The following is a 115,343-nucleotide window of genomic DNA, read 5'->3' as shown; positions in this document are numbered from 1 at the left end:
CGTCACTATGATGGCCTACGACAACAGCTGGAATTCGGCGGATCAGATCCCCTCCCGTGCGGTGGATTCTGGATTAATTGATTTTTACGGATCTTTAGATAAAGACGTCGGCGGTGAATCTAACCGTTATAGCGTTTCAGCTAATTACGATGCGGGTGATTGGCAGGGAAATGTCTACGCCATTCGCTCGACTATGAATTTATTCTCTAATTTTACCTATTTCTTAAACGATCCCATCAATGGTGATGAGTTTGAACAAGTCGATGAACGCACGATTTGGGGCGGCGATCTTAAGCGTGATTGGCAGACTTCACTTGGTGGCACTCAACTGAATTACAGTGTGGGCGGCGATGTGCGTTATGACGATATTGGCGCAGTGGGTTTGTATAACACTCAGGCGCGACAACGGCTGAATACGGTAAGGCTTGATGAAGTGCAAGAGTTGTCGAGTGGCATCTTTGGTAAAGTTGAGTGGCTGCCAGCTGAACAATGGCGTTTTAATCTTGGGCTACGTTACGATTATTTTGATGTGCAGGTCGACAGTGATGATCCGCTTAACAGTGGCGATTCGTCCGATGGTATGTTCAGCCTCAAAGCGGGAGCGTCTTATTTATGGAGCGATCATCTTGAGTTGTATGTGAATGCTGGCCAAGGATTACATTCTAATGATGCCCGTGGCGCGACCATCAATGTAGATCCTGTGACTGGCGAGGATACCGATAAAGTTGACTTATTAGTACGTTCCAATGGGGGCGAATTTGGGGTTAAGTATTACGATCGAGACTTTATCAACTTTTCAGCGGCATTGTGGTATCTGCAATTAGATTCAGAGTTGATGTTTGTTGGCGATGCTGGGAATACAGAGTCTAGTCGAGCGTCAGAGCGCTATGGTGCTGAGTTAACTGCTTATTATTGGCTTAACGACCAACTGAGTATTGATATGGAACTGGCGTGGACTGAAGCTCGCTTCACCGAGAATCAGTTTGAAGAAGGAAAGTATATTGATGGTGCGGTTCCCTTTGTGGGTAGTGCAGGGATAACCTACCGACCCGATAATGAAGGCATATATTCCAGTATCCGTGTACGACATTTGGGTGAGCGAGTACTCGATAGTTTTAATGAGCACAAAGCCGATGCCACCACATTAGTTAACCTCGCGTTAGGATACGAGTTCCGCCGCTTCGATACTAAGCTTGAACTGCTGAACGTGTTTGATAGTAAAGATCACGACATTGATTATTTTTACTCTTCACGCTTACCCGGTGAAGCTGCAGAAGGTGTTGAAGATTTACACTATCATCCCGTTGAGCCACGTATGGTGAGAGTGAGCGTCAGTTATCGTTTTTAAGCCTATTCTTGATGATTCGGTAGATGATGATAAGGCCGTCAAAGTACGGCCTTTTTTAATGTGTGCGGCATCATTTTTATTCACCGCGACCAAGATTTTTTAGCCCGCTGGTGCAATAATTTACTATTCTGGTGTTTGCTATGGCGGCTAGAATAGCGCTTACCATTGTTGCTGGCCGCCTTGTTAACCGATGACCTGTGTAATCCCCGTTGAAAATATTAATTATTGGCGTCACCCTAGCTTGGCAGGCATAGAACTGAGTCAGGCAAAATTCACTCATTTTAGTTTTGATAAACATGTGCATCTGGATTACCACTTAGGCGTAGTTACTCAAGGCGCTCAGCAGTTTGTGAATAAGGGCTGCAGCTATCAACTTGGACAACAGAGTCTCTCGACTCTCAATCCTGATGAAACCCATGATGGTCAAAGCTGCTATGCAGAGGGATATTGCGTTAACGTGATGTCTATTCCGGTGGCATATATGAATGAAATCAGCCAAGAGTTAGGCATTAAAGAGCATTTTTTCTCCGCGCCTATGGTTGAGGATGCTCGCTTATATCACTATTTTACCCAATTACATGAGCAACTGATTCAAGGTCAATTCTCTGAACTGGCTAGCGAGTCCCATCTACTCTATTTTTTACATTTGTTACTCCAGCGACATCCCGCTCAAGCGATAAAATTAAGTCCCCAGCAAGGTTTATCGCCATTACAGCTGAATGTAATTAAACAGCGTATTCACGATGAACCTTGGCAGAATACCCAGCTTGCGACACTTGCCACTGAAGTTAATTTAAGTAAATTTCAGTTTTTACGTCAGTTTAAACAAGCCACTGGCATGACACCTCATGCTTATTTAAAACGAGTGAGGTTAGAGCTGGCGAAAAAGTCCCTTAGCCGTGGCGTGCTAGTGGCCGATGTAGCGCAGCAGTTGGGCTTTTTCGATCAGAGCCATCTTAATAAAGCTTTTAAACATGCCTTTTTACTTTCGCCAGTGCAGTTTCAGCGTCGCATGCTCTAACTCCATCTGTATTTTTAGTATCGATTAGTTATGTAATTGATGACAATTCAGCTCTCAATTAAATGGCAATACTGGTCTTTCAATAGTTTCATTAACCGCATTAGTTCGGAGTCGTATTACCCATGGATTTATCTTTATTACTGACCTTGGGCGTCATTCATACCGTCGCTTTGATTAGCCCGGGGCCCGATTTCGCCATTATGGTCAAAATAGCCACCCAGCAACACAGAAATACCGCATTGGCCGCCGCCGCAGGAATTTCGGTGGCGATTTTGGCCCATACAATTTTAAGTCTAACAGGCGTGAGCTTAGTGATTAAAAGCTCGTATATTTTATACTTAGTGGTGCAAATTGCGGGCGCTTCTTACTTAGCGTGGATGGGGTTTTCTGCTCTGCGTTCTGGCATGGCGATATGGCGTAAACCCCTTGCCAGTGTTGATGATGAAGCGAATGACAATGTACAAGACACGAGCGCGGATAGCGTGTCCAAAATATGTGTGATACCTATGTCGCAACGACAAGGTTTTTTAACGGGGCTGTATACCAATTTATTAAATCCCAAAGCACTGGTGTTTTTTTTAACGCTATTTTCAGCACTCATTACGCCCGATGTTACCGCGAGCACTAAGTTGGTATCCGCTGTATTGTTATTTGTACTGTCATTGGCTTGGTTTGGGCTGCTTGCCGTTATGTTGTCAAAGGCGCAGGTGCAATTGAAATTACAACGGCTGACGCCGATCATTGACGTGGTGATTGGCGTGATTTTTATGTCCGTTGCTGTTGCGATTGTGACCAATCTTGTGCTGACGGCTTAAGTGTCGATGGCGTCAGTTTACATTTAAGCCATTTATCTTCAGTTTCATTTATCCTCTCGGATTTTTAATGGCTTAAGTTTTTGATAAGAATTCATCTTTATTCTGAGCTGAGATTTTGGCGATGGGATAGATGAGTGCATAACACAACACAACATAATGTCAGCGTGACATTTTTTAGTTTTGCTAAAGGGCATTTACTGCTGCCACTGTGCTTTTTTGCCGCCATTATTTTTGTACTTGAATGGACACATATGGATATGAGGTTAGCCAGCGAGCTATTTCATTGGCAAGGTGGTGTAAACTCTTGGCCCTTAAGGGGACATTGGCTCACGGAAGATGTGCTACACGTTGCAGGGCACCATTTTGTTATTTTACTGGCGGTGTGTGTTGTTATCGCTATTGCCATGAGTTTTCGCAATGACACCGTTAAACCGTACCGGAAAGGGCTGATTTTTCTTTTCTGTAGTGTGTTAGCCAGCGTGCTATTAGTGCGAATAGGTAAAAGCGTGACCCATATGACCTGCCCGTGGGATGTCGTCGAGTTTGGCGGCAGCATGCTGCACTCATCGTTATTTGCGCGTTTACCTGAGGGTGCCGAGTTTGGTCAATGCTTCCCTGGCGGCCATACCAGTGGTGGCTTTGCGTGGGTCGCTTTATTTTATGTATTTAAGGAGTATCGTCCAGATGTAGCCAAATTTGGATTAGCGTTTGGCATTATGTTAGGACTGGCTTTTGGTATTGCTCAAGAGTTGCGGGGCGCGCACTTTTTAACTCATGATCTTTGGAGTTTAGCGATTGCGTGGACCTCCTCTAGCTTGCTTTATTATGCTTTTTTTCTACGGCCTCAGGCGTCGAAGTTGCCGAGTATGGTCGGAAATATATCATTCATTAAATCAGCCCATAATAGAACGGCTTAAATAGCGGCTAATGGCAGCATGACTCAACACTGATCCCTATTGGCCTCAGTGTTTTTTTATCGCTTAATATCTAAATTCAAAGCGCATATCGGGTCTACGCAGGCGGTATCCCTCATCTAACAGTTGGTTTTTTTCATTGAGTAGGCTGTTTTTTTGTTTCAATAAGCTCGCTTTATCAGTGAGATTATTGAGCTTGCCATCAATACTGCTGATTTCTCTATCAATGGAATTTAAGCGTTCGACAATATCCGCCATACGTTTGTTAATTTGATATTGTTGATGCCCTTGATTGTAACGTTCAACAAATTCGTTACTACTACAAACGCCATAATAACTTTGTCCTGCCAATCCAATACGGTAGCCATTTTCAGGTTGGCAATAATTGGCCAATCCTTGTAAATATCCCTGCTTCCACTGCGCCGTATCGACATTGAGATTAAATTCGCGGCAATCTTTTTGATATTGATTGAGTTGCTCTGTACTCGTCCCTCGATTACCATCGGCGAGCCCAAGTGAAAACCAATCACTATGAGTACATTCTTCAATGGATAAGCTACTACATTGCGTCATACATAAGACTGAAAAGGCGAGGAAGATGCTGCTATGACGCATTGGAAAGCTCTCTGTATATTGTGACGTTTAGGATAAAGGCTGCAACTCAAGAGATCTAGTGTTATCGACCACAATTGATGCCGTTATGACTTAGGTGTTTTCGGTATTGTCTTTTAAATAATATATCTGGTTAAGCCTTTATTTCTACGTGCTTAATTTTAATACTGGCTCCGTAGTAGCTGCAACAAACCGATTTAAGTTATCTTAGTGCTCAATGTTGGTAGCCGAGAATAGTAGTAGTTATTTTGAGTCTTATTTTATTGCGGTAAACAAAAAACGCTTTTTTAGTTTAAGTTTGAGTTAAAACGGCTTTCTTTGCCAAAGTCTTGGGCAAATCTGGTATTGTGTTTAAGACGCAAGTGCTTTAGTTTTTTACTTTTAATTCGTATATTAACCCTGAACAATATTCATCAAACTTCCGCTGGAGACCGCTTTTGTATGAAGATTTGCCCGCAGTATTCCATATCATGCCTAAGTAAGGTATAAGGGCGCTATGAAAACTCCGAAACGAATACAACCCCTGGTTGATGAAGGACTGGTCGATGAGGTCATTAGCCAGTTAATGAGCGGTAAAGAAGCGACTGTGTACGTTGTACGCAGTGGTGATGATATCCGCTGTGCCAAAGTTTATAAAGAAGCTGACAAACGTAGTTTTAAGCAAGCTGTGTTATATCAAGAAGGCCGAAAAGTGCGTAATAGTCGTCGCGCGCGCGCGATGGAAAAAGGCTCTAAATTTGGCCGTGATCAACAGGAAGAAGCTTGGCAAAATGCCGAGGTCGATGCGTTATATCGTTTAGCGAATGCAGGCGTTCGTGTGCCTACACCCTATGGGTGTTTTGATGGTGTATTGCTAATGGAGTTAGTCACCGATGCTGATGGCCATGTCGCTCCTAGATTGAACGATGTCAGCATGTCGGCAGAAAAAGCGCTACGCGATCATGCATTAGTGATGGAATACGTTAAGTATATGCTGTGCGAAGGCTTGGTACACGGTGACTTATCTGAGTTTAACGTATTAGTGGATAGTGAAGGGCCAGTCATTATTGACTTACCTCAGGCGGTTGATGCTGCTGCTAATAACCATGCCAAATGGATGTTAGCGCGCGATGTAAATAACATGACCCAGTATTATGGCCTGTATGCGCCTGAGCTATTAAAAACCCAATACGCTAAAGAGATTTGGGCTTTGTTTGAGGCGGGTGAATTAAAACCTGATACCCCATTAACGGGCGAATTTACTGAAGTGTTAGTTGAAGCTGATGTGAGTGCGGTACTCGAAGAAATCCAAGCGGCCTTTGAAGAAGCGCAAGAACGTAAACAGCGTATTCAAGAGGCTAATGAAGAAGATTATTAACCACTCGTTGTTAATAAAAAATTTGGTATAAAAATGACGCTCAGAGTAGCGTCTTTTTTATACCAAAAATTCAGTTTAGATTTGGGTTTATCTGCGTGTGTGTCGCTAATCTTCATGGATAACAACAAAGGAGCGATATGCACTCTTTTGGTGCCATTGTATTGGTATGATTTGGAAAGATAAAAGCTTGATGAAGTAAGAAGTCTGTACTTTTGCTGACTAAATAGATAATTAACAGAATTGAATGTCGATAAAAGATGGCCTTAGTTACAATTGCTTATATACTGCCAGCCTTATGGCAATCCATTCGATTATTGAGTTAGTGAATGGAAGTGATATTTCTAGCTTTTTTTGAGCAGGATTCACAGTTATCAATTATATATAGAGGTTTTTTAATGATGAAGTGTTTTCAGGCAACGCAATTTAAGCCGTCCTTGTTAGCCATAGTGGTAATGACTACCACATTAGTTGCATCGGGTTGTACCACAATTAATCCCTATTCAAATGAAGAACAAACAGCCAAAGCAACCACAGGATCATTAATTGGTGCTGTTGCAGGTGCGGCTATTGGTGTTGCCTCTTCGAGTAAGAGCGACCGCGGTAAAGGCGCATTAATTGGCGCAGCATCTGGCGCCGCAGTGGGTGGTGGTATTGGTTACTACATGGACGTGCAAGAAACTAAATTGCGCCAACAATTAGCCTCAACGGGTGTGAGTGTGACTCGCAGTGGCGATAACATTATTTTGAACATGCCTAATGAAGTGACCTTTGGTGTTGATCAAACTGAATTAAGTGATGGCGCTAAACGAGTACTCAATTCGGTAGCGTTAGTGGCGAAAGAATACAGTAAGACGCAACTGAATATCTTAGGTTATACCGACAGCAGTGGCTCAGACTCTTACAATTTACGTTTATCACAAGTGCGTGCGAGTGAAGTCGGTAACTACTTGATGAGTAAGGGTGTTGCCTCATCTCGTGTTAGATCTCAAGGTATGGGTGAAGCCAGCCCAATAGCATCGAATGCGAATGCGAACGGCCGCGCGCAAAACCGTCGTGTTGAGATCGTATTAATCCCAACGGGCTAATAGTTTGATTTAACAATGATGTATATTATTAAAAGTCGCCTAAGGGCGACTTTTTTGTCGATATTAATTTGTTTTTTGTGTGGTGATGCATAGCTTACGCTGAGACATTTTGTCCTCTGCAATATGCTGTTTGAGTGATTAACGCCGCAATTACATCACAGCTATTTGCCTTGGGGGCCGTTCTGCTTGATCCCTTTATCTATTTCACGTTCTGTATGGGGATAAGTAACAAGTATGACTTTTACCGCCTAGAGGAAATATCAGTATGATAAGCAAAAATATGTTGGCAGCGTTAAGTTTAAGCCCTGTAATTATGGCTGCTGCAGTGCAAGGAGCGCCGATGAAGGCTGAAACGATAGTGCAGATCCCGCCGATTGAACTGCGTGCTGCAGGCAGCTTGAAGACGGCGATGAATGAGATTATTGCTGCGTATCAAGCACAGTCGCAAACAAGTGTAGCGGCACAATATGCCCCCTCAGGTTTACTCCTAAAGCGTATCCAAGAAGGCGAGAAGGTTGATATTTTTGCCTCCGCTAACATGAAGCATCCACAGGCTTTGGTCGATGTAGGTCAGGGTAAAGCAGTACAGATGTTTGCACGTAACCAACTTTGTGCCATTGTCCAAGACAATGTTCCAGTCACAAGCACTAATTTACTCGATACCTTATTAGATCCAAAGATTAAAGTTGGGATTTCAACCCCGAAAGCCGATCCTGCTGGTGATTATGCATGGGCCGTATTCGCGAAGGCCGAGGCGGTAAAACCGAATGCTCAACTTGAACTAGAGACAAAAGCATTACAACTGACGGGGGGCCCAGAGAGTGCTAAGCCGCCTAAAGATCGTAATCCGTACGGCTGGGTGATGGAAAATAAGCAAGCGGATATCTTTTTAACCTATTGCACCAATGCGGTATTGGCTAAAAAAGAAGTACCTAGTTTAAAGGTTATCGATTTACCTCAGGAGCTTGCCGTCGGTGCTGACTATGGATTAGTGGTACTGCAAGGCGCAAACAATGCGGCTACGCCGCTAGCTGAGTTTATTTTATCCGCTAAAGGACAAGCGATTTTGACTCATTATGGTTTCCAGCCGCCGGCTAAATAAATGATTTTTAGGTATATAGATTGAGATAAAAACGGCACCTTATCGGTGCCGTTTTTATTGTGTTGGCTTAAATATTAACGCATTAGTGCGTCAAGTAGATTGTTGCTAAACCAAGGAAGGCAAATAAACCCACTATATCGGTTACTGTGGCTAATACCATACCGCCAGCAAGCGCAGGATCGATTTTAAGTCGTTTTAATATCAATGGAATACTTGCGCCAGCAAGCCCCGCAATCGTCATATTAATCAACATGGCGCCGCCAATGAGCCCTGCGAGTGCGATATCATCTTTCCACACGAATACCGCGATAAAAACTAAGATTGACCACATTAAGCCATTAAGAAATCCAATCGATAATTCTTTACCGATAAGCCAGCGTGCGTTGCTCTGGCCTATATGACCTAGTGCAATACCCCGGATCACTAATGCTAAGGTTTGGTTACCAGCAACGCCACCCATACTCGGGACAATCGTCATCAATACAGCGATAGTGGCAAATTGCTCAATAGTGCCTTCAAACATATTGCTGACTGACGAGGCGAGCAAGGCGGCGAACAAATTAATGGAGAGCCAGAGTGAGCGACGTAAGGTGCTTTTAAGCACTGGGCCAAAAGTATCCTCATCATCGTCCATACCTGCCATACCCATCATCGAGTGTTCTGCATCTTCACGGATAACATCGACCACATCATCGATAGTGATACGTCCGAGCAGCTTGCCATCATTATCGACGACAGGCGCGGAGACCCAGTCATTACGTTCGAATTTTTTTGCCACCTCACTGTCAGACATACTGACCGGAATGCTCTCAATATCAGGATCCATAATATTGCGGATTGTTGTGTTTGGCGCGCAGGTGAGTAAATCGGCGAGTCTAACACCGCCAAGAACTTTATCTTTTTTATCAACTACATAAAGTGTATCCGTGGTGTCGGGTAAGTTGCCTCGTTGACGAAGATAACGTAGCACTACATCGATATTGACATCGGGTCTTAAGGTCACAGTATCTGTGTTCATTAAGCTGCCGGCGGTCTCATCGGGATAAGATAAGGCCTGTTCAACCCTATGACGGTTTTGTTCCGTCATTGATTGCAACACTTGTTTATAAACGGCGTCGGGTAGACTACGTAAAACATAGGCAAGGTCATCGGTGTCCATACTTGCGGTTGCTTTTGCTACTCGTTCAGGACTCATGCTGCGGATCAGTGGATCTTTTAGCTCCTCACTCAATTCATCAAGTATGTCGCCTATGTGTTCTTGATCGATCAATTGCCATAGTACTTGTCTAACATCTGGCGGCGATGATTCTAAAATCAGCGCAATATCGGAGGCGGCCATTTTCTGCAGCATGTTACGCACATGCACAAACATACCACTACTTAGTGCTTGGTTTAACTGGTCAAGACTATGTCCGGGGTGATCGTTTTCGGTATTGTCTACGGGCATTTGTCCTCCATTGTGCGGCAACTAGGGTTGAGTGTGTAACAGCTTGAGCTTGGCTTAGTGACGATTTGTTCTTGCATAGAATATGCGGGTTTGCATGAACTAAGGCGCATAAAGAGTGGCTTAAGTTATGGGGCAGCGGCAATGTTCGCTAGTGTAAAGTCCCTTAGCTTGTGCCGTCGAGCGACAAATCTGATGCAGTGTCTAAAAAGTCAGTTTTGACACCAACTGTGGAGTGATTTAGATAAAGTAAAATTAACTGGCTTCGTCAAACTTAGCGTCGATTAAGGCGCAAATGGCATCTAGAGCAGGCTGTGCATCTGGGCCTTCAGCAATCAGTTTAATGGTTTTACCCATACCAGTCTCAAGCATCAATAAGCCGAGCACGCTAGCAGCCGATGCCTGTTTATTGCCTTGGATCAAGGTAATCACCGCATTAAACTCAGATGCCAGTACCACCAATTTAGTGGCGGCACGGGCATGTAATCCGAGTTTATTGCAGATGGTTATCTCACGCTCAAGCTTTGGCATTATTCAGCTCTCGATGGCGCGCATAAACCTGGTGTTTACTATTGCTAAAGCGTTTAGCTAATTGCTCTGCAACGTAAACCGATCGGTGCTGTCCGCCAGTACAACCAATGGCCACAGTCAAGTAGCTGCGGTTGTTACGCTCAAGGTGTGGCAGCCAAGTTTCGAGTAAATTCTCGATTTGCCAGATGAGTTTATTAACCAGTGGTTGACGATTCAAAAATTCAGCCACGGGTTCATCTAAGCCTGTTAGTGGGCGCAGCGCTAATTCCCAATGAGGGTTAGGTAAGAAGCGCACATCAAACATAAAGTCTGCTTCTGTTGGCATACCATGTTTAAACCCAAAGGATTCAAAGTTAATCACTAATTCTTTATCGACACTGCCAAGCAGGATTTGCCTTACTTGGTCGCTCAAATCATAAATATTCAGATTTGAAGTATCTATGTAGTGATCGACCAGTTGTGACATCGGCTCGAGCAGTTTACCTTCTTGTTTTATTGCTTCTTGCAATGAAACTTGGCTCTTGGATAAAGGATGGAGGCGACGAGTTTCGCTGTAACGCTTGAGCAAAACTTTATCGCTAGAGTTAAGAAAGAAACTCGTTAGTTCTGTGCCTGGTGGCAGACTTTCGAGTTGTTTAGTCAATATTTTATCTTGCTCAGGCAGGTTACGTACGTCGACACTGATGGCGACGAGATCGTTACTGCCTTTAAGCTGATCAAGTAACGCACCGATTAGCGGTAGCGGAAGATTATCAACGCAATAATAGCCGAGATCTTCGAGTACTCTAAGGGCGACGGATTTACCTGAACCTGAGCGGCCTGACACTATGACCAGTTTCATCCCGTGATTACCTGATAGAGTTCTGCTTCATCATGTGTCTTGCGTAATTGTTTCAATATTTGCTTATCACTCAGTTTTTCGGCCATGCAAGACAAGGTGCTTAAGTGCTGCTGACATTGGTCAGCAGGCACCAGTAATGCAAATAAAATATCAACCGGTTGCTTATCAATAGCATCAAATGCAATTGGCTCTTCGCACTTAATCAGTACGGCAATGGGCTTATCTATATCGGCTAATCGACCATGTGGAATGGCGATACCGTTACCTATACCTGTGCTCCCCACCTTTTCGCGCGCCACTAGGCTTTCGAATATCTCTTGAGATGAGAGGGTCGGGTACTGGGCAGCGACTAGGTCGCTGATGAGTTCCAGTACTTTTTTTTTGCTGCCCGGAGTGGCGCAGGTCGTGCACTCCGGCCGCAGTATGCTACAAAGTTCCATTATTAGTGTTTTGTTAACTTCTCTTTGTGTTTAATAACCTGACGATCAAGTTTGTCTATCAGGGCGTCTATAGCTGCATACATATCAGTATGCTCGGCAGTAGCAAATACTTCACCACCGATGAGGTTTATCCTCGCTTCAGCAATTTGTTGTATTTTCTCAACATTGAGCACAACGTGCACATTATTGATCTGTTCGAAATGGCGTTCAAGTTTTGAAAATTTTTCTTCTACATATGCGCGTAACGATTCGGTAATTTCAATATGGTGCCCAACTAGGTGTATGTGCATAGAAACGTCCTCCGATATTCACTGTAGGTTATAAACTCTTACGCTGATTAGAAGGGGGAATAAGCATCGCTTCTCGATATTTCGCAATGGTTCTGCGTGCTACATTTATTCCCTGTGCTGCCAGAAGTTGTGCCATCTTACTGTCACTCAATGGTTTTTTCTGATTCTCTGCTGCAACCAGTTTTTTAATAAAGGCTCTGATTGCCGTTGATGAACACTCACCACCATCATCCGTACCAACATGGCTAGAGAAGAAGTATTTTAGTTCAAAAAGCCCTTTTGGGGTATGCATGTACTTTTGGGTGGTCACTCGCGAGATGGTGGATTCATGCATCTCGACTGCTTCGGCAATATCGTTAAGTACCATAGGTTTCATCGCTTCTTCACCATATTCAAAGAAGCCTTGTTGGTATTGGACAATACAGTTCGCCACTTTCAGCAGGGTATCGTTGCGACTTTCTAAACTTTTAATAAACCATTTAGCCTCTTGTAGATGCCCACGAATAAATTGGCTGTCGGCTTGGTTTTTAGAGCTGCGCGCCATAGAGGCATAATGTTGATTTACATTGATTTTAGGCATGTTATCAGGGTTAAGTTCAACGACCCAGCGGCCATTTTTCTTTGACACTGATACATCGGGAATAACATATTCGTCCTCGTTGGGGGTAATCAATAAACCCGGGCGAGGATTAAGAGTTTGGATGAGCGCTATGCCGTCTCTTAACTCATCTTCTTTGAGCTTAGTCTTACGCATCAATAATCTAAAGTCACGTGCCGCAATGAGATCTAAATGATCTTTAATCAGCATGCGGGCGTTATTAAGATGGGGCGTATCGGGCGCAAAGTGTGACAGTTGGATCAGTAGGCATTCGCTTAAATCTCTGGCGGCAACACCTATTGGGTCGAAATGTTGAATACGTTTAAGCACGGCTTCAACTTCATCAAGTTCGACCTCTGGGTTACCTATAGCTTCCAGTATTTCTTCAGTGCTTTGAGTGAGATAACCTTGATCGTTTATTGCTTCGATAATGGCGGTCGCAATGGCTAAATCGGTTTCAGAAAAGGGGGTGAGATTTTTTTGCCATTCTAAGTGCTCATATAAACCGTCGCTGGTCTCACCTTGAAAGGGCATGTCGTCTTCGCGACTCCCACCTGGACCTGAGTTAGGTGACGCGGTAAATACTTCATCCCAAGTCGTGTCCATGGGAAGATCGTCCGGCATGGATTCTTGAGTTAAAGATTCTGCAGTGTCGACGGTAGAGCTGTCTTTTTCTGGTGGTGGAGCGACGGATTCACTGAAATCGGTATCCGATAGCGTTTGGTTTACAGGGTCTTTAGTTGCGTCGAATTGATCCTCTTCCAGCTCGAGAAGGGGATTAGAATCTAAGGCTTGCTGGATCTCTTGCTGCAGTTCTAATGACGATAGTTGCAACAGGCGAATTGCCTGCTGTAATTGTGGCGTCATGGTTAACTGTTGACCCAGTTTGAGCTGGAGTGACGCTTTCATGTTACCGCAGATCCCTAAGTTATTATTGTTAGATGGGGTCGCTGATTACCCTCTTGAGTCGAGCCGGATGGCGGTATAATTTACGGCCATCAACTCCCTTTGGTTAACTATAGCCTGAATTGTTCACCTAAGTACACAGCCCTAACCTGCTGATTGTCTAAGATCTCTGCCGGAGTTCCTTCTGCGATTAGGTTTCCGTGACTGACAATATAGGCATGCTCACACACATCTAATGTCTCGCGAACATTGTGGTCGGTAATTAGTACACCAAGGCCACGACTTTTAAGCTGCTCAATAATTTTCTTGATGTCGATAACTGAAATCGGATCGACGCCAGCAAAAGGTTCATCAAGTAAAATGAACTTAGGATTAGCCGCTAAAGCCCGTGCAATTTCTACACGACGACGTTCGCCACCCGACAACGACATACCTTGGCTGTCACGTATATGGGTGATATGGAACTCTTCAAGCAGATGTTCTAATTCTTCATCTCTTTGTTCTTTCGTTAATTCTTTGCGAGTTTGTAGTACAGCCATAATGTTGTCATGTACGCTCAGCTTACGAAAGATACTGGCTTCCTGCGGTAAGTAACCAATGCCTTTGCGGGCACGTAAGTGCATAGGGTCGGCGGTTAAATCATCATCATCGATAAAAATATGTCCTTTATCGCTCTTTACCAACCCGACAACCATGTAAAAGGTCGTGGTTTTGCCCGCTCCGTTTGGGCCGAGTAGACCAACAACTTGACCGGTTTTTACCGTCAAACTAACATCTTTAACGACTTGGCGGCTCTTATAACTTTTCGCTAAGTTTTGTGCTCTTAGAGTGATCTGTGTCATTGAGGGTCCTGCTTTTTAACAGGTTTATCAGTTGGCGTATTGGGCTTTACATCATCTTGATAGCTTTCTGGCTGAATAATTGTGATCACGCGATCGTCACCGCTGCCAGTACTTTCGGCAATCAATTTTTGTTGGATAATATTGTAGCGGATCAAATTTCCTCGGACTTGGCTACCCGCCTGATCTAATGAAGCTAACCCTTTGAGGGTGAGAGTACGGCTTGCCATGTCATAACGAATTTCTTTCGCGCTCGCCGATGCTGGGCGGCCATCGTCGAGGATTTGGGTATAAGTTGCTGGATTACCGGTGGCCACTAACGTTTTGCTATTTTCACCTTCAGCAGAAAATGCACGCAGTTCATCTGCAATAATTTTGATTGAGCCTTGAGTGACTTCAACTGGACCAAAGAAGATAATTTGGTTGTTCTTGATATCTGCTGTTTGGCTCACGGCTTTAATTTTGACTTCTTGTTTTAAGTCATCCACTTTCGCGAAGGCGCTCATGCTCATCATTAGCATGAGGCTGGCAAGTAATACGTTATTTTGCTTCATATGTTCCTACTACCTGACTGGTCAATCGCACTTCTTGTGCATTGAGGTCGGCAAAAAGGCCTTGGCCTTGAATATTAAAATCTTTTCCTGTGACGTAAATAGTGCGGTCAGAGGTCATTATCATCGTATTGAGATCGAGTTCCAGATAACTGGTGGACAAGGTTTGAATGGGTTCTTCTGAGCTAATAGCATCAATAATAACATTATTCTCTAATACCACCTTGCCGGTTTCTTTGTTGAGCTTGCCTTCATCAGCCTTGAGTTGCCATTGTGCTTTACCTTGGTCGGGATAGACAAGATAAACAGGTTGAGTAAAGAAAGTTTGATTCGTAGAATCAAAATGTTCCATATGTTTTGCAGTAACACGGCTGTTGACGAATCCTTGTTCATTAAACTCGACGCTGCGTAGATCTTCCACGACAAAATCTGGCGTGTTTTGATCTTTTACCTTATTGTCGGCATCATTGTTATGCTTATTTTGCACTTGCCAATACAGCACCAGTGCAGTACCGAAAAAAGCAATAATCGCCAGCGTCACACGGCTCATATACTCATACCATGGGACGACGTGAACTTATTTTGACTCAGCAGTAACAGATCGGTGAGCTCACGCAATGCCCCATGACCACCATTGAGCGTAGTCACAAAGTGAGCGTGCTGACGGACATAAGGATGACCATCGGCAACACTAACGGCTAAACCCACCACGTTCATGACTGGCAAATCGACCATATCGTCACCAATATAAGCCACCTCATCAGGCGCTACGCCATAAAGCGCGAGTAATTCCTCATAGGGGGCAAATTTATTATCTACACCTTGGTAAATATGGGTAACGCCGAGCGCTGTCATACGATTTTCAACGATTTTAGATTGGCGTCCAGTAATGACCGCAAGATGAAAACCGCTGGTGAGCAGTGAGCGCACGCCATAACCGTCTCGGGTATGAAAAGCTTTTAATTCTTCACCGCTATTACTTAAGTAAATGCGTCCATCAGAAAACACGCCATCGACGTCACAAATCAACAGTTTAATCTTTTGCGCGCGTTGCCACACATCCTCACTGATGGGGCCGTAAAATCCTTGCTGTGGCATTAAATGACTCCTGCTTTAACCATGTCTAACATGTTAAGTGCACCAATAGGATGGCGATCTTTATCAATCACAATCAAACCGTTAATATTTTTCGAATCCATTATTTGCAGTGCTTTAGCCGCCAATATGTTATCCATAATGGTAACGCAGTTACGGGTCATTACATCGGCAATGGGTGTTGTTCGTAGATTCACTTCAGCATCAATGACCCGACGCAAATCACCGTCGGTGAAGATGCCGACAAGCTTGCGCTGATCATCAATAATCGCTGTCATGCCTAAGCCTTTCTTGGAGATTTCGTACAGGGCTTCTGTGATGCAAATATCGTGGTTGACCAGCGGTAAGTCATCACCGCTGTGCATTACATCGTTGACCTTTAACAGTAATTTACGGCCAAGTGCACCACCAGGATGGGACATCGCAAAGTCATCACGGGTAAAGCCTTTGGCCTGTAACAATGCAATCGCGATGGCATCACCCATAACTAAGGTTGCCGTGGTGCTTGACGTGGGTGCCAGTCCTAGTGGGCAAGCTTCTTCAGGTACTCCAATGCACAAATGGACTTTTGATAAGCGCGCCATGTTGGACTCTGGCTTACTTGTTATAGCAATCACAGGTACACCCATACGCTGGATAACGGGCATTAAGGTGAGGATTTCGCTCGACTCACCTGAGTTTGATATGGCTAAAATAACATCATTATCCGCTAATACGCCAAGGTCGCCATGGCTAGCCTCACCGGGATGGACGAAAAATGCTGGCGTACCAGTGCTGGCAAGGGTGGCAGAAATCTTATTACCGATATGGCCTGATTTGCCCATTCCCATCACAATGACTTTACCGGTGCAGTTGAAAATTAACTCGCAAGCTTCTGCAAATTCAACTGAATCTACATATTGATAAAGATTGTCTAGGGCTGACTTTTCAATGTCGATAACTTTGCAGCCCCATTGGCGCAGTTGTGATTTATCTACCATGTCTATCTCTCTTTTTGCATTGTCTTTGTCGCCCCATTTATGGGATTGGAATAGCACAATTTGGTACGCGATAAAGATGATATTTAGTTGGCGTTCTGCCAAGTATTCTTTGTTTTCAGGCTATTTAGCGACTGTTTTATGACGATGATTTATCTCAAAGCGTAAAACAATTGCGGCAGGCTAGGGCGATTGAGCTTATTCGTCAAGTTAAGCGCTATCCGCTACTCATTCAGAATAACGGGTATCGCGATAGTCCGTCTTGAGCAATATCATCGTCTTTGTGCTTTATTTCAATGGATTTATACGACATCACGGCGGGTATTATCCCATTGGATGTTGCTAAATTGACACTTAAGTCGCGGCGTATCCGTATTTAAAATTGGATGAGGAGCGAGCTAAGTGCAAATGAAATAACCAATACAGCCAATTCTGCAACTAGATTTAAAACATTAAGTAACATTTGACCGGTGCAGAGTGAAAACTTAAGGCGCATTTTCGCTGTAAATGAGGCAAATTGAAAGTATCGCAGGCCGATAGTGTCGATTCGGTTGTAGGTTAAAGCGCAATTACGTACAATTTGCGGCTCTTTGTTTGGTCTGTCTCGGAAGATTGGGATTGCCTCTTTGCAAATGTCGGAATCAAGCATGACTCAAAAACAAACGCCGTTGGTTGAGATCCGTAACTTGGGGTTTAGCCGCGGTCAGCGCGTAATATTTGAAGATATTAGCCTGTCCATTCCTCGGGGCAAGGTGACGGCGATTATGGGCCCCAGTGGTATAGGCAAAACGACACTGCTGAAATTAATCGGCGGTCAATTAACGCCAGACCATGGGCAAGTGTTATTCGACGGCCACGATATCCATGGCGTGAGTCGCAATGAGTTATTTCAGTTACGTAAGCGTATGAGCATGCTGTTTCAAAGCGGCGCGCTGTTTACCGATATCAATGTGTTCGATAACGTCGCATTTGCGTTACGTGAACATTCAGGGCTACCAGAGGATATCATTCGCACCATAGTGCTGATGAAACTCGAAGCTGTGGGTTTGCGTGGAGCCGCGCAGATGATGCCAAGCGAATTATCCGGTGGTATGCAGCGCCGAGCCGCATTGGCCAGAGCCATCGCACTGGAACCTGAAATGGTGCTGTACGATGAGCCATTTGCAGGTCAAGACCCAATATCAATGGGCGTATTAGTGAAGCTTATTCGTGAGTTATCCGATGCGCTCAATCTTACCTCTGTTGTGGTATCCCACGATGTGGATGAAGTGCTTGGCATTGCCGATTATGTGTACGTGGTGGCCGGTAAAAAAGTCATCGCCCACGGCACGCCAGAGGAATTAAAGCACGCCGATAATCCACAATTGAAACAGTTTATTCAAGGCGCACCAGACGGCCCTGTGCCATTTCATTATCCGGCTAGGGATTACCAACAAGAATTGTTAGCAAAAGGAGTTGGCAAGTGAAGTTAATTGATAGTATTGCTGACTTGGGCCGTAGTGCCATTGAGTTTGTACTTGGCTTTGGCCGTGCAGGACTAATGTTATGGGGCGCTATTTTTCGCTGGCCACGTGTGCGTAAAGGTTTTCCATTATTAGTACGGCAGATTTATGTGGTCGGCGTGCAATCTATGGTGATCATATTAGTGTCTGGGCTGTTTATCGGCATGGTGCTTGCGCTGCAAGGCTACAATATCTTAGTAGGCTTTGGCACTGAAGAAAGCTTAGGCCCTATGGTCGCGCTCAGTTTGCTGCGTGAGTTAGGGCCAGTCGTGACTGCGTTATTATTTGCCGGACGGGCGGGTTCTGCATTAACCGCTGAAATTGGGTTAATGAAAAGTACTGAACAGCTCTCGAGCTTAGAGATGATGGCTATCGACCCATTAAGGCAGATTATTGCACCGCGCTTTTGGGCTGGGGTTATTAGTATGCCATTGCTGACATTGATGTTTACCGCTGTCGGTATTTACGGTGGTCACATTGTTGGCGTGGAATGGAAGGGCATCGATAGTGGGGCATTTTGGTCGATTCTGCAGGCGTCGGTCGAATGGCGTCAGGACATAGTTAACTGCTTGATCAAGAGTGGTGTGTTTGCCGTAGTGGTGACTTGGATTGCGTTATATCGCGGTTATCAAGTGATCCCTAATCCGGAAGGCATCAGCCGAGCAACGACGCAGACGGTAGTTCAGTCGAGCCTTGCTGTATTGGCATTGGATTTTTTACTGACAGCCCTGATGTTTGGCCGCTAATAAATTATCGCGGATTTCGACACAGGATTTGATGGATTAACAGAGTGGTAGCTAAGCATGTTGACACGGAAAATTGAATTATTAGTGGGTGTGTTTCTTTTAACCGGACTGGCCGCTTTTTTGGTCTTAGTCTTTAATGTCGCCAATATTGAAGTTAAAAGCAGTGACAGCACCTATACCATAAAAGCCAATTTCACCAATATTGGTGGCTTAAAGGTACGTTCGCCCGTCAAGGTCGGTGGTGTGGTGGTTGGTCGAGTCAGTAGTATTGATTTAGATCCGGTTAAGTTAGTCGCTGTCGTCACAGTAGTGATGGATAAGCGTTACGATAAATTCCCAGAAACCAGTAGTTTAGCTATTTTAACTTCGGGTTTGTTGGGTGAGCAATTCTTAGGGTTAACACCCGGTTTTGTTGATGATGATGTCAGTATGCTAAAAGATGGCGATAAAATTGACGACACTCGTTCAGCATTGGTATTGGAAGAGCTGATTGGTCAGTTCTTATATAGTATGGGTTCGAAGGATAAATAGGGGTTACCGCTATGTTTAACATCTTATCTCGCTTTTTATTGCCGTTAGTGATGGTTTTAGGGACAACAAATGCTATCGCCGCTGATGTGGCTGTGGACACCAAAGATCCCTATGCCATGGTAAAAGCCGTTGCAAATAAAACCTTTGATCGTTTTCATAAAGATAAAGCGCTTATCGATGCCGACTCTGATCATTTAAAGGTTATTGTTCGTGAAGAATTAATGCCTTATATCGATTATAAATATGCTTCTTACAAGGTATTAGGCCAATATCTTAAGGATTCAACCGAAGATCAACGCAATCGTTTCGTTGATGCTTTTGAAGGTTATTTAGTCTCTACCTATGCCCAAGCTTTTACTGAATACACCAATCAAAAAGTGGAGTTTTCACCGGGGATAGATTTCAGCCAAGAGAAAATAGTCGATGTAAATGTACAGATCATTGAAGCCGGTCGTCCGCCGATTAAATTACTATTTAAGGCACGCCGTTTGAAAGATGACACATGGAAAGCGTTTGATTTGGTTGCCGAAGGGGTGAGTTTACTGTCTTCTAAACAATCTGAAATTTCAAATCTTATTCGCCAGCAGGGTATCGATCCTGTGATTAAGATGCTTGACGAACGCACGAAAGAAAAAGTCGTCATCAAGGCTAAATCAGGGAAGTCGCAGTCGTGATTGAGTTTGTGCAACAAGGCACAGTTTGTCACCTCAAAGGGCGTCTAACCCAAGCTGATGTCATTACATTATGGCCACAGCGGCAGCAATTACTGAGTGATGCGATACAGACGTTATCTTTGTCTGAGCTTCAATACAGTGACAGCGCTGGCATAGCCTTTTTACTGGCGCTAGTGCGTGAACATAGCCGCCAGCTTGAATTGAGTTTAGCGTCTCCCCAGCTGAAAAAGTTAATTGATTTATATGATTTACATGCCTTCTTTACCGAAGAAGCGCATTAAAAATAAGGTGAAAGATGTCATGGAATGCAGCTTAATAGAACAAATTTTACGTGATGCGTTAGGACTCGAAGAAGTCCACGCTAGCTCGGATGGTAGCCATTATAAAGTGATCGCCGTAGGTGAGTGCTTCGATGGGATGAGTCGAGTTAAACAGCAACAAGCCATTTATGCACCGTTGACGGCACACATTGCCAACGGTGAATTACATGCATTAACGATTAAAGCTTTCACGCCGACTCAATGGAAACGCGAAAAAGTTTTCAACATGCCTAGCTAGTGAGGAAAAGTGGATAAACTAACAATTAAGGCGAGCCCTCCGCTTGCCGGTGACGTGATCATTTCAGGTGCCAAAAATGCGGCTTTGCCTATTTTAATGGCAGGCGTATTAGCTGAAACCGACTTTGTGGTTTCTAATGTGCCCAATCTGCGTGATGTCAGTACTAGCTGTAAATTATTACGCTGCCTCGGCGCCGAAGTGACTGAACTTGGCGACGGACAAATTCGGATTTCAACGACTAATTTGAATGAGTTTTGTGCTCCTTACGATCTCGTCAAAACGATGCGTGCCTCTATCTTGATCTTAGGGCCATTATTGGCACGTTATGGGACTGCAGACGTTTCATTGCCGGGTGGCTGCGCCATTGGGGCAAGACCGGTGAATTTGCACTTACATGGCCTTGAAATGATGGGCGCTAAGATTGAAGTGAAAGAAGGTTATATTAAAGCCCGTGTTGATGGACGTCTTAAAGGCGCTCATATTTTTATGGATATGGTCAGCGTTGGTGCAACTGAAAACTTGCTGATGGCCGCGGCATTAGCCGATGGCGAAACCGTGATTGAAAATGCGGCTCGTGAGCCTGAAGTGATCGATCTGGCTAATTGCTTAATTGCAATGGGCGCCAAAATTACCGGTGTAGGCAGTGCGACACTGCGTATTCAAGGGGTTGAGCGTTTACAGGGCTGTCATTATCGCGTTATGCCAGATCGTATCGAAACGGGGTCATTCTTGGTTGCCGCGGCGGTCACTCGTGGCCGTATTCGTTGCTTAAAAGCCGATCCTGCTTCACTTGAGTCGGTTATCGCTAAGCTTGAAGATGCGGGCGCGACGATTACTACGGGTGAAGATTGGATTGAGCTCGATATGCAGGGTAAACGTCCTAAAGCCGTCAATATCAAAACGGCGCCTTATCCTGGCTTTCCTACCGATATGCAAGCGCAGTTTTGTGTGCTCAATGCCTTAGCGCAAGGCACAGCTACAATTACTGAGACTATCTTTGAGAACCGCTTTATGCACGTGCCTGAGCTCATCCGTATGGGCGCGACTATGGAGCTTGAAGGTAACACCTGCATTATCCATGGGATTGAATCTTTAAGTGGCGCTCAGGTAATGGCGACGGATTTACGTGCATCAGCGAGTCTGGTGATTGCGGGTTTAGTCGCCGATGGGCAAACAATCGTGGATCGTATCTACCATTTAGATCGTGGCTACGAGCATATTGAAAATAAGTTTCAGGGTTTAGGTGCTGAAGTTGTACGCATTCAGTAATTGTGACTGATTAGCCCTTCGATATTAAAATCTCGACATATTAAAAAACCAGCTTAAAGCTGGTTTTTTGTTGTCAGTGTTTTGTTCATCATACCTAATGCAGAGCGCTGCTCTAGTTATCGACCACAATCTTTTCATCGATAATGACAGGTAACTCCTGTTGCTTACCTTGGCGTATTACCGTCATCATCACTTTTTTGCCCGGTGTGGTTTCTGCAATGCGATCCATCAGCATTTCAACGCCCGGCACATCTTCACCATCGTATTTAATAATGACATCCCTTGGCATCAGCAGCGCGCGTGCTGCTGGGCCATTAGGATCGACACCTGTGATGAGTACGCCTTTGAGATCGGGCAGATTCAGTATTTGTGCTACCACAGGGTTAATCGGTTCGCCAGAAATACCTAACGCACCACGGATCACTCGGCCATTTTTAATCAGCTTATTCATAATACTGTGGGCTAATTTAATGGGGATGGCGAAGTTTATTCCGTGACCGCCGCCTTCTTCACCCACTTGGAATGCCGCGGTATTAATACCGATAAGGCTACCGTTAGTATCGATGAGCGCGCCGCCTGAGTTACCGGCATTAATTGCAGCATCGGTTTGCAGGAAATCTAAATAACCTGAACTTAAACCATTACGGCCCGTAGCACTGATAATACCTTGGGTGATGGTTTGGCCTAAGTTATAGGGATTACCAATAGCGAGTACGACATCACCGACTTGAGGTGGACTTTCTAGGTTGACTGGCACAATGGGTAAATTATCGCCTTCAATTTTGAGCACTGATAAATCAGTTTCAGGATCAAAACCTACGACTTCTGAGGTGAATTTACGGCCATCTTGCAGGGCGACAACAATCTCATCAGCTTTCTTGATGACATGATAATTGGTAAGAATGTAGCCTTCTTTACTCATGATCACACCAGAGCCTAGGCCTTGCAGTGACCCCGAATTAAGTGGGCGAGTTTGATCTATACTGAGGCTGTAAATATTTACTACGGCAGGTGCTGCTCGGCGTACCGCCTTGGCAAAAGACAGTTCAACAGTGTTGTTGGCACGGGTTTGTAGCAGATTATTTCCCAATGATGGGTTATCGAAATAACGAGTCACCAATAAAAAGATAGCCGCCATGATAAGACCGAAGAGGGTAGCTTTACCGAGATATAACAGAGTGTCTTTTATCGTCATGGCAGGATGGATCTTAAAAAAGGTGAGTTAGATTAACATGTTTAATCTATGTAAGCATAGGGAGGCTAGGCTCCCTATGCTTATCTTAGGCTGAAAATGTGGTCAATGTAGGAATTAACGTAATACTAAATACAGCATGCTCTTATCGCGCATAATCTTCAGTGCTACCGCCCCTTCTTGATCTTTTAGCATAGCTTTAAGTGCCTTAAGATCTTTAATTGCAGTGCGGTTAATACCAACAATAACATCGCCTTTTTGTAAGCCACTCATCGCAGCTGGAGAGCCTTGAGCAACCTCAGTAATTTCAACGCCCTTAGAGGAGTTTTCTAAGGTTGCCCCTTGCAGCATAGGATGCACCGCGCCTGCTGCTGACTCAGTACTTTGGCTAGCTTCGCCTAATGTGACCTTAACCGTTTTCTTATCACCGTCGCGAATAATGCCTAATTCAACCTTGGCTCCCGCACCCATAGTGGCGACTTTGGCTCGTAGTTCTTGGAAGGACTTGATGCCACGACCATCGACACTAACGATAATATCACCCGCTTTAATCCCCGCTTTTTCTGCTGCGCTGCCCGCTGTGACTTCATTAACGAAACCACCGTGCTGAGTATCTAAGCCAAAACCTTGTGCGAGTTGGCTATCAAGGTCGCGTCCCGAAATACCTAATACACCACGGCGAACTTCACCATGCTCAGCAATTTGTGCAACTAAACTTTTCACCATATTGGCTGGAATAGCAAAACCAATACCTACGTTACCACCGCCTGGCGCCACAATTGCCGTGTTAATGCCAATTAACTCGCCGTTTAAGTTAACAAGTGCGCCACCGGAGTTACCACTGTTAATTGCTGCATCGGTTTGAATAAAGTTCTCTAGCATTTCAATGCCTAAGCCGCTACGGCCTAACGCGCTGACAATACCGGATGTAACGGTTTGGCCTAAGCCGAAGGGGTTACCGATAGCAACGGCAAAGTCACCAACCCGCAGCTCATCAGAGTTAGAGGATTTTATTGCGACCAGATTTTTGGCCTCAATTTGCAGTAATGCAATATCAGACTCTGAGTCAGTACCAATTAATTTAGCTTTTACTTCACGACCGTCGTTAAGGCCGACTTGAATATCATCAGCCCCATCAATCACATGGTTATTAGTGACAATATAGCCTTTTTCCGCATCAATAATCACACCTGAGCCTAAGCCTCTAAAAGGACGCTCCTGTACTTGCTCTTGCGGTGCGTTAGGGCCGAAGAAGTAACGAAACACATCAGGTACTCTTTGTTTAGAAACATGAGTGCCAGTGACGGCAACAGACACTACCGCTGGAGTTGTGCGCTCAAGCATAGGCGCAAGGCTTGGCATAGATTGCCCATCAACCGTCTGAGGAATCGTAGCCTGTGAAACAACGGGCATCATAGTCAGGGTTGTGGCTAACATTGCCGCTGAAAGTACAGATAATTTTATTTTCATCTATTCATAACTCCAAATAATGGTTAATCGATCCAGATGTAATGCATTAACAATTTTACGAGCGCCAGATCAAATCTGTATCGGCTCCTTGCTTCGATAGCTACTCTGACACGCACCTTGTTGAAAAAGTTCATTAATATTAAAAAATGTTAATTTTTTACTGACGACCTCTACGGTTTTTATAAGCGTTGTAATATCAAAAATGGGAGAGGTAACCCGTTATTCAAGTTAGAGTTTATTTAGCTCACAATAAACTGAAATGATTTACAGCATAGTCCTTTGAACACAATTTACTCGCTTTTTATGCTACAGAGCTCGTTTTTTACCAGAGTTGCATTCTGTATTGATATATCCTGCGCCACATTGGCCGTGTTAATATTGCGTTAGTTTTAATAACTGACATATAAGAGAATCAAAACGTGCCTCAGTTAAGCCCCTGGCAACATTACCAAAAAGATCTCACCCGTGATGGTTTTTCCCATGATCCGGCTCAAGAAATGGCAGTTAAAGCCTTACAACGCGTCTTTGAAGATTTAACGACATCGGCAGCGCCTAGTTCTGGTCTTGGAAAATTGTTTGCCGCTATGGGTCTTAAATCAGCACCAGCAGCACCAAAGGGGCTCTATCTTTGGGGCGGTGTTGGCCGTGGTAAAACATATCTGATGGATACGTTTTTTGATGCTTTACCTGGCGATAAAAAATTACGCGCACATTTTCATCGTTTCATGCATCAATTACATCATAATTTGGATGAATTAAAAGGTGTGCGCGATCCTTTGTTAGTCATCGCAAAAAAAATGGCGGCTCAATATAGCATTATCTGTTTTGATGAATTTTTTGTCTCAGATATTACCGATGCGATGCTATTGGGAACGCTGTTTCAAGCGTTATTTAAAGAAGGTGTTGTGCTCGTTGCAACTTCTAACATTATTCCCGATGATCTCTATAAAAATGGATTACAGCGGGTGCGTTTTTTACCTGCGATAGCATTAATTAATCAGCATTGTGAAGTATTAAATGTGGATTCTGGTATAGATTATAGGCTGCGAACACTTGAGCAAGCTGAGATTTATCATTACCCATTAGATGCCGCCGCAGATGCTAATCTATTACGCTATTTTAGCCAGTTAGCACCAGAGTCAGAGGTGCTTACCGCAGACATCGAAATAGATGGGCGTAGCATTGGTATTCGTCAACAAGCGCAAGGCGTACTGTTGGTTGATTTTAGAGCGCTGTGCGACGGTCCTCGTAGCCAACGCGACTATATGGAATTGGCACGGCAGTACCATACAGTGCTCGTCAGTGGCGTCGAACAAATGGGCGCATTTTTAACGGGGGACGATATTGCTAGGCGTTTTCTAGCAATGGTAGATGAGTTTTATGAGCGTAATGTGAAGTTGATTATATCTGCCCAAGTGCCACTTGAAGATATCTACGCTGATGGCCTATTAAACTTTGAATTTAAGCGTTGTTGCTCACGTTTGATTGAAATGCAATCCCACGATTATTTAAAAACAGAGCACCTCCCTTAACGGCCCAACGTCAACATTTTGCTTTAGTGCTTGTAGTAAATCACCTACAACGGGTTAATCGTTAGATTGCTAGCTGTTATAGGGCGATGTTTTATTGTTTTTATCAAAATATCAGGTGATTTTTAACTCAGCTTTGTCTATACTCCGCAGCCTGCCCACGTTACTCCGCCAATTGGGCGGAAGTTGTAAGCCGAAGTCAGTGCTCGAAGGGGTGCTAAAAGGCAATTTTGTGTTATTTGCAAGCGCAGATAACATGTGAGACAGAAAATTAACTTTGGGTTTTTGTAATAATGAAGACTTTTACTGCTACACCAGAAACCGTAACTCGTGACTGGTTCGTCGTTGATGCAGACGGCAAAACTTTAGGTCGTATCGCAACTGAAATCGCTATCCGTTTACGCGGTAAGCATAAGCCAGAATACACGCCACACGTTGATACCGGTGATTATATCATCGTTGTTAATGCTCAAAAAGTGACTGTGACTGGTAACAAAGCGAAAGGCAAAACGTACTACTCGCATTCAGGCTTCCCTGGTGGCATTAAGCAAATCAGCTTTGAAAAGCTGCAAGCGCAAAAGCCAGAAATGATCATCGAGAAAGCAGTTAAGGGTATGTTACCAAAAGGTCCTCTGGGCCGTGCCATGTTCCGTAAACTAAAAGTTTACGCTGGCGCAGAACATAACCACACTGCACAACAACCTCAAGTTCTTGATATCTAAACGGGATTTAAGCAAATGGCTGCAACTCAGTATTACGGCACTGGCCGTCGAAAAACATCTACTGCTCGCGTATTCGCTAAAGCAGGAAGTGGCAACATCGTTGTAAACCAACGTCCTTTGGATCAGTATTTTGGTCGTGAAACTGCTCGTATGGTTGTTCGTCAACCATTAGAGTTAGTTGAAATGACTGATAAGCTGGACATCTATGTAACTGTTAAAGGCGGTGGTACCACTGGCCAAGCAGGCGCAATCCGTCACGGTATTACCCGTGCTCTGATGCAATTAGATGAAGCTCTGCGTCCATCACTACGTTCTGCTGGTTTCGTTACCCGTGACGCTCGTAAAGTTGAGCGTAAGAAAGTGGGTCTACGTAAAGCACGTCGTAAGCCACAATTCTCTAAGCGTTAATTCGTTTTTGGAATATCAAAAAACCCAGCTTTGCTGGGTTTTTTATTGGTTAAAATTTATAATATTACCATTATGCTCTCGCAATTAAATGTGCAGATATACTCTTTTTTTGGTATTCAACGATTCAGTTTGGGGTAAGTATGACCTTGCAAGTTTTTATGCTGGCGGTAGCATTAGTGCTCATTTTGGAAGGGGTTGGACCATTGTTATTCCCTAATAAATGGCGGTACTATTTAAATGAACTGTCTCATCAACATCAGCACATTATTCAGCGGTTTGGCGGCGTGTTGGTGACAATTGGCATTGTCATATTTGTGGTTTTTGTATAAAAAATCCATGGTAAAGAAGTTGTAATATCATCGACCTCGGTATTGAATTCGCTATTATATCGCTGCGCTCTGCACGTCTAAGTTATAGGTCACGAGCATATATTAGTCGATACACCTGCAATGGCTGATTATCAGCAGAGTCAGTGCGTTTATATGGCAGAATTGCGGTATGCTGAACAACGACATACTTACTGTTATTACTCATATCAAACGTCTTGAGGTTATTTAGAAACACCAATAGACTATATTGATATAGGGTCTTATCGTAGCTATCCCCTGATTTTAGTGAATCCGCTCAATTAAGGCTGTGTTTCTAGCCTTTTCTACAAAGATATACGCTTTTCTCTGTTTAATTCAACGGTTAGAAATCCAGCTCAAACTCAAGAAATAGGTTATACTGCCGATGTATGTATTCATCCTATTGTCATTGAGAGTTGTTATGCTACGTACAGCACTGGTCGCGCTATTATCTTTAATCTCTTCAATGTGCTTTGCACAAACGGAGGCGGTGGATATTTATAGCCAAGATCAATTGCTTGATTTGATCCGTAGCAATCAATACTTAGCAAAAGTGAAACATGATGATTGCCAGCTAGTCCAAGACATTGAGGCGCGAGCCCAAGTCTTAAAACAGCCTTTATATCAGTTTCTATGGGGCGAAATGCTCAACCATGGAACCTGTGTAAAAGCTAACCCTGCAAAGGGTATTGCTTTGTTACGTGACTCGGCCGAACAAGGTAGCTCAGAAGCGATGTTAAAGCTTGCCGAGTATTATCAGAGTGGGAAATTTGTCATCCGCAATAAAGAAAGGGCAGTACATTATTTACTGCCTGCGGCTGCAAGTGGTGATTTATCCGCTCGTATGACGTTAGTGCGTTTATTCAGTGAAGGTTATGGTAGCCCTCGGGATTACGAGATCGCCTATCACTGGTTATATAACGATGTATTTACGGACGAGGCGACACAGAAAAAAGCCTTGTCTTTACTGAAGGCGTTAGCAGCTAAAATGCCCCCCAGTGCAGTGGCGCGGGCCCAGCAAGAACAGCTGCGAAGCCGTTAAGTTGTCTCTCAATCTAGAGACACATTATTTGGATATTGAATGATAAAAGACCCTCATTTTGAGCGTGAACAGGATAAGTACGAAAACCCTATCCCAAGCCGTGAGTATATTATCGATTACTTACGTTCTCAGAAATCACCTATCACTCGTGACAGTATTGCCGCGGCATTAAACATCCATGAGGAAGAGCCACTTGAAGCCCTGCGTCGTCGCTTACGTGCGATGGAACGCGATGGCGAGTTGGTATTTACTCGCGGGCAGAGCTATGGCTTGCCCGAGAAGATGGATCTGATCTCCGGCACTATTATCGGGCACAGAGAAGGCTTTGGCTTTTTTAAACCCGATGAAGGTGGTGATGACTTATTTATTTCAAACCGCGATATGCTGATGTATTTCCACGGTGATAAAGTGCTGGCGCAAAAAGCGGGCACAGATCGCCGTGGACGTCGTGAGGCGCGTTTAGTTCGTCTGATCCAGCCACGAAGCGCTGCAATTGTTGGCCGTTATCATGTTGATAGCGGTATGGCATTTGTCATCGCCGATGATAAGCGTATTACTCAAGAAATTTTAGTCGCGGATGAAGATCGTAATGGCGCCCGTCAAGGCGATGTTGTGGTGGTGGAGTTAACGCGTCGCCCAGGTCGTTTTGTTAAGGCTGCGGGTAAAGTGACAGAAGTACTCGGTAAGCAAATGGCGCCGGGGATGGAAATTGAAATCGCTCTGCGCAACTATGACTTACCTCATACTTGGTCTCCGGCAATCGAGAAAAAACTGCGCCGCATTCCCGATGAAGTGACCGATGCTGATAGAGTTGGCCGTGTCGATTTACGCCATTTACCTTTAGTGACTATTGATGGCGAAGATGCCCGCGATTTTGACGATGCCGTGTATGCAGAGAAAAAGGTCGGTGGCGGCTGGCGTTTATGGGTTGCGATTGCAGACGTAAGTTACTATGTACGTACCGACTCTGTTTTAGATACAGAAGCACGTGCTCGTGGTAACTCAGTGTATTTCCCGTCGCAAGTGATCCCTATGCTGCCGGAGAAAATCTCTAACGGCCTATGTTCGCTAAATCCTCACGTCGATCGTTTATGTATGGTCGCTGAGATGACTGTGTCTGCTAAAGGTAAGTTATCGGGCTATAAATTTTATCCGGCAGTGATGTATTCACACGCTCGCTTCACTTACACCCAAGTCGCGGATATGTTAGAAGGTGGCCCAATTGCGCCTGAGCATGAAGCCCTATTCCCGCATCTGCAATGTTTACAATCTTTGTATTTAGCACTTGATGAACAAAGGGCTGAACGTGGTGCGATTGCGTTTGAGACGATGGAAACGCAGTTCATTTTTAATGAGCAACGTAAGATTGATAAAATCGTCCCGCGTGGTCGTAATCAAGCCCATAAAATTATTGAAGAATGCATGATTTTAGCCAACGTTTCTGCGGCTAAGTTTGTCAAGAAACATAAAGGTGAAGTGCTGTATCGCGTGCATGAAGCGCCATCGGAGCAAAAGCTGGCAAACTTTAAAGAGTTCCTTGCTGAGCGTGGTTTAACGATGGGTGGCGGTTTAGAACCGACACCGTCAGATTATCAAAATTTAATGCTACAAATTGCCGAACGTCCCGATGCTGAGCTTATCCAAGTGATGTTGCTGCGCTCTATGCGCCAAGCAATTTACACCCCTGATAACGAAGGTCATTTTGGTTTAGCACTAGAAGAATACGCGCATTTTACATCGCCTATTCGCCGCTATCCGGATTTAGTCTTACACAGAGTGATCCGTTATTTACTGGCAAAAGAACAGGGTGAAACCACTGAGAAGTGGACGCAGGATGGTGGCTACCATTATCAACTCGATGAGCTCGAAAAATTAGGTGAAGAGTGCTCAACCACTGAGCGTCGTGCTGATGAAGCGACTCGTGATGTCAGCGATTGGCTGAAGTGCGAGTTTATGCAAGATCATGTCGGCGATACTTTCGCGGCTGTGATTGCATCGGTCACCAGCTTTGGTTTGTTCGTGCGCTTAAATGAGTTGTTTATCGATGGCTTAGTGCATATTTCAAGCCTAGGTAGCGATTACTATCAGTTTGATTCTATGCGCCAACGACTCATCGGTGAACATACTAAGCAAGTTTATCAAGTGGGCGATCCTGTGACAGTGAAAGTCGCGGCGGTTAACCTAGATGACAGACAGATTGACTTAGTGATGTTGGGTGACGATGGCAAAGGTAGTAAGCGTAAGTCGTCAGCTAGCCGTGATAAGCCGATTACCGCCCGTGAACGCGTTAATCGCGAAGGCGCTAAGCAAGGCAAAACGAACAAAACCGCGACATCTACAGCTAAGACTGAAGCTGCCAAAGCCAAACCTAAGGCTAGTACTAAAACGAGTACTAAGCCTAAAGCTAAAACTAGCACTAAGGCTAAAGCAGCGACTAAAGCTCAGACAACAGTAGAAAAAGATCCGGCTACCAAGCCAAAAGCCGCTAAGCGGAGCACGAGAAAGAAATAAATGAAAAAACAAGATATTATTTTTGGGATCCACGCAGTTGAAGCCCTGTTAAAGCACAGCCCTGAGCGCATTATTGAATTATGGTTGTTACAAGGTCGCGATGATGAGCGTTTAACGGCCTTGGCTAATGAAGCCAAATCATTCGGGACAACCATTCAACTGGCGTCACGTAAGGTTTTGGATGACAAAGCTGAAAGCAGCCAACATCAAGGTATTGTGGCGCGCGTCAAAGCCGCTAAAGTGTTAAATGAACAAGATTTAGATGTGCTGCTTGCTAATACTGAGCAACCTTTCCTGTTGATTTTGGATGGCGTGACGGATCCGCATAATTTAGGTGCTTGCTTACGTAATGCCGATGCGGCTGGCGTGCAAGGTATTATCGTGCCTAAAGATAACTCAGTCGGCTTAACTGCGACTGTGAGTAAAGTGGCTTGCGGCGCAGCAGAAACTGTACCGTTATTCCAAGTTACGAACTTAGCGCGCACTATGCGCCACCTACAAGATAAAGGTGTGTGGATTGTGGGCACTGCCGGTGAAGCCGATTGCGAACTTTATCAAGCCGATCTTAAAGGGCCGCTAGCGATTGCTATGGGCGCCGAAGATAAAGGGTTACGCCGTTTAAGTCGCGAGTCTTGTGATTCGCTGATTTCAATTCCGATGGCGGGCAGTGTATCTAGCTTGAACGTATCGGTAGCGACGGGTGTTTGTCTATTTGAGGCTGTACGTCAGCGTCGTAGCTAATATTTAAACTACGCAGTGATACCACGCTTGTGGTAATCAAAAACGGCTTAACTGTATCTACAGTCAAGCCGTTTTTTTATGAGCATTTTTTAACTAAAGGCTTTTTCTACGTTAGCTTGATTATCATCAGTGCTATCGGTTTGAGTCGCTTCTACGTCTGTTTGCCAAGTATCGAAACAAAAGGTGAGTTGTTCTTCATTACACTCAACCGCGTCATCATTATCTACGCCATCAGCTCCTAAATCATATTCGTCCTCATCAGCGTTAAACGATGGCGTCATATGTTCTTGAATCGACTCAACATCAACTCGTGGATCTAATGCTGCTGCCAGTGGTGAGGAGACTAAATCACCTGTTGCCATCATATAATCTTGGGTCACATTGGTTTCGACTTTTTGTTTTGAATGCACGTAATGTAAACGTATAAACAGAATTATGGTACAGGCCGACATGAAGCCATATAACATGCTGTTACCCAGGCATTGCATTAACGTAGAGGCGATGAGAGGGCCGATACTGGCACCTAAACCAAAGGTTAATAGAATGGTGGCGGATAAACCCACTCGTTCATTTTGCTCGACTCGTGAGTTGGCAAGCGCTGTAGCCAGTGGATAAAAAGTAAAGCCTAAAATGCCAAATAGAAAAGTCATTACCAGTGAAATAACGGGATGGTAGGGGATGAAGGTGATTGCTAAAGCTAAGGCACCGAGCAATACACAGTTGATGCGAATAAGACGACTGCGGGACATAATGTCAGATAGTTTTCCCATCGGCCATTGCGCCAATAATCCCGCTAAAATAGTTGCTGTCATATAAGTGGCGACTTTTTCTGGTGGTAAGCCTAAGTTACTGGCATAGGCGGGCGCGAGACCATAAAACGAACCGACTATCATGCTACCAATCGCTATGGTAGTGAGTGCTTGCGGTGCTTTTTTCCAATAATGGGCAATTTTAAGCGGTGCCGGTACCAAAGGCGCGGGGTGAAGACGGCGGGTGAGTGAAATTGGTACAATACAGAGTGAGAAGCAAATGGCGATAAGCAGTAATGGCTCTAAACCTAATTCGGGGAAGATACTGATGGCACCTTGGCCTAAGATTAAGCCGAAGTAAGAAACAATCATATAACTGGCAAATACAGTACCGCGTTGGTTGCTCTCTGCTTGTTCGTTAAGCCAGCTTTCTAACACCATGTATTGGCACATCATTCCCATACCAACAATCAACCGCAGCAGTAGCCAAACCGATAGCTCATCCACGAGTGCATGGCCTAATGCTGAGGCGGCGACTATTCCTGCACTGGCAACAAAGGCACGAATATGCCCTACTTGAGCGATCAGTTTGTGGCCAATTTTAGAGCCTGCAACAAGACCAATATAGTAGGCTGACATCATACCGCCAATCCATATCTGTGGCACATGCATTACAGAGAGCCTAAGGCCAAGATAGGTTGTGAGTAAACCGCCAGCCAATACCATTAATAAAGTAGTGCTATATAAGGAGGCGAAAGTGCGTAGCGGATTAGTCATATACAACTCCGAAAACACAACAAAAATAACAACGTGGGGAGAGTATATCAGGGGTTAGTGTTTATGTTGTGTTGCAAATTGTTAGAAAATCTTGATTAAGCCCCCGTTTTTACGTGAAAGATTATGAAGACCTGATGACACAAGGTATGCGCACTCAAGCATGTTTTAAAATGAGAACCCGCGAGTCGCGTTATAAGCGCATTTTTATTGAGTATGGATTTATCTAAAGGTATAAAGCAGGTTGAAGGTGGTGATGGTATCCGTCTGTTGGCTACCTTCTGGTACGGCTTCAGTGTATTTAATGTTCATACCAATCTTAAATGCCCAATCTTGGAACACAAGATTCTTGTAGTTCATATCTAAGGTGAGGGTGTTGTTATTCTCGCCTACCTCCGCAGTTAGATCCGCATTTAGGCTGCTATATTCCTGTAGCTTTTGGGAAAATTTAGCCGCTGTACGTAGAATGATATCTTTTTCAGCATCAGGATTAGGAATATCGACTGATTCTGCGGGTAAGTTATATCGGTAACCGGGACCGATTTCGAGGCTGAGTTTGGTTTTATAACTACTGATGGCATTAAAACCGTAACCACTAGAAAGAGTTGATATTTGTGTGTAACTACCGAATTGATCCCAAGTAAAATCACCACGACCGAAGACATAGCCCTTAGTCAATTTATAGTTTGACTGTAGCTGTAGTTCATATTTCTCTGAGGTTGTTTGGCTTTTTTCTGAGGCAAAGTAGGCTTTTAGCGTGGCTTCTTGCTTGGTTCGTTCAGTATCATAAATCAGTTGGGTGCGACCATTAAAACTACTTGATTCATTATTGCCAGTATTCAGTTGCAAACCGGCCTCGATTTCTGCAGTAAAATCACTTGGCGGTTCTTGATAGTCAGGAGGTATAAGCGCAAGCGCTGGAAACGAAAGGCAAAATAAACTGATTGGCACGATAGCTTTTAGCATTATGTTTAATTCTTGATTAGCTGATTTCAGACGTCCGAATATATGTGAGGCGCCATCATACCTGTATTGATTAGCGAGGCAAAGTTATTGCTTGAGTTTCTGGCTTGCTTTCTGTACTATCTCGCGCTCAAATCAGTCACTATTTTTCGTTCCTTGCCTCCATTTGGTCTGACTGAGCCAATACCGAGGCTACATAACCGTAAGGAGCAATAAATGCGTCATTACGAAATCGTATTTATGGTTCACCCAGATCAAAGTGAACAAGTACCAGGTATGATTGAGCGTTACACAGGTGTTATCACCGAAGCTAACGGCACAATTCACCGTTTAGAAGATTGGGGCCGTCGTCAACTGGCTTACCCAATTCTTGATCTGCATAAAGCTCACTACGTTCTTATGAACGTTGAAGCTAAAGCAGAGACGATCGAAGAGCTAGAAACAGCTTTCCGTTTCAACGACGCAGTTCTGCGTAACATGGTAATGCGTACTAAAGTTGCCGTTACTGAAGCATCGCCAATGGCTAAAGCTAGAGATGAGCGCGATTCACGTCGTGGCCCAGCTGGCGAACGCTCATATGATGAAGCTCACGCTGAAGAAAACGCTGAGTAAGGTAATCTGTGACCACCAATAACTTGGTGTTATCTGGAACGATAACTCGTTCAAGACGCTTTAAAAGCCCAGCAGGTATTGCACACAGTGTAATGATGTTGGAACACAAATCGCAGCGTTATGAAGCAGATATGCTCCGCAACGTCTACGTACAAATTCAAGTGATATTGAGTGGCCCACGCTTTGAAAGCGTAGCAGATGATCTGAAAGCAGGTGTGGAAGTACAAGTGCAAGGCTTTATGACGCTTCAACAGGGGCGTAATGGTCAAAACCGCTTAGTTATCCATGCCGAAAATGTCGAATTGAAAACTTAGGAGACTGTCAACATGGCACGTTATTTCCGTCGTCGCAAGTTCTGCCGTTTCACCGCTGAAGGTGTTGCAGAGATTGATTACAAAGATATCGTTACTTTAAAGAACTACATCACTGAAAGCGGCAAGATTGTTCCAAGCCGTATCACTGGTACTAGTGCTAAATATCAGCGCCAACTAGCTCGCGCTATCAAGCGTGCTCGTTATCTTTCTCTACTGCCATATACTGATTTACATCAGTAATTTGCAGTATTCCTAATCGAATATAGAGGATTTGATAATGAATGTTATTTTACTAGATAAAGTTGCAAACTTAGGTAGCTTAGGCGACCAAGTTTCAGTTAAAGCCGGTTATGCTCGTAACTTCCTTTTACCTTATGGTAAAGCGGTAGTTGCAAATGCTGCAAATACTGCAGTATTTGAAGCTCGTCGCGCTGAATTAGAAGCTAAATTAGCTGCTGACTTAGCTGCTGCTAACCAACGTGCTGAGAAAATCGCTGCACTAGAAGCTGTTGTTATCGCTTCTAAAGCTGGCGATGAAGGCAAACTGTTTGGTTCAGTTGGCAACCGTGACATCGCTGATGCGGTAACTGCTGCTGGTGTTCAACTGGCTAAATCAGAAGTTCGTTTACCATTAGGCGCTCTGCGTACTATTGGCAACTTCGAAGTTGAAGTTCAGTTACACACTGAAGTTAAAGCTGTTGTTAAAGTTTCTGTGGTTGCAGAAGCTTAATTACGACTCGCTTTAATACATAAGAGACACCGCCTAGGCGGTGTTTTTTTATGTCTGTAATTCAGTCTTTGAGTGTTGCGAAGATACTTTGTTTTTGATACGGATGAAGTAATGCAGTAGTGATATGCGCTGATTCAATCTGGCTGTGCTGCTAGTGTCTGAATAGTTAAAAAAGCCGCTAACAGCATTGGCTATAATGCGGCTTTGGTTTAGTTTAATTGCGTCAGTGTTTAGCGCTAAGTATTAATTTCTCACTAAATCCAGTTCTTGAATTAGGTTATCCGCATGATCGACTTCATCCATCATCCACAGGATATAGCGGATATCCACGTGTACTGCGCGGGTGATAGTTGGGTTAAAGAACCAATCTTTGGTAATAGCCTCGTAGGTTGAGTCGAAGTTAAGACCCACTAACTCCCCTTTACCGTTAAAGACTGGCGAGCCGGAGTTACCACCTGTGGTATCGACGCTGGATAAAAAGTTAACTGGTACTGAGTTAAATTCCTCTGGTTTGTCTAAGCAAGAGAAGAGTCTGCAAATCCAACCACGGGGATCTTGGTAAACGGATTTCACTAGATGATCGCCCAAACGTTGTTCGTTAATCGCATTGAGTAGTTTTTTCGGCACATTGTAGGGCTCAACACCTGTGTGTTTCGCGACTATGCCATCCAGACGAGTGAATGGCTGCTTATAGAGCGCATCGCGAGACTGATAGCCATCGACCATACCATAACTGATACGAAGTGTGCCGTTGGCGTCAGGATAGACTGGCCAGTTATTCGCTTTATAGTATGCGATTACGGCCGCCATATAATCAGGGCGAGCACTAGACAACTTACCGTCTAAGATTTTTTCTGACTTTTCCTGAGCCATATTGGTTTCATAAAGCGCGACTGCTAAACGGATAAAGGGATCGGCACTGGTTTCAAAAGCGTTAGCATCGGCATCCATCCACGCGAGGCGCTTAGCTTGGTCTGTGAGGGTAGTGAGTGAGTACAAACCATCGAGTTTAGTAGCGAGATCAGCATCTTTATTATTGATACTTAACATTATATCGAGCGCTGCCACGCGATTTGATTGGCCAAGATAAGCCGTTAAATCTTGTAGCCAGAGCGTTTTATCGACTTTGACATCAAAACTAGAATCGATACGTTTGAGGCGTGAGTTTAACATCACAATATCACGCTCTTGGTAGCCTTGCTCACGCTCGGCATCGGGCTTTTGTTTTTCTTTAGCAAGACGGTAGAGACTGTTTGCTGCGGTTAACAATGTGCTCGATTGGGCATTGGTAAAGTAATAGTTACTTTGAAATGCTTGCTGTTGCTCTACGAGTAACACTTCTAACTCAGCAATGAGATTTTGATTTAGCTTAGGGTTTTGTTTAAGCCAAGCTAAAAAATTATCTTCACGGCTTTGCTTAATGCCAATGATATCCGTTGCTTTAAAACCTGCTAATAGGCCGTTGAGTTTCTTCATCCGGTTGGCCATTGAGGCCATGTTGCCTGCGTACTTTATGGCGATGTCAGTATCTTCTTGTCCCATAGCTTCAATCGTATCAATCTGTAATTGATAGCGTTTAGCTTGGGTTGGGTACAACCAAACACTGGCAAATTTAAGTTCACTGGTCAGGTTGTAACGGCTAGTCGTGCCTGGGTAACCCGCCACAAACACGCCGTCACCGGCTTTTACGCCATCGGCATTGATCTTAAGGTAACTCTTTGGCTGGTAAGGAATATTATCGTCGCTATAAGCGGCGGGTTTGCCATCTTTACCAACATAAGCCCGTAGGAAGGCAAAATCACCCGAATGGCGTGGATATTCATAGTTATCAATATCGCCACCATAGCCTCCAACACTTTCAGGTGGTGCGTAGACTAAGCGCACATCGCGGATCATCAATTGCTTGATTAAGTAGTATTCTAAGCCGTTATGGAAACTGCGGACGTTGCAGCGATAGTTGTCATCTGCTTCACAGCTTTTAATCAGTGCTTTGCTGTGATTTTGAATGTCTTCATAACGCGTTAACGGATCTTGGCTGAGATCTTTCATGATACTGGCAGTGACATCCGTTACTGCTTCAGTAACGTATAAACGCTCGTTAGGACCGGCCGAGGGTTCCTTGTCCATTGATGTGGCTAAAAAGCCCTGTTCTAGATAGTTATGTTCTGTCTTGGTGTTATATTGTATCGCCTTGTAGGCACAATGATGGTTTGTCACAACTAGCCCTTGGGGCGAGACAAAACTGGCGGTACAATAGCCCAGTCCTACAACGGCGTTCATAGGGTAACGTGACAGATCGGCCAATTGTTCTGCTGGAATATTGATTCCGCGTTCACTGAGTTTGTCTGCAATTGAAGGCATTTGATAAGGTTGCCATTGTCCTTCGTCGGCGGTTACTACGCCGGATGTTAGTGCTAGGGCAGTAACCAATGCAATACGCATGTTCTTTCCTTATTGTTTTTTTAGAGTGTCCGTTGGAATGAAATAACAGGCAAGTGTAAGCATCCTGTTTGCTTGACGCGGGTTTTATATCATATTTTGTTAAGTTGTTGGAAATCGGGAGTGTTAATGTCACAACAAGGTGCTTTTAAGCCTAAAAGTAAGCCAAGAGATTTGCAGCTAGATGGACTCAAGCTGCCACCGCATTCAATTGAGGCTGAACAATCGGTATTAGGCGGCTTGATGTTAGATGCCGAAGCATGGGATCGAGTGGCTGAGGCCGTAGTCAAAGAGGACTTTTACTCCCGCTCACACAAGATGATTTTTGCTGCCATGCACAGATTGGTTGAACAGGGACAACCAATCGATTTGATCACGGTTTCTGAGCAACTAGAAGTAGAAAATCAACTAGATGATGCAGGCGGTTTTGCTTATTTAGGTGAAATTGCTAAAAATACGCCGAGTGCAGGCAATATTTTATCCTACGCCGAAATTGTCCGTGAGCGCGCTGTTGTACGTGACATGATCCGCGTTGCACACGAAATTGCCGATGCAGGCTACAATCCTGAAGGTCGCGATTCGAGCGAGTTACTCGACTTAGCCGAAAGTAAAGTTTTTAAAATTGCCGAGATGCGTACCAATGTTAACGAAGGTCCTGAGGACATTAAAACGATCCTCGAAAAAACTGTCGATAAGATTGAGCAACTTTACAATAATCCCCATAACGGCGTGACAGGTGTATCGAGTGGCTTTAATGATCTGGATAAAATGACCGCAGGTTTCCAAGCCGGCGATTTAGTGATTGTGGCCGCGCGTCCTTCTATGGGTAAAACTACCTTCGCGATGAACCTATGCGAACAAGCGGCGATGAATGAAGACAAGCCTGTGCTTATCTTCAGCCTTGAGATGCCATCAGAACAGATTATGATGCGTATGCTGGCCTCTTTGGGCCGCGTTGATCAAACTAAAATTCGTACCGGTCAACTTGATGACGAGGATTGGGCGCGAGTCTCATCGACCATGGGCATTATGCTTGAGCAAGGTAAAATGTATATCGATGATGGCTCCGGATTAACGCCAACCGAAGTTCGTAGCCGCGCGCGTCGCATCGCTCGAGAATACGGTGGTTTATCGATGATCATGATAGATTACCTGCAGTTAATGCAGGTACCCGCCTTGAAAGATAACCGTACCTTAGAGATTTCTGAGATTTCACGCTCCTTAAAAGCGTTAGCTAAAGAGTTAGAAATCCCGATTATTGCCCTGTCGCAGCTTAACCGCTCGCTCGAGCAACGTGCTGATAAACGTCCAGTAAACTCGGATTTGCGTGAATCGGGCGCTATCGAGCAGGATGCGGATCTCATCATGTTTATTTATCGCGATGAAGTGTATAACAACGATTCTCAAGATAAAGGTACGGCTGAAATCATTATTGGTAAGCAGCGTAACGGCCCTATTGGTCGGGTACGATTAACTTTCCAAGGGCAGTTTTCGCGTTTCGATAATTACGCGGGTCCGCAGTTTGAAGAAGATTAAGCTTTTTTATTGAATTAGATTTACGTTTGCAGAAGACTGACAGTGCTGATGTGTTGTTTTTATTATCCGTGACTTTTTATTTCCTGAGTAAACAAGGTAAATTTTGAACCCTTTTCCCCGTGCTGAAATTAGCAGTAGTGCACTGCAAACCAATCTAGCTGAGTTGCGCCAACAGGCACCAACCAGTCGTGTTATGGCTGTCGTTAAAGCGAACGGCTATGGTCATGGATTATTAAATGTTGCCCATTGTTTAGTCAGTGCCGATGGCTTTGGGCTGGCGCGTTTAGATGAAGCTTTAGAATTGCGAGCAGGCGGTGTTAAAGCCCGTTTGTTATTGCTAGAAGGTTTTTTTCGCGCTACCGACCTGCCTTTGCTGGTCGAGCATGATATTGACACTGTGGTGCATCACGACTCTCAGCTTGAAATGTTAGAGCAAACTGAACTGGCGAAACCCGTTACAGTTTGGTTAAAAATAGATTCAGGTATGCATCGTTTAGGCTTTACGCCCGAGCAGTTTTCAACGGTTTACGCCCGCTTAATGGCGTGTGTAAATGTCGCAAAACCAATTCATTTTATGACGCATTTTGCTTGTGCTGATGAGCCTGATAACACTTATACCTCAGTACAGATGGCGGCTTTTAATACATTAACGACCGGCTTGCCAGGGTTTAGAACCTTAGCCAACTCAGCTGGCGCACTCTATTGGCCACAAAGCCAAGGCGATTGGATACGTCCCGGTATTGCACTTTATGGTGTGTCACCTGTTACTGGTGATTGCGGGGCTAATCATGGGCTCGTGCCCGCAATGGAGCTAGTGTCGCAATTAATTGCGGTGCGTGATCACAAGGCGAATCAACCCGCGGGTTACGGTTGTTTCTGGACCGCGAAGCAAGATACGCGTTTAGGCGTAGTGGCGATTGGGTACGGTGATGGTTATCCACGCAATGCACCCGAAGGTACGCCCGTGTGGGTCAATGGTAGGCGAGTGCCGATTGTGGGCCGTGTATCTATGGATATGTTAACGGTCGACTTAGGTCAAGATGCGCAGGATAAGGTTGGCGATAGCGCATTACTATGGGGTAAGGCTCTCCCTGTGGAAGAAGTCGCCGAGCGCATAGGGACTATCGCTTACGAACTTGTTACAAAGCTCACGCCAAGGGTGGCAGTTTGCTTAGTGTAATCACTAATTTTGCAATGATGAACAAGCTTTAAATGATAAAACGGTGTATTGAACACCGTTTTTCTTTAGCGGAATGGGGGTAAACAATTACGGCTAATCAAGGCGTCGCTATTTTTCAAAGCAAATTTCAATATAAGCGGCTCCGTATGGACTGGTGAATGGCATGATAATTTTAGTGCCACTGGCTTTGTGGGAAATAGTATGGCCTTTTCCTGATACCACCATAGGGGTGGCCATTTCAAACTCATAGCCTTTTTGACCCAATAAGTTTTTTGCACCGCCAGTGACCATATTGGTTATTTCACCGACTAGGTCGGTCACTTCGTCGTTAATTTTACCTGGATTTTCACCGAGCATATTTTGCATAATTTGCAGAACCAGCTTTTGTTCAAATGTAATCGACAGTGACCCTTTAGTTTGAGGGCCTACGAGGCCGATTAAGCCTGACACATCTCCTTTTGCTAAATTATCTGATTTGATCTGGGGCTTGCCAGGTGTTAAATCCATGCTCGCCATGGTCGAAAGAACATTAAGCAGAGATTGAAGAAAAGGGTTTATAAAATTGACGTTCATGCCTAAATTTGTCCTCTTGTGAGCCTAAATCATGGCGGGATGACATGTACAAGGCTATTAGAAAAGTTGCCTACCAACAGCAATCTTGATTACAGTCTATAGCTTAGATGAGGTCGCTATAAATGTGAGGCTAGTTTATAGGTATTTAATCATTTATCCGAGGTTTGCGTAGTCAAACATCAATAAAATTGTGCAATAGAGCCATTTACCTTGTTTCATCTTAAAGCCGTAACCCCCCATTGATAATGGTGCATGTGTCCCTATGCTGCAAAGTTTTTTGCTTTATACACTGTTAGTTGATGTTATCCCTCCTAATTATTTTTTAATTATCTTACATGATGTTGTGACATAAAAAAACGTATCATTATGTATAGTAAGTATGTGTTCCCATTCAAAAATTATTCCTAACTAGCTAATTTAATTCTATATTTAAATCTAATGATCATCTGTAAGTCTATCTGTATTTTAAACTCATGGGTGTTGCAGAGCCTATTGATTAGTAATGCAAATGATAATAGTTATTGATCAGGTGGTGATATTTCCTTATATTAGCGGCCGGCAAATACGTGACATTGCTCACGACAATAACTAATTCTTCGCGATAGGAATGTTTCTTGATGAAAATAGCTCAACGTCGTAATGGTCGAGTTCGACTCGGCACTCACATGCTGGGATCGTTAACTTTAGGGATGGCAGTTTCTGCTGCTTCAGCGATGGCAGCAGATCAACCGGCACCTACAACAGATAAAAAAGTCGAACATATTGAAGTTAACGGCGAGTATCTGGGCTATAACAACCGTAAAGTACAATCAGGGAAATTTACTGAAGATCTGCTTAATAGCGCAAAAACAGTAACTGTTATAAACCAAGATCTTATCAAAGATATGGGCGCTCAAACTTTTACAGATGCCCTGCGTGCAACCCCCGGTATTAGCCTTGGCACTGGCGAGGGTGGTAACCCTTATGGTGATAGACCTTTTATTCGTGGCTATGATGCGCAGTCATCGACCTTTATTAATGGCATGCGCGATGTGGGTTCGCAAAGCCGTGAAACGTTCAATATAGAACAAATTGAGGTGCTTAAAGGCCCTAGTTCTGTGTATAGCGGCCGCGGTGCGGTAGGTGGCAGTATTAATATTGTCACCAAAAAAGCGAATGCAGAAGACGCAATAAACTTAGACTTAGCCGTCGGTACAGATTCGTTAACTCGCGCTAGTCTAGATATTAACCGCGTCATTGCAGATGAGGCCGCAGTACGCCTCAATGTGATGGCCCATGATGCAGACACACCTGGACGTAATGAGGTTTCAGGTAATCGTTGGGGTATTGCGCCTTCAGTCACTTTGGGTTTGACGACACCGACTAAGGTGACATTAGAATATTATCATTTTGAAAATCACGATGTGCCTGATTATGGTATCCCTTACGATCAAAGTACGGGCCAGCCCGTTGATGTTAATCCTGATAATTTTTATGGTTTGTTGTCGCGTGATTTTCGTGATAATACAGACGACACCGCTTCAGTATTAATAAGTCATGATTTAAACAACGATTTCCAGTTTACGTCTACCTCTATTTATAGCCGCAACAGTAACGATTATATTGTCACCAACCCCGATGACACGGCGGGTAACGTTGTTAATGGTAATGTGTGGCGCAATACTAAATCGCGTAATTCCGAGACGAAAAGCCTAGCAACTCAGTTGCAGTTAGCTGGCGAGGCGAAGTTAGCGGGCATGCCAAATCGTTTTGCAGTTGGCGCCGAGTTCAGTAATGAGCGTACCAGTAACCAGCCTTATGTCGTTGATGCTGGCAACGGTCGTAATGGTGGCTGTACGGCTGAGATGATTGCGAGCTATAACTGCACCTCGTTGACCAATCCTAATCCGCATGATCCTTGGGTCGGTTCTATCACTCAAGGTATCGTGACTGAAACGGAAACCGACACCAGTTCGCTTTATGCCTTTAACACGATTGAGTTAAGCGATGCATGGATGGTAAACGGTGGTATTCGTTGGGATGATTTCAGAACAGAATCCGATAACGGCACATTGGCGCTATCTAATGAGGACGACTTTCTAAATTATCAATTATCAGTGCTATATAAACCGACCGTAAATGGCAGTATTTATGCTGCCTGGGGCACATCCTCTAACCCACCGGGTACTTCTAATGGCGATGGTGCCGACGGTTTAGCCACAGCAAACCAAGATTTAAAACCTGAAGATACCGAAAGCTATGAGCTCGGTGTGAAGTGGGATTTATTCAGTGGCCGCTTGTCGCTGACCAGCTCGATTTTCCAAATTGAGAAAAATAATGCTCGCGTTGCGACCGAAGCAGGCCGTGGCGCGCCGCAAGAAAACGTAGGCAAACAAAACGTCAAAGGCTTTGAATTTGGTTTTTCGGGTGATTTTACTGATGAATGGCATGGTTTTGGTGGTTACACTTACTTAGATGCAACCTTAGAAAGCAACGGTTTCAATGTGCAATATGACGGTAATCGTTTCCCTAATACCGCTAAAAACAGTGTTAGTTTGTTTACGACCTATGACATTACAGAGGCATTTAATCTAGGGGGTGGTGCGTATTACATGGGCGAAGTTTACGGTAATACGGCTAATACGCTATCAATCCCATCGTACTGGCGTTTTGATGCATTATCATCTTACAAAATGAACGAGTTTTTGACCCTACGTTTGAATGTGCAAAACTTAATGGATGAGCGTTATTACGATAAAGCTTATTCCGCGCATTTTGCGAATATGGCGCCAGGACGTTTAGTCATGCTAAGTGCCGATATGCATTTTTAATGCTGGAATTGCGCTAATGTTATGGCAGCCTTCGGGCTGCCTTTTATGTTTATAATCCTTATAAATCATGTCAACCCGTGTGTTTTTGTATAATGGAATAATGAGATGCTTATTAAAATCCCTGATGTTTTTTCTAAACAAGAAGTCAGTCAATTACGTGAACAATTAGATGCCCGCCGTTGGATAGATGGCAACCAAACCTCAGGGGCGATGGCGAGCACGCGTAAGCGTAATCAACAGTTAGATAAGGACGATCCGGTTGCGGTAGTGATAGGTCAGCAAATCATGCAAAGGTTACTTGCTCATCCATTATTTGTCTCAGCAGCATTGCCATTGCAATTTTATCCGCCGTTATTTAATCGTTATCAAGGTGGTGAAACCTTTGGATATCATATTGATAATGCGATCCGTTCAACTGGCGAGGGTATGGTACGTACTGATCTTTCTGCGACATTATTCCTCAGTGAACCTGAGGATTACCAAGGGGGCGAATTAACGATTCAAGATACCTACGGGCAGCAAAGCATCAAGTTATCTGCGGGATCTTTAGTGCTTTATCCGTCCACCAGTTTGCACCAAGTGACTCCCGTGATATCCGGTGAGCGCGTAGCAGCGTTTATGTGGTTACAAAGTATGGTGCGCGACGAAGGCCAGCGCCGCTTACTGTTCCAGTTAGACCAATCTATTCAAACTTTGACCACTCAGCAGGCTGCAGAGCAAGAGTTATTTAATTTGAGCGGTGTTTACCACAATCTATTAAGACGTTGGAGTGAGTTATAAATATTTCTGTGAGCTGACTTCAACATCAAAGTGCGACTCTAGGCTCCATAGGGTGTAATTAATACACCTCATTCACTGAATATTTTGTTCCTTATTGTATTTCGCTCTGCCTAGCGCAGAGCTTAAACCGCTAAGATGCTGGATATCTTAAACCTCCCCCGAATAGGCTATTCGCGATATACTACAACACTGCCTAATGCGCTGGAACGAAACTGCAATAGCGGCTCTGTTCTACTGTTGTTATATTTTGATGGTCATCTAGTCATATTGAAACTTGAGAATGAATTCGCACTTTCTCAGGGATAATATGGACTTCGTAAGCCAAAAAGCGGTTGGAAACGGTTAATTATGTCCCTGAACGAAATAAATAGTAATATGTTGAAAAACAAGAATATTGACAACCTATCACTCGATCGCACCTTTTCCATAGCGCCCATGCTGGATTGGACAGATCGCCATTATCGTTATTTTGCGCGTTTGATGTCGGCTAATGCATTGTTATATACAGAAATGGTGACCACTGGGGCGATATTGCATGGTCGCGGTGATTATTTAGCGTATAACCAAGAAGAACATCCTTTGGCGTTGCAGTTAGGTGGCTCTAATCCTGTTGATTTGGCGCGCTGCGCTAAACTTGCGGCTGAGCGTGGCTATGATGAAGTGAATCTCAATGTCGGTTGCCCTTCTGATCGTGTGCAGAATGGCCGTTTTGGCGCTTGCTTGATGGCCGAACCTGAGTTGGTGGCGGAATGCGTTGATGCCATGAAGCAGGTCGTTGATATTCCCGTTACAGTTAAAACGCGTATTGGAATTGATGAGCAAGATAGTTACGAGTTTCTCACGCAGTTTATTGATGTTGTTAGCGCAAAAGGTTGTACGGATTTTACTATTCATGCACGTAAAGCTTGGCTTCAGGGACTAAGTCCGAAGGAGAATCGTGAGATCCCGCCGCTTGATTATGTGCGCGTATATCAACTTAAGCGTGATTATCCTGCGCTTAATATTGGTATTAATGGCGGTGTTACCACACTTGAGCAAGCGCAAACCCATTTGGCGCAACTTGATGGGGTGATGATGGGGCGTGAGGCCTACCAGAATCCCTATATTCTGGCGCAGGTGGATCAAATATTGTGTAGCAGCCAACAGGCGGTGATAAGCCGTGAAGATGTCATTGAGGCTATGTTGCCTTATATCGAAGCACATTTGCAGTCGGGTGGCCGGCTCAATCACATTACTCGGCATATGATTGGGTTATTCCAGGGTTTACCAGGTGCCCGTGCGTGGCGTCGTTATTTGAGTGAAAATGCCCATAAAAACGGTGCAGGCATTGAAGTGGTAAAACAAGCATTTCAAAATATTCAAGCTGAAACAGCTGTGTAGTTTTTCCTATATTAAAAGTGGTGAGATTTACTAAGTTGAATAGTATTTTTCACCACTTACATTTTATTAATCCATTCCTTTATCTCTCATCACTTACCTTTTGATTTTAATTTATTAAAAATCATATGCTTAATTTCAATCTTTAAGTTGGCATGCAGTTTGTAATACTCCTTTCGTCAAGTAAATTAATCGAAAGGGATGCCATCATGTTTACATTAACCATTAAAAAAACAGTACAAGTGAGTGTGTTACTCGGTGCGTTAGTTGGAAGCGTTGCAGTACAAGCAGAAGCTACACCAATGTCGGATGTTGCTGGAGCTATTGAACAAACATTAACCAAGCAAACACAAGAGTTACTCGTCAGCGCTAAGCGTGAGTTAGTGTTATCGCTACATACTCAGCTTGCAGAAACTATTTATGATTTTAATAGTCAACTTGGCTTAAATGCTGAACATAAAAGTGAGTTGGTGAGTGCTGATGAATATAGTGCTAATTAAGTGAACCGCAGATGTGGTTTGCCTGTAATGACTTTGCTGCTGTTATTTGTAATCAATCTTATGTTGTTTGCAGATGATGTTATTGATGGATTTCAGTGGCATAGAATGAGTGCTAGTAAATTAATGATTCACTGAGCCGAGGTGTTAGATGAAGCAAATTAAAATACGTCTGCAAAACCCCAAACGATTAGTATGTGGCGTTGCCGCTGATTTGGCATCAAAGTTTGGTTGGTCTTGCTTTTGGACTCGTATGGCGTGGGCAGGCGTGACGGTATTTATGCCAAGTGTGAGTTTGCTGATTTACTTTGTTTTAGCTTTGTTAGCTGAGCAATGGAGAAGACCGGTTTAAGCCTATTGAACGGACTTATATTTGATAAGTTAAATGGCTTGCAGTGGCTTTAAAATAAAAGTAAACGTTTAGCAACAAGAGGGCACTTTGACCCTCATGTGAAATGTATATGTACGTAGCTGACAGATTACTTTTTCAAAAAAGCCTGAAATCTGCTTTTAGCTTCATCACTTTTTAGCCTAGCGCTAAATTGTTCTAATTCTTGATGCATTTGGTGTTGTACGCGGTTCTTATGTGGACGCATGAGTTGACGGGTAATTTGCAGGGCTTGTGGTGGTTGCTTCGCCAGTTTTTTTGCCTGTGATAGCGCATAACTGAATAAGTCTTCATCAGCCACTATTTCGTTGATCATATTAAGTCTATGGGCTGTCTGGGCGTTAAAACTTTCACCGAGCAACAGCAGCTCTGCTGCTTTTTGATAACCAACAAGTTCAGGTAACAGTAAACTTGCCCCGGCTTCTGGCACGAGAGCTAAGTTGACAAACGGTAGCTGAAACTTGGCTGTACTATCTGCGTACACTAAATCGCAATGCAGTAGCACGGTTGTACCTATACCTACAGCAGCGCCAGAAACGGCAGCGACTAGCGGTTTTTTGAGTTCCAGTAGACAAAATAGAAAACGTACTGCCGGATGGTTTGGTCCTAAGTCACTATTTTTCAAAAAGTCTGCAATATCATTGCCTGAAGTAAAGCAATTATTTTTACCATATAACATAAAGGCACGAATGTCGTTGTCTGCTTCACCTTCGATCAGGTATTCTGTCAGTTGTTTATACATATTAAGATCAAATGCATTGCGTTTATCAGGGCGATTAAAGCTGATAATACGTACGCCCTGATCATCCTGGACCTGTATATGACTCATGGGTTGTTTCCTTTACGACGACATTGGGTAAACATGGAGTTTAAGACATTGAAACCAATATTCAAACAGCTGTTTAATTGTCTCATTTTATCTTGTGCATCATTCTCCGCATTGGCGAGTGTAGTGCTGACGGAAGGTCACGTACGTGCCATGCCAGATACTGTGCCAAATACAGCTGCCTACTTTACGCTTGAAAACCACACAGATAAAGCAGTTCGTCTTATTGCTGTGAGTTCCAATGTGGCTAAAGATGCTCAATTACACACGATAATTGAAGATCAAGGCATGGTAAAAATGCGCCATGTTGAAGGCTTTGATATTCCATCTCATGGTGCATTAACGTTAACTCCGTCTGGAGATCATGTCATGTTGCTTGGCTTAAAAGCGCCATTGGTGTTGGAGCAACAAGTTGAACTACAATTAGAGTTCGACGATGGCGAAAAAATGGTGATTACCTTGCCTGTAAGTAAACAAGCAGATATCGCCGCAGAGCAAGAGCATCATCACCATCATTAAGGAGTAGCTTGATGCAAATTACATGGAAAAAAGTTGCCGGTGTCGGTTTGTTTTTAGTGCTTATTGGCTATGGCGTGAGTGTATGGTGGAGTATCGAACCCGATCCTATCAATCCTCAACAGTTGACGGCTAGTGATAAAAATGTGGTCGGATATGCAACAACAACCTCACTCATTCTCACCATCGAAAACCTGCTTGATAAACAAGGCGGTTGGCTATCAAACGATGTGATGCCACCCTCTGTTTTTATGGATAATATGCCTGCTTTTGAGTATGGCGCATTAGAGCAAGCCCGTGATTTAGCCTTAATTATGCGTAAAGAGTTTAGTCGTTCGCAGTCACAATCTGCTGCCGATAAAGATTTAGGTGAAGCCCAATCTAAACTCAATATCGATCATACCAGCTGGCTAGTCCCGAGTGCTGAAAGCGAATATCGTCATGCGGTAAAATTGTTGAAGCTGTATCGCGTGCGAATGATGGACCCCAATAACCAAGATGCGCAGTTTTATGCCCGCGCCGACAACCTTAATGAATGGTTAAAAGAGGTGCAAAAGCGTCTAGGTAGTATGTCGCAGCGTTTATCTGCCAGTGTGGGGCAAGAGCGTTTAAACACTGACTTGGCTGGTGATAATGCCGCCCGTCAATCTACGCCGAACTTAGTCAGTCATCAAATCAAAACCAGTTGGTGGAAAATTGATGATGTTTTTTATGAAAGCCGTGGTGCCTCATGGGCGTTACTCAACTTTATGCGTGCTGTAGAAGTTGATTTTGCAGATGTATTGAAGAAGAAAAATGCTGAAGTAAGCCTAAGACAGATCATTCGTGAGCTAGAGGCAACTCAGCAAACGGTTTGGAGCCCCATAGTTCTCAACGGCAACGGTTTTGGCCTAGTCGCTAATCATTCATTAGTTATGGCTAACTATGTATCCCGTGCGAATGCCGCGGTGATTGATTTAACGAACTTACTATCTCAAGGTTAATTATGAAAAAGACTCTTCTCGTTAGTGCGATACTCGGATGTTGTATTGCAACGTCTGCCCAAGCGGCGACTGTACTTGGTTTTAAAGTGGGTGGAGATTATTGGTATGCTGATACTAATGGTACCTTTGCTGATAAAGGCCAACCGCAACAAGACGTTAATTATAACTCATCTGCACAGGGGAGTTATTGGGTTGCGCTTGAGCATCCTATTCCATTTATCCCTAATGTTAAAATTCGTGAAAATAGCTTAGATCAAAAAGGCGGCATTTCTAATGCTAACTTCAACTTTAATGGTTATGATTTTAAAACTAACGTGACCACTTATGCTGATCTGAGTAATACCGATTTTGTGCTGTATTATGAAATATTGGACAATGACATAGTGTCATTGGACCTAGGTGCTGCTTACAAATTAATGAATGGTTCATTTCGAGTGCAAGATGCAGGTCATCCAGAAGAGAAAGATATCGATAGTGGTATCATCATGGGTTACGCCAGCGGCGAAGTGGGTATTCCTGGCATAGGTTTGTTTGGTTTTGCAGATTTGATGGTTGGCGCTAGCGAGTCAAGTGTCTATGACTATGCAGTTGGTCTTGGCTGGGAATTTGACGGGGTGACCGTCGATACACGTGTTCGTGTGGGTTATCGTGAGTTTCTATTTGATGTGAGCAATTTCTCGGGTGTGAGTGCTGATACTACATTCAAGGGATACTTTGCTGGTGTAGAAATCGACTTCTAATCCTTTACGTTAGGGTTTAGACATAAAAAAACCGCTAATCGGCGGTTTTTTTATGTCTCAAAAATAAGTCTCAAAGCAAGCTTTAATATCGAGAGCGATATTACTCGGCTTTTAAACCATTATTGATAGCAATAACATCATCTTCATTCAATGTGCCAGCAGCTTGCTTTAGTGCCACAATCGAGTTGATATAACTGTAACGTGCATCTGATAATTGACGCTTTGAATCGTACAAGTCGCGGGTACGGTTTAATACGTCAACGATAGTACGAGTACCCACTTCAAAACCGGCTTGAGTGGCTTTTAACGCACTTTCTGATGACAATACTGATTGCTCATAAGCCTTGATTGAGCTTATCGATGCGCCGACGTTGTTGTAGTTATTGCGAACATCTTTCACTACACCACGGTAGACTTGTTCAAGTTTTTCACTCGCTTCTACATATTGAAATTGCGCCTGCTTAACTTGTGAACTGACTTTAAAACCTTCAAAAATCGGAATGCTTAAGTTAACGCCAACGTTAACATTATCGAAATCAGGATCGTTGATATTACCGGTTTTTTGTTCAAGCCCTTTGTTGTAACCCGCATTTAAGCTTAAAGATGGCATGTGGCCCGCTTGATATAGCTTAATGGTTTCTTGGGCAATATCTTTACCAATACGCTGAGTCATGAGATCTATGCTATTGGTTTCAGCGATTTTTAACCATTCACTCGATGATGCTGGCGCAGGTGTGACAGCCGAGAAACGATTAGTATCTAATACATTAATGGTCTTATGATCGATACCGGTGATTTCACGCAAGGCTTCATAGCTATTAGCCAGTCTGTTTTCAGCTAAAATTTCCGTCGCTGAGGCTAAGTCATATTGTGCTTGAGCTTCATGGACATCGGTAATGGCTGTTAAACCTACCGCGAAACGCTGTTTAGTTTGCTCTAATTGGCGTTCGATGGCGCGCTTTTCAGCACCTTGGAATTCATAATTATCTTTAGCCGTTAATACATCGAAATAGGCTTTAGTAATGCGCGTAATCAAGTTTTGTAGTGCTGATGCGTAAGCTGAATCCGCTTGAGATGCGGCTTTTTCAGCTAGGCTTAAACCTACCCAAGCACTGTGATCATAGATGACTTGATTTAATGTAAGACTACCGACTAGACCGCTGGTATCAACTTTTGGATCATTCCATGCTTTGTCATAACCGACGTTAGCACTAATGGTTGGCAACAAAGGTGCGCGATTTTGCTCGATTTCTTCAAACAAACCATTACGCTGAGCCTGAGCTTGTAATACCAGTGGATCGCTTGTCAGTGCTTGTTGATAAATTTGTAGTAAATCGTCAGCTTGTACCACTGAAGCAGAAGCCGCAAGCGTTAATGCTGCGCATAAAGTATGGATCTTAAATTTCATTTGCTGTCCTTATTAGACAAAATCCCCCCAAGGGAGAACATTTTAACTTTGTTTAGACTAGTAATGCCTTTATCAAGGCGGTTTGCGCTTCCCGACGCTTCCCGATACAGCTAAAACTTAATGACCTAGATTCTAAGAACTCTAACGCTTTCAAGTCAAATTCGAAGTGTAACAGATTTTATTTTAAAAATGTGTCAAATTACCTTGATTATAGGCGCAAATTTAATTTTGAGGATAGAGCATGAACCCCGCTATTTTTTCGCAAAAAGATATTGAGATCATAGGGAAAAAATCCTTGTATCAAGGTTTCTTTTCACTGGATGAGTACACCTTTAAACATAAATTATTTGCCGGTGGTTGGAGTCAGCCGGTAACCCGTGAAGTATTTGAGCGGGGTCATGCTGTTGTGGTGCTGCCCTATGATATTAAACAAGATAAGATAGTGCTTATCGAACAAGTACGCTTTCCTGCATTAGCAACCACTAAATCTCCTTGGCTTATGGAGCTCGTCGCGGGTATGATTGCGCCCGAAGAAACGGCTGTGGATGTTGCCCACCGCGAGCTATTCGAAGAAACTGGCCTTGTCGCTAACAGTATGCATTTTATTAATAGTTATTTGGCGAGCCCTGGTGGTAGCACAGAACGTTTCTATTTTTATTGGGCTGATATCGACTCGAGTAATGCCCGTGGATTGCATGGATTAGCTGAGGAGCATGAAGATATTCGATTGCATGTCATGAGCCGTGAGCAAGCCTATAATAGTATGCTTAACGGTGAGATAGACAATGCATCGACCGTGATTGGATTGCAATGGTTGCAATTAAACTATCAACAACTGCGTTAAGTTGGGAATAATTTGACAGCTTCGAATCTACAGTTAAAACAACGCTATAAACCCAACGTTAGCCACTTTCTTGCGCTATGCGGGCGTAACTATAGTCATATGTTGAAATGGTTACCGTTAGAGATTGCTGTCGGTGAATCATGGCGCCTCGAAGGCGAGTTTGGTATATTAGTGATGCGTATTTTAGAAAATACCAAATATACTCAATTAGTTGAGATATCACGCCCACTGGCTATTAGAGACTTTATCAATACTCCCAAGGTGTTAGTGAGAATTTATCATGATGCTAAATTAGCAGAAGTGTTAACTAGTCAGCAGATTTATCAATTACGCCCAGTGTATGATTACCCAAATGTCCGTATGTATCAAAGTGATGAAAAGTACCAGGTAAATGCATTCCTGGAAGAGTTATTAAAGATTGGTTACCAACATAGCGTAGTGTGCCAACCTTAGAATTGGGTATTCAATGTGCTGAAAGAGGCTGTCTCTTACTCCATAACTGAAGGAGAAAGTGTACGTATAGTGCAGATCACTGATCCGCACCTTTTTGCCGATCCTGAAGCTCAGCTTTTAGGCGTCAATACCGGAAAGAGTTTGGCAGCTGTGCTAAATACCATTAGAGCTGTGGATTATCCGGCTCATTTGATGCTCGCCACTGGCGACTTGAGCCAAGACTATTCCGCTGAATCCTACCAACAATTTGTAAAAGCTGTTACACCTGTTGATTTACCTTGTCATTATCTACCGGGGAATCATGACGATCCGCGGATCATGTATTTACATATGCAAGGTGAGCAGATCTTTGGCCAGCAACGTATTCTCGCAGGCAATTGGCAAATACTCATGTTGGATTCGACTGTGCGCGGCAAACCTGGCGGCAATATGGCCGATAGTCAGTTTGAATTAATTGACAAAGCTATTGCAGCGCATCCTCATCTGCACACTTTGCTGGTGATGCACCACAACCCCATAGTCGTTAATTGCACTTGGCTTGATCAGCACTGTATGGATAATGGTGCCGAATTTTTAGTGCGAGTAGCCCAATATCCGCAGGTTAAAGGATTACTCTGGGGGCATGTGCATCAATGTATCGATACCTATCACAAAGGGCCTCATGGCAATTTACAGTTGATGGCGACACCTTCCACGTGTATTCAATTTAAGCCATTATCACCGTATTTTGCTTTAGATAGCATCCAGCCAGGTTATCGTTTGCTGGAGTTAAAGGCCGATGGTAGCATCAATACTAAAGTGTATCGCGTACCTGGTAACCATTTTTCCCCCGACAACAACTCTAGCGGTTATTAAGTAGAATAGCCGCAGCCTGAGGATATTTGGGTATATATGCTGCTTTATATTCATGGATTTAATAGCTCGCCATTTTCAGACAAAGCCGTGATGACCGCTAAATATATGGCGCTGCATCACCCTAGTGTGACCTTTCATCAGCCACAATTGCTCAATACACCTCGGGCTGCAATGGCACTGTTAACGACTTATGTTGAGGCGGCAATTGATGCTAATGAACCATTAGCGTATATAGGTTCATCCTTAGGGGGGTATTTTGCTAGTTATTTAGCTGAAACCTATGGGGGGCGAGCTGTTTTGGTAAATCCCGCGGTAAAACCCTTTGAATTATTTGATGAATTTATGGGGCCACAATTTAATCCTTATACAAAACAACATTATGTCGTGTTACCGGAATATAAGGCGGAAGTTGCTGAATTTAATACGACTATTATCCACAATCCGGACCGATTTTTGGTATTATTGCAGACAGGTGATGAGGTGCTCGATTATCGTGAAGCACTTAATAAATATCATCACTGTCAATTACGAATTGAAGCAGGGGGCGATCATAGTTTTATGGGTTATGCATCGCACTTGCAAACTGTAAGCCAATTTTTACAGTTACCTTGACAAACCGACATCCACAGCCGCAACATGGCCGGATATATAACCTATAGCGTGCCCTATGACCAATCAATATACCTCTGACGCCATTGAAGTTCTCAACGGACTCGATCCTGTTAAACGCCGTCCAGGTATGTATACCGACACCTCCAGACCCAACCATTTAGGCCAAGAGGTTATCGATAACAGTGTTGATGAAGCATTAGCGGGCCATGCAACTAAAATTGAAGTCATTTTACATAGCGATAACTCCCTTGAAGTCACCGATGACGGCCGTGGTATGCCGGTGGATATTCACCCTGAAGAAGGTATTCCTGGGGTTGAGTTGATCCTCACCAAACTACATGCTGGTGGTAAGTTTTCCAATAAAAACTATCAATTCTCGGGTGGTTTACACGGCGTTGGTATTTCAGTCGTCAACGCATTATCGCGTCGTGTTGAAGTGACCGTTCGTCGTGATGGTCAAGTGTATGATATTGCTTTTGAAAATGGTTTTAAGGTTGAGGACTTACATCCCTCTGGCACCTGTGGTCGCCGTAATTCGGGTACTCGAGTGCATTTTTGGCCCGATCCGAGTTATTTTGATTCGGCGAATTTTTCTAATTCGAAACTGATTTATCTACTGCGCGCTAAAGCGGTATTGTGCCCAGGCTTGCGGATTAAGTTTACCAATAAGCAAACCAATGAAGTCCATGAATGGTTTTATGAAAGTGGCCTGACTGATTATTTAAAAGCTGCTATCGGCGATAATTTGATGTTGCCTGAAGAGCCCTTTGTTGGCAGCTTTAAAGCACAGTTGGAAGCCGCCGATTGGGCGATTACTTGGTTACCAGAGGGCGGCGAGTCAATCGGTGAGAGTTATGTTAACTTAATCCCCACGCCGCTTGGTGGTACCCATGTAAACGGTTTTCGCCAAGGTTTATTGGAATCTATGCGGGAATTTTGTGAGTTCAGAAACTTAATTCCCCGTGGCATCAAGCTCTCACCGGAAGACATCTGGGATCGAGCTGCATTTATTTTATCGGTGAAGATACAAGAACCACAATTTGCAGGCCAAACGAAAGAAAAGCTCTCTAGTCGTCAATGTGCCGCTTTTGTTTCTGGCGTTGTGCGCGATGCTTTTTCACTGTGGCTTAACTCGAATACCGAATTAGCTGAATCCTTAGCCGATATGTGCATTAATAATGCTCAGCGTCGGTTAAAGGCTGCCAAAAAAGTCGCCCGTAAAAAAGTAACCTCAGGCCCTGCGCTACCGGGTAAATTGACCGATTGCAGCGGCCAAGATCCGATGCGAGGAGAGTTATTTCTCGTTGAAGGGGACTCTGCGGGTGGTAGTGCTAAACAGGCTCGCGATCGTGAGTTTCAAGCAATCATGCCGCTGCGAGGCAAAATCCTCAATACTTGGGAAGTCGATGCCTCGCAGGTATTAGCTTCGCAGGAAGTGCACGATATTTCGGTTGCAATTGGGTGCGATCCAGATAGCAGTGATATCTCTGAATTACGTTATGGCAAGATTTGTATTCTTGCCGATGCCGACTCCGATGGACTGCATATCGCGACCTTACTATGTGCGCTATTTTTGAAGCATTACCGCATATTGGTTGAGCAGGGCCACGTGTATATTGCCATGCCACCACTGTTTCGTATCGATATCGGTAAAGAGGTTTATTATGCTCTGGATGAAGCAGAAAGAGCTGCAATTATAGATCGTATTGCTGCAGAGAATAAAAAAGGTAAGGTACAAGTTACCCGCTTTAAAGGCTTGGGCGAGATGAATCCGTTACAATTACGTGAGACAACGATGGATCCAAACACCCGTCGTTTAGTACAGTTAACCATAGATGATAACGAAGAGACCGATGCTTTGATGGATATGCTACTGGCGAAGAAGCGTTCACCAGACCGGAAAAACTGGCTTGAAGATAAGGGTGACATGGCTTTACTTTAATGTTGTGCACTATTGCCGATAACAATAAAACATAGGCATAAAATGACAATGTTGTATAAAAAAACTAATAATTATAGATGCTTAATCTTGCTCTCTAGTTGTTTGCTGGTATTGATAAGCAGCTCGTTATTGACGAGTAATAGCGCGATAGCGGCTTCTCAGTCGATAATGATAACCGTCTCTAAAGGCTTTGGTTTATCACTGTATGCCTCAGATGTGGGCGATGCTAGGCAGATGGCAATGGGTACCAATGGTACGTTATTTGTCGGTTCCAACAAGAGCGGCACTATTCACGCTTTAGTGGATAGTAATCAAGACGGCAATGTTGATAAACGCTACGTTATTGCTAAAGGTCTGACGTCACCAGATGCTATCGCATTTCACAATGGTGACTTATTTGTTGCTACTGAGAACCAAATTGTACGCTTTATTGATATCGAACAAAGGTTGCGTCGGCCAAGTCGGCCAAAAGAAGTTTATAGCGATTTACCTTACTCAGAAAAGAAGAGCTCTCGGGCGATTAACTTTGGTCCAGATGGACGTTTGTATGTATCGATTGGTGCGCCTTGTAACGTATGTGAAGCCCCAGTGCCTTATAGTAGCATTATAGCGATTAATGTCGATACTGGTGCCAGTGAGCAAATTGTTGCTGGTGTACGTGATGCCAGTGGATTTGATTGGTCGCCCATCGATGGCAAATTATGGTTTGCTGACCAAGGTCGTGATTGGATGGGCGATATTTTACCCCCCGACGAAATCAATCGTGTGGATGTCATTGGTAGTCATTACGGTTTTCCTTATTTACACGCCAGCACGGTTGTTGAACCCGCCTATGAAAAACCTAAAAGCTTAAAAATTACCGTCCCTGTATATGAGCTACCCGCACATGTCGCGCCAACAGGGTTAGCTTTCTATCGCGGCAGTCAATTTCCACCTATGTATCATAACCAGTTGTTTATTGCCGAAAATGGCTCTTGGAATCGCTCGAGTAAAGTGGGCTATCAAGTGGTTATGTTAAAGATTGAAGATCAAAAAGTGGTGAGCCGTGAAACGGTTGTCAGTTTCCTCGATGGTGAATTTCCCGTCGCTCGTCCCTTTGCATTGTTATCCGCCGATGATGGCGTGATGTACATTTCAGATGATTTAAAAGGTAACGTTTATCGTTTGTTCTTCAAAAATGAAACGAATAACGATAGCACTGAAGCACCACAGGAACTAGAAAACAATGAGTGACGCAATCAAGTTAAGTCTCGATGGGGTGGAGCAAATGCCATTACGGCGCTTCACCGAAGAGGCTTATCTGAATTATTCCATGTATGTCATTATGGACCGCGCTTTGCCACATATTGGCGATGGGCTTAAACCTGTACAGCGCCGAATTATCTATGCAATGAGTGAGTTAGGTTTATCGGCTCAATCGAAACATAAAAAATCGGCACGTACAGTTGGTGACGTATTAGGTAAGTATCATCCCCACGGCGATAGCGCCTGTTATGAGGCGATGGTATTGATGGCGCAGCCATTTTCTTATCGTTATCCATTGGTTGACGGTCAAGGTAACTGGGGGGCACCTGACGATCCAAAGTCATTTGCGGCCATGCGTTATACCGAGGCGCGCCTATCTAAGTTTTCTGAAGTGTTACTCAGTGAGTTGGGTCAAGGCACGGTTGAATGGGGCGAAAACTTTGACGGTACGTTAAAAGAACCTAAAGTGTTGCCAGCTCGTTTACCGCATATATTACTCAATGGGATCACGGGTATTGCCGTGGGTATGGCGACAGATATTCCGCCGCATAACGTCAGAGAAGTGGTCTCGGCCTGTGTTGCCTTGCTTGATGATCCAAAGCTTGAGCTCGAGCAATTAATGGCCTTTGTACCGGGCCCTGATTACCCAACTGAAGCGGAGATCATTACCCCCTCGGCCGATATTGCAAAAATTTATGAATCTGGGCGCGGGTCCTTGCGTGCGCGCGCAGTTTACACCGTTGATGGCGGTGAAATTATTATTACTGCATTGCCTCATCAAGCCAGTAGCGGCAAAATTTTAGAGCAAATCGCCAACCAAATGTTGGCAAAAAAGTTGCCTATGGTGGCGGATTTACGTGATGAATCTGACCATGAGAGTCCGGTGCGTCTGGTGGTGGTGCCCCGTTCAAACCGTGTCGATTGTGATCAGCTTATGGCGCATCTATTTGCGACGACGGATTTAGAAAAGAGTTTTAGAGTTAACTTAAACGTACTGGGTCTAGATGGTCGACCACGGGTTAAAGGGCTAAAAACCTTATTAACTGAATGGTTAGAATTTCGAGTCGATACGGTTAAGCGCCGTTTAGAATATCGCTTAGATAAGGTGGTTTCGCGGCTACATATTCTCGAAGCATTAATGATCGCGTTTCTCAATATTGATGAAGTGATTGAGATTATTCGTTTTCATGATGAACCTAAAGTCGAGTTAATGGCACGTTTTTCACTGAGTGATAAACAAGCTGAATCGATTCTTGAGTTAAAATTACGTCACTTAGCCAAGCTAGAAGAATTTAAAATCACCGCCGAGCAAAATGAACTTGAAGCCGAGCGTGAAAAGCTCGAGCAGCTATTGAGCTCTGAGCGTCGCCTAAAGACTTTAATCAAAAAAGAATTAATCCAAGATGCACAAACCTATGGTGACGATCGTCGCTCACCCATAGTACTGCGTAATGAGTCACGCGCCTTAACTGAGCAAGAGCTAACTCCGACAGAGGCCGTAACAGTCGTTTTATCTGAAAAAGGCTGGGTACGTTGTGCTAAAGGCCATGATATTGATCCGTTATCTCTGTCCTATAAGTCTGGTGACCAATATTTGTGCAGCGCCATGGGGCGTAGCAATCAAGCGGCGGTATTTATTGATTCGTCTGGACGGGCATTTGCAACCGACAGTCATACGTTGCCCTCTGCACGTAGCCAAGGCGAGCCAATTACCACTCGTTTTAATATGGCGCCTGGTGAAACCATGCAGCATGTGTTGATGGGGGAAGAGGACCAATGCTACTTGTTAGCAACTGATGCTGGTTATGGGTTTATTTGTTCATACAACGATATGGTATCGCGCAATAAAGCGGGTAAGGCTTTGCTCAGTTTATCTACAAACGCTAAATCATTAACACCTAAGTTGATTGATCGTACTAAAGAAATGTCACTTTTAGCCATTACCAACGAAGGTCGGATGTTGCTGTTCTCCCTTGATGCCCTGCCACAGTTATCTAAAGGTAAAGGCAATAAGATTATCGGCATCCCGACAGAAAGAGCGAAGAGTCGCGACGAGTTAATGACGCACTTGCAGCTCGTGCCAAGCGATACGCCCGTCACTCTGTGGGCGGGTAAGCGCAAGCTCACACTTAAGCCGAGCGATTTAGAGCACTATCGTGGCGAGCGTGGTCGCCGTGGGGCCAAGTTACCGCGAGGCTTACAACGTGTTGATAGCATTGAACTCGGTGACGGCGGTGAGCCATTAACGAGCATCTAATGCTTTGATGGATTAAAAGTGCTCAAGAGTGCGATGCACTAACCAGCAATATATCAATTCGTAATAGATTCGCTAAAGCCACCTGAGTCTTACTTCGGTGGCTTTTTTGTTTTTCATTATCGAATGTCAATCGCTAGTCAGATTCGAGATATAAAAAAACCTACTGTATGACTACAGTAGGTTTTTAATTATCTCTTTAGTCAGAGATTAGAAATCGTAACGTACGCCTACAGAGAATACGTTGTCATCTTGTAGATCAACTTTGTTACCAGCAACAACATGGTCACCGCGGTACATAGCGTATTGGCCGTATACCATAGTTGATTTAGCTAAACGGTAGTCAGCACCTACGTTGAAGTTTTGTACGTTGATATCAGTACCTGTCGTAATAATCGGTTTACCGTTAATATCTTTTCCTATGGTGTTTACGTTTTTGTAGTAGCTACCGAAGCCAGCATCATCAGCACCGTATTCTGCTTTCAGGTTTACACCGTTCAAATCATAAGATACGTTGACGTAGTAAGTATTACCATCGATATCATTATTTACAACATCTTCTGCGTTCTGGAATAAACCACCGACTTTGAATTGACCTAACTTTACTTGGCCAACTAAGCGATATGCATCAACACCTGCAATACCCTTGTTGTATGCAACAGCTGCATAATACATTTGTTCTTTAAATTTGCTATCACCTAACGTAGCGCTCAGAGCATATAAGCTTTCAGAGGTTTTAGCTGTTGTGTCATTATCGTCAAATTGATAGTTGGCATTTAATGTTACCAAGCCAGCAATTTTTGGTGAGTAATACCAAACACCATCTGCAGTACGAGTTTGAGCGCTGATTAAACGATCGATATCGGCGTTAGTATTACCGAAAATATCCACACCGCCTTCTGCTTGTTTAAATACGGTGTCGTTACGACCCACTAACACTGTACCTGCGTTAGTTTTTAAACCTAAAAAGGTGTTACGCGCTTTAAATACATCACCGGTAGTGGATGTATTTTCAACTTGGAATTCCATTTGATAAATAGCTTCAAAGCCATCAGCAATCTTTTCTGATCCTTTAACACCTAATAAAGAAAAGTTATTTTCTAAATAAGTGCCTGAATTGTTTTCATCGGCGTAGTTTTTTGTATCAACACCGTTAGTTCCGCCTTGTAGGGTGGCACCAGTTTCTGTATTGGTTAAAGCAAGCTCTAAACGACCATAGAAGCTTGGGCCTTCGGCTAGCGCACCGAATGAAGCCAATGCCAGTACAGATGCAACTGATGCAGAAATGAGTGTCTTTTTCATGTTTTGTGCTCCCTCGAACCTAAGTTCTTATCCATTTTTCATGGTTTTTGTGTGGTTTAACACATTTGCTACTTAATATTGGTAACAAAAGTTGTGGCCGAGTTTTACAGTTTTACGATTCTTTAGCTGTGGTACAGATCATGTTTTTGGCTATCCTTGCCTCTAATTAGGCTATTTCTAGGACATTTTTGCATATCTTGACGACAAATTTATCTAAAGAAGGTAAAACCGCTTTATTTACATAATACTTAAGTGGTAGGTGTGACTAAATAGTATTAAGCGGTACATCGGCGGAAATAACTGTAGCATATACTAATACTCTAGCAAATCAGTGATATCTGAGTAGGATTTATGGTTTAGAAGATGTTTTGAACTGCTAAAGCGGCTGAGTACACGTTTTTATCAAAAAAACCTTATGTTTTTATGCTTGATATCCATTTTAAATCAATATCTAACAATGTGAATCATTGTTGCTATAAAGCCGCGGCTTTATATAGTTTTGTATCGTATTTTATAAAAACGCATCTCGCGACCATAGACCATAGTCTTAGTATTTTAATATAGGTGCATAGCCAATAATGCTGTGGATTTTAAATGTTTCGCTATTTATCGCGGTGTTTGACACTCGTGGTGACCTTGTTACTGTGGTGAGTCATCAATGCTTATTGTGATGGATAAGACTAGTCACCCATTAATGCGCCTCAGACTTTTTGTGAGTTGATTTTCATCATTTGGGCACGGGTGTTGTTTTATATATTAGTTGGCAACATGGGTCGATGTGATTTCGATTTATGTCGAGATCGTTTAGAATCCACGGCATATTTTTAGTGTTGTTATTAAGTTGTCTTGGCGAGTGCCGACTCGGTGCTAAAGCAAGCGCTTCTGCTGTTATTGCGTAATATAAGGTAAGTATTTATGACTGAGGCCTATCAAAATCGATTTGGTGGAATTGGCCGTTTGTATGGACAAAAGGCACTGGCTAAATTTGCCATATCCCATGTGGTGGTGATTGGTATCGGTGGCGTAGGTACTTGGGCGGCAGAAGCCTTAGCGCGTAGCGGCATAGGCCAGATTAGCTTGGTGGACTTAGATGATATTTGTGTGACAAATACCAATCGGCAAATTCATGCGCTGAGTTCCACCATAGGGCATTCTAAAGTGGCTGTGATGGCGCACCGCATCCGCGAAATAAACCCTGAATGCCAAGTGAATGAGATTGAAGATTTTATTACATTAGACAATTTAGGCGAGTATTTACTCGGGGCTAAAGCAGGCGGCAACATTGATTATGTCGTTGACTGTATTGATGCGGTAAAGCAAAAGGCTGCGTTAATTGCTTGGTGTAAGCGTCAAAAAATTAAGATTGTGACAGTGGGCGGCGCGGGTGGACAGACAGATCCCACTCAAATTCAGTTAACCGATCTCGCCAAAACCTATCAAGATCCTTTGTTGGCCAAAGTACGCAATATTTTGCGCCGCGAATATAACTTCTCTAAAAATGTACAACGCCGATTTGCTATCGATGCGGTTTTTTCCAGTGAACAGTTAGTTTATCCGCAAGCCGATGGTTCAGTCTGTGGTACGAAAGCGGCGGCCGATGGCAGTATGAGAATGGATTGTGCTTCAGGCTTTGGGGCCGTGACTATGGTGACGGGCACATTTGGGTTTGTGGCTGCAAGTCGAGTGCTAGCGCGATTGGCGCAACAGGCACAAGATGCTGTTTAAGTAATTAATGCTATTTTTTTTATTTTTTAAATTCAATTCATTATGTTCTTAGCGTTCGTTTTATTAAAGTGAGTAGGCGTTGATGTTGTGAAGGTAAACATCAACTCCAATTCAATGTGAATAAATGGCTCTTCAATGTGTCTATAAATGGATGTTGGCCGAGTCGCAAAAGAATATCAACATCTTCCTTCATGTCTAATACCCATCACCGCAGGCAATAAGCACTATTACAGTTCGAACAAGGCATAAAAGTGTGCTTTATTAACGAATAAAATCAGTAAAATAGAGTCTCATTTATGGCACTAAATTTGCTTAATGGTCGATAAGTTCAATTTTTTGTCGCGGGGATAATATTATGTTCAAACTCAAACTGGATCCTGTTAAGGCTTTTAGCCCGAAAAAAATCATGTTTAGAGTCATGTTGTGGCTTATGGTGAGTTGTTCAGTTTTATTGCTTACGCCCCCCCAATTACTGGCTAAGATAGCCCTAGACCCGTTTGTAGCAGAGCATGCCGAGTTTGTGGGTTTAGGCTTAATCGTGTCTATTGCTTATTTTTTGAGTCAGTTGATCAATTTAGGTTTAGATGAGTCAATTCGCCATTTAAGTGATAAGCGAGTTATTGAGACTATCGAATCTAAAGTTAATTTACTTGATCCTGCTGAGCGGGCGTTGGTGCGAGAGTTTTTTCTACAAGGTGCCACTATTTTGACTTTGCCGCAAAATGAAACTGCAGTAAAAAGTTTAGTGAATGCCTGTATTTTAGAAAAGCTAGGTAATGAGCGCCATTATGCGATTCAGGGGCCAACCGCAGATTATAAGATTGCCATGAAAGCGCGTATGTATCTCAACCGTGATGTGCTGCGTTTGCCTGCGGGAGAGCCAAGCCAAGAAGAGATGCAGTCATTAATTAAAGCACGTCCGCAATTTTTAAATGGTCTGGTACAAAATAGAAAACACACCGCATAGGCGAGTTCGATGCGATGATGACATTTGATGATTAGAATTACGCAGAACAAAAAATAAAAAGTGGGGGTTAATAAACCCCCAAAGTTGTGCATTTATACAAGAGCATGAAGAACAACTGGAGCAAAACTATGGTTTTGGTGCCGACTTCGCAATAAACATCCAAGTGATATAAGCCATTATCCCTATAGTGCAAAAGATAACGATCATTGAAAGTAAGCCTATCGGGTTACCAAACATCAGATCTAACCAAAATGCCATGACTGAAATCCTGTTTCCTGTGAAGTCTTCTCTAAATTAGCTGGATTTAATGGGGTAAATACTGATCTCGATCAATAAAAAATCGACATCAGAGACCGAAAGCATCACTGTTAATTAACTCTGTGATCGTGGTCATATTCTGCTTGCACTTAATCTTACTGAGTTCAAACTTCTCTATGTGTTGTAGGTGCGTCTTGGTAAAAGTTCTGCTGCTCAATTGCTAGGCTTAAATCTTGATTTAATGGCAGACTCAAATCATGCAATGAAATCGATATTTTTTATGCGCGATGCTATTGTTTGGCGCTTGTGGTGTGAGGATAGTGGTTCTGTGCTGAGAATTTGATCAGTAAAGGTGGCTATATCTGAAGATGAATAACCAGAGTTAGCGCTATTGATTATTCTATCTAGGCTGAACAACCCTCTAACGCCTTATTTTTGAGCGGTTAAATATAATTTATATTAAAGACGCGGCAAAAGACTTGCCATTGTCATCGGCAAAGGTATAATCCACACCACTTAGAAAGCTTGGTTTTTGACTGGCTATAAGTGCATGTTTGATATGGCAGTCTTGGTAAATCAGTAGATAAAAAGATTTAAATTACATCGTTTTATGTGAATTTTTTTAGATTAAGTTTTGCAAAGTTATTTAGCGTGATTAGATTACTTTACAAAGCTAATACAGCTGTTAAGTTTTTGCCTGAGTGATGAAATTGGTATACATGGGGGATTCAAAATCCCCTGTCGCAAGACGTGTCGGTTCGAGTCCGACCTCAGGTACCATTATTTAAAGCCCTGTTTCTTAATTGAACTGGGCTTTTTTTATAGCTGAAATTCAATCCTTTCCTATCTCTTGCCTTGTCAGTAAACGTCAGCACTGGCGTGGTTTTGAATCAAATGTCAGAGTTAATTTGTTATCTGCAATAAACCACTACACAGTTCGATTCTGTCTACTGGTACTAAATCCTTCTGATGAAGACAAAAACCGACTTAGAGTCGTTTTGTTTGTATCTAAAATTTGGATTAAAGTGGATTTAGTGGGATTCGGCGATATCCATTTGTGTCATGGTTACGCCTTTGATTTGAGCATAAATCGCTTTACCTTGAGTGAGTTGCAGTTCATGGCAAGCCCATGGGGTAATGTTAGCCCAGAGTTCATCGCGGCCTAGTGCGATTTTTAATTGAACTTGCTCCCCATTATCGCTTGTATATACCTCTTTAATTTCACCTTTCAATAAGTTACGGATACTCGACCCCCTTGGGATCTCGGTGCAAACTGAAACATGATTTGCCTGAATACGTACTTTGAGTTTTTTTTCTGTTGCAGCAAGATGGCCGCTAACCCACAGATGATTACCATCATCCATCACTAAACGTGTCATGGGATAATCGGGATGCCTATCGGCAACCTTAGCGCTGAGCAGTGAGCTTAATTCCTGCATTGGCACCCAAGGACGCATTTGCTCACTATTCCACACCTCGCTGAGTGCGCCTTGAGCAATCACGTTTCCTTGGTGTAACACCAGCATATAATCGGCCAGTTGCAAAATCTCATCAAGGCTGTGGCTCACGTACATAATTGGCAGTGCTAACTCCTGCGATAACGTTTGCAAGTAAGGCAGTAATTCGCGTTTGCGGGGTAAATCGAGTGAGGCTAAGGGCTCATCCATTAACAACATATCGGGTGATGTCAGCAGTGCACGGCCAATTGCGACGCGCTGTTTTTCCCCGCCAGATAGCGTAATGGGGTAACGGCTTAAGAGTTTTTCGATACCAAGCAGTTGCACAACTTTATTAAATAATACTGGGTTGTCTTGGCGTACACCATAGTTGAGATTGCCCTTAACGCTGTAGTGCGGAAAGAGTCTGGCCTCTTGAAATACATAACCTATGTTACGTTTTTCTGGCGGAAGATTAACTTTTCCTTGTTGGTATAGCAGTTTATCACCCAAACGAATCTCACCCTTATCAGGGGTAGAAAGGCCGCCGAGCAGATTTACCAGCGAGGTTTTACCTGCGCCTGAACGTCCAAAAACAGCGGTAATTCCCTGTAAGGGTAATTGCGTGTCTACTTTTAGTTGTAATTGACCGAGTCGTTTTTCAATATTGATGCTTAACATGCACTTGCGGTCCTCTGTAAGGCTTTTTGAGTTAGCCATTGCGAGGCGAGTAAAGAGGCTAAGGCGATAATTATCGAGATAATGCATAAACGCATTGCTTCATACTCAGCGCCAGGGGTTTCAATAAAAGAGTACATTGCCAGTGGAATAGTACGGGTTTCGCCGGGAATATTAGATACGAAAGTAATGGTAGAACCAAACTCTCCTAAGCTACGGGCAAAGGCGATAATCATGCCCGAAACAATCCCGGGAGACGTGAGTGGCAATGTGATGGTCAGAAATACTCGCCATCGACTGCTGCCTAAAGTACGCGCGGCCTGCTCAAGTCGAATATCAACCGTTTCAAAGGATTGGCGTATAGCTCTCACCATCAGTGGAAAAGATACTATGGCAGAGGCTAATGCTGCACCGCGCCAACTAAAGCTAAAGCTGATGCCAAACCAGTCAAATAACCATTGGCCAATAAATCCTTTACGTCCCATGCTGATGAGCAACAGATAACCCACTACCACGGGTGGCAACACCAGTGGTAGGTGGAGAATACTGTCGAAGATGGCTTTACCGGGAAACTCCACCCTAGCTAGTAACCAAGCGCATAAAATGCCCAGAGGTAAACTGGCAATAACGGCAATGGACGAAACCTTTAAACTAAGCAGCAGTGCGGCAATTTCATAGTCGCTTAAAAGAAATCTATTTAACACAGAGCCGCTTAACACAGAGCTATCTAAGAAAAAGTCACTCAGCACTTAGTTAACCCCAAAGCCATATTTTTCAAACACGTTTTTTGCGCTTGTGCCCTGTAAATACTCATTGAAAGCTTTAGCACTCGCTGTTGATTCTTGTTTGACTAAAGCAATAGGATATTCGATAGGGCTGTAGCTGGTGGCGGGAAAAGTCGCGACAATTTTAACTTTTTGGGTCACTTTAGCATCGGTTGCATACACTATACCAAATGGCGCTTCACCCTGTTCAACTAAGGCTAGTGCTGCACGGACGTTATTGGCGCGGGCGAGTAACGGTTCGGCTGTTTTCCACAGATTGAGGCTTTCTAATGCTTGTTTAGCATATTGGCCCGCAGGTACGTGGTCAGGATCGCCAACGGCCATACGATTGCCCTGCAATGCGGCTTTAATATCCCAATCGCTATTGAGCGTGACTTCGGTGATTGGGCTATCTTTTTCAGCAATCAGCACCAATGTATTTTTCAATAAGGTTTTGCGGCTACTTACATCAACGGCTTTGGCCTCGATGAGATAGTCCATCCATTTTTGGTTTGCTGAAATAAACAAATCGGCAGGCGCACCATTGGTCACTTGTTTTGCTAGCGTTGACGAAGAAGCGAAGGAAAAGATCACCTTAGTCTTGTGCTCTTTTTCATATTGTTGGCCAATCTCATTAAGCGCATTTGTGAGTGACGCTGCTGCAAAGACAGTGACTTGTTCGTTATCTGCTGCAAAACTAGGACTGCATATCAGCGCCATACCAAAGATAGAAGCTGTGGTAAAACGCAAAAACTGTTTTAGCTGAGTTGATTTCATTGTGTTGCTCCATAATAAAAAGTTATCGTTGTATACCAATCTATATAGCGACAATTCAAGTCCTAAGCGCACAATTAGTGATCTATGTACGGTTTTGGGTGGATAAATTGTATTAATAGTTGGAAATAGCTCGGTAATCTTATTGGTATCGTATGGCCGATAGGGGACAATAAAGCTCAAGTCAGACTTAGGTGCTGGATAAACGATGGATTTACATGCCTTACTCACGCTTTCCCTTGATGATAAAACCTTTGCCAATCCACGGCGGATAAACTTGCTTGAACAGGTTGCCAATACGGGCTCTATTAGCCAAGGCGCAAAGCTTGCGGGAATAAGCTACAAAGCCGCGTGGGACGCGATTAATGAAATGAACACCGCGATGCCAGAACCGGTAGTAAACAGCGAGAAGGGCGGTAAAGGTGGCGGTGGCGCTAAGCTCACCGAATTTGGCAAACGTTTACTCAAGGTGTATTCGATCACTTCGCAAGTACAAGCCATGGCCTTAGCGGCTTTACTTGATGAATCGGTCGATATGCATAGTCTATTAGATGTAATGGCGCATTTTTCCCTCAATACCAGCGCCCGTAATCAGCTAACTGGACGTATTAATCGTATTGATTCATTAGGGTTAAATGACAACATTAGTGTGACCTTAGCAGGCGGACAGTCTATCCAGATTTCAGTCACTCATGCGAGCCGCGAGCGGTTGCAGCTGATCATGGATAAGTCGGTGTTGTTATTATTTAAAGCGCCAGCGGTGATTACCAGTAAAAACACCTGTCACGTTGATGGTCAAAATTGCTTAAACGGTCGCTTGCTGAGCGTGACTGAACTTGATGATAAAGCCGAATTAGCCATAGATATTGATGGTAAAGACATCATCTATTCAGTGATGCCACTCGCCCAAACACAAGATCTGGTCGTTGGTGAGTCCTGTTTTGCCTGTTTTGATGCAACGCAGGTGATTGTCGCCAGCATGAACTAAACGAAGAATAATGAGTACAGCTGAAATTACACCGCTATAGAATGCAGGCTCTAAAATTTACCACTCGCCGATTCGGTATCGCAATCGGCATTGCTCCTAATCACACTCAGTCGTGCCTTATCAATTTCAACACAGATATTTGCATATCTTTACCTGTTAACGACACTTCCTTCGTCTACTCTCTTTGGCTAACTCTATATACTGCAGAAATAATTTTGGTTTCTTAACAAGCTTGAGCCAGATAATGGCTTGCTGTCTTTAGCATTGATGGACATGACAATACCGATGAAAAAATCCTCAAAGCGTAACTTACTGCTCGCATTTAGCGGCTTAATTATTCTGGGCGGCGGTGCATATTTTCTGTGGCATAAGCCTGATACCGCGCCTACTTACGTGACTGAAGCAGTACGCCGTGGCGATATTGAAAACTCAGTACTCGCCAATGGCATGTTGCAAGCATCTAAACTGGTAAGTGTGGGCGCGCAGGTATCGGGTCAGATTTTAAGTTTGCCTTTGGCGCTCGGGGATGAAGTGAAAAAAGGCGATTTAATTGCCCAGATTGACAGCCTGGCACAACAGAATAATTTGAAAGATGCGCTCGCATCACTTAAGAGCATCAATGCCCAGTTCCGTGCTAAACAGGCGCAAATTCGTCAAGCAAAATTGGAGTTTACTCGCCAGCAAGCCATGCTCGCCGATAGCGCCAGCTCCCGTGCCAGCTATGAAACTGCAGAAGCTACTCTGACAGTTTACCAAGCTGAACTTGAACAATTAGAGGCGCAAAAACAACAGGCTGAGATTAATGTTGATAGTGCCAGAATTGATTTGGGTTATACCAAAATTACCGCGCCTATGGACGGTACTGTGGTGTATTCGGCGGTGGAAGTCGGCCAAACCGTTAACGCGAATCAAACCACACCAACCATAGTAGAAATGGCGCAACTCGAAACTATGACGGTTAAGGCGCAAATCTCCGAGGCTGACGTGGTCAATGTCCATTCGGGTCAAGCCGTGTATTTTACTATTCTGGGTAAGCCCAATCATCTTTACCTTGGCACATTAAGGGCGATAGAGCCGGGGCCGATTTCGATGAATGGTGACGACAGCAAGATGAGCTCAAGTGACTCAGATGCGATTTACTACCATGGCTTGTTTGATGTAGAAAATCCTGATCGCACCTTACGTATCGGTATGACGGCGCAGGTTTCCATCGTGTTAGCTAAGGCTGAGGATGCGCTGTTAGTACCCGCGCAAATATTACGTATCAAGCCGAGGGATAAATCAGTGGCAGTAGATCAGCCTAGTGAGCGCAAAACTCGCCGTGGTCCGCAGTATCAAGTGCCGGTGTTGGTTGATAACCAAGTGCAATATGTGGATGTCACCATTGGTATTAATAACAAAATCAATGCTGAAATTACTGCAGGGTTGAAAGAGGGCGATCAGGTTGTGTTGGGTATGCCATCTTCAGACAGCAGCAGTAAGCTGCGTCGTCCACCTGGCATGAGGTTTTAACAGTGACAACGGCATTACTTGAAATTTCAGGTTGTTACCGCACCTTTCAAGCAGGCGATCAGCAACTTACTGTATTGAAAGATGTTAACTTGTCGATTGGCCGTGGTGAGCTGGTAGCGATTGTCGGCGCCTCTGGCTCGGGTAAATCGACCTTAATGAATATCTTAGGTTGTTTAGATAAGCCATCAAAGGGCGCCTATTTTATCAACGGCCAAGATACTTCCACTATGGATGTGGATGAACTAGCGCAATTACGCCGTGAGCATTTTGGCTTTATTTTTCAGCGTTATCATTTGCTTGGCGATCTCACCGCCATAGGTAATGTCGAAGTGCCCGCTGTATATGCGGGCAAAGAACGTAGCGCACGTAAGCTAAGAGCCGAGCATTTATTAACGCGCTTAGGTTTAGGCGATAGATTAGATCATAAACCAAACCAGCTCAGTGGTGGTCAACAACAACGGGTGAGTGTCGCGCGGGCGCTGATGAATGGCGGCGATGTGATCCTCGCCGATGAGCCTACTGGTGCACTCGATAGCCATAGCGGCGAAGAGATGATGCGCTTATTGCAAGAGCTACATCACGACGGCCATACCATCATTATCGTGACCCACGATATGCAAGTTGCCCAGCATGCTGACCGTATTATTGAAATTAAAGATGGCGTTATTATCAGCGATGAACCTAATCGTAGCACGCGTGATAATACAGATCTGCAAGGGGCTCACACTACGAGTGCTGCTGATCTTACTCAAACGGTAAAACCGACACGCATGGCTTCGTGGGACAGATATATCGAAGCATTCAAAATGGCCTTGCTTGCTATGTCGACCCACAGATTACGTACATTTCTTACTATGTTGGGGATTATTATTGGTATTGCTTCGGTAGTATCTGTTGTGGCGCTGGGTGAAGGTTCTCAGCGGGAAATTCTCAAAAGTATCAGTTCGATGGGAACTAATACGATTGATATTCGCCCCGGCTCTGGCTTTGGTGATAGGCGTTCTGCACGGGTACGTACCTTAACGGGTAATGATGCCAGTGCCCTTAAAAACTTGCCCTATGTTGATAGTGTCACGCCGAGCATTAGCTCCAGTGCAACGGTGCGCTTTGGTAATAAAGCCGTATCAGCATCGATAAATGGGGTGGGGCCTGAGTTTTTTCGGGTACGCGGTTATGAATTAGCGCAGGGGCAATTTTGGGATGACGCCAGTGTAACTGCCTTAGCTCAAGATGCCGTTATTGATGATAATACCCGTAAAGAAATTTTCCCCGATGGCTCAGCAATTGGCCAAGTGATTTTTTTAGGTGACTTGCCTGTACGAATTATCGGTGTGACACAGCCAAAAGAAAGTGCTTTTGGTAATAGTGATGCGCTGAACGTATGGGTACCTTACACCACAGTTTCAGGGCGTATGGTGGGTAAAAAATACTTAGATGGGATAACCGTGAGGCTCGATGAATCCGTACCCAGTAATGCCGCTGAGCAGGGTATTATCAGCTTGCTAAAAATGCGTCATGGGACTCAAGATTTTTTCACCATAAATACCGATACCATAAGACAGAATATCGAAAAAACTACCGCCACTATGACCTTGTTGGTTTCGGCGATTGCGGTGATTTCCCTTATTGTTGGTGGTATTGGGGTGATGAATATTATGTTGGTATCTGTTACCGAACGTACTCGCGAAATTGGCGTGCGTATGGCTGTAGGTGCGCGTCAGAGTGATATTTTGCGCCAGTTTCTTATCGAGGCTGTGTTGGTATGTTTGTGCGGAGGTGCCTTAGGCATTGCCTTAGCTTATTTGATTGGCGTTATATTTGCGTCGGCGGGTGGCAGTTTCCAAATGATTTACTCAACAACATCCATCGTTGCCGCCTTTGCCTGTTCAACATTAATTGGTGTGCTGTTTGGTTTTTTACCTGCCCGCAATGCGGCGCGATTAGATCCCGTTGATGCATTAGCAAGAGAGTAATAACACCATGGAACATAAAACCTTTAATCGAAAACTGACTCTTTGCGCTGCTGCGATTGTGGTTGGGATAGTACTTGGTGGCTGCAGTAGTTTTATGCGCTCAGATTTTGAGCCGCCCGCACTGACAATGCCTGCCCATTGGCAAAATATTACTGTGAACGAGCAAGTGAAGCTTGACCCTTGGTGGCAGCAGTTCCATCAGCCAGAGCTTGATAAGCTAATCACTCAAGTATTAAGCACCAATAATGACTTAACGCTTGCCACGTTAACACTGCAAAAAGCCCGCTTACAGGCGGGGTTAACGCGGGATGATTTATATCCGCAGCTATCTTCAAATCTGAGCGCTTCACGCAACCAACCCCTTGATGGTGGCGATGCGACAAAAAGTTATCAAGCCAATTTATCGGTGAGTTATGAAGTCGATTTATGGGGTAAGGTTTCGGCTAATATCGACCAAGCTCAATGGGCGACTTTGGCCAGTGCCGAAGATAGAGAAAGCACCGCCCAAAGCCTAGTCGCAACGACTGCATCTCTTTACTGGCAGTTAGGCTATTTGCATCAACGAGTGGATTTGAGCCAAAAAAGCATAGAGTACAGTCAACAAACTCTCGCATTAACTCAGCGGCAGTATGATTCCGGCGCCGTCACTCAATTGGATGTGCTTGAATCAAAACGCAGCCTAGCAGGGCAAGAGGCGGCTCACAGTCAGCTAGTGCAGCAATTAACTGAAACGCAAAATGCCCTCGCTATTTTATTGGGTAAGGCGCCTGGGGTTAATGAAATATCGGGTGAGAATGGGCTTGATATAACGCAACTCCCAAAAACCGCGGTGCCAGAAATTAGCGTTGGCGTTCCTGCTGATTTATTGGTGCGCCGCCCCGATGTTAAGGCGAGCTTGTATCAATTGCGCTCAGCCTTGGCAAGTAAAGACGCCACCTATGCGAGTTACTTTCCAAGCCTCAGTTTAACCGGCAGTGTTGGTGAATCGACCGCTGAGTTAAAGGAATTACTACGTAACCCCATTGGCAGTTTAGGCGCAGGCTTAGTGTTACCTTTTTTGCAGTGGAATCAAATGCAGATCAATAACGATATTGCAGATATCGATTATCAAACTGCGGTAGTGAATTATCGCAAGACACTCTATTCCGCTTTTAAAGATGTCGATAATGCGATTTCGGCAAAGCAGCAATTTGCTTATCAAGGCGATAAACTCATGCAGCAGTTTACGGCTGCCGCTGAGGTTGAAGCCATTTATGCTAGCCAGTATCGTTACGGCGCGATTGGTATTCAAAATTGGATTGACGCGCAAGAGAAACGCCGCAGCGCTGAGGCGGCTTTACTTGAAAACCGCTATAACCAATTCACGGCACAAGCCACGCTTTATCAAGCGCTTGGCGGTAGCGATATCGCCCCTTCTTTAGCGCAGGAATAACCGTCTATACCGAAAAACAAAAAACCGCTATTAATAGCGGTTTTGTTTTTTGAATCGTTCAATTAGACGTTGTTAACCCATTAACTACGTAATATTTGCAGCGGTAGGCTGAGCATATCATCGCCCGAACTCGCTAAGTGCCAGATAATGCCAATCAAGGCGCCGACAGTCAGTAAGTACCAAATAATTGAGAATATTTGCCCGTATCTGTCTAACGGTAACAGATGGCTTTGGTGGCGAGTGCGCCACTCAAAGATAATTTCTAAGCTGCCGATTAACAGTAAAAATCCTAATAATGCTAAGCCCAAGGTATAGCTGATATATACGCCAAAAGCTGCGCCCGCGGCGCAGGCGACTAAGCCCATAATGCTGTTCATTGAAAAGCTAATGCTCTTTAAAATATGGCCGCCGTCTAAGGGTAAAATCGGCAATAAATTAAACAGGTTAAGCAGGGCGTTGAAGGCGGCAAGACCCGCAAAAAATACATTGCCTGTCGCGTGGTAAGCAATGAGCGAGGCTATCGACATCAATAGACCAAAGGTCGGCCCCATGATGGATATCACTACATCTTGCCAGCGGGTGTTAATTTTTTCATCTGAGAGCGCAAGTCCACCCATAAAGGGAATAAGGTAAATGCCTTTGGTTTTCATGCCGAAATATTTCATTGCACGGATATGACCGTATTCGTGAAACACTAAACAGGCGATAAGTGCTAGAGCAAACTGGAATGAAAATAGCCAAGAGTAGGCAGCAATACTGGCGCCGGCTAATACAACCTTGATGACTTTAGCACTTTTTAGCAGTTTAAAACCGAGAGACGCTAACCCCACCATGCTAAGTTTTTGCTGTTTAACGATAGGTGTTTCAGGGGTTTGGCGTTCGATATCTTTTTCGGTACGTTGGCCTTGTGCGATGACTTTATCGTCTTGAAGTAAGCAATAATCGAGGCGAAAAGGTTGCCAAACGAGATCGATTTCAAGGCGCATTTGGATGGGCGTTACTGCGACAGTATTTGCCGACTCGCCGCCTTCGAGGGCAGGAATACTGCTATGGTGTGTTAGCTCAAAGACATGCACTTTGAGGCCGCTATTATCGGCAGTTGCAGATTTTTGTGAGACTAAGTTGTTATCCCAGAAGAGTTGTTGCCAACCTGCGAGCGAGCCTTCTAAGCGCAGTTGTTTACCTAAACAGTCAATCTTAAGTAGTTCCAATTTCGGTTCCATTTGTTCGTATATCTGAGTGCTAACTCATCAGTTATTGTTTGAGTTAACACCCAAAATTGCATGTTTTAGCGTGTTGGCAGGTTAATTACTGCCTCAATATTTAGCGTTGTTACGCCGCTGCAAATTATGCCTGCGAATTGATGATGAGGATATTAGCTTTTAGAGTCCTCTTGTTTTTTTTATTGATTAACTGATCTATTACTGTCTCTATTGACCTGTACTCGCCAGCATCCATCAATTTTATGTGGCTTATTCTTCGAGAGTGCGGACGATTTCAAACCCTTGACTGATGGTGGTAAAGGCGAGTTTAGCAACGCAACATTGGCCTAATGCTTGGGCATGGTTTTGTACCCATTTAATAAACTCTGTAAGCGGTAAGACTTGTTGTTGACGCAATAGTTGAGGCAGCTCGCCTACGGGATCTTCATGGATTGTCTGTGGGGTGGCACTGATAAAATAAAGCTGGCTTTTTGAGTCCAATAATTGATCGGTTTCAATAAAATGATGCTGATAAAGACAGGCTAATTCGAGCCAATCCCTTTGGTGTTCAAGGTAGAGTAATTCATCATGTTGAGTGAGTTTTACAATTGCAGGCCATTCAATACTCGACATATTAACGCTTGTCATTTTAGATCCTTAAGATGTTAATCCTATTGGCCGCAGTAACAAGGATGAGGATTTAAGAAGAGGCTTTGACATACTGCAGCCAATGTTGTTATTGAGCAGTATGCCATGCTTAGAGAAGATAGATAGAGGTTAGCGCGGCTTGGCTATTTAGTAAGCACTTAACGGTGGTTTCTCCGTCAGGGCAAGACTTGCATCATGCCATGCTCATATTTTATACCGTGGGCGGTGCAACGGCTTTAGCATTGTAATCGAAGTTAATTTCTTGATTTACATTGGCGATACAACAAGTGCCATGTTCGCGTGCGGTGCGATGATTGAGTGGACCGATATGCACTTCAACGTTAAGAAATACATGCTTGAGGGCATCGATACGATATTTCTCGTAATAACCTTCAACTTCCAGCTTTAAGTTATCAAATTCAAGCTCTTCACGGGTGCGCTCAGCCATTATTCGATTTTTTTCATCGAGCATCATTTTGATTTGTTCAATCATAATGGCATCAGCTTGCCACTCTGACTTGGGTGGTAATTTATTTAGACGAGCTGTGATATCTAAGCTCGCAACTACCATAGCTTGAACGCTCTCATCGAGTAGCTTGAGATCTTGCTTAAGCGCAGCTTGTTCCATCGCGCAGTAAACGTCGGTTTTAGTTCCTGCTGTGGCACCTATAACCACCGCAGTGATACCTTTTTCAGCATGGGCAATACCACCAACCAGATCGCCACGACGACCGCTAGGATCGCTCACCGTTAAACTGCCCGCCGTTTTGGTATTACTGTGTAGCAATTGTTTAGTGACTAAGATATTGCCTTTGGCAACTAAATGGGAATATTGCACAAACTGGGCGCTGATCTGCCCTTGAGCATAAAGATTGGTGGAAAATTCATTCACTTTTACTTGTCTGCCAATGACTCCTTTACTGACGGTAATGTCGCCTTCGGCTTCTAAGGTTGCCGAATCAACAAATCCCATCACGGTAATATCACCAGAACTTTTTACGACCATGCCTTCGTGCACATCACCGGTAATTAAAATACTGCCCTTGAACGTAATGTGGCCGGTGCCAATATCGACATCTTTAAGTTCTAGCACATCATCCACATTCATTCCTGTGCGGGTTTCAACGGGTTGGCCCGCCACGGTGGCAATCAGTATATTGCGATCTTTGGGGTGAAAAGCCGTGCCTGTTCCGGCTTGGAGTACGATGTCTTTACCAGACTTTTGCTTGAGCACTTCGCCTTTAATATTGTAGCCCGGAGCGCCTTCGGTGACAGGGTGTTTGATCATCAGCACATCGTTTGCTTTGACCATAATCATTGAGCCGAGGTTGCGCATATCGACACTGCCGTCTTCACGTTCTTGCGGCTGTAACAAACGCTCGCGAGCGAGAAATACTTTTCGCTCAAATCGAGCATTTTTACCATTGACGGCAGCTTTACCTTGGGCGATTTCACTTTGGCAAGTTTCACCGGCTTTAAGTGTACCGAGTTGTTGCAGTAGCGCTTGAATTTTTAGCTTACTCAAGCCCATGCAAACATTATTTTTTTTCAGGTAAGTGAGTATTGCCGGTAGATCTATTTCTTTACCGCCCCACGCTGCTGTTAACGTAAGGCTAGCTTGCATTTTATCTGGCGAAATTTCGATAGCGATACTGCCATCACGTCGTTCGGCTAAAACAGCAAATAGTTCAAATTTACCCTCGTCTTTATTACAAACGGAGTTAATTTTAGCGACGGTTTTAGTGATGGTGGTTTCAAGTGGGAATAAAGAGGCAAATTCGGGTAAAGACAGCAAACGCATGATGGCGTCGTGAGTCACAGGGCCATGGATATTCGGAATTAAACGCAACTCGGCTTTGCTCTTATCGCTATTTAACTCAAGGAGTTCTGGATCCAACATTAGAGAGCTTCCTACCCGTTTGTTTTATTATTGTTTGAATTACTGCTTGAGTATACCAGTAGACTCTTTACGTAAAGAAGCCCTTTGGGCAGCAAAGCGCGTAAATGTTGCCATTTTGTTTTTTATAGTCTACGCAAAAATCGATGAGTAGTTTTTTATAGGTTTAATGGTGGATTTGTTAGTCTTATGTGTTGGTTTTTGACTACAAGATGGTAAAAATAACTACAGGTGTGGTTTTTTAATTCCGTTCGATTTTGGTGGTTTAATGTTAATACATGCGCTAGGGATGAAGGGATTGCGGCTGTTGTAGATTTTTTATCCAAAGTGTCGGCATGCTGCAGATCACAATATTGCATTTTATAACGCTTAAAAAGTGTGGCTTTAACTGAGGGATTTCAATTCAGGGTACAAATAGATAGAGCGGTTAGCCACGCGCTTAGTGCTAAAGCCTAAGCGCGTTTAGGGAGCAGACGTTACTTTTGTTGAAAATAATACAGTTTGTACTTGTTGTTATCGGCAACCACCTTTAATTGGCCAAATTCAGCGGCAATAATATCTGAATAGGGCAGATGACGGTTGGCGACGATTTGCCAAATACCGTTATGCTGCAATTGTTTAGCGCTGTCACTGACAAAATTCTGCGCTATGCTGGTGGTACTGGCGAGGCCATCATGAAACGGTGGATTAGAAATAATACCGTTAAATTTACCCGTGGTTTGTGCGAGTCCATCGGAGGGATACACTTTGGCGGTCATGCCATTGGCGGCTAACGTGAGCTCGCAAGAGGCCAGTGCCATCGCATTAATATCGATACATTCTAGGGCTAAGCTTGGCTGTGCCTTGAGCAGTGCTGCAGTAATCACGCCTGCACCACAGCCAAAATCGAGTACTCGGCCCGATAACGTCGGTAGGTGCGATAGTAATAATTCAGTACCTAAATCTAAGCGTTTTTCGCTAAATACCCCGACTAAATTACAGATGTTAATCTCACCTTGGGGTGTGGTGAGCTGATACTGGCTGACCCAATCGCTGAGTTTCATTGCCGGTGCGCTGCCTTCTAAATTGCTGCCAAATAGCAGGCAGTGACGGGCGTTATCGAGTTTCATCCCCGTGGTAAAGTATTCAGGTAAAAGCTTAACCAAAGACTTAATACCGCCCTTGTTTTCACCTACAACGAGCAATTGCCCATTAGGTAGCAGATGATTGGCTGCGAGGTTAAAAAGATAAGGCGCAAGGGGTTTCGCCTTGGGGAAATAAACAATAACAGTATCGTATTTTTCAGGTGTAAGCGGGTCTTGTTGCGGCAACTCATGGCCGAAATAACACCGTAGTTTTGAATTGGCGTGCGGCGCTAAGTGTAAGTGATGGTGATAATCCAAGGCGAGTGCATCGACCGATGCCGCGATATCAAGCAAGGCTTTTGGCAGTAGATCGGCTTCATGATTGAGCACTAATACCTTATGTTGGTTTAGGCTGTCTTGATTACGAATAATGACTTGCGATGGATTGGTTAACACAGTTGTAGGCACCGATAGACTTAAGTACGGGCATTATACCCGTTATTTACACCTGAGCCAGTTGCTATGCTGCGACTAATAAAAAAGGCAACAGCAGTATGACTATGCGGTTGCCTTTAATTAACGATATCGATTCAAGCTTAATTTTTAGGTTTTTTAGGCTTAGGCAATAAGCTAAAAACTTTATTGGCGATATCGGTGTTGTCTTGATGACCGTTAAATAGCTCCGATGCCGGGCCTGCGGCAAACACTTGTACGTCGGTACCGGTATGGCCGTCAGTTGTCCAACCGGTATTGGTACGTTTATCAATCAGGTGACGAATCGCGATTGCTAACGTTTCTTGCCCTTGCATTCTGGCTGCATCTAACCCGGTTAGTTCTTCTGCGCTAAGCTCTACCCCTAAACCACGGGCAAGATCAGCTTGCCATTGCTCACCATTAATGGCGGCCAAGGCTAAAGTATCGGAGCTGACGGACATGTTGCGTAGAATTTCAGGGTTCCAGCTGTATTGGCCATTTGCGCCGATAGAAAGTCCACCGGTATTATGGTCGGCTGTGATGACCATGAGGGTATCGGGGTTTTCGCGCACAAATTGTTCAACGACTTCGATGGCGTTGGAGAATTCACTCATTTCACCCATTACTGCAGCGATATCGTTATTGTGACCCGCCCAGTCAATCAAGCTACCTTCTACTAACAGTACAAAACCTTGATCATTTTGCGACAGTAAACTGAGCGCTTTTTGGGTTAAGGTGCTGAGCTTTTTCGCTTCTTTCTCATCAATCACCCAGGGTAATTGCACCTGCGCAAATAACCCTAACACTTTAGGTTGGGTGATGCTGGCAAGATCCTCAAAGCGAGTGATGTGTTGATAACCTTTTGCTTTGAACTGCTCTAATAGCTCAGGAGAAAAATACTTTTGGCCACCGCCTAAAAACACATCGGCATTGGTGTCTAAATAGCTCAGCGCTAAAGCGTCGTAGTTTTTACGACTTTCGTTGTGAGCTAAAAAAGCCGCCGGCGTGGCGTGGTTTATTTGTGATGTAACGGCCACTCCGGTACTCAGACCAAGACTTTTGGCTTTTTCGAGTATGGTCGGCAGCGGTTGCTTTTGGGTATCGACCGAAATCGCCCCATTGTAAGATTTAACGCCTGTTGCGAGCGCGGTTGCCGCAGCAGCCGAGTCGGTAACATAGCCACTGACGCTGGCGGGATAAGTGCTTGCCATACCTACTAATAAGCGGTCGAATACAGTTTGTTCGACTTCTTCAGTGTCAGGGTTATCTTTGTAGTAGCGATAGGCGCTAGTGTAAGACGGCCCCATACCATCACCAATCATGATGACAATATTTTTGGGGCGCGAAGGCGCTTTGGCTGGGCCTATTTCGTCGGCGCCGGCTTCTTTTGCAAAAGAGGGCGTCGAAAATAGTAAACTTACGCCGAGTAGCAAGAATGGTGCTTTGGTAAAACTCATATCACATCCCTATAGAGTCACTGGGCGCAGGCTAAGTAAAGCGCCTTACATAACAAACGATAACAACCTGTCTAGTGTAATTTTATTGCTGTGCTTATGCTTTAAGGCGTGCTTCGATAGCGTCCATCAGCATACCAGTAATATCAACATCAAATGCTGCTTGGATCTCACGGATACACGTTGGGCTTGTCACGTTAATTTCGGTGAGTTTGTCACCAATCACATCTAATCCGACAAAAATCAAACCACGCTTTTTAAGCTCAGGACCAATGGCGCGGGCAATTGCCCAATCACTGTCAGACAAAGGCTGCGCCACACCGCTACCGCCGGCGGCTAAATTACCACGGGTTTCGCCCTTCATTGGGATACGGGCCAACGCGTAAGGTACTGGTTCGCCATCGACCACTAAAATACGTTTGTCACCTTGGGTGATTTCAGGAATAAAGGCTTGTGCCATCGCATATTGTTGACCATAGCTGGTCAAAGTTTCGATGATGACGCCAAGATTAGGGTCGTCCTGCTTGACGCGGAAAATCGAAGTGCCGCCCATACCATCTAACGGCTTTAGAATGATATCGCCCTTAGCTTGATGGAACGCGCGGATACGTTTAGCGTCGCGGGTGACAATAGTTTCTGGGGTGAATTCGCTAAACCATGCGGTGAATAGCTTTTCGTTAGCGTCACGTAGACTTTGCGGTTTATTAACTATCAGCACGCCTTGTTCTTCAGCGCGTTCAAGCATGTAAGTGGCGTAGATAAACTCAGTATCAAATGGTGGGTCTTTACGCATTAAGATCACGTCAAGATCGCTCATTGGCGTATCCACAGCTTCGCCTAGCTCAAACCACTTACTGGCATCATTGATAACCGTTAACGGACGCATATTGGCCATCGCCACGCCGTTGACCATAGCTAAATCGGCCATTTCCATATAAAACAGCTGATAACCTCTTTGCTGCGCGGCCATTAACATAGCAAAACTGGAGTCTTTCTTAATGTTGATCTCACTGATGGGGTCCATCACTATGCCGAGTTTTATCATTAATGTGTTCCTTATTTATCGCCGTTTGTTGGCAAAAAAGTATTTATTAGATAGGGGGATTGTCACACCAGCGCAGCTTAGTGCAGTGGTTTAGCCTAAATCACCAAATCTGAGTTGTAATGCGGTAATGGCGGTTAGCGAGGCGGTTTCGGTGCGAAGCACTCTGGGGCCAAGCAACACATCGGTAAAGTGATGGGTTTCTGTCATGGCGATTTCTTCTGCCGACAAACCGCCCTCAGGACCAATTAACAAACGCACCCGCGTGTGGGTTAAGTCTAACCCATTGATACCGTGTGCGGCGCGTGGATGTAGATTAAGTTTTAGCGCCGAGGTTGGCTCACTGCACCAATCGTGTAAATCCATAGCAGGGCGTACTTCTGGCACATGGCTGCGGCCCGATTGCTCACAGGCGCTGACAACAATTTTCTGCCATTGCTGAATTTTCTTCTCAAGGCGTTCGCCATTAAGTTTTACGCCGCAGCGATCTGAAAACAGCGGCGTAATAGTATTGACACCAAGTTCAACCGATTTTTGAATGGTAAATTCCATTCGATCGCCACGGGAAATCACTTGGCCTAAATGCAGATTAAGCGGCGACTCGGTGAGGTTTGCCTCAACAGAGATAATGTTAACCGTGACTGATTTTTTGCCCGCATCGATAATTTCAGCAAGATAATCATTGCCATCGCCATTAAATAGGCTGATATGTTCGCCGTTGCCCATACGCAACACTTTACCGATATGGGCCGCGCCATCTTCGTCTAAGTTCAACGATTGGTTGATGATTAATGGCTGAGATTGATAAATTCTTGGGACTCTCATTGTTGACCTTATTCGGCTAATTGTTGACGCTGTGGCGGCGCATTACAGGCATTTTGCACAAAGGGATTATGGTTGCCCTGGGCTAATGCAATCGCGTTATCGCGTTTGCACTCAATAGTATCAACTGGATAGGTTTTATCCCATGCCTTAAATAATTTTAATTGGCTAGATGCAATTTTAAGCCCGTAAGTATGCTGCATATATAAGTAGGTTCTGGCTATTTTGCCGCGAGCCTTGGCGGGCGGCTGCGCTTGACGATTCTTAAAGTCGACCACCATAGTGCATTGGCCATATTGATCGGCTTTACCGTTCCATTGGCTAAAACGGAAGTTACTGCGATCGCCGTTCACTTCACCAATTGTGGGAACCAGGTTGTGCATGTCAGCTTCCATCTTATTGAATTCTCTGTTGTTGCCAGCACAGTTTTTTCTACCACCTTTTTGCCAACATTGGAGTTGATGACCAAATTCCCATGCAGGCACAACGTGTTCCCATTCAATACGATTCGCGCGGGTTTGTTGTTTGCGCACTTGGTAACCGCAGCTGGCTAAATCGGGCTTCCAGGATTTGCCTTTGATTTGGATATCGCAGCCACAGTAAAAACTGACGGCAGGCAGCGTACCTTGGCGACTACCAACATAAAGTGCCTGTGACTTGGTTTTAGCTTGACCGAAACTACTTGGATGCGATGGTGAAGCCTTGACTGGGGTAGATAAGATAGCGACCCAAGTTAATAGGCACAGCAAAATGTGCCGCGAATGAGCACTTAAAAAAGTTTTGTTCAAAATTCATCCCAAAATAACAAATACTACGCGAGCCTTTGGCTCGTCTTTTATGGCGTGATGGTAAGGGAAATGCCGTTGCTTATGCAAATTGAGTTGTACTTAGGTGTGAAATTTTTATGCTGTAGCCTGTTATGCTGCGATTAAATGGGCTTTGCAGCGTTTGCAAATATAGCGGCTCTCACCACGTAGTACCTTGTTATGGCGGCGGATGCTCAAGCGCATGGGGCCACAATCACAACGATATTCAACGTCTTTACTGGCAACCGAAGTGGTATTGAAACTGTGGGTGGTGTTTGGTTTGACTTTAAATACAGTCAGCATTAAAGATTGCCATTCTTTGCCGTGAGGTTTGGTTTTACCAAAAAGTTGAAAACACAGTAAATGACAAATTTCATGCGGCACGACTTCTGCTAAAAATGCTTCACTATTTTCACTTAGTAATACGGCATTAAATCGTAAACGATTTTGCTGCAAATGCGCCGTACCTGCACTTTTGCCCCTGAGACTAAATTGAGTAACGGGGCGTAGAAAAGTACGTTTAAGCGCTATTTCAGCCTCTTGATAACAGGTTTCGACTCGTTCAAGTATTTGGATTTGCAGTGACGAGAGTGGGCGCGATGAACCTGAAAAACTATGCGAATGTGCTGCGGCGTTGTCCGTTTTGCTATCTAGCTGATGTTGACCCAAAGCTGCAAATGTCGGTGAGACCTGCGGTGCAAGAGCTTTACTGCCGCCACGGCGTAAGGCATTGAATAAATCAGCAGGTTTCAACATGAGATTAACCTTAGGTCTTATCGGTTAAAGGTAAAAGAGTAGTGCTACCAGTTTACCTATTTAAAACCCATTCAACTAAAGGGAAGTAAACTTTAGCGTTTAGGCGCTCGCATCATAACGAACGGTCTAATAGTATACCAGTGCAGCCTTGCTATAAACTCGCAGCGGCTTGCATAACCATAGTGCGAACTTGTTCAACAATGGCTTGTTCGGTATCGGCATCATAGCCTTTGACTCTTGGGGTATGAATGTGGCCGACTTTCGCATGGCTATTGAACTTTTGCTGCAACACTATGGCGCGATAGGATATTTCATTAGAAAGATAACCGCCGCCTGAACCTTCTACAGAGGTTTCGTTTTGCAGTTCGCTTAATGACGTGGCACTAAACTCGCCGTGGGCAAGGGTGGTGACAGTGCGGTTATCGTTGACTTTCCATTGGCCATCTTCAACTTGCATTGCGGCAACTGGCAGAGAAAACTCAACAAACTCGGGGCCAACAAAATCGTGTCCATTGAGCTTAGGCGCAACGGGTGAGGTTTTAGTGCCGCCGGTGAGAACGTTTTGATTATCAAAGGCGGCCGCACTTCGATTACGGGCAGGGAAGCGTTCGATATCAAAGTCGTTGCGTCCCATGCTGACGGTGAACACCAGTTTAGTGTTAGGGTCGCGGTAAATTGGACTAAATAGTGACTCGATAAGGCCTTGATCAAAATCCTCAAAACGTACTGGGATCATCGCTGTCTCGATTTGCGCTATTTTACCATTAACCTCAAAACGCCAACCATCTAAGGCAAGGGCGACTAAACCAGATGGATTGCTTTGGCTAATGTCTTTATCAAGGAAGAAAGGATCGAAACCAGTAAGGAATATTTTGATTTGCACATCATCTCCATACTGAATATCACTAAAGCCCCGTGAGGCTTTTTCTACCGCACTCATTAATATGCCCTGTTGCCAATCGGCCATTTTGAAGTCGGCGTGGGGGGTGTTAAGGCTATGCAGCATGGCAAGACGAGCCCAATATAAAGGACGGTCGTCAGCATGGCCAGACTGCACATCGCGCACCGCCTGTTGCCATAATCTATGTCCTTGGCGCGCCGCTAATTGAGTGGCATCGACTTCATTTTTTTTGGTGCTTAGTTTTTGAGTTAACCCCTCATCTAGAGCTTGATAGCGACCAACGACTTGGTTCATCGTTTGTTCCGCTGCCGATAGGCGCGAAATTTCGACATTACCCAGGAGTTGTACGGCACTGGCCGTATTGATAAAGCTACAAACAAGAATGAGCGAGAATACTGGCTTTAACATGATTGGTTTTCCTGTCGTTATTTTGCTTCATACACTCGAAATGAGGCGTCTCTTTTTGTGGCGGCTGGACGTTTGTATCAAAAAGTATGCACTACAAGCAGAGGGGAAGAAAGTTAACCTCAGTGATCTTAGCCGCTCAATGTCATTTTTTTGCCACAATTGCTCAGCAGTTTGCTAGGACAAACCAAAATATGAGGTGATAGCCTTGATTGTTTTTCTCTTATCAGCGGTTTATCTACAAGGAAATATTATGCGTTGGTTCGTCATATCGGCTGTGCTAGTCATATCGCCCTTCTTCGGTTCACCGACTTTTGCATCAACTACGGCTAAAGCATGGCAAGAAACCCGTAGTTGGGATGCTATTTTTACTCAGTACCAAACTCAGGTGCAACCCACTAAGTTGCAACAAATTCAGCCACAAAAAACGCAGGGTGTGGTGGCGTTATGGAACGAAAACAAGCAGCAGGGATTTACCAACAGTATTAAACGCGCCAATCAAGGCTTTTTACCAGCATCGACGTTTAAAATCCCCAATAGCCTAATCGCACTCGATTTGGGTATCGTTAAAGATGAGCATCAAGTTTTTAAATGGGATGGTCAAACCCGCGATATCGATAATTGGAATCGGGATCAAACGTTAATTACCGCGATGAAATATTCAGTGGTGCCTGTATATCAAGAATTTGCCCGCCAAATCGGTGAGGCGCGAATGTCGAAGATGATCGCCTCTTTTGATTATGGTAATGAGGATACCTCGGGAAATCTAGATAGTTTTTGGCTCGATGGCGCTATACGGATTTCGGCCATTGAGCAAATTAATTTTTTGCGCAAGTTATACCACAACAAAATACATGCCTCAGAGCGCAGCCAACGAATTGTCAAGCAGGCCATGCTCACTGAAGTTAATGGCGATTATATTATCCGCGCAAAAACTGGTTATGCCGTTAGAGCTGAGCCGAGTATCGGCTGGTGGGTTGGCTGGGTAGAACTCGATGATAATGTATGGTTTTTCGCGATGAATATGGATATTCCTGCGGTGGATAACTTGCCACTACGTCAAATTATCACTAAGGAAATCTTGAAACTGGAGCATGTCATTCCTTAATCTATGTTTGATATATCGCCCAAGGATTACAGCGTTAATTTAAGTTGTGTGTTGGCCTAAAACCAATTTTGACGCTAAAAGCCTAGATAACCGTCTAGGCTTTTTATTGGGTTTTTGAATAAGGCTTTGTTGATGCATAGCGGATAACTAACCCATCAAGGATTGTAGGCTTTCTTGGCTGCTGAAACGTTTGACGAAAAAATCTAAGAAAACACTGATATTGGTAGCCAGTTGGCGCCTGCTCGAATAAACCCCGTACACCTTAAAAGGTTCAATCGGCCATTCCTGTAGAATTGGCACGAGTAAGCCATTTGCGAGCTCTGTTTTACAGGCTGAATTAGATAACATGGCGATGCCAAAATCATCTATGGCTAATTGCTTCACCATTATCGGGCTGTTGACCCGTACTTTACGCTGAAAGTTCGCCATGGTTTTACGCGATCCTTTACCCAGTGGCCAAATGGGTGCCGAACGAGAAGTCCCTAATAAAATGCCACTGTGCAGACTGAGTTCTTTTGGCGTAGCGGGCGTGCCCTTGAGTTTTAAATAACCCGGGCTTGCGACTAAAATCGGTTGGCGTTCAAACAGTAATCTGGCGACGAGGTCTGAAGATTGCAGTGGACCATACTTGATGGCAATGTCATATCCTTCTCCGACTAACCCAATATCGTTATCGGTAAACTGGACATCTAATTCCACATTAGGATATAAACGCATAAACCCGCTACAGAGGTTAGCAATCAGTTCTTGGCTAAATGACACAGGGATCGCAATCCGTAATGATCCTGATACATCATCGTGAGTGTTTTCGATAACAGCCTTGGCTGCTTCTACCTCATTGCGAATAGAATCACAGTGTTGATAAAACAGTGCCCCGACTTGAGTTAGACTCAAATTACGGGTGTCGCGTTGCAGTAATCGCACCCCAAGTTGTTCTTCAAGTTGGGCGATTTTGCGACTAATGGTGGATTTTGGGTGGCCGGTTTCACGGGCAGCTTGGGAAAACCCCTTGGCTCTTACCACGGCTGCAAATAGCATCATACCGTTTAAATCTGGCATGTTTTTCCCACTGTCTCATATTTGGAACGAAGCGTCTTACGCAGTTTAATGGCATTAGACGGGATAACAAAGTTATATTTATTGGCTAAAAATTTTCAGAGGCTAAGCAGAGGATCTTTTGATGACCAGCAATAATCAGCCCAAACACATGACTCAAGCCCAAACGCCCGATCCGCTTTTTTTACAGGCCGAGCACTTGGCAAAGGATTTTTCTCTGTTTCCTAAGCACAGCAAACAGAGTTTATCAGAAGAAATTAAAGGTCTTTTAAATGAGGATGCCATTCAAGCGAACTTAAAAGACTTGGCATTATTAGATGTCGACGGTTACGTTGCTAAAGTGATCCAGCCGACCCAAGATAAAGGTCGTCCTGGTGCAAAGCGTATCATTGCCGATCTTAAAGGTCGTTTGATTACGGAAACTCACTTGGGCTCTTTTTACAGTGCTGAGGTCGAGCTGAACTTTGGTTCACGCACTCGTCGTATTGGCTTTATCGCCCAAGAACGCACTACCGCTAACGGTGCTTGGATGCCTGAGCATCATTACGCCGCCTGTAAAGCCATTCGTCATTTTGCCGAATTATCTATGCCAATTATCTATTTAATTGACACACCAGGCGCGGATGCTGGCGAAATTGCTAACAGCCAAAACCAAGCACATTCAATTTCTAAAGCCATTGCAGAAAGTGCCAACGTTGACGTACCGACAGTCGGTATTGTTATCGGTGCTGGTTATTCTGGTGGCGCAATTCCATTAGCTGCGGCAAACATTTTGTTGTCACTGCGTGATGGTATTTTCAACACAATTCAACCGCAAGGTATGCAAAGTATTGCCCGTAAGTACAACTTATCTTGGCAAGAATGTGCAAAATCTGTGGGTGTATCACCAGAAGAGCTTTATACCTCAGGTTGTATCGACGGTATTATCGACTTTTCACCGGGCGATCGCGACGAGCGTCAGCACAATCTGCGTCGCGCTATTATTAGCAGCGTAGAGGCTGTTGAGCGTGCTGCAATAAATTTTGTGCGTGATTCTAAAGATTTACGTGAGCATTATGACCGCAGCTTGACCCGTTTCCTAAATCCATCTAAAAACTTGATGGCTTTGGAACTGAACGCAGAATTGGCAGTGGCAAGCAGCCCGACCAGTCACCATAACCTGTTTGGTAGCGCCTACCGTTATTTACGTTATTTGACGCTACGTAGCCGTATCCATTCTATTTCGCAAGAGCAATACGGTCGTCTGTCGCGTGCTAGCGTGCCAGAAGGTGACTTGTTGGCGCGTATTCAGCAAGAGCAAGATCGTGTGTTCCAAGCTTGGTTATCTAACCCAGATAAACTGGTTTATGACGAAGATTTAAATAAACTGTGGACTACCTTTGTCGCTAAGCGTGATGAAGTGTCTACTGAACGTAACATGCTGACTCGTTTGATTTTGGGTGAACCAAAAGAGAACTATAAAAAAGCACGTAAAGCGCTGCTATTCAACATTAGCTGGTCTTTATACCACCGTTGGAAGAGCAACGCGGCCAACAACTTCAAAGGGCTAATTCAGCACTTAGAAAGTCTGCCAAAGTCAGTAACTCAAGCTAAATGGCCTGAGCTAAATCAACTGACTGTGCTCGATGTGGTGGTGAATGAAGAGCTGCGCGAAGATTTTATTTGGCAATGTCATAACATTCTCATTTTCAACGCCCTGTACGACAACGTTGTTGGCAGTTTAGCGTCAATCGCTAAAGAAGCCATGATGTCTAAAAGTTTGTCACGTAACTCAGTGAACAACTTACTGCACAAGTCAATCGACCATGCAATGTCGACGCAAGATACCTCGAACGACAAAACTAAGTTTTATAAATGGCTCAAGTACTTCATGGGACAATCGAACCGTGCCGATTTATTGGTGCGTGTAGAACAGTGGAAGAGCGTGGGTTTCCCGCAGCTTAACGACAGTTTGTTCGTGGTGCTGACTTACTTCTTTGAACGTTTACTGCCTGAGTATTTTGATAGCGAGAGCGATACCAGTAAATATACTGGCGCAATTAACCCTGTGCGTATCGGTCGTCGTAAAGACTTCTGGAACCGCTTGACCATGGGTTATCAAGATCTGTTAATCCAAAAAGTGCTGCGTGACGAAAAACGTAAAGGCAACATGACATGGGAAAATGTGGTTAAGCAGTTCTTTACCCATTTTGAAGAGATCAATGGCGACAAGATGTCGGCGAACTTGCTCAACTTCCCTGGTTTCCGTTTATCGATTGAAGATGCTTTAGATAAAGGTATTCGTCCTTGTGGTTTGATTACGGGGATAGCCAACTTTAAAGAAAAAGGTCAAAAAGTCCGTGTAGGTGTTGCTGTGTCTAACACGGCATTCCAAGCGGGTGCATTTGATATGGCCAGTGCCGAGAAATTCTCAGCATTACTGATCGAGTGTGCTAAGCATAAATTACCTGTGGTGTGTTTTATCAGCTCGGGTGGTATGCAGACTAAAGAAGGTGCTGCGGCACTGTTCTCTATGGCTGTTGTGAACGACCGTATTACGCGCTTTATTCGTGATAACGAATTGCCTGTACTGATGTTTGGTTTTGGTGACTGTACCGGTGGTGCACAGGCGAGCTTTGTGACTCACCCATTAGTGCAAACCTATTACTTGTCAGGTACTAACATGCCGTTCGCGGGTCAAATGGTGGTACCAGCTTACCTACCATCTACAGCCACGCTGTCGAACTATCTGTCAAAAGTACCTGGCGCAATGGCGAGCTTAGTGCATAACCCATTTAGCGACACTTTAGATAGCCAGCTGGCAGGTATCGATCCTCTGATGCCAATGCCAACGGTTAAAATTAACGACGTGATTATCAATGCACTGTCTACCTTAGTGGTTGAAGCGGCCGTTGAAGAAGAAGTGGTCATACAGAACGATCCACGTAAGTTAATGAAACCCATTAATAAAGTATTGATTCATGCCCGTGGTTGTACTGCAGTGAAACTGATCCGTAAGGCTCACGACAATAATATCAATGTGGTATTAGTCGCGTCTGATCCTGATATGACATCTGTACCTGCAGATATGCTAAAAGACACTGATAAGTTAGTTTGTTTAGGGGGTAACACCTCGGATGAAAGTTACTTAAACGCTTATTCAGTATTAAGAGTGGCAGATTACGAGCAAGTTGATGCCTTGCATCCAGGTATTGGTTTCTTATCTGAAAGCCCTCAGTTTGCGGCATTGTGTGTGAATAACGGCGTTAACTTTGTTGGCCCAAGTGTGCATTCAATGACGACTATGGGTAACAAGTCGAATGCGATTAAGACATCACAAGCGCAAAATGTCCCTGTTGTCCCTGGTTCGCACGGTATTTTGACCAATGCTGAACAAGCGGTGAATGTTGCAACTGAAATCGGCTATCCAGTATTGCTTAAAGCGGTACAAGGTGGTGGTGGTAAAGGTATTCAGGTTGTGAAGCGTCCTGAAGACATGATTGGTTTATTCCAAAAAACGGCGACAGAAGCGGCCGCTGCTTTCGGTAACGGTGACTTATACCTAGAAAAATATGTGACATCTTTACGTCACATCGAAGTGCAATTACTGCGTGATAAGTTTGGTAATACCAAGGTATTGGGTATTCGTGACTGCTCAGTGCAACGTAATAACCAAAAAGTGGTTGAAGAGTCTGGTTCAACTATGTTGCCAGATGAGCTTAAAAAGCGGGTGTTGGATTATACCCGTGCTTTAGGTGATGCGACTGACTACATGGGCGCGGGTACTGTTGAGTTTATCTATAACTTAGATGCCAATGAAGTTTACTTCATGGAAATGAATACTCGTTTACAGGTTGAGCATCCAGTCACTGAAGCAACTTCAGGTATCGATATCGTTAGCGCCCAGTTTGATATTGCTGCTGGCCGTTCGATTGAAGCGTTAGAGCCAAAAGATATTGGTTATGCGATGGAAGTTCGTGTGACGGCTGAGAAAGCGGCGCTCGATAGCCATGGCATACTGCAACTTATTCCTAATCCTGGCAAGATCACTGAGTGCGTGTTCCCTGACCATCCTGATGTGGAAATCATTTCGATTGCTGCGCCAGGTAAAGAAGTGTCGCCATACTACGATAGCTTGATTGCGCAAATCATCATGCGCGGTGAAAACCGTGAGGATGTGATTAACAAGCTGTATGAATACTTAAACAGCGTAGTGCTAAAAGGTATCGCCACTAACATTCCGTTACTTAAGCTTATTCTGAAAGATGGTACCTTCAACGAAGGTGTTTACGACACTAACTATCTGCCACGCTTAATGGCCGAGCTAGACATTCCTGCGTTGATCGCTGAAATGGAAGCTGCTGCTGAAACAGTCGAAGTCGATACTGAGTCGCTGCGTGTAGGTGAAAGTAACGAGCTGAAAGTATTAGCCCAAGGCGCTGGTATTTTCTATACCTCTTCTGCCCCGGGTGAACCTGACTTCGTTAAAGAAGGTGATATAGTTACTGTCGATCAAACGCTTGCACTGACAGAAGCGATGAAAATGTTCTCGCAAGTGACCTTAGCCGGCTTTAATCGTCAGAGTGCAATCTTGTACCCTGAAGACAAAAAGTATCGTATTGAGCGCATCCTGAACAGTAATGGTCAGCAAGTGTCGCAAGGTGACTTACTGTTCGTAGTATCACCCGTCGAAGAGTAAACCTTAGCGGTTAATGAGACAGATGAGTTTGAAGATACCCGCCAATGGCGGGTATTTTTTTACATAAATCTGATAAACGTGACCCTTAAGTTTAATACCAATCACATTAAATATCTAATCAGTTCAGAGCCTCACAGGTATTTCAATCCGAGGCGTATTGGCGTAGAAATGGTTATTCCCTTTTAAGTCAATGCAACACGGGAGTGGGATACCTGTGAGGCTCCCAAAGGGCGGGTTTCAAAGCGCTTTATACTGCGTTTAAGGCTTTCGACAGAGCACCACTATGTCTTCAATCCTTCGCCTTGTCTAAAGCGCGTTGAACTCCCGCTGAATGAACAGATATTTAATACGATTGGTATAATACGTTTATAAGGCTATAAGCGCAGAATTTGAATGCCAAGTTTAAAAGTATGCAGGCCGATTATTTATTAACAAACAAGCACTAGTTTAGTGCGGATTAAGGGAGGTGATTTTGAGGTATTAAGCGCGGTTATCTAAGCCGCTTACTTGCCGTTTTATTGTTAGTCTATAGTGCTTATGACGATATTTTTTAACGTATTACCGTTGGAAGCCGTTAAAAAATGTCATTATTAACGCATGTCAGGCTTTTTTAATGGCTTTTATTTTAAGGTTAAAAAATAAGCTGAAGTGTTTTACTTATTTGTTTTAACTTATGTTTACGGGCATTTTGCTAAATTATTACGTGACTTTGTCGTGAAAAAGTACTCTAGCCATTTGCGCCGAGCAGGGTTCCAATTTACAATATGCGCCTAAATAATCTGATGTGCGGTGTGTCGGTGTTTGTCGCATACTCCGTCTACTCCTTAAACTACTCATTTAAAGTTGAATCATGACCGAATTATCCAAATACAGAAACATTGGTATCTTCGCTCACGTTGACGCGGGTAAAACCACGACCACCGAGCGTATCCTTAAGCTAACAGGCCGAATTCATAAAGCCGGTGAGACTCACGATGGTGAATCTACAACTGACTTCATGGTACAGGAAGCTGAGCGCGGTATTACCATTCAGTCTGCTGCTGTAAGCTGCTTCTGGAAAGACCACCGTTTCAACGTTATCGATACACCAGGACACGTTGACTTCACCGTTGAAGTTTACCGTTCTCTGAAAGTGCTTGATGGCGGTATCGGTGTATTCTGCGGTAGCGGCGGTGTAGAACCTCAGTCAGAAACTAACTGGCGCTATGCGAACGACTCAGAAGTTGCTCGTATCATCTTCGTAAACAAGTTAGACCGTATCGGTGCTGACTTCTTGCGTGTTGTTAAGCAAACTAAAGACGTATTAGCTGCAAACCCATTGGTTATGGTTCTGCCAATCGGTTCAGAAGATCAATTTGTAGGTGTTGTTGATCTATTAACTCGTCAAGCTTACGTATGGGATGACTCAGGTCTTCCAGAAAACTTCAGCATTCAAGATGTCCCTGCTGACATGGTTGATATGGTTGAAGAATACCGTGAAATGTTAATCGAAACTGCTGTTGAGCAAGACGATGCAATCATGGAAGCTTACATGGAAGGCGAAGAGCCATCTATTGAAGACATTAAGCGTTGTATCCGTATTGGTACACGTACTATGGCTTTGTTCCCAACATACTGTGGTTCTGCCTTTAAAAACAAAGGTATGCAACTTATTCTTGATGCAGTTGTTGATTACTTGCCATCACCAGAAGAAGTTGATCCACAGCCGCTGACTGACGAAGAAGGTAATGAAACTGGCGAGTTTGCTATTGTTTCTGCTGATTTACCATTGAAAGCGTTAGCGTTTAAAATCATGGATGACCGTTTCGGTGCCCTGACTTTCGTACGTTTATACTCTGGCCGTTTGAAGAAGGGTGACACCATCCTGAACAGCGCAACGGGTAAAACTGAACGTATCGGCCGTATGTGCGAAATGCATGCTGACGACCGTATCGAAATTGAATCTGCTCAAGCTGGCGACATTATCGCTATCGTGGGTATGAAGAACGTTCAAACTGGTCACACTTTATGTGATATCAAACACCCATGTACTCTTGAGGCTATGGTGTTCCCTGAGCCAGTAATCTCTATCGCTGTTGCGCCAAAAGATAAAGGCGGCAGTGAGAAAATGGGTGTGGCTATCGGTAAGATGATCGCTGAAGATCCATCATTCCGCGTAGAAACTGACGAAGATTCAGGTGAAACCATCCTTAAAGGTATGGGCGAACTTCACTTAGATATCAAAGTAGACATTTTACGTCGTACTTATGGTGTTGAGTTGATTGTAGGTGAGCCACAAGTTGCTTACCGTGAAACCATTACTCAAATGGTTGAAGATCAATACACACACAAGAAACAATCTGGTGGTTCTGGTCAGTTCGGTAAAATCGAATATATCATCCGTCCAGGTGAAGCAAACACTGGTTTTGTGTTCAAATCTACAGTTGTTGGTGGTAGCGTTCCGAAGGAATTCTGGCCAGCAGTTGAGAAAGGTTTCGCGAGCATGATGAGCACAGGTACTATCGCTGGCTTCCCTGTGTTAGACGTTGAGTTCGAATTAACTGACGGTGCTTTCCACGCAGTTGACTCATCAGCTATCGCGTTCGAAATCGCTGCTAAAGGCGCTTTCCGTCAGTCAATACCTAAAGCTAAACCACAACTTCTTGAGCCAATCATGAAAGTTGACGTGTTCAGCCCAGATGACAACGTAGGTGACGTAATCGGTGACTTAAACCGTCGTCGTGGCATGATCAAAGACCAAGTTGCTGGTGTAACGGGTGTTCGTGTTAAAGCTGACGTACCGTTATCAGAAATGTTCGGTTATATCGGTACACTGCGTACAATGACTTCTGGTCGTGGTCAGTTCTCTATGGAGTTCTCACACTACAGCCAATGTCCAGCTAGCGTATCTGAGAAAGTTGTAACTCAGGTTAAAGAACGTAAGGCTGCTGAAGCTAAGAAGTAATTCTTGCCTCCTATTAGCTGATTTAATTAGCTAATAAAAACCGCTGTTGGCCCTTAGGCTAACAGCGGTTTTTTTATGGATGACATTCCGCTAAATCGTTTACGACTAATGACCAAGTTCAACCTTGACCCTGTTTATCATAACGCCTGTTGTGGTGCGACTTCTCAGCGCTCAATTTTTTGTTTGCTCAATTCCAGTAAAGCATTAGCCGCAGGGGTCAAGGGTAAATTTTGCCGCCAAATAAGCGCGAGATCCCATGTCATGGCGGGGTGCATCGGTTTAAAAATTAATTTACTGGCGCTTAATCGGTTACAAATAGGCTCAGGTAAAATGGCGACACCCATGTCTGCTTCAACCATAGCGGCAAGAAAATCCCATTGGCCACTGCGAAAGGCGATATTGAGCTGAACACCTGCTTTGCGGCTGAGGCGGTTAATTAGTTTAGCGAGGGAAAAATCTTCGTTATAGAGAATGAAAGGATAGGGTTCAAAGTCCTGCCAATTTAAGTGGTCTCTCTCGGCTAAGGGATGCCCCTCAGGCACACAAGCAAGCAAAGGATACTTAGTCAGTGGTTGATTGACGAGCTGCGCTTCATGGGTTGTTGGTAGCGCGGTAAAGGCGATATCGAGACTGTTGTTGAGCAGGGCTTGTTCGCAGCCAAATCCACCGTACTCATACATTTGCAGCTCAACTCCAGGATAACGCTTACGATAGCTCGTGAGTAACCCAATGATAAGACTACTCATCATGGGGCACACACCTAAGCGTAATCGCCCCGATTTTAGACCGCTGAGGTTGCTCATGTCCTCCTGTAGTCTATGCCATTGGCCTAGAATTTCCCGTGCACTGTGTTCAAATAGCTGCCCTGCTTGAGTTAACACTACCTTCTGGTTATTACGGATGAGCAAGGTTTCGCCTAGACTTTCTTCCAGCCTTTGGATCATTTTGCTCAGTGTGGGCTGGGTAATAAAACATTTTTGCGCGGCGCGGGTAAAGTTTTCGGTTTCCACTAAGGTTAGAAAACACTGTAAGGTCTTGATTGGAATATTCATGCTTAAATGGAATCCATATTATGGAGTTTATTCATTTTACTAATCATGGCTCAAGTATTACTTTGACCTTGTTAACAAAACAGGGGAATACCGATGAAATCCACTTCAAGTTTATGGGTGAGTGCTTTGTGGCAGGCAGCTATGCCTGTGGCAAAAGAGGTGCAAACAGCAAAAGTGGCGCAAGTCATTAAAGCGGCTCCGGTGAGTGTTTTGCATAAAGCAAAACAACAAGTCAACCCAGCCTAGGCTGGGTTTTATTTTTCTGCTTTCAATTTAAAGTGTATTTTTTATTCCTCATAGTGCTGACTTCGTCTTTTAAAACCCCACATAATCTTCCCTTCTCGATAATTATCACTCAGCAATATAGTGCCAGCGTTTTTTAACCAGCAATAAAATTAGCTATATCTATCTTTGATTTTATTTACTCGAACACTGACTTGCGTACTGCTAAGTAGCTACTTTAATAGGGGGGTAAATAGAGAAAGCCACCCAGATTAATTTGGGTGGCTTTGCTTTGCAGGGGAAAGTGATTTATTGGGTGGAGAACTGATTCTCTACCAGCGGTTGCTTATTTTCAGCTTGAGCGACGTGGCATTGAGTACAGGCATAGTTATGCCCGTTAACCGTGCCTTTATCATCAATCACATGGGATTTTGCGACTGGTGTGGCTTTCATGCGTTTGGCTTTATCCCAGCTATGACAGTTTAAACAGCCATTTTTATCTAAGGTGATCTTGTAATCATCCTTGTGCGGAATGAGCGGTGGTTGCTCGCTAAAGCTGCGCTCAATGGCGGAGCCGCGACTAGGGTAAACCGCCATAGCATCGGCTGGGCGAATGTCGGTGATCGCCATGTTTCCTGCGAGGGATTGAATATTAACGGGTGCTACGTTGGTGTCGGTTTGCTGACCTGAACAGCCGGTAATGGCGACGAGTAACGCAGTTAAGGTGAGTATTTTTCTCATTGGTTATTCTCCGCCTTGAAGACTTTCACTGGGCATTTTTTAAAGTCAGTTTCTTTTGACAGGGGATCGGTCGCATCCAATATCAGTTTGTTGACTAACTGGCGCGCATCGAAGAAAGGCATAAATACCACGCCGCGTGGTGGTTTATTACGGCCTTTGGTTTCAACGCGCGTTTTAATTTCACCGCGTGGCGATGCTACAACGACTTCGTCACCGCGTTGCAGGCCGCGAGCTTTGGCATCTTCTGGGTGCATAAATATCTGTGCATCAGGATAGGCGCGATAAAGCTCGGGTACGCGAGCTGTCATTGAACCTGTGTGCCAGTGTTCTAACACCCGGCCAGTCGACATCCATAGATCGTATTCTTCATTCGGCTCTTCGGCGGCAGGCTCGTAGGGTAGGGCGAAGATCACCGCTTTACCATCGGGTTTGCCATAAAACTTAAAGCCTTCACCGGCTTTAACATAAGGATCGCTTCCTTCCACAAAACGGCGCAGGGTTTCTTTGCCATTAACCACTGGCCAGCGTAGGCCACGGGTTTCGTGGTAAAGGTCAAAATCGGCTAAGTCATGGCCATGGCCGCGGCCAAAGGAGGCATATTCTTCGAAAATACCCTTTTGCAGATAAAAACCAAAGTGTTCACTCTCATCGTTGAGCTCAGCTTTGCAATCAGAGGTGGGGAACTTGTCAATCACACCATTGGCGAATAACACTTCATAAAGGGTTTTATCCGCGTATTCAGGTTGCTTAGCAATGAGCTCGGCAGGCCAGACTTCGGACACTTTAAAGCGTTTGGAAAACTCGACTAATTGCCACAAATCTGAGGTCGCGCCTTCGGGGGCTTTAACCTGTTGGTGCCACATATGGGTACGGCGCTCGGCATTACCATAGGCGCCTTCTTTTTCAACCCACATTGAGGTGGGTAAAATTAAGTCTGCCGCCATAGCGGTGATGGTGGGATAAGGATCTGAAACCACGATAAAGTTTTCTGGATTACGGAAGCCCGGATAAATCTCTTCGTTGATATTAGCGCCCGCCTGCATGTTATTGGTACACATGGTCCAGTAGCAGTTGAGTTTGCCGTCTTTGAGCATTCGACTCTGTTGCACAGCGTGGAAACCTGGCTTAGGCGGAATGGTGCCCTCAGGTAGTTGCCATATTTTTTCAGTGATAGCGCGATGTTTCTCGTTAGTCACTTCCATGTCTGCGGGTAAACGATGTGAGAAAGTACCGACTTCACGGGCGGTGCCGCAGGCTGATGGTTGCCCCGTTAATGAAAATGGGCTGTTACCTGGAGTGGCAATTTTACCTGTGAGTAAGTGGATGTTGTAGAGCATGTTGTTCGCCCATACGCCACGAACATGTTGGTTGATGCCCATGGTCCACAGACTCATGACTTTAACGTTAGGATCGGCATAGGCTTTTGCTAAGGTTTGCAGTTTTTCAGGTTCAACACCACTCATCTGAGCCGCATATTCTAGCGTATAGGTGCTAACAAATTTGGCATACTCATCAAAACTAATCGGCTTAGATTTGCCACTACCAGGATTTTTTGCTTTTTGTTCGAGTGGGTGTTCTCGGCGTAGGCCATAACCAATATCGGTGTCGCCTAAGGCAAAGTTAGTATGCTTAGTAACGAAGTCAGTATTGACTGCATTGTTTTGAATGATGTAATTGGCGATAAAATTGAGGATCACTAAGTCCGATTGTGGTCGAAAAACCATAGGGTTATCGGCTAAGTCGAAGCTGCGATTCTCGAAGGTAGACAGTACATGCACACGCGACGTAGGGCTGCTTAAACGTCTATCTGTGATACGCGCCCACAGGATAGGATGCATTTCGGCCATGTTCGCGCCCCAGAGTACAAACTGGTCAGCAGCTTCTAAATCATCATAACAACCCATGGGCTCGTCAATACCGAAGGTACGCATAAAACCACCCACGGCAGATGCCATACAGTGGCGCGCATTGGGGTCGATATTGTTAGTGAGAAAGCCTGCTTTGTGGAGTTTAGAGGCGGCATAACCTTCCCAAATTGTCCACTGACCAGAGCCAAACATACCCACAGAAGTGGGTCCTTTGGTGGCGATACTGTGTTTCCATTTAGTGGCCATGGTATCGAAGGCTATATCCCAGCTCACAGGAGTAAACGCGCCTTCTTTATGGTATTTACCGTCTTTCATCCGTAGTAATGGCGTGGTTAATCTATCTTTGCCATACATAATTTTTGATAAAAAATACCCTTTGATACAGTTAAGACCACGGTTGACTGGGCTTTCTGGATCGCCCTTAGTGGCAATGACTTTACCCGCTTTAGTACCGACTAACACACTACAGCCAACACCACAAAAGCGGCACGGAGCTTTATCCCATTTGATATTGTCGGGTTGCTCTGCAGCTTCAACCATTTTAATGGGAAGCGTTATGCCAACGGCGGTCGCAGCGGCAACTGCTGCGTTAGCCTTGAGAAACTCGCGGCGATTTATGCTCATAATCTTTCCTCACTCTTTTGCGCTAAGGTTCAGCTTACTGATATATCAAACGGGTAGATAACACGCTGGATAGGGATGAATAGGCTTTAATGTTGGCGAGTGTAGACCGCATAAATAGTGTGTGAATACCTCTGAAGAGGTATTGAAAGTGATAGTCGATCCGGATCAACTTTTCGCCAGTGATCTAACTCTCAGTTTGGAATGTAAGCCGTGAATTTTATCATCGATGGAAGTAGCTTTAATAATGATGTAGAGATAAACGCTGTGCTTAATAAGTGGTGTAATCACGGATGATACTGACTACAACACATAAACTGGATAATATATTTTGTTGATAGCAGTTAGCTGGATATACATTTCTTTACCGTCGCAATGACGCCATATCAGTCCAAGTTATATTCTATTAATACGATTTTTAATCAGCGCCGATAAAGCCATGGTGCAATGTTAGCTATCGTTGCTTGTTTCTTCATCTATCATTAAAAAATCACCCGTTATAAGGCATTACTCTTAGCGGCTAAGGGAGTATAGGTTTACACTAGTGTACTTTTGTAAACTTGATCACAGTTTATGCGTACTTTGTGAGCGCGATCGTCAGCATTTATTCGTGCAAACATAACCAAGTGATATTTATAAACGGAATGTGAGGTTTTTGCCTCGTCTTTTTTTTCCATTAAAAACCAAAAAACAATGAGGCAATGTAATATGCGTAAACGCAGTTTATATAGCGTGTTTATTGCTGCTATCGTCGCTGTGGGCGCTTTTAGCATTTATGCTTGGCATCCATCGATGGCACCGATAACGCCACCCGTCAAAGACCAGTTTGCTGCAGATGTGATTGCGCAAGGTAAAGTGCTGGCCGCTGCCGGTTACTGTAGCACTTGCCATACCACGCCAGGTGGATCTCCGTATGCAGGTAATTACGAAATGCACACCGATTTTGGCATTATCTACTCCAGTAATATTACCCCTGACGTTCAGACCGGTATCGGCAATTGGTCAGAAGAAGCATTTATTCGTGCGATGCGAACTGGCGTGAGCCGTGATGGGCACCACTTGCTGCCAGCATTTCCATACGAGCATTTTAATAAGATGACGGATGAGGATATTAAGGCGGTTTATGCTTATATCATGTCGTCAGTCCCCGCTGTTAGTCAGCAAAAAATTGATAATGGTATCCCGTTCCCACTTAATATTCGTTTCTTGCAGTCGGGTTGGAAACTGTTGTTTGCCGACACCACCCCGTTTAAACCGCAAGCCGATGAATCAGCAGAATGGAACCGTGGTGCTTATCTCGCACAAGGCGTTGCTCACTGCGGGGCATGTCATACACCACGTAATGCGCTTGGTGGTGAAAAACGTGACCAGATGTATAGCGGAGCCGCTATTGATGGTTGGATTGCGCCATCGTTGACCACGAGCAGTAAAGCACCATTGAAGTGGCGCGCTGCTGATTTTGATGAATATCTACGTACTGGTAATTCTTCTTTCCACGGCAGTGCAGCAGGCCCGATGGCGCCTGTTGTGCATGCAGGTCTATCGGCCCTGTCTGATAGTGATCTTAAAGCGATTAGTGTTTATTTTGGCGCACTTGCGGGCAATCATAATGATAATCCTGCTAGTAGCCCAGCGCTTAAAGCGGCTCTAGAGTCACAACAGCTGCCCGATCCGCGTATCGATAATGGTGCTCGCTTGTATGCGATTTCTTGTCAGTCGTGCCATTACAGTAGTAACGAGCTTAACAAGGGACGCCCACTACTGGCATTAGGCAGTGCGCTGCATTTGGATGATCCTACGAATCTTATTAATGTCACGCTTGACGGCTTCCGTGCTAATCAAGGTATCACTGGGGTGGTTATGCCCGCGTTCCGTGACGCATTATCAGATGAAGATATAACTGCGATTGCAACCTATCTACGTCAATCTGCCGGTGAACAACCTTGGCCTAACCTAAAACAAAAAGTGGCTGAGATCCGTCTTCAACCACGCTTTGAACATTAATCACGGGAGAAGTGAGCAATGGCTAAATTTATTTTGAATGGCAAGCCTGTGGCTGCCGATGTAGACGGAGAAACCCCGCTGTTGTGGGTTATCCGTGATGAACTGGATATGACTGGCACCAAATTTGGTTGCGGTATTGGCACTTGTGGAGCCTGTACTGTACATGTTGGTGGCCGAGCAACGCGCTCTTGTGTGACGCCTATCTCTGCCGTTGAAGGTGCCAGTATTACCACGATTGAAGGTTTGTCTGAAACAGGGGCTCACCCACTGCAGATTTCTTGGCAGAAACATCAGGTACCACAATGTGGTTACTGTCAGTCAGGGCAAATTATGCAGGCAGCGGCGCTGTTGAAAGATATTCCACAGCCAACGGATGCAGAGATCGATGCGGTAATGAGCGGTAATCTTTGCCGCTGCATGACCTATGTGCGTATTCGCGAAGCGATTCACGAAGCTGCTGACTCAATGAAGGAGGCCAGCCATGTCAAGATTGCCTAATAAAAATAAAGATTCTGGCATGACACGCCGGGGCTTTTTAATTGCAATGACCGCAGTGGGTGTGAGTTTTGGTTTTCCACGTACGTCTTGGAGTGCGATGGATCCTGCTACTGAAGGTGGGGCACTATTACCCGATAACGGCTCGCTGTATGAACCATCATTATGGTATTCGATTGATGCTAAAGGCAAAATCAAGGTCAATATCATTCGCGCCGAAATGGGCCAGCATGTGGGTACCTCCATCGCTCGCATTTTAGCCGATGAGCTGGAAGCCAATTGGGATGATGTAGAAATTGTCCACGTTGATAGTCATAAAAAATGGGGCTTAATGGTCACAGGTGGCAGCTGGTCTGTGTCACAAAGTTGGTCAGTATACCGTCAGGCAGGTGCTGCGGGTCGCACTGCATTACTTGAGGCGGCTGCCAAAAAATGGGCTGTACCTGTGGGTAAATGCCACGCCAGTAACGGCAAAGTTATCTGTGGTAACAAAGAGATTAGTTATGGTGATCTTATTGCCGCAGGGGTGAATCGCCAGTTCACTGAAGCAGAGCTTAAAGCGTTGCCGCTTAAGCCTAATGACGATTTGAAATTAGTCGGCAAGCAGGTAACGTCGCTCGATATCAGCAATAAAACTACCGGTAAGACCGTATTTGGTATTGATGCCAAAATCGACGGTATGGTTTACGCTGCCCCTATTTTGCCGCCGACTCGTTATGGCTCAACTGTTACGGCAATGGATGACTCAGCTGCCAAAGCAGTTAAAGGTTATCAGCAAACATTAGTGCTTGAAGATCCAAGTCAGACGGTACCTGGCTGGCTTGTTGTTATTGCCGACAGTTATTACGCCGCGCATAAAGCTGCTGCGTTAGTCAAAGTCAGTTGGCAAGCGGGCGCTGCGGCTAATGTGTCAGAGGTCGATATTATCAACCACGGCCGCGAGCTGCTAAAAGACAACAGTAAAGGCGCCATTCTTGATACGGGCGATGTCAACACTGAGCCAGTGTTTAGCCAAGCCGCATCGATTATTGAGTATGAATACCTGACCAGCACTGTGTTACACGCGCAGATGGAACCGCTCAATGCGCTGGTATTTCAGAACGAAGATGGTATATGGGAAATCCACTCAGGTTGCCAGTGGCAGTCGTTAACGACCTCGGTATTGGCAGCTGCCCTAGGTGTCGCGGAAGATAACATTCTTATTCGCGCTTATATGCTCGGTGGTGGTTTTGGTCGTCGTCTTAACGGTGACTACACAGTGCCTGCTGCGCTGGTGTCTAAAGCTCTGGGTGGTAAGCCTGTTAAGCTGGTGTTTACGCGTGCACAAGATTTGCAGTTTGATAGTCCGCGCTCGGCTTCTGTGCAACAACTGAAAATGGCCTTTAACGCCGATAAAACGGTTATTGCAATGGAACATCATGCCACTGCGGGTTGGCCGACTGAGGTGATGATCCCTGTCTTTATGCCTAAAGGGGTGAATGGCCAACCGTTTGATCCATTCTCTATTGCTGGCGCCGATCATTGGTACAGTGTTGGCGCACAAAAGGTGCGAGCGGTCTCTAACGATCTTGCTAATGCCTCATTCCGCCCCGGTTGGTTGCGTTCAGTCGGCCCAGGGTGGACCAATTGGGCGCTCGAAAGCTTTATGGATGAAGCCGCGCACCATGCGGGTAAAGATCCCTTGGCATTTCGTTTAGCACTATTGACCGCACAAGGCCGTAATGCTGGCAGCGGCCCTATTGCCTCTGGTGGCGCCGCGCGCCAAGCTGCGGTATTGCAAAAAGCTGCCGAGATGATTGGTTGGGGGACTGCTTTACCTGAAGGCAGTGGTATGGGGATAGCATCGACCTTTGGACAAGAGCGTGATATGCCCACTTGGGTTGCCGTTGCTGCGCAAGTTCGGGTTGATAAAAGCACCGGACTTGTGCATGTAGAAAAACTGCAAGTGGTCGTGGATGCGGGCATTATCGTTGATCCCAATGGCGCGCAAGCTCAGTGTCAGGGCGCTGCTCTGTGGGGATTGTCGATGGCACTGTACGAGGGTACTGAGTTGGTTAATGGCAAGTTCAAAGATTCGAACTTTGACAGCTATACACCATTGCGTATTGGCCAAACGCCTGAGGTAAATATTGAATTTATCGTGAGCTCCTATGCTCCATCAGGCTTGGGTGAACCGGCAGTAACACCCGTTGCGCCCGCCATTGCTAATGCGATTTATCAAGCCATTGGTGTACGGCTGCGTAAAATTCCAATGACTGCGAATGATGTTAAAGCCGCCTTGATTAAAGCGTAACCCTAAAGGCCCGTTTTTTAATACGGGCCTTATTTATATTCTTATGAAGTAAACGGTAGCGTTAACGCCGTTTACTTTTATACAGGAACTGTTCATGTCGTATCTCTCCCAACCATTAGATGCCAAAGTACTACAACAAGCCGCAATTTGGGTGCAATCCAGCCCAGTATGGCTTTGTACCGTGCTGCATACTTGGGGTTCATCACCGCGTTCACCAGGCTCCTTATTGGTGGCTATGCAAGATGGGCGACAAGTGGGCTCCTTGTCTGGCGGTTGTGTGGAAGATCATTTTATTCGCGAGATAGCGAAAGGTCGCTGGCAACAACCCAGCCAAGTGATCCGTTATGGCGATGGTGAATTGGCACCCGATGTATCGCTACCTTGTGGGGGCATTTTAGAGATATTGGTGGAGTATCTGCCGGCAAGCGAACTGAGCGTGATATATCTACAGCAGCAGCTTAAAGCCGTGCAAGGTTATCAAGCTATGCGTAAACAACTGCGATTGCCTGAAGCCTGTAGCGCGATAGTACCCGAAGAGTTAACCGGGACTACTGCTATTTGTTACCAACATCCCGACATTGAAATTCGTATTGCCGCCGCGCCGCGCCTGTTAGTGGCCGGTTACTCACCTGTAGCGCATTACTGTTTAGAATTTGCCCATGCTTTGGGGTTTGAAACTGTGCTGTTGGAGCCCCGCGAAAATGTATTGGCAACGCTGGCTGAGCAATGTCCACCCAATACGAATGTGATCAACAGCTTTCCTGCAAAATATCTGGAACAACATGGCTGCCATTCCAATACCGCCATCGTCGCCCTGACTCACGATCCGCGCATGGATGACTTAACGATGATGGAAGCGGTTAACACCCCCGCATTTTATATTGGTGCTATGGGCTCAACACGTAACAGTGCCAAACGCCGTGAACGTCTAGAACGCATTGGCGAGCTGACAAAAGACCAGTTATCACGTATTCATGCACCGATAGGATTAGCTATTGGCAGTAAAACTCCGGCAGAAATTGCTCTGTCGATATTAGCTGATATTGTGCGAATCAAAAATCTGGGCACACTTTCAACCCGCGCCTTGCTACAAGATACGTTAGAGCAACAGCTAAACATCGATGCTGACGTCGGCTCTAGCTGCATGATCTAATTGTTTTTAAATGCCCCCAAAGTTTTTTATTCACTCAATATCCCGTCAGTTCCATATACCCCGTGCCAGTATGGCTGCCAGAGAGCTGTACTGGGCCTTCCCAATAGGGTGTCGATAATGGCATGGCGCTATTAGGGTTAAGTGGGGTGATAGTGAGATTGATATTCTCGCTGGGGATTCTAACCTGCCAACTGACGGGGTAATCGCCATTGACGGTATGTTGCCATTTGAGCGGCGTCATCTGAATATCATTAGGATTATCGGTAGAATTGATATTACGCCCCGTGCCATCAGCAAACATTCTTCTGGCGCTATAAAATGCCGAGATAGGGGTATTGGTGGTGGCCTCTGTTGGTGATTGATCCCGTAACTGAAACAACATCAGCGTCGATCCATCGTTTAACCGGAGCGCGAACCAATCCCAACCTTGTTGCGTTTTAGTGAGGAACTGCGAACTCCATTCCCTGTCGAGCCAGCCTTGACCCGTCACTCGCTCAACTTTGCCATTACGACTAATTTCACCGCTGATTTCAATAAAGGGTTGGCTGTAATAGTAAGATGCGACTTGTCCGTCGCGGCTTTTGAGGCTATAGCCGTTATCGCCTTGGTATTGCAGTGGCGCTTGGCTATTCAGCTTTAGTTGATAGCTAAAGTCAGGGTTTTCCACCGTTAATGTGGCGGGGAATAAGGCATTCGTCTCGCTCTGCCAGCGCCAGTTATCGAGGCGGATTTGATAGGGGCTTAATGTCACATCGGCAAACTCGTTATGACGGCGTGACCATTTTTCGTGGGCAAGGTGAGTCGCACTTGAAGTGAGTGCGCTGTGGGCCAAATACAGTTGGTCTGTAGCCCAAGTGGATTGGTCTTTAGGCAGCATATCTTTTACTGGTGGTTTGGACGATTTAAGGGCAACTCTAAATTGCGTCCATTGGGCACCGAGTTGCTCTCCTTTTTCGGTAGTTAAATTAGCTGTTAGATACCACCATTCTTGTCGAAAACCATTATGTGTTAAGTGATCGCGCGGGAATTCAAATTTATAGCCTGGAACGACCGGGGTGTATGCCAGGTCATCTTGAGTACCCGAGGTCTTTCCTACCACATTAGCCATCGATTTTGGCTGACTACTTTGCGTCGATGGTGCTTTGCCGCAGCCGCTGATAAGCATTAAGCCAATGGCGGTCCATAACATACATTTCAAATTAAGAGCCTTCATCACAGGGTCTCCTGTTGCAGACTGGCGACGAGAGGTTTGCGGGTTTGCCAATACAGTGGCAAGAGCACGGCTAATGTACACGTGGCTAAAGCAATCAATATGGCATGGCCATAGGCTTGCCAATCCCAAATCATTTTTATCGTCCAACCAAAGGCTTGCAAGGTGATCTTGTTGATGAGTAGGTAACCTAACAGTGCGCCCGTGGGCATAGCGAGCAAGCAAGTGATCAGTACTACAATCAGCATCTGCATAAACACCATGCCGCGTAGCGCATTACGACTCACGCCTAAGGAATACAAACGCGCCAGTGGCGCTTGCCTTGCCTGCGTCAACATTAAGCAGGCACTAAAAAGGCCAATAGCCGCAACAATTAGCGTCAAACTGTTCAGCACTAAGGTAATGGAAAAAGTACGTTTAAACATGGCGATAGCTTGAATTTTAATCTTAGTCTGGCTGTAAATTTGTGCTTGGGATAAGCCTAGCTCGGCCGCCAATTCAACTTGGAGTTGGTCAAGCGCTGTCTCAGTGATTTTACGGCCTTGCTTATCACCGTGAAAACTCGCCGCCAAGCTGATGGGCAGTGGCGGCAATTGCGCTTGTTGCCAAAGTGGCTGGCTAATAATGACCTCGTTGCGGGTATTACCATGGTCATAATAAATACCGCCAATAATCGCTTGGCAGTTACCGGTTTTTGCAAGCGCATCTAATGACACGCTATCACCCAGTTTGAGCTGGTATTTGAGGGCAAGGGGTTCGCTCACCAAAATGACGTGGGCGTTAAAGTAGGATTGCCATAGTGTAGGTAGGCTTTCTTTAAGGGCGCTGGTGTGGCGAACCGAATAACCATCGCGGCTGAGTAGACTGACGGGAATCGTCTGTTTGCTCGGATTCTCTGTAGATACAGGCAGTGAAAGTTCGGCTTCAATTTGCCACTGTTGATACAGGCCGCTAACTCTAGAGTCGTGCATCAGCTGGGTTTGTATGGTATCGATGCGCTGACTCGGTGGACGAATATAAAGATCGGCATGTAAGCGGGTCTCTAACCAAGTGCGCAGGGTTTGTTCAAAACTGCCAACGAGCGTGTTCATCGACACATTGGCGCTTAGCGCCAGCAAGATTGCCATCATAGCTAAGGAGAGCGGCGCGATAAGCTCGCGGGTTTCGGCGAGTAGATATTGCCATAATCCAGGGCGTGCCAAGGGCATTAAGGCACTGACGCCCCAATGTAATAGTTGTGGCAACAGTAGCGGGATAGCGATAGTGACGATACCGAGTAATACTAAGCTGATGTTATAGCTTTGGCTGAAGGGAAACAGCAACGCCGCTATGCCCAACAGACCACAAGCTGAGGCAAATTGAATACTGTGAGTTTTGCGATGCGCCTGCATCTGCTGATAACGGTTCGCCCCTTGTGCCAGCGCTTGGCGCGTGAGATCTCGATATAACGGTAAACAAGCGGCGAGGGCGGCGGCTAAGGTGAGGGCAATCGCCTCAAAAAGCCAAGTCCATTGCCAAATCCCGGGCAGCAAGTGGGCACCATACATTTGCTCTAAGGTCATGGCGACCATAGGTTGCAGCCAGTGGCTAAGCTGTAAGCCACTGATAAAACCCAAACTTGAGCCTATGACCACCAGCAAGACTAATTCAAGCATCAGCGCTGTCATTAAGGCGCGGCGCTCAATTCCCTGCTGTAATAACTGCACTAACAGTTTTTGCCGTTTCATTAGGCTGTAGCGCACACCGTTGTAAGCGATAAACAGGCCGACAACGAAGGCTAACATACTCATGGCATTGAGATTAAGATGAAAACTGCGGGTGAGTGCTACCAGTGCTTGGCCTTGATCTTGTTGGCTAAAACTGGCCTTTTGCGGCGTAATTCCTAAGGCATCGAGCTGGGATTTTAGTTGAGGTAGGTCTGCTCGTTCACTGAACATAGCGATATAACTGAGCTGGCCTTGCATATTCAGTAGTTGCTGGGCGAGGGAGATATCGGCCAAAATGGCACTGCCCAGACCAAAACTGTCGTCAATACTAATGACGTCTAAGCTGCTATTTTCTAAAATAAGTTTACCATCTGGCGCTACTTTAGCGGCGAGACTTTGGCTCATGATGACGGTGGGCGCGCCGCTCAGTAGTTCGGCAAGCGGTAAGTCATTTATCTGCGGCGAGGAGGTGGGCGACGTTTCACTCGAGGCGCTATTTCTGGATTGTTGTAGCGTTAATGCAGCAATCAGATCGCTACCTTCTAGTTGCCAAAATAGCCCGTTTTTACCGCTTATTTTGCCATTCACCACGGCGAGACTTTGACTTAATCCGGCAGTTCTTAAGGCAAAATAAACTGACTCATTTAAGCTGTTTTCTCCAAGTGGCGGCGTTAACAGCACATCGGCGCGCTGGCTCAAAAGCTCAGTTGCGTCGCTATAACTGCGCACGGCATTATCGTTGGTCGCTTTTACCCCAATCAGCAGCGTCACGGCTAAGGCAATACCGAGCAAAATGGCGCCGGCTTGTAATGGCGCATGGCGGTAATGGGCAATAAAGACCTTTAGACTGAGCCAAGTTAGGGTAAGCGAACGTGACTCAAGTTTTGTTGGAGCCGCCTTAGTGAGCTGTTTATTTTTCATAGATAGCCACTGTGCCTTGGGATAAATGCCAACGTTTTTGCATAAAAGCGGCGCACTCTTCACTATGGGTGACCATTAAGATGCTGGTTTGGCTTTCCTGAGCCAGTTCACACAGTAGTGCCATCACTTGTTTACCCGACACATCATCTAGATTACCTGTGGGTTCGTCGGCTAATAGCAGCGTCGGTTTATGAGCTAAGGCACGGGCAATGGCGACCCGCTGTTGTTGACCGCCAGATAGCGCCTCAACTTGTCGATGCAGTAGCGGCAGCAGCCCCAGTTTTTCAACCAGATAATCGCACCAAGCTGACCATGGCTGCGCCGTTAAACTTAAGGGAAAGGCAATATTATCTTTGACGTTGAGTGGCGTGAGTAAATTAAATTGTTGAAACACCACCCCTAAAGAATGGCGTCTGAAATGGCTCCAATCTTTATCCTGCCAATGTGATGTGGACGCTTGGTTGAGTAAAATCTCTCCTGAGTCTGGCATTTCAAAACCGGCAATCAAGTTGAGTAAGGTGCTCTTACCGCTGCCGCTGGGGCCTGTGAGGGCGACGGTATCGCCTCGATTAATTTGCAGGTCGACCGCTTGCAGTACCTGATGATATTGCTCGCCATCGCGAAAGCCCTTAGTAACTTGGTTAAGTTTAGCGACGTCGGCCATTGAGCCACTCCTTCATATCCATTGGCAGTGTGTGAGGTAAGCCGTAAGTATGGCGATAACTTAGCATTGCAACCTCGTGTTTAACATAAAGCATTTTCTATTCAAATAGATACTGGTTTTTCCTGTTATGGGATCATAAACATAACAATTAACTGTAAATCATCATTTGCCGTAAAAATAATCAATTGAATTAAATCTACTCCCAACAGTGGGTAAACGGCTTGAGCTGACGCCGTGTTTGTTGCATTCTGTGCGCCTGCTAGCGTGAGATTGATATCTTAGGCTAGCAATCCGTTCGGATGAAGGTAGCAGGAGAGTGGGGAATTGACCCCACACCGACGAGGCAACTTTGGTTTTATCGAAGCAAATCTTCTGATAAAAACAAAGCACTCTTTCAGGTGCCCAAAGGCGAGGACTGTTACTGGACGAGCCTCTGGAGAGACTACCAATTGCCTTTTTTGTGCAGTCAGGTGGCGCCGAAGGCGAAAGTGTCGTGATGTTAAACACTACGACGCGAAACGCTCAGGCAAAAGGACAGAGGAGAGGATGACTGCACAGTCCCTGTCGTTTGTCGTCGTGGGCTATTTTTACCTTTTGCTTGCAATGGCGCATTTTGCCGCCATTAAAAGCACTCGTTTAGACTACTTACTTGCAACGCTTTTGGCGTTCAGCGTGGGCGAGTTTAAACTGAGAACAGGCTTAAAATAGTTTGCTATAGCGTCCGACTGCGGCGCGTCACAGCCATTTCTTTTCCTCCTCCGTTTATTAATTTTGTTGTTTAATATTCGAGGAATATCATGAGTTTTCAAGCTTTTCTTGCCAGCATTAATGGCATTGTCTGGGGCCCTATCACCTTGTGTTTGCTGGTGGGCACTGGCGTTTATCTCACCGTTCGTCTCAAACTTATTCAAGTGTTTCGCTTACCTATGGCGCTGGGGTTGTTATTTAAACCGGCAAAGGGCCACGGGGATTTATCTTCCTTCGCGGCGCTGTGTACTGCACTGTCCGCCACCATTGGTACGGGCAATATTGTCGGCGTGGCGACAGCCATCAAAATGGGCGGTCCGGGCGCGTTATTTTGGATGTGGCTGGCGGCATTTTTTGGTATGGCGACCAAATATGCTGAGTGCATGTTGGCGGTAAAATACCGCACCACCGATGCCCGCGGGCAGATTGCTGGTGGGCCCATGTATTATATTGAGCGTGGCCTTGGGTTACCTTGGATGGCCAAATTGTTCGCCATGTTCGGGGTTGGCGTGGCCTTTTTCGGTATTGGTACTTTTGCGCAGGTCAATGCGATTAGCGATGCGCTGACCATTGCCTTTGAGGTGCCAACTTGGCTCACGGCGACGGTACTGACGCTTTTAGTGGCGGCGGTGACATTAGGCGGTGTTAAACGTATTTCGAATGTGGCGCAAAAACTAGTGCCTGCCATGTCAGTGGGTTATGTGCTGGCGTGTGTGTGGATCCTTATTGGTTTTTCCGAAGAAATCTTACCCGCTTTAGGTTTAGTGATTGAATCGGCCTTTACACCACTCTCGGCAGCGGGAGGCTTTTTAGGGGCTACGGTGGCACAGGCGATTCAAATCGGTATTGCCCGCGGTGTTTTCTCTAATGAATCAGGGCTTGGCAGCGCGCCTATTGCTGCGGCTGCGGCTAAGACGAATGAGCCGGTTGAGCAAGGGCTAGTGAGCATGACGGGCACCTTCTTCGATACCATTATTATTTGCACTATGACAGGTTTAGTGCTGATCATCACAGGCGTATGGAGTGGTGAAACGGCAGGTGCTGCAATGACTAGCGCGGCGTTTGCCCTCGGAGGCTCTGCGATAGTGGGTCAATATGTGGTAACCGTTGCTTTAGTGTGCTTTGCCTTTACCACTATTTTAGGCTGGCATTATTACGGTGAGCGTTGTTGGTATTACTTAGTCGGTGAGCGTGGACTGCGCGGGTATCAAGTGATGTTTTTAGTGTTGATTGCCGGTGGGGCTTTTATCAAATTAGACGTGATTTGGCTGCTAGCTGATACCGTTAATGGCTTGATGGCCATACCAAACCTGATCGCAATTGTGGGCTTAAGGCATATCATTATTGCTGAAACGCAGAGTTATTTTGGCCGTATTTTACCTAATCGCACCTTAGACACTGTTTATTAATGTTGTTAAAACAATAAATTACTTTATGTATTTTTAGCTTTAACATTGTCGCCACTAAGTTCTTCGTTTACTTTATAAGCACTATTTTAAAATAGTGCTTATAAAATCGGAGGCTTTAAGGCGGCGTTATGAATAAAAATGAACTTCGTACGTTTCGCAGTAAAATTTTATCCCGCATTGCCTTGCCTTTGATTTTAATTATGGCGGGCGTTTATGCTGTCAATGCTTGGTTTAGTTATCTCTCTACTGAGAAGAGGCTGTACCATAGTCTGACACAAGAGGTGGGCCATTCGGCTTATCGCCTACAGCGTTTACTCGAATATGCACAAGCCAACACTCAAGGTCTCGCAGACTTCATCGGCTTTTTGTCTAGTAAAGAAGACATTAACGACGCCGAGAAACTCAAGCATGTCTTAATTAATCGACTTCAACGTAATCCTGATTTTTTTGGTTCTGCAGTCGCATTCAAACCCAATACCTTCACAACTCGAAAACTGTTCTCACCCTATGTTTATCGTGATACGAGTCATGATAGTGAACTTCATTATCTCGATATTGGCGTTGAAGGTTACGATTATACCGATGGTACTTGGGATTGGTGGAGCAAAGCCATTAATCAAACTGGCGGTTACTGGACTGAAGCCTATTTTGATAAAGGTGCTGGCAATACACTGATGGTGACCTACTCAGCCCCCTTTGGTGCGGTAGACCAGTATTTTGGTGTGACGACGGTTGATTTAGCCTTAGAGCGGTTACCTGAGCAATTAGGGGTTACTCCTAATCGTTTAGTTATTTTAGATAATCAGGGACGGCTGATATACCACCTCGATAAGGACAAAATATTAGCGAGCAGTTCAACAGCATGGTTAGATAAAAATAAACCTATAAATACCGACTTTTGGGCGTTGCAGGATAAAGGGCTTGATGGTCAGGTTCGGTTTATCGATGATAAAAATGTAGTGTATCTTGCGAGTATTGCTACCGTTTCAAAGTTGAATTGGCGAGTGATTGTGTTAGCGCTAGAGCAAGATTTATTTAATTCATTACTCGATGATGTGATGGCGAGTATTCTCGATTTAAGTTTATTAATGCTGTTGTTATTACTGACCTGTTATTTGGCGGCTAAGCGCCTGACTCGGCCGTTAGAGTTATTAGAAGCCGGCATTATGTCTTTTGGGCAAGGTAAATTAGCGCCGCTAACGGTACCTAAAGGTGCGGTGAGTGAGATTGTGACGTTAAGCCATGCTTTTAATCATATGGCAGCATTGCTCGCTGAACGTGAACAAGCGATTCTTGATTCTCGCGGCAATCGGTTTGCTCGCTTAATTGATGGTATGAGTGATAAATCCTTTTATTGCTCCCTCGCACCAGACGGTAATTTAGCGCAAGTCAGTGAAGGCGTGACTAAAGTGCTGGGTATCCCTCCTGATTTACTGAAACGTAAATATCAACGACTCTTTTCGGTTAACCCTCTTAATGAAAAAAACTGGCAATACACTAATTTGGCTTTAAACGGCGAAAACGTCCCCTCACATCAAGTCGAAATGCTTGATGCTAATGGGCATGTGAAAAGGCTCGATGTATTTATGCAGCCCTTGGTTTCGGATACGGGTGAATTGGTGTCGGTGGAGATGTTATTCACGGATGTGACCGAGCAATTTTCGGCGGCAGCTTGGTCAAATGCCGTGCTTGAGGCTGCGCCAGAAGCCATGCTGATTGTTGATAAAAAGGGCCATATTGTTTTTAGTAATAGTCGTTGCCAGCAACTGTTTGGTTACGATGCGCAAACTATGCTGGGCTTGCAGGTTGATACATTAATCCCCCAAGCTCTTGGTGATAAAAGCTTACTTGAAAAGCGACAATTTATGCGCTCTGGCTTTGATAGCGCGATGGCAAGTGCGCGTCATGTAAGGGCGTTAAAAGCTGACGGCAGTGAGTTTACTGCAGAAATTATGTTGAGTATTCTCCCTGCAGATATTGATGGCAACAGGCAAGTGGCTGCTTCAATACGCGACATGACACAAAAGCTCGCCATAGAGCAGAAAATCCGTGATAGCGAACAACGTTTTCGCGGACTAGTGATGAATATTCCTGGCGCCGTATATCGCACTCGTCTGGGCAAAGTGTGGGTGATGGAATATGTGAGTGACAATATTGCTGACATTACTGGTTATGCGGCGAGCCAGTTTATTGATAATAGTCAGCGCACCTATTCTTCATTGATTTTGGAAGAAGATAGAGCCCTGTGTTATCAACATATCGATGCTGCTTTAGCGCAACAAGAAACCTTCGAAGTGGAATATCGTATCCGCCATCGAGATGGCAGTATTCGTTGGGTACATGACAAAGGTAAGGCAAGTTACACCGAAAACGGTATCGCCCAGTGGTTTGACGGTAGTATCGATGACATCACAGAGAGTAAGTTTGCCTTAGGGCAATTGGAGGCATCGCGGCTGCAATTGACCAATATTACCGAGACTATTCCTTGTACTGTGTACCAATTATTATGGCATTCGGCATCAGAACGTCAATTTACTTTTCTCTCTGGCGCAGCGATGAAAATGTTAGGGCTACCCCGTGATGAGTTAATGAATGACTTTAATATGATATCGGAGCGGATTTTTGACGAGGAAAGACCGGATGTTGTATTAGCGCTGTCAGGTCAGAGTGACGACAAGATGCAGTGGATCCGCGAGTTCCGTTATCACCATCCTAATGGCAGCATATGTTGGATGGAAGCGGGCGCCAGTGGGAATATAGACA

The 115,343-nt window shown here is 44.6% G+C and carries 101 protein-coding genes, 1 tRNA gene and 1 riboswitch (2 of these 103 running past the window's edge); of the genes, 60 read left to right on the top strand and 42 right to left on the bottom strand.

All coding sequences use genetic code 11. From position 1 onward, the window contains the following. The 4 genes from L2717_RS06740 to L2717_RS06725 all read left to right on the top strand — a co-directional run. Positions 1-1,348: the 3' portion of a TonB-dependent receptor gene (locus L2717_RS06740; protein WP_220772511.1), read on the top strand. 692 nt of this gene lie to the left of the window's left edge; 1,348 of the gene's 2,040 nt are visible here — the last part of the coding sequence; the start codon falls outside the window, past its left edge; its stop codon occupies positions 1,346-1,348. Between the two features lie 190 nt (positions 1,349-1,538). After that, complete coding sequence (locus tag L2717_RS06735; protein WP_220772513.1) at positions 1,539-2,369, top strand: AraC family transcriptional regulator; 831 nt, start codon at positions 1,539-1,541, stop codon at positions 2,367-2,369. A gap of 122 nt (positions 2,370-2,491) precedes the next feature. Beyond that, positions 2,492-3,184 (top strand): LysE family translocator, encoded by a 693-nt coding sequence (locus L2717_RS06730; protein WP_220772515.1) that lies wholly within the window; start codon positions 2,492-2,494, stop codon positions 3,182-3,184. A 164-nt stretch (positions 3,185-3,348) separates the two neighbouring features. Next, on the top strand, positions 3,349-4,101 hold the full coding sequence (locus tag L2717_RS06725) for a phosphatase PAP2 family protein (RefSeq protein WP_220772550.1): 753 nt from the start codon (positions 3,349-3,351) through the stop codon (positions 4,099-4,101). 63 nt (positions 4,102-4,164) lie between these two features. Here the strand turns inward: L2717_RS06725 and L2717_RS06720 are convergent, their stop codons facing one another. Further along, complete coding sequence (locus tag L2717_RS06720; RefSeq protein WP_220772517.1) at positions 4,165-4,713, bottom strand: DUF2799 domain-containing protein; 549 nt, start codon at positions 4,711-4,713, stop codon at positions 4,165-4,167. 493 nt (positions 4,714-5,206) lie between these two features. Between L2717_RS06720 and L2717_RS06715 the strand changes: the two genes are divergently transcribed. The 3 genes from L2717_RS06715 (at position 5,207) to L2717_RS06705 (ending at position 8,254) form a co-directional block, all read left to right on the top strand. Next, positions 5,207-6,067, top strand: a complete 861-nt coding sequence (locus L2717_RS06715; protein ID WP_220772518.1) for a PA4780 family RIO1-like protein kinase — start codon at positions 5,207-5,209, stop codon at positions 6,065-6,067. A 398-nt stretch (positions 6,068-6,465) separates the two neighbouring features. Further along, positions 6,466-7,152 (top strand): YiaD family glycine zipper/OmpA-like lipoprotein, encoded by a 687-nt coding sequence (locus L2717_RS06710; RefSeq protein WP_220772551.1) that lies wholly within the window; start codon positions 6,466-6,468, stop codon positions 7,150-7,152. 265 nt (positions 7,153-7,417) lie between these two features. Next, positions 7,418-8,254, top strand: coding sequence for a molybdate ABC transporter substrate-binding protein (locus L2717_RS06705; RefSeq protein ID WP_220772519.1), 837 nt, complete (start codon positions 7,418-7,420; stop codon positions 8,252-8,254). Between the two features lie 82 nt (positions 8,255-8,336). Here the strand turns inward: L2717_RS06705 and mgtE are convergent, their stop codons facing one another. The 11 genes from mgtE to L2717_RS06650 form a co-directional block, all read right to left on the bottom strand. After that, positions 8,337-9,701 (bottom strand): magnesium transporter, encoded by a 1,365-nt coding sequence (mgtE, locus tag L2717_RS06700; RefSeq protein ID WP_220772520.1) that lies wholly within the window; start codon positions 9,699-9,701, stop codon positions 8,337-8,339. Positions 9,702-9,953: 252 nt separating this feature from the next. Next, complete coding sequence (locus L2717_RS06695; protein WP_220772521.1) at positions 9,954-10,229, bottom strand: HPr family phosphocarrier protein; 276 nt, start codon at positions 10,227-10,229, stop codon at positions 9,954-9,956. Continuing rightward, positions 10,216-11,070 carry an RNase adapter RapZ gene (rapZ, locus tag L2717_RS06690; protein WP_220772522.1) on the bottom strand — a complete coding sequence of 285 codons (855 nt, stop codon included), beginning with the start codon at positions 11,068-11,070 and terminating at the stop codon, positions 10,216-10,218. The genes L2717_RS06695 and rapZ overlap by 14 nt, the downstream gene beginning before the upstream one ends. After that, positions 11,067-11,510, bottom strand: a complete 444-nt coding sequence (gene ptsN, locus L2717_RS06685) for a PTS IIA-like nitrogen regulatory protein PtsN (protein ID WP_220772523.1) — start codon at positions 11,508-11,510, stop codon at positions 11,067-11,069. Before ptsN ends, rapZ begins: the two co-directional genes overlap by 4 nt. Positions 11,511-11,512: 2 nt before the next feature. Continuing rightward, positions 11,513-11,800 (bottom strand): ribosome hibernation promoting factor, encoded by a 288-nt coding sequence (gene hpf / locus L2717_RS06680; RefSeq protein ID WP_076502074.1) that lies wholly within the window; start codon positions 11,798-11,800, stop codon positions 11,513-11,515. Between the two features lie 28 nt (positions 11,801-11,828). Next, entirely contained in the window at positions 11,829-13,307 is a 1,479-nt protein-coding gene (locus L2717_RS06675; protein ID WP_220772524.1) for an RNA polymerase factor sigma-54, read from the bottom strand. 107 nt (positions 13,308-13,414) lie between these two features. Then, positions 13,415-14,146: an LPS export ABC transporter ATP-binding protein gene (gene lptB, locus L2717_RS06670; protein ID WP_220772525.1), complete on the bottom strand. Its 732-nt coding sequence runs from the start codon at positions 14,144-14,146 to the stop codon at positions 13,415-13,417. Continuing rightward, positions 14,143-14,697 carry a lipopolysaccharide transport periplasmic protein LptA gene (gene lptA / locus L2717_RS06665; protein ID WP_220772526.1) on the bottom strand — a complete coding sequence of 185 codons (555 nt, stop codon included), beginning with the start codon at positions 14,695-14,697 and terminating at the stop codon, positions 14,143-14,145. The genes lptB and lptA overlap by 4 nt, the downstream gene beginning before the upstream one ends. Next, on the bottom strand, positions 14,684-15,244 hold the full coding sequence (gene lptC / locus L2717_RS06660; RefSeq protein ID WP_220772527.1) for an LPS export ABC transporter periplasmic protein LptC: 561 nt from the start codon (positions 15,242-15,244) through the stop codon (positions 14,684-14,686). The genes lptA and lptC overlap by 14 nt, the downstream gene beginning before the upstream one ends. Then, complete coding sequence (gene kdsC / locus L2717_RS06655) at positions 15,241-15,792, bottom strand: 3-deoxy-manno-octulosonate-8-phosphatase KdsC (protein ID WP_220772528.1); 552 nt, start codon at positions 15,790-15,792, stop codon at positions 15,241-15,243. The genes lptC and kdsC overlap by 4 nt, the downstream gene beginning before the upstream one ends. Then, positions 15,792-16,769, bottom strand: coding sequence for a KpsF/GutQ family sugar-phosphate isomerase (locus tag L2717_RS06650; RefSeq protein WP_220772552.1), 978 nt, complete (start codon positions 16,767-16,769; stop codon positions 15,792-15,794). Before L2717_RS06650 ends, kdsC begins: the two co-directional genes overlap by 1 nt. 644 nt (positions 16,770-17,413) lie before the next feature. On the opposite strand from L2717_RS06650, the gene mlaF reads away from it, so the two are divergent. The 7 genes from mlaF to murA are packed head-to-tail and all read left to right on the top strand — an operon-like array spanning position 17,414 to position 22,046. Then, positions 17,414-18,232, top strand: a complete 819-nt coding sequence (gene mlaF / locus L2717_RS06645) for a phospholipid ABC transporter ATP-binding protein MlaF (protein ID WP_220772529.1) — start codon at positions 17,414-17,416, stop codon at positions 18,230-18,232. Continuing rightward, complete coding sequence (mlaE, locus tag L2717_RS06640; RefSeq protein WP_220772530.1) at positions 18,229-19,014, top strand: lipid asymmetry maintenance ABC transporter permease subunit MlaE; 786 nt, start codon at positions 18,229-18,231, stop codon at positions 19,012-19,014. The genes mlaF and mlaE overlap by 4 nt, the downstream gene beginning before the upstream one ends. Before the next feature lie 57 nt (positions 19,015-19,071). Further along, positions 19,072-19,545: an outer membrane lipid asymmetry maintenance protein MlaD gene (mlaD, locus tag L2717_RS06635; RefSeq protein WP_107881595.1), complete on the top strand. Its 474-nt coding sequence runs from the start codon at positions 19,072-19,074 to the stop codon at positions 19,543-19,545. An 11-nt stretch (positions 19,546-19,556) separates the two neighbouring features. Continuing rightward, entirely contained in the window at positions 19,557-20,219 is a 663-nt protein-coding gene (locus L2717_RS06630; protein ID WP_220772531.1) for an MlaC/ttg2D family ABC transporter substrate-binding protein, read from the top strand. Further along, on the top strand, positions 20,216-20,500 hold the full coding sequence (locus L2717_RS06625; protein ID WP_220772532.1) for an STAS domain-containing protein: 285 nt from the start codon (positions 20,216-20,218) through the stop codon (positions 20,498-20,500). The genes L2717_RS06630 and L2717_RS06625 overlap by 4 nt, the downstream gene beginning before the upstream one ends. Positions 20,501-20,519: 19 nt before the next feature. Further along, a complete protein-coding gene (locus L2717_RS06620; RefSeq protein WP_107881599.1) occupies positions 20,520-20,777 on the top strand; it encodes a BolA family protein in 258 nt (85 codons plus the stop codon). 9 nt (positions 20,778-20,786) lie between these two features. After that, entirely contained in the window at positions 20,787-22,046 is a 1,260-nt protein-coding gene (murA, locus tag L2717_RS06615; RefSeq protein WP_076502040.1) for a UDP-N-acetylglucosamine 1-carboxyvinyltransferase, read from the top strand. A 112-nt stretch (positions 22,047-22,158) separates the two neighbouring features. Here the strand turns inward: murA and degS are convergent, their stop codons facing one another. Continuing rightward, the gene (degS, locus tag L2717_RS06610; RefSeq protein WP_220772533.1) at positions 22,159-23,241 is read right to left on the bottom strand and encodes an outer membrane-stress sensor serine endopeptidase DegS; all 1,083 of its coding nucleotides are present in this window, start codon (positions 23,239-23,241) and stop codon (positions 22,159-22,161) included. 114 nt (positions 23,242-23,355) lie between these two features. Further along, positions 23,356-24,708 (bottom strand): Do family serine endopeptidase DegQ, encoded by a 1,353-nt coding sequence (degQ, locus tag L2717_RS06605; protein WP_220772534.1) that lies wholly within the window; start codon positions 24,706-24,708, stop codon positions 23,356-23,358. A gap of 419 nt (positions 24,709-25,127) precedes the next feature. On the opposite strand from degQ, the gene zapE reads away from it, so the two are divergent. The 7 genes from zapE (at position 25,128) to rlmB (ending at position 32,008) form a co-directional block, all read left to right on the top strand. Further along, positions 25,128-26,240: a cell division protein ZapE gene (zapE, locus tag L2717_RS06600; RefSeq protein WP_220772535.1), complete on the top strand. Its 1,113-nt coding sequence runs from the start codon at positions 25,128-25,130 to the stop codon at positions 26,238-26,240. Between the two features lie 290 nt (positions 26,241-26,530). Then, complete coding sequence (gene rplM, locus L2717_RS06595) at positions 26,531-26,959, top strand: 50S ribosomal protein L13 (RefSeq protein WP_076502029.1); 429 nt, start codon at positions 26,531-26,533, stop codon at positions 26,957-26,959. 15 nt (positions 26,960-26,974) lie between these two features. Beyond that, entirely contained in the window at positions 26,975-27,367 is a 393-nt protein-coding gene (gene rpsI, locus L2717_RS06590; RefSeq protein WP_220772536.1) for a 30S ribosomal protein S9, read from the top strand. A gap of 140 nt (positions 27,368-27,507) precedes the next feature. Continuing rightward, positions 27,508-27,696 (top strand): DUF2065 domain-containing protein, encoded by a 189-nt coding sequence (locus tag L2717_RS06585; RefSeq protein WP_220772537.1) that lies wholly within the window; start codon positions 27,508-27,510, stop codon positions 27,694-27,696. 403 nt (positions 27,697-28,099) lie between these two features. Then, on the top strand, positions 28,100-28,756 hold the full coding sequence (gene motX, locus L2717_RS06580; RefSeq protein ID WP_220772538.1) for a tetratricopeptide repeat protein: 657 nt from the start codon (positions 28,100-28,102) through the stop codon (positions 28,754-28,756). Positions 28,757-28,795: 39 nt separating this feature from the next. Further along, positions 28,796-31,267: a ribonuclease R gene (rnr, locus tag L2717_RS06575; protein WP_220772539.1), complete on the top strand. Its 2,472-nt coding sequence runs from the start codon at positions 28,796-28,798 to the stop codon at positions 31,265-31,267. Next, complete coding sequence (gene rlmB / locus L2717_RS06570) at positions 31,268-32,008, top strand: 23S rRNA (guanosine(2251)-2'-O)-methyltransferase RlmB (RefSeq protein ID WP_107881609.1); 741 nt, start codon at positions 31,268-31,270, stop codon at positions 32,006-32,008. A gap of 89 nt (positions 32,009-32,097) precedes the next feature. Here rlmB and L2717_RS06565 read toward each other — a convergent pair whose 3' ends face one another. Then, positions 32,098-33,534, bottom strand: a complete 1,437-nt coding sequence (locus L2717_RS06565; RefSeq protein WP_220772540.1) for an MFS transporter — start codon at positions 33,532-33,534, stop codon at positions 32,098-32,100. Positions 33,535-33,753: 219 nt separating this feature from the next. After that, entirely contained in the window at positions 33,754-34,497 is a 744-nt protein-coding gene (locus L2717_RS06560) for a DUF481 domain-containing protein (protein WP_220772541.1), read from the bottom strand. 213 nt (positions 34,498-34,710) lie between these two features. Here L2717_RS06560 and rpsF point away from each other — a divergent pair, with 213 nt between their 5' ends. The 4 genes from rpsF to rplI are packed head-to-tail and all read left to right on the top strand — an operon-like array spanning position 34,711 to position 36,150. Next, the gene (gene rpsF / locus L2717_RS06555; RefSeq protein WP_220772542.1) at positions 34,711-35,106 is read left to right on the top strand and encodes a 30S ribosomal protein S6; all 396 of its coding nucleotides are present in this window, start codon (positions 34,711-34,713) and stop codon (positions 35,104-35,106) included. Between the two features lie 8 nt (positions 35,107-35,114). Next, complete coding sequence (gene priB / locus L2717_RS06550; protein WP_220772543.1) at positions 35,115-35,420, top strand: primosomal replication protein N; 306 nt, start codon at positions 35,115-35,117, stop codon at positions 35,418-35,420. A 12-nt stretch (positions 35,421-35,432) separates the two neighbouring features. After that, positions 35,433-35,660, top strand: a complete 228-nt coding sequence (rpsR, locus tag L2717_RS06545) for a 30S ribosomal protein S18 (RefSeq protein WP_006083042.1) — start codon at positions 35,433-35,435, stop codon at positions 35,658-35,660. A gap of 37 nt (positions 35,661-35,697) precedes the next feature. Continuing rightward, positions 35,698-36,150 carry a 50S ribosomal protein L9 gene (gene rplI, locus L2717_RS06540; RefSeq protein WP_220772544.1) on the top strand — a complete coding sequence of 151 codons (453 nt, stop codon included), beginning with the start codon at positions 35,698-35,700 and terminating at the stop codon, positions 36,148-36,150. Between the two features lie 243 nt (positions 36,151-36,393). Here the strand turns inward: rplI and L2717_RS06535 are convergent, their stop codons facing one another. After that, positions 36,394-38,592: a S46 family peptidase gene (locus L2717_RS06535; RefSeq protein ID WP_220772545.1), complete on the bottom strand. Its 2,199-nt coding sequence runs from the start codon at positions 38,590-38,592 to the stop codon at positions 36,394-36,396. Between the two features lie 126 nt (positions 38,593-38,718). Here L2717_RS06535 and dnaB point away from each other — a divergent pair, with 126 nt between their 5' ends. Further along, complete coding sequence (gene dnaB / locus L2717_RS06530) at positions 38,719-40,125, top strand: replicative DNA helicase (RefSeq protein WP_220772546.1); 1,407 nt, start codon at positions 38,719-38,721, stop codon at positions 40,123-40,125. Between the two features lie 103 nt (positions 40,126-40,228). Next, complete coding sequence (alr, locus tag L2717_RS06525) at positions 40,229-41,305, top strand: alanine racemase (protein ID WP_220772547.1); 1,077 nt, start codon at positions 40,229-40,231, stop codon at positions 41,303-41,305. 108 nt (positions 41,306-41,413) lie between these two features. Here the strand turns inward: alr and L2717_RS06520 are convergent, their stop codons facing one another. Then, a complete protein-coding gene (locus L2717_RS06520) occupies positions 41,414-41,878 on the bottom strand; it encodes a chemotaxis protein CheX (protein ID WP_220772548.1) in 465 nt (154 codons plus the stop codon). A gap of 617 nt (positions 41,879-42,495) precedes the next feature. Between L2717_RS06520 and L2717_RS06515 the strand changes: the two genes are divergently transcribed. From L2717_RS06515 to L2717_RS06495, 5 genes are all read left to right on the top strand, one after another. Continuing rightward, positions 42,496-44,688, top strand: coding sequence for a TonB-dependent receptor (locus L2717_RS06515; protein WP_220773792.1), 2,193 nt, complete (start codon positions 42,496-42,498; stop codon positions 44,686-44,688). Positions 44,689-44,793: 105 nt separating this feature from the next. Further along, entirely contained in the window at positions 44,794-45,468 is a 675-nt protein-coding gene (locus L2717_RS06510; protein ID WP_220773793.1) for a Fe2+-dependent dioxygenase, read from the top strand. 375 nt (positions 45,469-45,843) lie between these two features. After that, on the top strand, positions 45,844-46,848 hold the full coding sequence (gene dusA, locus L2717_RS06505; RefSeq protein ID WP_220773794.1) for a tRNA dihydrouridine(20/20a) synthase DusA: 1,005 nt from the start codon (positions 45,844-45,846) through the stop codon (positions 46,846-46,848). Positions 46,849-47,054: 206 nt separating this feature from the next. Beyond that, positions 47,055-47,345 (top strand): hypothetical protein, encoded by a 291-nt coding sequence (locus L2717_RS06500; RefSeq protein WP_220773795.1) that lies wholly within the window; start codon positions 47,055-47,057, stop codon positions 47,343-47,345. 148 nt (positions 47,346-47,493) lie between these two features. Continuing rightward, a complete protein-coding gene (locus tag L2717_RS06495) occupies positions 47,494-47,694 on the top strand; it encodes a PspC domain-containing protein (protein ID WP_220773796.1) in 201 nt (66 codons plus the stop codon). Positions 47,695-47,821: 127 nt separating this feature from the next. Here L2717_RS06495 and L2717_RS06490 read toward each other — a convergent pair whose 3' ends face one another. Continuing rightward, a complete protein-coding gene (locus L2717_RS06490; RefSeq protein ID WP_220773797.1) occupies positions 47,822-48,559 on the bottom strand; it encodes an enoyl-CoA hydratase in 738 nt (245 codons plus the stop codon). Between the two features lie 33 nt (positions 48,560-48,592). On the opposite strand from L2717_RS06490, the gene L2717_RS06485 reads away from it, so the two are divergent. Genes L2717_RS06485 through L2717_RS06475 form a run of 3 tightly spaced genes read left to right on the top strand, consistent with a single transcriptional unit; the run spans position 48,593 to position 50,795 of the window. Beyond that, positions 48,593-49,075, top strand: coding sequence for a copper chaperone PCu(A)C (locus L2717_RS06485; protein WP_220773807.1), 483 nt, complete (start codon positions 48,593-48,595; stop codon positions 49,073-49,075). 11 nt (positions 49,076-49,086) lie between these two features. Then, positions 49,087-50,055, top strand: a complete 969-nt coding sequence (locus L2717_RS06480; RefSeq protein WP_220773798.1) for a DUF2333 family protein — start codon at positions 49,087-49,089, stop codon at positions 50,053-50,055. A gap of 2 nt (positions 50,056-50,057) precedes the next feature. Then, positions 50,058-50,795, top strand: a complete 738-nt coding sequence (locus tag L2717_RS06475) for a TIGR04219 family outer membrane beta-barrel protein (protein WP_220773799.1) — start codon at positions 50,058-50,060, stop codon at positions 50,793-50,795. A gap of 100 nt (positions 50,796-50,895) precedes the next feature. Here L2717_RS06475 and tolC read toward each other — a convergent pair whose 3' ends face one another. Then, positions 50,896-52,203 (bottom strand): outer membrane channel protein TolC, encoded by a 1,308-nt coding sequence (tolC, locus tag L2717_RS06470; protein ID WP_220773800.1) that lies wholly within the window; start codon positions 52,201-52,203, stop codon positions 50,896-50,898. 241 nt (positions 52,204-52,444) lie between these two features. On the opposite strand from tolC, the gene nudF reads away from it, so the two are divergent. From nudF to parC, 7 genes are read left to right on the top strand one after another with little or no spacing between them, the layout of a single operon-like run. After that, positions 52,445-53,047 (top strand): ADP-ribose diphosphatase, encoded by a 603-nt coding sequence (gene nudF / locus L2717_RS06465; protein WP_220773801.1) that lies wholly within the window; start codon positions 52,445-52,447, stop codon positions 53,045-53,047. A 12-nt stretch (positions 53,048-53,059) separates the two neighbouring features. Continuing rightward, positions 53,060-53,500 carry a DUF1249 domain-containing protein gene (locus L2717_RS06460; RefSeq protein ID WP_220773802.1) on the top strand — a complete coding sequence of 147 codons (441 nt, stop codon included), beginning with the start codon at positions 53,060-53,062 and terminating at the stop codon, positions 53,498-53,500. A 15-nt stretch (positions 53,501-53,515) separates the two neighbouring features. Beyond that, the gene (gene cpdA, locus L2717_RS06455) at positions 53,516-54,355 is read left to right on the top strand and encodes a 3',5'-cyclic-AMP phosphodiesterase (RefSeq protein ID WP_220773803.1); all 840 of its coding nucleotides are present in this window, start codon (positions 53,516-53,518) and stop codon (positions 54,353-54,355) included. Between the two features lie 36 nt (positions 54,356-54,391). Next, complete coding sequence (locus L2717_RS06450) at positions 54,392-54,967, top strand: YqiA/YcfP family alpha/beta fold hydrolase (RefSeq protein WP_220773804.1); 576 nt, start codon at positions 54,392-54,394, stop codon at positions 54,965-54,967. 55 nt (positions 54,968-55,022) lie between these two features. After that, positions 55,023-56,909: a DNA topoisomerase IV subunit B gene (gene parE, locus L2717_RS06445; RefSeq protein WP_076501247.1), complete on the top strand. Its 1,887-nt coding sequence runs from the start codon at positions 55,023-55,025 to the stop codon at positions 56,907-56,909. A gap of 48 nt (positions 56,910-56,957) precedes the next feature. Continuing rightward, positions 56,958-58,142 (top strand): PQQ-dependent sugar dehydrogenase, encoded by a 1,185-nt coding sequence (locus L2717_RS06440; protein ID WP_220773808.1) that lies wholly within the window; start codon positions 56,958-56,960, stop codon positions 58,140-58,142. Beyond that, positions 58,135-60,411 (top strand): DNA topoisomerase IV subunit A, encoded by a 2,277-nt coding sequence (gene parC, locus L2717_RS06435; RefSeq protein WP_248938004.1) that lies wholly within the window; start codon positions 58,135-58,137, stop codon positions 60,409-60,411. Before L2717_RS06440 ends, parC begins: the two co-directional genes overlap by 8 nt. A gap of 207 nt (positions 60,412-60,618) precedes the next feature. On the opposite strand, the gene L2717_RS06430 is transcribed toward parC, so the two are convergent. Beyond that, positions 60,619-61,710, bottom strand: a complete 1,092-nt coding sequence (locus L2717_RS06430) for a porin (RefSeq protein ID WP_220773806.1) — start codon at positions 61,708-61,710, stop codon at positions 60,619-60,621. A gap of 915 nt (positions 61,711-62,625) precedes the next feature. Between L2717_RS06430 and tcdA the strand changes: the two genes are divergently transcribed. Together tcdA and L2717_RS06420 are read left to right on the top strand one after the other, a co-directional pair. Beyond that, positions 62,626-63,435: a tRNA cyclic N6-threonylcarbamoyladenosine(37) synthase TcdA gene (gene tcdA / locus L2717_RS06425; RefSeq protein ID WP_220775177.1), complete on the top strand. Its 810-nt coding sequence runs from the start codon at positions 62,626-62,628 to the stop codon at positions 63,433-63,435. Between the two features lie 355 nt (positions 63,436-63,790). Further along, positions 63,791-64,402, top strand: coding sequence for a superinfection exclusion B family protein (locus L2717_RS06420; RefSeq protein ID WP_220775153.1), 612 nt, complete (start codon positions 63,791-63,793; stop codon positions 64,400-64,402). Positions 64,403-64,528: 126 nt separating this feature from the next. On the opposite strand, the gene L2717_RS06415 is transcribed toward L2717_RS06420, so the two are convergent. Further along, a complete protein-coding gene (locus L2717_RS06415; RefSeq protein WP_220775154.1) occupies positions 64,529-64,660 on the bottom strand; it encodes a DUF3149 domain-containing protein in 132 nt (43 codons plus the stop codon). 695 nt (positions 64,661-65,355) lie between these two features. Between L2717_RS06415 and L2717_RS06410 the strand changes: the two genes are divergently transcribed. Continuing rightward, a tRNA-Leu gene (locus L2717_RS06410) sits at positions 65,356-65,440 on the top strand. Positions 65,441-65,691: 251 nt separating this feature from the next. On the opposite strand, the gene modC is transcribed toward L2717_RS06410, so the two are convergent. From modC to modA, 3 genes are read right to left on the bottom strand one after another with little or no spacing between them, the layout of a single operon-like run. Then, entirely contained in the window at positions 65,692-66,777 is a 1,086-nt protein-coding gene (gene modC, locus L2717_RS06405; RefSeq protein ID WP_220773312.1) for a molybdenum ABC transporter ATP-binding protein ModC, read from the bottom strand. After that, complete coding sequence (modB, locus tag L2717_RS06400) at positions 66,771-67,493, bottom strand: molybdate ABC transporter permease subunit (protein WP_220773313.1); 723 nt, start codon at positions 67,491-67,493, stop codon at positions 66,771-66,773. The genes modC and modB overlap by 7 nt, the downstream gene beginning before the upstream one ends. 30 nt (positions 67,494-67,523) lie before the next feature. Next, on the bottom strand, positions 67,524-68,315 hold the full coding sequence (modA, locus tag L2717_RS06395) for a molybdate ABC transporter substrate-binding protein (protein ID WP_220773314.1): 792 nt from the start codon (positions 68,313-68,315) through the stop codon (positions 67,524-67,526). 205 nt (positions 68,316-68,520) lie between these two features. Between modA and L2717_RS06390 the strand changes: the two genes are divergently transcribed. The 4 genes from L2717_RS06390 (at position 68,521) to L2717_RS06375 (ending at position 74,217) form a co-directional block, all read left to right on the top strand. Continuing rightward, positions 68,521-69,300, top strand: coding sequence for a TOBE domain-containing protein (locus L2717_RS06390; protein WP_220773315.1), 780 nt, complete (start codon positions 68,521-68,523; stop codon positions 69,298-69,300). A 285-nt stretch (positions 69,301-69,585) separates the two neighbouring features. Beyond that, on the top strand, positions 69,586-70,812 hold the full coding sequence (locus tag L2717_RS06385; protein ID WP_220773316.1) for an efflux RND transporter periplasmic adaptor subunit: 1,227 nt from the start codon (positions 69,586-69,588) through the stop codon (positions 70,810-70,812). A 2-nt stretch (positions 70,813-70,814) separates the two neighbouring features. Continuing rightward, positions 70,815-72,785 carry a MacB family efflux pump subunit gene (locus tag L2717_RS06380; protein ID WP_220773317.1) on the top strand — a complete coding sequence of 657 codons (1,971 nt, stop codon included), beginning with the start codon at positions 70,815-70,817 and terminating at the stop codon, positions 72,783-72,785. Positions 72,786-72,792: 7 nt separating this feature from the next. Then, complete coding sequence (locus L2717_RS06375) at positions 72,793-74,217, top strand: efflux transporter outer membrane subunit (protein WP_220773318.1); 1,425 nt, start codon at positions 72,793-72,795, stop codon at positions 74,215-74,217. 80 nt (positions 74,218-74,297) lie between these two features. On the opposite strand, the gene L2717_RS06370 is transcribed toward L2717_RS06375, so the two are convergent. The 10 genes from L2717_RS06370 to L2717_RS06325 all read right to left on the bottom strand — a co-directional run bounded on the left by L2717_RS06370 (position 74,298) and on the right by L2717_RS06325 (position 85,691). Then, positions 74,298-75,440: a site-2 protease family protein gene (locus L2717_RS06370; RefSeq protein WP_220773319.1), complete on the bottom strand. Its 1,143-nt coding sequence runs from the start codon at positions 75,438-75,440 to the stop codon at positions 74,298-74,300. A gap of 249 nt (positions 75,441-75,689) precedes the next feature. Then, a complete protein-coding gene (locus L2717_RS06365) occupies positions 75,690-76,067 on the bottom strand; it encodes a DUF4144 family protein (protein ID WP_220773320.1) in 378 nt (125 codons plus the stop codon). A 211-nt stretch (positions 76,068-76,278) separates the two neighbouring features. Then, the gene (locus L2717_RS06360; RefSeq protein WP_220773321.1) at positions 76,279-77,967 is read right to left on the bottom strand and encodes a flagellar assembly protein A; all 1,689 of its coding nucleotides are present in this window, start codon (positions 77,965-77,967) and stop codon (positions 76,279-76,281) included. 473 nt (positions 77,968-78,440) lie between these two features. Continuing rightward, the gene (locus L2717_RS06355) at positions 78,441-79,484 is read right to left on the bottom strand and encodes a methyltransferase (RefSeq protein ID WP_220773322.1); all 1,044 of its coding nucleotides are present in this window, start codon (positions 79,482-79,484) and stop codon (positions 78,441-78,443) included. 140 nt (positions 79,485-79,624) lie between these two features. Then, on the bottom strand, positions 79,625-80,959 hold the full coding sequence (locus L2717_RS06350; RefSeq protein WP_220773323.1) for an alkaline phosphatase: 1,335 nt from the start codon (positions 80,957-80,959) through the stop codon (positions 79,625-79,627). 94 nt (positions 80,960-81,053) lie between these two features. After that, positions 81,054-82,001, bottom strand: a complete 948-nt coding sequence (gene gshB, locus L2717_RS06345; protein WP_220773324.1) for a glutathione synthase — start codon at positions 81,999-82,001, stop codon at positions 81,054-81,056. A gap of 90 nt (positions 82,002-82,091) precedes the next feature. Next, the gene (gene rsmE / locus L2717_RS06340; protein ID WP_220773325.1) at positions 82,092-82,823 is read right to left on the bottom strand and encodes a 16S rRNA (uracil(1498)-N(3))-methyltransferase; all 732 of its coding nucleotides are present in this window, start codon (positions 82,821-82,823) and stop codon (positions 82,092-82,094) included. An 8-nt stretch (positions 82,824-82,831) separates the two neighbouring features. After that, positions 82,832-83,608: an endonuclease EndA gene (gene endA, locus L2717_RS06335; protein ID WP_283106023.1), complete on the bottom strand. Its 777-nt coding sequence runs from the start codon at positions 83,606-83,608 to the stop codon at positions 82,832-82,834. A gap of 129 nt (positions 83,609-83,737) precedes the next feature. Further along, positions 83,738-84,382: a SprT family zinc-dependent metalloprotease gene (locus tag L2717_RS06330; protein ID WP_220773326.1), complete on the bottom strand. Its 645-nt coding sequence runs from the start codon at positions 84,380-84,382 to the stop codon at positions 83,738-83,740. A 151-nt stretch (positions 84,383-84,533) separates the two neighbouring features. Then, positions 84,534-85,691: a PA0049 C-terminal domain-containing protein gene (locus L2717_RS06325; RefSeq protein ID WP_220773327.1), complete on the bottom strand. Its 1,158-nt coding sequence runs from the start codon at positions 85,689-85,691 to the stop codon at positions 84,534-84,536. Between the two features lie 250 nt (positions 85,692-85,941). Between L2717_RS06325 and blaOXA the strand changes: the two genes are divergently transcribed. Next, entirely contained in the window at positions 85,942-86,796 is an 855-nt protein-coding gene (gene blaOXA, locus L2717_RS06320) for a class D beta-lactamase (protein WP_220773328.1), read from the top strand. 147 nt (positions 86,797-86,943) lie between these two features. On the opposite strand, the gene L2717_RS06315 is transcribed toward blaOXA, so the two are convergent. Next, on the bottom strand, positions 86,944-87,855 hold the full coding sequence (locus L2717_RS06315; RefSeq protein ID WP_220773329.1) for a LysR family transcriptional regulator: 912 nt from the start codon (positions 87,853-87,855) through the stop codon (positions 86,944-86,946). Between the two features lie 121 nt (positions 87,856-87,976). On the opposite strand from L2717_RS06315, the gene L2717_RS06310 reads away from it, so the two are divergent. Together L2717_RS06310 and fusA are read left to right on the top strand one after the other, a co-directional pair. Then, positions 87,977-92,530, top strand: a complete 4,554-nt coding sequence (locus L2717_RS06310; protein WP_220773330.1) for an ATP-binding protein — start codon at positions 87,977-87,979, stop codon at positions 92,528-92,530. Positions 92,531-93,380: 850 nt separating this feature from the next. Next, positions 93,381-95,474, top strand: a complete 2,094-nt coding sequence (fusA, locus tag L2717_RS06305; protein WP_220772423.1) for an elongation factor G — start codon at positions 93,381-93,383, stop codon at positions 95,472-95,474. Between the two features lie 164 nt (positions 95,475-95,638). Here fusA and L2717_RS06300 read toward each other — a convergent pair whose 3' ends face one another. Next, positions 95,639-96,526, bottom strand: a complete 888-nt coding sequence (locus L2717_RS06300; protein WP_220772421.1) for a LysR family transcriptional regulator — start codon at positions 96,524-96,526, stop codon at positions 95,639-95,641. A 93-nt stretch (positions 96,527-96,619) separates the two neighbouring features. Between L2717_RS06300 and L2717_RS06295 the strand changes: the two genes are divergently transcribed. Next, the gene (locus L2717_RS06295) at positions 96,620-96,772 is read left to right on the top strand and encodes a hypothetical protein (RefSeq protein WP_220772419.1); all 153 of its coding nucleotides are present in this window, start codon (positions 96,620-96,622) and stop codon (positions 96,770-96,772) included. 285 nt (positions 96,773-97,057) lie between these two features. On the opposite strand, the gene napB is transcribed toward L2717_RS06295, so the two are convergent. Beyond that, complete coding sequence (gene napB, locus L2717_RS06290) at positions 97,058-97,489, bottom strand: nitrate reductase cytochrome c-type subunit NapB (RefSeq protein ID WP_220772417.1); 432 nt, start codon at positions 97,487-97,489, stop codon at positions 97,058-97,060. Beyond that, a complete protein-coding gene (gene napA / locus L2717_RS06285; protein ID WP_220772415.1) occupies positions 97,486-99,981 on the bottom strand; it encodes a nitrate reductase catalytic subunit NapA in 2,496 nt (831 codons plus the stop codon). The genes napB and napA overlap by 4 nt, the downstream gene beginning before the upstream one ends. 705 nt (positions 99,982-100,686) lie before the next feature. Here napA and L2717_RS06280 point away from each other — a divergent pair. The 4 genes from L2717_RS06280 to L2717_RS06265 all read left to right on the top strand — a co-directional run bounded on the left by L2717_RS06280 (position 100,687) and on the right by L2717_RS06265 (position 105,923). Next, positions 100,687-101,982, top strand: coding sequence for a cytochrome c (locus L2717_RS06280; protein ID WP_220772413.1), 1,296 nt, complete (start codon positions 100,687-100,689; stop codon positions 101,980-101,982). A gap of 18 nt (positions 101,983-102,000) precedes the next feature. After that, the gene (locus L2717_RS06275; protein ID WP_076497719.1) at positions 102,001-102,480 is read left to right on the top strand and encodes a (2Fe-2S)-binding protein; all 480 of its coding nucleotides are present in this window, start codon (positions 102,001-102,003) and stop codon (positions 102,478-102,480) included. Further along, positions 102,464-104,770, top strand: a complete 2,307-nt coding sequence (locus L2717_RS06270) for a xanthine dehydrogenase family protein molybdopterin-binding subunit (protein WP_220772411.1) — start codon at positions 102,464-102,466, stop codon at positions 104,768-104,770. Before L2717_RS06275 ends, L2717_RS06270 begins: the two co-directional genes overlap by 17 nt. 94 nt (positions 104,771-104,864) lie before the next feature. After that, a complete protein-coding gene (locus L2717_RS06265) occupies positions 104,865-105,923 on the top strand; it encodes an XdhC family protein (RefSeq protein ID WP_220772410.1) in 1,059 nt (352 codons plus the stop codon). Between the two features lie 34 nt (positions 105,924-105,957). Here the strand turns inward: L2717_RS06265 and L2717_RS06260 are convergent, their stop codons facing one another. From L2717_RS06260 to L2717_RS06250, 3 genes are read right to left on the bottom strand one after another with little or no spacing between them, the layout of a single operon-like run. Beyond that, positions 105,958-107,136, bottom strand: coding sequence for a lipocalin-like domain-containing protein (locus L2717_RS06260; RefSeq protein ID WP_220772408.1), 1,179 nt, complete (start codon positions 107,134-107,136; stop codon positions 105,958-105,960). Next, positions 107,136-109,760, bottom strand: coding sequence for an ABC transporter permease (locus tag L2717_RS06255; protein WP_220772406.1), 2,625 nt, complete (start codon positions 109,758-109,760; stop codon positions 107,136-107,138). The genes L2717_RS06260 and L2717_RS06255 overlap by 1 nt, the downstream gene beginning before the upstream one ends. After that, complete coding sequence (locus tag L2717_RS06250; RefSeq protein ID WP_220772404.1) at positions 109,750-110,424, bottom strand: ABC transporter ATP-binding protein; 675 nt, start codon at positions 110,422-110,424, stop codon at positions 109,750-109,752. The genes L2717_RS06255 and L2717_RS06250 overlap by 11 nt, the downstream gene beginning before the upstream one ends. Positions 110,425-110,847: 423 nt before the next feature. After that, positions 110,848-110,972: riboswitch (glycine riboswitch) on the top strand. On the opposite strand from L2717_RS06250, the gene L2717_RS06245 reads away from it, so the two are divergent. The 3 genes from L2717_RS06245 to L2717_RS06235 form a co-directional block, all read left to right on the top strand. Next, entirely contained in the window at positions 110,971-111,132 is a 162-nt protein-coding gene (locus L2717_RS06245) for a hypothetical protein (RefSeq protein WP_220772402.1), read from the top strand. Its footprint overlaps the riboswitch before it by 2 nt. Before the next feature lie 89 nt (positions 111,133-111,221). After that, positions 111,222-112,580, top strand: coding sequence for an alanine/glycine:cation symporter family protein (locus tag L2717_RS06240; RefSeq protein WP_220772400.1), 1,359 nt, complete (start codon positions 111,222-111,224; stop codon positions 112,578-112,580). 128 nt (positions 112,581-112,708) lie between these two features. Further along, positions 112,709-115,343, top strand: partial view of a PAS domain S-box protein gene (locus L2717_RS06235; RefSeq protein ID WP_220772398.1) — the beginning only. 2,711 nt of this gene lie beyond the right edge of the window; the window shows 2,635 of its 5,346 coding nt (coding positions 1-2,635); its start codon is at positions 112,709-112,711; its stop codon lies off the right edge, out of view.

The organism is Shewanella glacialipiscicola (assembly GCF_023283485.1).
Classification (GTDB): domain Bacteria; phylum Pseudomonadota; class Gammaproteobacteria; order Enterobacterales; family Shewanellaceae; genus Shewanella; species Shewanella glacialipiscicola.
This window is presented reverse-complemented; position numbering and strand designations above follow the sequence as displayed.

Coding starts and splice junctions, on each gene's coding strand:
- L2717_RS06350 (WP_220773323.1), bottom strand. CDS start 80,959: ATGAGTTTTACCAAAGCACCATTCTTGCTACTCGGCGTAAGTTTACTA.
- L2717_RS06330 (WP_220773326.1), bottom strand. CDS start 84,382: ATGTTGAAACCTGCTGATTTATTCAATGCCTTACGCCGTGGCGGCAGT.
- L2717_RS06415 (WP_220775154.1), bottom strand. CDS start 64,660: ATGGCATTTTGGTTAGATCTGATGTTTGGTAACCCGATAGGCTTACTT.
- L2717_RS06300 (WP_220772421.1), bottom strand. CDS start 96,526: ATGAATATTCCAATCAAGACCTTACAGTGTTTTCTAACCTTAGTGGAA.
- mlaF (WP_220772529.1), top strand. CDS start 17,414: ATGACTCAAAAACAAACGCCGTTGGTTGAGATCCGTAACTTGGGGTTT.
- L2717_RS06370 (WP_220773319.1), bottom strand. CDS start 75,440: ATGGAACCGAAATTGGAACTACTTAAGATTGACTGTTTAGGTAAACAA.
- L2717_RS06430 (WP_220773806.1), bottom strand. CDS start 61,710: ATGAAAAAGACACTCATTTCTGCATCAGTTGCATCTGTACTGGCATTG.
- L2717_RS06240 (WP_220772400.1), top strand. CDS start 111,222: ATGAGTTTTCAAGCTTTTCTTGCCAGCATTAATGGCATTGTCTGGGGC.
- L2717_RS06535 (WP_220772545.1), bottom strand. CDS start 38,592: ATGCGTATTGCATTGGTTACTGCCCTAGCACTAACATCCGGCGTAGTA.
- L2717_RS06710 (WP_220772551.1), top strand. CDS start 6,466: ATGAAGTGTTTTCAGGCAACGCAATTTAAGCCGTCCTTGTTAGCCATA.
- hpf (WP_076502074.1), bottom strand. CDS start 11,800: ATGCACATACACCTAGTTGGGCACCATATTGAAATTACCGAATCGTTA.
- rpsF (WP_220772542.1), top strand. CDS start 34,711: ATGCGTCATTACGAAATCGTATTTATGGTTCACCCAGATCAAAGTGAA.
- L2717_RS06315 (WP_220773329.1), bottom strand. CDS start 87,855: ATGCCAGATTTAAACGGTATGATGCTATTTGCAGCCGTGGTAAGAGCC.
- fusA (WP_220772423.1), top strand. CDS start 93,381: ATGACCGAATTATCCAAATACAGAAACATTGGTATCTTCGCTCACGTT.
- L2717_RS06375 (WP_220773318.1), top strand. CDS start 72,793: ATGGAACATAAAACCTTTAATCGAAAACTGACTCTTTGCGCTGCTGCG.
- L2717_RS06675 (WP_220772524.1), bottom strand. CDS start 13,307: ATGAAAGCGTCACTCCAGCTCAAACTGGGTCAACAGTTAACCATGACG.
- tolC (WP_220773800.1), bottom strand. CDS start 52,203: ATGAAATTTAAGATCCATACTTTATGCGCAGCATTAACGCTTGCGGCT.
- L2717_RS06485 (WP_220773807.1), top strand. CDS start 48,593: ATGGAGTTTAAGACATTGAAACCAATATTCAAACAGCTGTTTAATTGT.
- rpsI (WP_220772536.1), top strand. CDS start 26,975: ATGGCTGCAACTCAGTATTACGGCACTGGCCGTCGAAAAACATCTACT.
- modA (WP_220773314.1), bottom strand. CDS start 68,315: ATGAAATCAACTCAGCTAAAACAGTTTTTGCGTTTTACCACAGCTTCT.
- rplI (WP_220772544.1), top strand. CDS start 35,698: ATGAATGTTATTTTACTAGATAAAGTTGCAAACTTAGGTAGCTTAGGC.
- mgtE (WP_220772520.1), bottom strand. CDS start 9,701: ATGCCCGTAGACAATACCGAAAACGATCACCCCGGACATAGTCTTGAC.
- ptsN (WP_220772523.1), bottom strand. CDS start 11,510: ATGGAACTTTGTAGCATACTGCGGCCGGAGTGCACGACCTGCGCCACT.
- L2717_RS06265 (WP_220772410.1), top strand. CDS start 104,865: ATGTCGTATCTCTCCCAACCATTAGATGCCAAAGTACTACAACAAGCC.
- L2717_RS06705 (WP_220772519.1), top strand. CDS start 7,418: ATGATAAGCAAAAATATGTTGGCAGCGTTAAGTTTAAGCCCTGTAATT.
- L2717_RS06630 (WP_220772531.1), top strand. CDS start 19,557: ATGTTTAACATCTTATCTCGCTTTTTATTGCCGTTAGTGATGGTTTTA.
- L2717_RS06390 (WP_220773315.1), top strand. CDS start 68,521: ATGGATTTACATGCCTTACTCACGCTTTCCCTTGATGATAAAACCTTT.
- lptC (WP_220772527.1), bottom strand. CDS start 15,244: ATGAGCCGTGTGACGCTGGCGATTATTGCTTTTTTCGGTACTGCACTG.
- parE (WP_076501247.1), top strand. CDS start 55,023: ATGACCAATCAATATACCTCTGACGCCATTGAAGTTCTCAACGGACTC.
- motX (WP_220772538.1), top strand. CDS start 28,100: ATGTATGTATTCATCCTATTGTCATTGAGAGTTGTTATGCTACGTACA.
- rplM (WP_076502029.1), top strand. CDS start 26,531: ATGAAGACTTTTACTGCTACACCAGAAACCGTAACTCGTGACTGGTTC.
- rlmB (WP_107881609.1), top strand. CDS start 31,268: ATGAAAAAACAAGATATTATTTTTGGGATCCACGCAGTTGAAGCCCTG.
- L2717_RS06475 (WP_220773799.1), top strand. CDS start 50,058: ATGAAAAAGACTCTTCTCGTTAGTGCGATACTCGGATGTTGTATTGCA.
- L2717_RS06695 (WP_220772521.1), bottom strand. CDS start 10,229: ATGCCAAAGCTTGAGCGTGAGATAACCATCTGCAATAAACTCGGATTA.
- blaOXA (WP_220773328.1), top strand. CDS start 85,942: ATGCGTTGGTTCGTCATATCGGCTGTGCTAGTCATATCGCCCTTCTTC.
- L2717_RS06245 (WP_220772402.1), top strand. CDS start 110,971: ATGACTGCACAGTCCCTGTCGTTTGTCGTCGTGGGCTATTTTTACCTT.
- L2717_RS06270 (WP_220772411.1), top strand. CDS start 102,464: ATGTCAAGATTGCCTAATAAAAATAAAGATTCTGGCATGACACGCCGG.
- L2717_RS06275 (WP_076497719.1), top strand. CDS start 102,001: ATGGCTAAATTTATTTTGAATGGCAAGCCTGTGGCTGCCGATGTAGAC.
- L2717_RS06450 (WP_220773804.1), top strand. CDS start 54,392: ATGCTGCTTTATATTCATGGATTTAATAGCTCGCCATTTTCAGACAAA.
- nudF (WP_220773801.1), top strand. CDS start 52,445: ATGAACCCCGCTATTTTTTCGCAAAAAGATATTGAGATCATAGGGAAA.
- rnr (WP_220772539.1), top strand. CDS start 28,796: ATGATAAAAGACCCTCATTTTGAGCGTGAACAGGATAAGTACGAAAAC.
- napA (WP_220772415.1), bottom strand. CDS start 99,981: ATGAGCATAAATCGCCGCGAGTTTCTCAAGGCTAACGCAGCAGTTGCC.
- dnaB (WP_220772546.1), top strand. CDS start 38,719: ATGTCACAACAAGGTGCTTTTAAGCCTAAAAGTAAGCCAAGAGATTTG.
- modC (WP_220773312.1), bottom strand. CDS start 66,777: ATGTTAAGCATCAATATTGAAAAACGACTCGGTCAATTACAACTAAAA.
- L2717_RS06250 (WP_220772404.1), bottom strand. CDS start 110,424: ATGGCCGACGTCGCTAAACTTAACCAAGTTACTAAGGGCTTTCGCGAT.
- lptB (WP_220772525.1), bottom strand. CDS start 14,146: ATGACACAGATCACTCTAAGAGCACAAAACTTAGCGAAAAGTTATAAG.
- L2717_RS06500 (WP_220773795.1), top strand. CDS start 47,055: ATGTTTACATTAACCATTAAAAAAACAGTACAAGTGAGTGTGTTACTC.
- L2717_RS06420 (WP_220775153.1), top strand. CDS start 63,791: ATGTTCAAACTCAAACTGGATCCTGTTAAGGCTTTTAGCCCGAAAAAA.
- degQ (WP_220772534.1), bottom strand. CDS start 24,708: ATGAAAATAAAATTATCTGTACTTTCAGCGGCAATGTTAGCCACAACC.
- L2717_RS06480 (WP_220773798.1), top strand. CDS start 49,087: ATGCAAATTACATGGAAAAAAGTTGCCGGTGTCGGTTTGTTTTTAGTG.
- L2717_RS06585 (WP_220772537.1), top strand. CDS start 27,508: ATGACCTTGCAAGTTTTTATGCTGGCGGTAGCATTAGTGCTCATTTTG.
- L2717_RS06495 (WP_220773796.1), top strand. CDS start 47,494: ATGAAGCAAATTAAAATACGTCTGCAAAACCCCAAACGATTAGTATGT.
- L2717_RS06385 (WP_220773316.1), top strand. CDS start 69,586: ATGAAAAAATCCTCAAAGCGTAACTTACTGCTCGCATTTAGCGGCTTA.
- kdsC (WP_220772528.1), bottom strand. CDS start 15,792: ATGCCACAGCAAGGATTTTACGGCCCCATCAGTGAGGATGTGTGGCAA.
- gshB (WP_220773324.1), bottom strand. CDS start 82,001: ATGATAAAACTCGGCATAGTGATGGACCCCATCAGTGAGATCAACATT.
- L2717_RS06440 (WP_220773808.1), top strand. CDS start 56,958: ATGTTGTATAAAAAAACTAATAATTATAGATGCTTAATCTTGCTCTCT.
- L2717_RS06565 (WP_220772540.1), bottom strand. CDS start 33,534: ATGACTAATCCGCTACGCACTTTCGCCTCCTTATATAGCACTACTTTA.
- L2717_RS06560 (WP_220772541.1), bottom strand. CDS start 34,497: ATGCTAAAAGCTATCGTGCCAATCAGTTTATTTTGCCTTTCGTTTCCA.
- L2717_RS06255 (WP_220772406.1), bottom strand. CDS start 109,760: ATGAAAAATAAACAGCTCACTAAGGCGGCTCCAACAAAACTTGAGTCA.
- degS (WP_220772533.1), bottom strand. CDS start 23,241: ATGACGATAAAAGACACTCTGTTATATCTCGGTAAAGCTACCCTCTTC.
- lptA (WP_220772526.1), bottom strand. CDS start 14,697: ATGAAGCAAAATAACGTATTACTTGCCAGCCTCATGCTAATGATGAGC.
- L2717_RS06260 (WP_220772408.1), bottom strand. CDS start 107,136: ATGAAGGCTCTTAATTTGAAATGTATGTTATGGACCGCCATTGGCTTA.
- L2717_RS06490 (WP_220773797.1), bottom strand. CDS start 48,559: ATGAGTCATATACAGGTCCAGGATGATCAGGGCGTACGTATTATCAGC.
- L2717_RS06650 (WP_220772552.1), bottom strand. CDS start 16,769: ATGGTAGATAAATCACAACTGCGCCAATGGGGCTGCAAAGTTATCGAC.
- rapZ (WP_220772522.1), bottom strand. CDS start 11,070: ATGAAACTGGTCATAGTGTCAGGCCGCTCAGGTTCAGGTAAATCCGTC.
- L2717_RS06515 (WP_220773792.1), top strand. CDS start 42,496: ATGAAAATAGCTCAACGTCGTAATGGTCGAGTTCGACTCGGCACTCAC.
- rsmE (WP_220773325.1), bottom strand. CDS start 82,823: ATGAGAGTCCCAAGAATTTATCAATCTCAGCCATTAATCATCAACCAA.
- mlaD (WP_107881595.1), top strand. CDS start 19,072: ATGTTGACACGGAAAATTGAATTATTAGTGGGTGTGTTTCTTTTAACC.
- L2717_RS06735 (WP_220772513.1), top strand. CDS start 1,539: ATGACCTGTGTAATCCCCGTTGAAAATATTAATTATTGGCGTCACCCT.
- L2717_RS06295 (WP_220772419.1), top strand. CDS start 96,620: ATGAAATCCACTTCAAGTTTATGGGTGAGTGCTTTGTGGCAGGCAGCT.
- L2717_RS06520 (WP_220772548.1), bottom strand. CDS start 41,878: ATGAACGTCAATTTTATAAACCCTTTTCTTCAATCTCTGCTTAATGTT.
- napB (WP_220772417.1), bottom strand. CDS start 97,489: ATGAGAAAAATACTCACCTTAACTGCGTTACTCGTCGCCATTACCGGC.
- rpsR (WP_006083042.1), top strand. CDS start 35,433: ATGGCACGTTATTTCCGTCGTCGCAAGTTCTGCCGTTTCACCGCTGAA.
- L2717_RS06620 (WP_107881599.1), top strand. CDS start 20,520: ATGGAATGCAGCTTAATAGAACAAATTTTACGTGATGCGTTAGGACTC.
- parC (WP_248938004.1), top strand. CDS start 58,135: ATGAGTGACGCAATCAAGTTAAGTCTCGATGGGGTGGAGCAAATGCCA.
- L2717_RS06310 (WP_220773330.1), top strand. CDS start 87,977: ATGACCAGCAATAATCAGCCCAAACACATGACTCAAGCCCAAACGCCC.
- L2717_RS06280 (WP_220772413.1), top strand. CDS start 100,687: ATGCGTAAACGCAGTTTATATAGCGTGTTTATTGCTGCTATCGTCGCT.
- L2717_RS06325 (WP_220773327.1), bottom strand. CDS start 85,691: ATGTTAAAGCCAGTATTCTCGCTCATTCTTGTTTGTAGCTTTATCAAT.
- L2717_RS06360 (WP_220773321.1), bottom strand. CDS start 77,967: ATGTTGGATCCAGAACTCCTTGAGTTAAATAGCGATAAGAGCAAAGCC.
- dusA (WP_220773794.1), top strand. CDS start 45,844: ATGTTGAAAAACAAGAATATTGACAACCTATCACTCGATCGCACCTTT.
- L2717_RS06730 (WP_220772515.1), top strand. CDS start 2,492: ATGGATTTATCTTTATTACTGACCTTGGGCGTCATTCATACCGTCGCT.
- L2717_RS06365 (WP_220773320.1), bottom strand. CDS start 76,067: ATGACAAGCGTTAATATGTCGAGTATTGAATGGCCTGCAATTGTAAAA.
- L2717_RS06720 (WP_220772517.1), bottom strand. CDS start 4,713: ATGCGTCATAGCAGCATCTTCCTCGCCTTTTCAGTCTTATGTATGACG.
- tcdA (WP_220775177.1), top strand. CDS start 62,626: ATGACTGAGGCCTATCAAAATCGATTTGGTGGAATTGGCCGTTTGTAT.
- L2717_RS06510 (WP_220773793.1), top strand. CDS start 44,794: ATGCTTATTAAAATCCCTGATGTTTTTTCTAAACAAGAAGTCAGTCAA.
- L2717_RS06715 (WP_220772518.1), top strand. CDS start 5,207: ATGAAAACTCCGAAACGAATACAACCCCTGGTTGATGAAGGACTGGTC.